At 71.0% G+C, this 111,870-nt stretch carries 111 protein-coding genes, 4 tRNA genes, 1 pseudogene and 1 riboswitch (2 of these 117 cut by a window edge); of the genes and pseudogenes, 92 read left to right on the top strand and 24 right to left on the bottom strand.

What is annotated here, in order from left to right:
* Nucleotides 1-784 carry the 5' portion of a glutamate-5-semialdehyde dehydrogenase gene (locus ACTFTM_RS28900; protein ID WP_449563487.1) on the bottom strand. Its footprint begins 458 nt before the window's first position, so 784 of the gene's 1,242 nt are visible here — the first part of the coding sequence; its start codon is at nucleotides 782-784; the stop codon falls past the left edge of the window.
* A 10-nt stretch (nucleotides 785-794) separates the two neighbouring features.
* The gene (gene proB, locus ACTFTM_RS28895; RefSeq protein ID WP_449563486.1) at nucleotides 795-1,904 is read right to left on the bottom strand and encodes a glutamate 5-kinase; all 1,110 of its coding nucleotides are present in this window, start codon (nucleotides 1,902-1,904) and stop codon (nucleotides 795-797) included.
* A gap of 61 nt (nucleotides 1,905-1,965) precedes the next feature.
* Between proB and ACTFTM_RS28890 the strand changes: the two genes are divergently transcribed.
* From ACTFTM_RS28890 to ACTFTM_RS28880, 3 genes are read left to right on the top strand one after another with little or no spacing between them, the layout of a single operon-like run.
* Nucleotides 1,966-2,280, top strand: coding sequence for an MGMT family protein (locus ACTFTM_RS28890; RefSeq protein ID WP_449563485.1), 315 nt, complete (start codon nucleotides 1,966-1,968; stop codon nucleotides 2,278-2,280).
* A 32-nt stretch (nucleotides 2,281-2,312) separates the two neighbouring features.
* A complete protein-coding gene (locus ACTFTM_RS28885; protein WP_449563484.1) occupies nucleotides 2,313-3,743 on the top strand; it encodes an MFS transporter in 1,431 nt (476 codons plus the stop codon).
* 27 nt (nucleotides 3,744-3,770) lie between these two features.
* On the top strand, nucleotides 3,771-5,279 hold the full coding sequence (locus tag ACTFTM_RS28880; RefSeq protein WP_449563483.1) for a pyridoxal phosphate-dependent decarboxylase family protein: 1,509 nt from the start codon (nucleotides 3,771-3,773) through the stop codon (nucleotides 5,277-5,279).
* Nucleotides 5,280-5,326: 47 nt separating this feature from the next.
* On the opposite strand, the gene ACTFTM_RS28875 is transcribed toward ACTFTM_RS28880, so the two are convergent.
* Complete coding sequence (locus tag ACTFTM_RS28875) at nucleotides 5,327-6,532, bottom strand: hypothetical protein (RefSeq protein ID WP_449563482.1); 1,206 nt, start codon at nucleotides 6,530-6,532, stop codon at nucleotides 5,327-5,329.
* Complete coding sequence (locus tag ACTFTM_RS28870) at nucleotides 6,525-7,061, bottom strand: SigE family RNA polymerase sigma factor (RefSeq protein WP_449563481.1); 537 nt, start codon at nucleotides 7,059-7,061, stop codon at nucleotides 6,525-6,527. Before ACTFTM_RS28870 ends, ACTFTM_RS28875 begins: the two co-directional genes overlap by 8 nt.
* A 177-nt stretch (nucleotides 7,062-7,238) precedes the next feature.
* On the opposite strand from ACTFTM_RS28870, the gene ACTFTM_RS28865 reads away from it, so the two are divergent.
* A complete protein-coding gene (locus ACTFTM_RS28865) occupies nucleotides 7,239-7,799 on the top strand; it encodes an NADH-quinone oxidoreductase subunit B (RefSeq protein WP_449563480.1) in 561 nt (186 codons plus the stop codon).
* A gap of 59 nt (nucleotides 7,800-7,858) precedes the next feature.
* On the opposite strand, the gene ACTFTM_RS28860 is transcribed toward ACTFTM_RS28865, so the two are convergent.
* On the bottom strand, nucleotides 7,859-8,782 hold the full coding sequence (locus tag ACTFTM_RS28860; protein WP_449563479.1) for a hypothetical protein: 924 nt from the start codon (nucleotides 8,780-8,782) through the stop codon (nucleotides 7,859-7,861).
* A 175-nt stretch (nucleotides 8,783-8,957) separates the two neighbouring features.
* On the opposite strand from ACTFTM_RS28860, the gene ACTFTM_RS28855 reads away from it, so the two are divergent.
* Nucleotides 8,958-10,274: a DUF2252 domain-containing protein gene (locus ACTFTM_RS28855; RefSeq protein WP_449563478.1), complete on the top strand. Its 1,317-nt coding sequence runs from the start codon at nucleotides 8,958-8,960 to the stop codon at nucleotides 10,272-10,274.
* A gap of 5 nt (nucleotides 10,275-10,279) precedes the next feature.
* Here the strand turns inward: ACTFTM_RS28855 and ACTFTM_RS28850 are convergent, their stop codons facing one another.
* Nucleotides 10,280-11,326, bottom strand: coding sequence for a glucose 1-dehydrogenase (locus ACTFTM_RS28850; RefSeq protein WP_449563477.1), 1,047 nt, complete (start codon nucleotides 11,324-11,326; stop codon nucleotides 10,280-10,282).
* A gap of 102 nt (nucleotides 11,327-11,428) precedes the next feature.
* On the opposite strand from ACTFTM_RS28850, the gene ACTFTM_RS28845 reads away from it, so the two are divergent.
* Both ACTFTM_RS28845 and ACTFTM_RS28840 read left to right on the top strand, forming a co-directional pair.
* The gene (locus ACTFTM_RS28845; RefSeq protein ID WP_449563476.1) at nucleotides 11,429-12,223 is read left to right on the top strand and encodes an NADH-quinone oxidoreductase subunit C; all 795 of its coding nucleotides are present in this window, start codon (nucleotides 11,429-11,431) and stop codon (nucleotides 12,221-12,223) included.
* Nucleotides 12,223-13,185, top strand: coding sequence for a complex I subunit 1/NuoH family protein (locus ACTFTM_RS28840; protein WP_449563475.1), 963 nt, complete (start codon nucleotides 12,223-12,225; stop codon nucleotides 13,183-13,185). Before ACTFTM_RS28845 ends, ACTFTM_RS28840 begins: the two co-directional genes overlap by 1 nt.
* 291 nt (nucleotides 13,186-13,476) lie before the next feature.
* Here ACTFTM_RS28840 and ACTFTM_RS28835 read toward each other — a convergent pair whose 3' ends face one another.
* Entirely contained in the window at nucleotides 13,477-14,493 is a 1,017-nt protein-coding gene (locus tag ACTFTM_RS28835) for a glutathione S-transferase family protein (protein ID WP_449563474.1), read from the bottom strand.
* A gap of 136 nt (nucleotides 14,494-14,629) precedes the next feature.
* Between ACTFTM_RS28835 and ACTFTM_RS28830 the strand changes: the two genes are divergently transcribed.
* Nucleotides 14,630-15,061: an ester cyclase gene (locus ACTFTM_RS28830; RefSeq protein ID WP_449563473.1), complete on the top strand. Its 432-nt coding sequence runs from the start codon at nucleotides 14,630-14,632 to the stop codon at nucleotides 15,059-15,061.
* On the opposite strand, the gene ACTFTM_RS28825 is transcribed toward ACTFTM_RS28830, so the two are convergent.
* A complete protein-coding gene (locus tag ACTFTM_RS28825; protein ID WP_449563472.1) occupies nucleotides 15,042-15,413 on the bottom strand; it encodes a Uma2 family endonuclease in 372 nt (123 codons plus the stop codon). The two genes, ACTFTM_RS28830 and ACTFTM_RS28825, sit on opposite strands and share 20 nt — an antisense overlap.
* Between ACTFTM_RS28825 and ACTFTM_RS28820 the strand changes: the two genes are divergently transcribed.
* The 7 genes from ACTFTM_RS28820 to htpX all read left to right on the top strand — a co-directional run bounded on the left by ACTFTM_RS28820 (nucleotide 15,403) and on the right by htpX (nucleotide 22,863).
* Complete coding sequence (locus tag ACTFTM_RS28820; RefSeq protein ID WP_449563471.1) at nucleotides 15,403-16,011, top strand: NuoI/complex I 23 kDa subunit family protein; 609 nt, start codon at nucleotides 15,403-15,405, stop codon at nucleotides 16,009-16,011. The genes ACTFTM_RS28825 and ACTFTM_RS28820 overlap by 11 nt on opposite strands.
* Before the next feature lie 25 nt (nucleotides 16,012-16,036).
* A complete protein-coding gene (locus tag ACTFTM_RS28815) occupies nucleotides 16,037-16,588 on the top strand; it encodes an NADH-quinone oxidoreductase subunit J family protein (RefSeq protein ID WP_449563470.1) in 552 nt (183 codons plus the stop codon).
* Nucleotides 16,585-16,932: an NADH-quinone oxidoreductase subunit NuoK gene (nuoK, locus tag ACTFTM_RS28810; protein WP_449563469.1), complete on the top strand. Its 348-nt coding sequence runs from the start codon at nucleotides 16,585-16,587 to the stop codon at nucleotides 16,930-16,932. Before ACTFTM_RS28815 ends, nuoK begins: the two co-directional genes overlap by 4 nt.
* Nucleotides 16,929-18,863: an NADH-quinone oxidoreductase subunit 5 family protein gene (locus tag ACTFTM_RS28805; protein ID WP_449563468.1), complete on the top strand. Its 1,935-nt coding sequence runs from the start codon at nucleotides 16,929-16,931 to the stop codon at nucleotides 18,861-18,863. Before nuoK ends, ACTFTM_RS28805 begins: the two co-directional genes overlap by 4 nt.
* Nucleotides 18,860-20,368, top strand: a complete 1,509-nt coding sequence (locus ACTFTM_RS28800; RefSeq protein ID WP_449563467.1) for a complex I subunit 4 family protein — start codon at nucleotides 18,860-18,862, stop codon at nucleotides 20,366-20,368. Before ACTFTM_RS28805 ends, ACTFTM_RS28800 begins: the two co-directional genes overlap by 4 nt.
* A gap of 34 nt (nucleotides 20,369-20,402) precedes the next feature.
* Nucleotides 20,403-21,884, top strand: a complete 1,482-nt coding sequence (locus tag ACTFTM_RS28795) for an NADH-quinone oxidoreductase subunit N (RefSeq protein ID WP_449563466.1) — start codon at nucleotides 20,403-20,405, stop codon at nucleotides 21,882-21,884.
* A 103-nt stretch (nucleotides 21,885-21,987) separates the two neighbouring features.
* Nucleotides 21,988-22,863, top strand: a complete 876-nt coding sequence (gene htpX, locus ACTFTM_RS28790) for a zinc metalloprotease HtpX (protein ID WP_449563465.1) — start codon at nucleotides 21,988-21,990, stop codon at nucleotides 22,861-22,863.
* Between the two features lie 60 nt (nucleotides 22,864-22,923).
* Here the strand turns inward: htpX and ACTFTM_RS28785 are convergent, their stop codons facing one another.
* Both ACTFTM_RS28785 and ACTFTM_RS28780 read right to left on the bottom strand, forming a co-directional pair.
* Nucleotides 22,924-24,117 carry a hypothetical protein gene (locus tag ACTFTM_RS28785; RefSeq protein WP_449563464.1) on the bottom strand — a complete coding sequence of 398 codons (1,194 nt, stop codon included), beginning with the start codon at nucleotides 24,115-24,117 and terminating at the stop codon, nucleotides 22,924-22,926.
* Complete coding sequence (locus ACTFTM_RS28780; RefSeq protein ID WP_449563463.1) at nucleotides 24,117-24,959, bottom strand: DUF6065 family protein; 843 nt, start codon at nucleotides 24,957-24,959, stop codon at nucleotides 24,117-24,119. The genes ACTFTM_RS28785 and ACTFTM_RS28780 overlap by 1 nt, the downstream gene beginning before the upstream one ends.
* Before the next feature lie 191 nt (nucleotides 24,960-25,150).
* On the opposite strand from ACTFTM_RS28780, the gene ACTFTM_RS28775 reads away from it, so the two are divergent.
* Together ACTFTM_RS28775 and ACTFTM_RS28770 are read left to right on the top strand one after the other, a co-directional pair.
* Nucleotides 25,151-26,410, top strand: a complete 1,260-nt coding sequence (locus tag ACTFTM_RS28775; protein WP_449563462.1) for an MFS transporter — start codon at nucleotides 25,151-25,153, stop codon at nucleotides 26,408-26,410.
* A 68-nt stretch (nucleotides 26,411-26,478) separates the two neighbouring features.
* A complete protein-coding gene (locus ACTFTM_RS28770; RefSeq protein WP_449563461.1) occupies nucleotides 26,479-27,006 on the top strand; it encodes a dihydrofolate reductase family protein in 528 nt (175 codons plus the stop codon).
* 19 nt (nucleotides 27,007-27,025) lie between these two features.
* Here ACTFTM_RS28770 and ACTFTM_RS28765 read toward each other — a convergent pair whose 3' ends face one another.
* Nucleotides 27,026-27,520: a YajQ family cyclic di-GMP-binding protein gene (locus ACTFTM_RS28765; protein ID WP_449563460.1), complete on the bottom strand. Its 495-nt coding sequence runs from the start codon at nucleotides 27,518-27,520 to the stop codon at nucleotides 27,026-27,028.
* Between the two features lie 148 nt (nucleotides 27,521-27,668).
* Here ACTFTM_RS28765 and ACTFTM_RS28760 point away from each other — a divergent pair.
* From ACTFTM_RS28760 to truA, 58 genes and pseudogenes are all read left to right on the top strand, one after another.
* Nucleotides 27,669-27,752 (top strand) — tRNA-Tyr (locus ACTFTM_RS28760).
* Nucleotides 27,753-28,608: 856 nt separating this feature from the next.
* Nucleotides 28,609-28,749, top strand: a complete 141-nt coding sequence (locus ACTFTM_RS28755; protein WP_449563459.1) for a hypothetical protein — start codon at nucleotides 28,609-28,611, stop codon at nucleotides 28,747-28,749.
* Between the two features lie 50 nt (nucleotides 28,750-28,799).
* A pseudogene (locus ACTFTM_RS28750) lies at nucleotides 28,800-31,327 on the top strand (EAL domain-containing protein).
* 92 nt (nucleotides 31,328-31,419) lie between these two features.
* Nucleotides 31,420-31,492 (top strand) — tRNA-Thr (locus ACTFTM_RS28745).
* Nucleotides 31,493-31,516: 24 nt separating this feature from the next.
* Nucleotides 31,517-31,589 (top strand) — tRNA-Met (locus ACTFTM_RS28740).
* Between the two features lie 132 nt (nucleotides 31,590-31,721).
* Nucleotides 31,722-31,889, top strand: coding sequence for a 50S ribosomal protein L33 (gene rpmG, locus ACTFTM_RS28735; protein ID WP_007073056.1), 168 nt, complete (start codon nucleotides 31,722-31,724; stop codon nucleotides 31,887-31,889).
* A gap of 126 nt (nucleotides 31,890-32,015) precedes the next feature.
* Nucleotides 32,016-32,462 carry an FAS1-like dehydratase domain-containing protein gene (locus ACTFTM_RS28730; RefSeq protein ID WP_449563458.1) on the top strand — a complete coding sequence of 149 codons (447 nt, stop codon included), beginning with the start codon at nucleotides 32,016-32,018 and terminating at the stop codon, nucleotides 32,460-32,462.
* Between the two features lies 1 nt (nucleotide 32,463).
* The gene (locus ACTFTM_RS28725) at nucleotides 32,464-32,856 is read left to right on the top strand and encodes a MaoC family dehydratase (protein ID WP_422736975.1); all 393 of its coding nucleotides are present in this window, start codon (nucleotides 32,464-32,466) and stop codon (nucleotides 32,854-32,856) included.
* A gap of 153 nt (nucleotides 32,857-33,009) precedes the next feature.
* A tRNA-Trp gene (locus ACTFTM_RS28720) sits at nucleotides 33,010-33,082 on the top strand.
* A 214-nt stretch (nucleotides 33,083-33,296) separates the two neighbouring features.
* Nucleotides 33,297-33,689 (top strand): preprotein translocase subunit SecE, encoded by a 393-nt coding sequence (secE, locus tag ACTFTM_RS28715; protein ID WP_357134040.1) that lies wholly within the window; start codon nucleotides 33,297-33,299, stop codon nucleotides 33,687-33,689.
* 39 nt (nucleotides 33,690-33,728) lie between these two features.
* Complete coding sequence (nusG, locus tag ACTFTM_RS28710) at nucleotides 33,729-34,451, top strand: transcription termination/antitermination protein NusG (protein ID WP_449563457.1); 723 nt, start codon at nucleotides 33,729-33,731, stop codon at nucleotides 34,449-34,451.
* A gap of 188 nt (nucleotides 34,452-34,639) precedes the next feature.
* On the top strand, nucleotides 34,640-35,071 hold the full coding sequence (gene rplK / locus ACTFTM_RS28705; protein ID WP_449563456.1) for a 50S ribosomal protein L11: 432 nt from the start codon (nucleotides 34,640-34,642) through the stop codon (nucleotides 35,069-35,071).
* A gap of 79 nt (nucleotides 35,072-35,150) precedes the next feature.
* Nucleotides 35,151-35,867 (top strand): 50S ribosomal protein L1, encoded by a 717-nt coding sequence (gene rplA, locus ACTFTM_RS28700; protein WP_355053306.1) that lies wholly within the window; start codon nucleotides 35,151-35,153, stop codon nucleotides 35,865-35,867.
* A gap of 80 nt (nucleotides 35,868-35,947) precedes the next feature.
* A complete protein-coding gene (locus ACTFTM_RS28695) occupies nucleotides 35,948-36,814 on the top strand; it encodes an ABC transporter ATP-binding protein (RefSeq protein ID WP_449563455.1) in 867 nt (288 codons plus the stop codon).
* Nucleotides 36,811-37,500: a hypothetical protein gene (locus ACTFTM_RS28690; protein WP_449563454.1), complete on the top strand. Its 690-nt coding sequence runs from the start codon at nucleotides 36,811-36,813 to the stop codon at nucleotides 37,498-37,500. The genes ACTFTM_RS28695 and ACTFTM_RS28690 overlap by 4 nt, the downstream gene beginning before the upstream one ends.
* A 324-nt stretch (nucleotides 37,501-37,824) precedes the next feature.
* Complete coding sequence (rplJ, locus tag ACTFTM_RS28685) at nucleotides 37,825-38,370, top strand: 50S ribosomal protein L10 (protein ID WP_449563453.1); 546 nt, start codon at nucleotides 37,825-37,827, stop codon at nucleotides 38,368-38,370.
* 54 nt (nucleotides 38,371-38,424) lie between these two features.
* Nucleotides 38,425-38,811 (top strand): 50S ribosomal protein L7/L12, encoded by a 387-nt coding sequence (gene rplL, locus ACTFTM_RS28680; protein WP_355242181.1) that lies wholly within the window; start codon nucleotides 38,425-38,427, stop codon nucleotides 38,809-38,811.
* Between the two features lie 571 nt (nucleotides 38,812-39,382).
* Entirely contained in the window at nucleotides 39,383-42,814 is a 3,432-nt protein-coding gene (gene rpoB / locus ACTFTM_RS28675) for a DNA-directed RNA polymerase subunit beta (protein WP_449563452.1), read from the top strand.
* Nucleotides 42,815-42,892: 78 nt separating this feature from the next.
* On the top strand, nucleotides 42,893-46,780 hold the full coding sequence (locus ACTFTM_RS28670) for a DNA-directed RNA polymerase subunit beta' (RefSeq protein ID WP_449563451.1): 3,888 nt from the start codon (nucleotides 42,893-42,895) through the stop codon (nucleotides 46,778-46,780).
* 93 nt (nucleotides 46,781-46,873) lie between these two features.
* Nucleotides 46,874-47,242: a hypothetical protein gene (locus ACTFTM_RS28665; protein WP_449563450.1), complete on the top strand. Its 369-nt coding sequence runs from the start codon at nucleotides 46,874-46,876 to the stop codon at nucleotides 47,240-47,242.
* Between the two features lie 805 nt (nucleotides 47,243-48,047).
* Nucleotides 48,048-48,419 carry a hypothetical protein gene (locus tag ACTFTM_RS28660; protein WP_449563449.1) on the top strand — a complete coding sequence of 124 codons (372 nt, stop codon included), beginning with the start codon at nucleotides 48,048-48,050 and terminating at the stop codon, nucleotides 48,417-48,419.
* Nucleotides 48,420-48,926: 507 nt separating this feature from the next.
* Nucleotides 48,927-49,301, top strand: coding sequence for a 30S ribosomal protein S12 (gene rpsL, locus ACTFTM_RS28655; RefSeq protein ID WP_007465318.1), 375 nt, complete (start codon nucleotides 48,927-48,929; stop codon nucleotides 49,299-49,301).
* Nucleotide 49,302: 1 nt separating this feature from the next.
* Nucleotides 49,303-49,773, top strand: coding sequence for a 30S ribosomal protein S7 (rpsG, locus tag ACTFTM_RS28650; RefSeq protein ID WP_007465317.1), 471 nt, complete (start codon nucleotides 49,303-49,305; stop codon nucleotides 49,771-49,773).
* 76 nt (nucleotides 49,774-49,849) lie between these two features.
* Nucleotides 49,850-51,946, top strand: a complete 2,097-nt coding sequence (gene fusA / locus ACTFTM_RS28645) for an elongation factor G (RefSeq protein ID WP_421473219.1) — start codon at nucleotides 49,850-49,852, stop codon at nucleotides 51,944-51,946.
* Between the two features lie 213 nt (nucleotides 51,947-52,159).
* Nucleotides 52,160-53,353, top strand: coding sequence for an elongation factor Tu (gene tuf, locus ACTFTM_RS28640; protein ID WP_433535764.1), 1,194 nt, complete (start codon nucleotides 52,160-52,162; stop codon nucleotides 53,351-53,353).
* A 350-nt stretch (nucleotides 53,354-53,703) separates the two neighbouring features.
* Nucleotides 53,704-54,012: a 30S ribosomal protein S10 gene (gene rpsJ, locus ACTFTM_RS28635; protein WP_007073037.1), complete on the top strand. Its 309-nt coding sequence runs from the start codon at nucleotides 53,704-53,706 to the stop codon at nucleotides 54,010-54,012.
* A gap of 11 nt (nucleotides 54,013-54,023) precedes the next feature.
* On the top strand, nucleotides 54,024-54,689 hold the full coding sequence (rplC, locus tag ACTFTM_RS28630) for a 50S ribosomal protein L3 (RefSeq protein WP_422736964.1): 666 nt from the start codon (nucleotides 54,024-54,026) through the stop codon (nucleotides 54,687-54,689).
* Complete coding sequence (gene rplD / locus ACTFTM_RS28625) at nucleotides 54,686-55,336, top strand: 50S ribosomal protein L4 (RefSeq protein WP_357126515.1); 651 nt, start codon at nucleotides 54,686-54,688, stop codon at nucleotides 55,334-55,336. The genes rplC and rplD overlap by 4 nt, the downstream gene beginning before the upstream one ends.
* Complete coding sequence (gene rplW, locus ACTFTM_RS28620) at nucleotides 55,333-55,635, top strand: 50S ribosomal protein L23 (protein WP_088998352.1); 303 nt, start codon at nucleotides 55,333-55,335, stop codon at nucleotides 55,633-55,635. Before rplD ends, rplW begins: the two co-directional genes overlap by 4 nt.
* 12 nt (nucleotides 55,636-55,647) lie before the next feature.
* Nucleotides 55,648-56,487 (top strand): 50S ribosomal protein L2, encoded by an 840-nt coding sequence (gene rplB, locus ACTFTM_RS28615; protein ID WP_355050760.1) that lies wholly within the window; start codon nucleotides 55,648-55,650, stop codon nucleotides 56,485-56,487.
* Between the two features lie 12 nt (nucleotides 56,488-56,499).
* The gene (rpsS, locus tag ACTFTM_RS28610) at nucleotides 56,500-56,781 is read left to right on the top strand and encodes a 30S ribosomal protein S19 (RefSeq protein ID WP_007465299.1); all 282 of its coding nucleotides are present in this window, start codon (nucleotides 56,500-56,502) and stop codon (nucleotides 56,779-56,781) included.
* Between the two features lie 42 nt (nucleotides 56,782-56,823).
* On the top strand, nucleotides 56,824-57,282 hold the full coding sequence (gene rplV / locus ACTFTM_RS28605) for a 50S ribosomal protein L22 (protein WP_007465297.1): 459 nt from the start codon (nucleotides 56,824-56,826) through the stop codon (nucleotides 57,280-57,282).
* Complete coding sequence (rpsC, locus tag ACTFTM_RS28600; protein WP_449563448.1) at nucleotides 57,282-58,151, top strand: 30S ribosomal protein S3; 870 nt, start codon at nucleotides 57,282-57,284, stop codon at nucleotides 58,149-58,151. Before rplV ends, rpsC begins: the two co-directional genes overlap by 1 nt.
* A gap of 3 nt (nucleotides 58,152-58,154) precedes the next feature.
* Nucleotides 58,155-58,580, top strand: coding sequence for a 50S ribosomal protein L16 (rplP, locus tag ACTFTM_RS28595; protein WP_073834927.1), 426 nt, complete (start codon nucleotides 58,155-58,157; stop codon nucleotides 58,578-58,580).
* Nucleotides 58,580-58,816 (top strand): 50S ribosomal protein L29, encoded by a 237-nt coding sequence (rpmC, locus tag ACTFTM_RS28590; protein ID WP_007465283.1) that lies wholly within the window; start codon nucleotides 58,580-58,582, stop codon nucleotides 58,814-58,816. The genes rplP and rpmC overlap by 1 nt, the downstream gene beginning before the upstream one ends.
* Nucleotides 58,813-59,091 carry a 30S ribosomal protein S17 gene (gene rpsQ / locus ACTFTM_RS28585; protein ID WP_355050759.1) on the top strand — a complete coding sequence of 93 codons (279 nt, stop codon included), beginning with the start codon at nucleotides 58,813-58,815 and terminating at the stop codon, nucleotides 59,089-59,091. The genes rpmC and rpsQ overlap by 4 nt, the downstream gene beginning before the upstream one ends.
* Before the next feature lie 97 nt (nucleotides 59,092-59,188).
* Nucleotides 59,189-59,557: a 50S ribosomal protein L14 gene (gene rplN, locus ACTFTM_RS28580; RefSeq protein WP_007073026.1), complete on the top strand. Its 369-nt coding sequence runs from the start codon at nucleotides 59,189-59,191 to the stop codon at nucleotides 59,555-59,557.
* Nucleotides 59,554-59,874, top strand: a complete 321-nt coding sequence (gene rplX / locus ACTFTM_RS28575) for a 50S ribosomal protein L24 (protein ID WP_007465276.1) — start codon at nucleotides 59,554-59,556, stop codon at nucleotides 59,872-59,874. The genes rplN and rplX overlap by 4 nt, the downstream gene beginning before the upstream one ends.
* Nucleotides 59,874-60,440: a 50S ribosomal protein L5 gene (gene rplE / locus ACTFTM_RS28570; protein ID WP_074314595.1), complete on the top strand. Its 567-nt coding sequence runs from the start codon at nucleotides 59,874-59,876 to the stop codon at nucleotides 60,438-60,440. Before rplX ends, rplE begins: the two co-directional genes overlap by 1 nt.
* Nucleotide 60,441: 1 nt before the next feature.
* A complete protein-coding gene (locus ACTFTM_RS28565; protein ID WP_007073023.1) occupies nucleotides 60,442-60,627 on the top strand; it encodes a type Z 30S ribosomal protein S14 in 186 nt (61 codons plus the stop codon).
* A 115-nt stretch (nucleotides 60,628-60,742) separates the two neighbouring features.
* Nucleotides 60,743-61,150 (top strand): 30S ribosomal protein S8, encoded by a 408-nt coding sequence (rpsH, locus tag ACTFTM_RS28560; RefSeq protein ID WP_422736963.1) that lies wholly within the window; start codon nucleotides 60,743-60,745, stop codon nucleotides 61,148-61,150.
* A gap of 16 nt (nucleotides 61,151-61,166) precedes the next feature.
* On the top strand, nucleotides 61,167-61,709 hold the full coding sequence (rplF, locus tag ACTFTM_RS28555) for a 50S ribosomal protein L6 (RefSeq protein WP_449563447.1): 543 nt from the start codon (nucleotides 61,167-61,169) through the stop codon (nucleotides 61,707-61,709).
* Nucleotides 61,706-62,095 carry a 50S ribosomal protein L18 gene (gene rplR / locus ACTFTM_RS28550; protein WP_088998360.1) on the top strand — a complete coding sequence of 130 codons (390 nt, stop codon included), beginning with the start codon at nucleotides 61,706-61,708 and terminating at the stop codon, nucleotides 62,093-62,095. The genes rplF and rplR overlap by 4 nt, the downstream gene beginning before the upstream one ends.
* A 33-nt stretch (nucleotides 62,096-62,128) precedes the next feature.
* Nucleotides 62,129-62,743 carry a 30S ribosomal protein S5 gene (gene rpsE / locus ACTFTM_RS28545; RefSeq protein ID WP_013288621.1) on the top strand — a complete coding sequence of 205 codons (615 nt, stop codon included), beginning with the start codon at nucleotides 62,129-62,131 and terminating at the stop codon, nucleotides 62,741-62,743.
* Nucleotides 62,743-62,925, top strand: coding sequence for a 50S ribosomal protein L30 (rpmD, locus tag ACTFTM_RS28540; protein ID WP_030329904.1), 183 nt, complete (start codon nucleotides 62,743-62,745; stop codon nucleotides 62,923-62,925). Before rpsE ends, rpmD begins: the two co-directional genes overlap by 1 nt.
* On the top strand, nucleotides 62,925-63,368 hold the full coding sequence (rplO, locus tag ACTFTM_RS28535; protein ID WP_425889224.1) for a 50S ribosomal protein L15: 444 nt from the start codon (nucleotides 62,925-62,927) through the stop codon (nucleotides 63,366-63,368). Before rpmD ends, rplO begins: the two co-directional genes overlap by 1 nt.
* Nucleotides 63,369-63,600: 232 nt before the next feature.
* A complete protein-coding gene (gene secY / locus ACTFTM_RS28530; protein ID WP_449563446.1) occupies nucleotides 63,601-64,929 on the top strand; it encodes a preprotein translocase subunit SecY in 1,329 nt (442 codons plus the stop codon).
* Nucleotides 64,930-65,583 carry an adenylate kinase gene (locus ACTFTM_RS28525; RefSeq protein WP_406072859.1) on the top strand — a complete coding sequence of 218 codons (654 nt, stop codon included), beginning with the start codon at nucleotides 64,930-64,932 and terminating at the stop codon, nucleotides 65,581-65,583.
* An 88-nt stretch (nucleotides 65,584-65,671) separates the two neighbouring features.
* Complete coding sequence (gene map / locus ACTFTM_RS28520; protein WP_449563445.1) at nucleotides 65,672-66,523, top strand: type I methionyl aminopeptidase; 852 nt, start codon at nucleotides 65,672-65,674, stop codon at nucleotides 66,521-66,523.
* A 98-nt stretch (nucleotides 66,524-66,621) separates the two neighbouring features.
* Nucleotides 66,622-67,200 carry a DUF1707 SHOCT-like domain-containing protein gene (locus tag ACTFTM_RS28515; RefSeq protein WP_449563444.1) on the top strand — a complete coding sequence of 193 codons (579 nt, stop codon included), beginning with the start codon at nucleotides 66,622-66,624 and terminating at the stop codon, nucleotides 67,198-67,200.
* Between the two features lie 279 nt (nucleotides 67,201-67,479).
* Nucleotides 67,480-67,701: a translation initiation factor IF-1 gene (gene infA / locus ACTFTM_RS28510; protein ID WP_007073013.1), complete on the top strand. Its 222-nt coding sequence runs from the start codon at nucleotides 67,480-67,482 to the stop codon at nucleotides 67,699-67,701.
* 91 nt (nucleotides 67,702-67,792) lie between these two features.
* Complete coding sequence (gene rpmJ, locus ACTFTM_RS28505; RefSeq protein ID WP_012184307.1) at nucleotides 67,793-67,906, top strand: 50S ribosomal protein L36; 114 nt, start codon at nucleotides 67,793-67,795, stop codon at nucleotides 67,904-67,906.
* A gap of 266 nt (nucleotides 67,907-68,172) precedes the next feature.
* Nucleotides 68,173-68,553, top strand: coding sequence for a 30S ribosomal protein S13 (gene rpsM / locus ACTFTM_RS28500; protein ID WP_007465236.1), 381 nt, complete (start codon nucleotides 68,173-68,175; stop codon nucleotides 68,551-68,553).
* 17 nt (nucleotides 68,554-68,570) lie between these two features.
* The gene (gene rpsK / locus ACTFTM_RS28495) at nucleotides 68,571-68,978 is read left to right on the top strand and encodes a 30S ribosomal protein S11 (RefSeq protein WP_007073011.1); all 408 of its coding nucleotides are present in this window, start codon (nucleotides 68,571-68,573) and stop codon (nucleotides 68,976-68,978) included.
* Between the two features lie 13 nt (nucleotides 68,979-68,991).
* Entirely contained in the window at nucleotides 68,992-69,618 is a 627-nt protein-coding gene (rpsD, locus tag ACTFTM_RS28490) for a 30S ribosomal protein S4 (RefSeq protein WP_088987589.1), read from the top strand.
* Nucleotides 69,619-69,717: 99 nt separating this feature from the next.
* Entirely contained in the window at nucleotides 69,718-70,740 is a 1,023-nt protein-coding gene (locus tag ACTFTM_RS28485; RefSeq protein WP_007465227.1) for a DNA-directed RNA polymerase subunit alpha, read from the top strand.
* A gap of 34 nt (nucleotides 70,741-70,774) precedes the next feature.
* Nucleotides 70,775-71,335: a 50S ribosomal protein L17 gene (rplQ, locus tag ACTFTM_RS28480; RefSeq protein ID WP_421473210.1), complete on the top strand. Its 561-nt coding sequence runs from the start codon at nucleotides 70,775-70,777 to the stop codon at nucleotides 71,333-71,335.
* A 71-nt stretch (nucleotides 71,336-71,406) separates the two neighbouring features.
* Complete coding sequence (gene truA / locus ACTFTM_RS28475) at nucleotides 71,407-72,237, top strand: tRNA pseudouridine(38-40) synthase TruA (RefSeq protein ID WP_449563443.1); 831 nt, start codon at nucleotides 71,407-71,409, stop codon at nucleotides 72,235-72,237.
* 73 nt (nucleotides 72,238-72,310) lie between these two features.
* Here the strand turns inward: truA and ACTFTM_RS28470 are convergent, their stop codons facing one another.
* Nucleotides 72,311-73,351: a hypothetical protein gene (locus ACTFTM_RS28470; protein ID WP_449563442.1), complete on the bottom strand. Its 1,041-nt coding sequence runs from the start codon at nucleotides 73,349-73,351 to the stop codon at nucleotides 72,311-72,313.
* Nucleotides 73,352-73,454: 103 nt separating this feature from the next.
* On the opposite strand from ACTFTM_RS28470, the gene ACTFTM_RS28465 reads away from it, so the two are divergent.
* Genes ACTFTM_RS28465 through ACTFTM_RS28455 form a run of 3 tightly spaced genes read left to right on the top strand, consistent with a single transcriptional unit; the run spans nucleotide 73,455 to nucleotide 76,781 of the window.
* Nucleotides 73,455-74,060, top strand: a complete 606-nt coding sequence (locus tag ACTFTM_RS28465; protein ID WP_449563441.1) for a class I SAM-dependent methyltransferase — start codon at nucleotides 73,455-73,457, stop codon at nucleotides 74,058-74,060.
* Between the two features lie 41 nt (nucleotides 74,061-74,101).
* Nucleotides 74,102-75,781: an ABC-F family ATP-binding cassette domain-containing protein gene (locus ACTFTM_RS28460; RefSeq protein WP_449563440.1), complete on the top strand. Its 1,680-nt coding sequence runs from the start codon at nucleotides 74,102-74,104 to the stop codon at nucleotides 75,779-75,781.
* A gap of 37 nt (nucleotides 75,782-75,818) precedes the next feature.
* The gene (locus tag ACTFTM_RS28455; protein ID WP_449563439.1) at nucleotides 75,819-76,781 is read left to right on the top strand and encodes an aldo/keto reductase; all 963 of its coding nucleotides are present in this window, start codon (nucleotides 75,819-75,821) and stop codon (nucleotides 76,779-76,781) included.
* A 60-nt stretch (nucleotides 76,782-76,841) separates the two neighbouring features.
* Here ACTFTM_RS28455 and ACTFTM_RS28450 read toward each other — a convergent pair whose 3' ends face one another.
* On the bottom strand, nucleotides 76,842-77,363 hold the full coding sequence (locus tag ACTFTM_RS28450; RefSeq protein ID WP_449563438.1) for a hypothetical protein: 522 nt from the start codon (nucleotides 77,361-77,363) through the stop codon (nucleotides 76,842-76,844).
* A gap of 69 nt (nucleotides 77,364-77,432) precedes the next feature.
* Nucleotides 77,433-83,276 carry a ThuA domain-containing protein gene (locus tag ACTFTM_RS28445; protein WP_449563437.1) on the bottom strand — a complete coding sequence of 1,948 codons (5,844 nt, stop codon included), beginning with the start codon at nucleotides 83,274-83,276 and terminating at the stop codon, nucleotides 77,433-77,435.
* Between the two features lie 291 nt (nucleotides 83,277-83,567).
* A riboswitch (TPP riboswitch) is annotated at nucleotides 83,568-83,677 on the top strand.
* Here ACTFTM_RS28445 and thiE point away from each other — a divergent pair.
* From thiE to thiC, 7 genes are all read left to right on the top strand, one after another.
* A complete protein-coding gene (gene thiE / locus ACTFTM_RS28440; protein WP_449563436.1) occupies nucleotides 83,672-84,295 on the top strand; it encodes a thiamine phosphate synthase in 624 nt (207 codons plus the stop codon). It overlaps the preceding riboswitch by 6 nt.
* Complete coding sequence (gene thiO / locus ACTFTM_RS28435; RefSeq protein WP_449563435.1) at nucleotides 84,292-85,386, top strand: glycine oxidase ThiO; 1,095 nt, start codon at nucleotides 84,292-84,294, stop codon at nucleotides 85,384-85,386. The genes thiE and thiO overlap by 4 nt, the downstream gene beginning before the upstream one ends.
* A complete protein-coding gene (gene thiS / locus ACTFTM_RS28430) occupies nucleotides 85,386-85,586 on the top strand; it encodes a sulfur carrier protein ThiS (RefSeq protein ID WP_449563434.1) in 201 nt (66 codons plus the stop codon). The genes thiO and thiS overlap by 1 nt, the downstream gene beginning before the upstream one ends.
* Nucleotides 85,583-86,362 (top strand): thiazole synthase, encoded by a 780-nt coding sequence (locus tag ACTFTM_RS28425; protein WP_449563433.1) that lies wholly within the window; start codon nucleotides 85,583-85,585, stop codon nucleotides 86,360-86,362. The genes thiS and ACTFTM_RS28425 overlap by 4 nt, the downstream gene beginning before the upstream one ends.
* Nucleotides 86,359-87,105: a thiamine phosphate synthase gene (locus ACTFTM_RS28420; protein WP_449563432.1), complete on the top strand. Its 747-nt coding sequence runs from the start codon at nucleotides 86,359-86,361 to the stop codon at nucleotides 87,103-87,105. The genes ACTFTM_RS28425 and ACTFTM_RS28420 overlap by 4 nt, the downstream gene beginning before the upstream one ends.
* On the top strand, nucleotides 87,102-87,887 hold the full coding sequence (thiD, locus tag ACTFTM_RS28415; protein WP_449563431.1) for a bifunctional hydroxymethylpyrimidine kinase/phosphomethylpyrimidine kinase: 786 nt from the start codon (nucleotides 87,102-87,104) through the stop codon (nucleotides 87,885-87,887). Before ACTFTM_RS28420 ends, thiD begins: the two co-directional genes overlap by 4 nt.
* 17 nt (nucleotides 87,888-87,904) lie before the next feature.
* Entirely contained in the window at nucleotides 87,905-89,497 is a 1,593-nt protein-coding gene (gene thiC, locus ACTFTM_RS28410) for a phosphomethylpyrimidine synthase ThiC (RefSeq protein WP_449563430.1), read from the top strand.
* 105 nt (nucleotides 89,498-89,602) lie between these two features.
* Here the strand turns inward: thiC and ACTFTM_RS28405 are convergent, their stop codons facing one another.
* The 4 genes from ACTFTM_RS28405 to ACTFTM_RS28390 all read right to left on the bottom strand — a co-directional run bounded on the left by ACTFTM_RS28405 (nucleotide 89,603) and on the right by ACTFTM_RS28390 (nucleotide 94,541).
* Entirely contained in the window at nucleotides 89,603-92,419 is a 2,817-nt protein-coding gene (locus ACTFTM_RS28405) for a hypothetical protein (protein WP_449563429.1), read from the bottom strand.
* A gap of 78 nt (nucleotides 92,420-92,497) precedes the next feature.
* Nucleotides 92,498-92,806, bottom strand: a complete 309-nt coding sequence (locus ACTFTM_RS28400) for a cupin domain-containing protein (RefSeq protein WP_266246239.1) — start codon at nucleotides 92,804-92,806, stop codon at nucleotides 92,498-92,500.
* Entirely contained in the window at nucleotides 92,803-93,753 is a 951-nt protein-coding gene (locus ACTFTM_RS28395; RefSeq protein WP_449566759.1) for an LLM class F420-dependent oxidoreductase, read from the bottom strand. Before ACTFTM_RS28395 ends, ACTFTM_RS28400 begins: the two co-directional genes overlap by 4 nt.
* A gap of 2 nt (nucleotides 93,754-93,755) precedes the next feature.
* Nucleotides 93,756-94,541 (bottom strand): ABC transporter ATP-binding protein, encoded by a 786-nt coding sequence (locus ACTFTM_RS28390; RefSeq protein WP_449563428.1) that lies wholly within the window; start codon nucleotides 94,539-94,541, stop codon nucleotides 93,756-93,758.
* 268 nt (nucleotides 94,542-94,809) lie between these two features.
* Between ACTFTM_RS28390 and ACTFTM_RS28385 the strand changes: the two genes are divergently transcribed.
* Together ACTFTM_RS28385 and ACTFTM_RS28380 are read left to right on the top strand one after the other, a co-directional pair.
* The gene (locus ACTFTM_RS28385) at nucleotides 94,810-95,841 is read left to right on the top strand and encodes an ABC transporter substrate-binding protein (RefSeq protein WP_355050735.1); all 1,032 of its coding nucleotides are present in this window, start codon (nucleotides 94,810-94,812) and stop codon (nucleotides 95,839-95,841) included.
* Nucleotides 95,842-95,940: 99 nt separating this feature from the next.
* A complete protein-coding gene (locus ACTFTM_RS28380; RefSeq protein ID WP_449563427.1) occupies nucleotides 95,941-96,801 on the top strand; it encodes an ABC transporter permease in 861 nt (286 codons plus the stop codon).
* A gap of 273 nt (nucleotides 96,802-97,074) precedes the next feature.
* Here the strand turns inward: ACTFTM_RS28380 and ACTFTM_RS28375 are convergent, their stop codons facing one another.
* On the bottom strand, nucleotides 97,075-98,256 hold the full coding sequence (locus tag ACTFTM_RS28375) for an ABC transporter substrate-binding protein (RefSeq protein WP_449563426.1): 1,182 nt from the start codon (nucleotides 98,254-98,256) through the stop codon (nucleotides 97,075-97,077).
* A 446-nt stretch (nucleotides 98,257-98,702) separates the two neighbouring features.
* Between ACTFTM_RS28375 and ACTFTM_RS28370 the strand changes: the two genes are divergently transcribed.
* The 4 genes from ACTFTM_RS28370 (at nucleotide 98,703) to ACTFTM_RS28355 (ending at nucleotide 103,336) form a co-directional block, all read left to right on the top strand.
* Entirely contained in the window at nucleotides 98,703-101,870 is a 3,168-nt protein-coding gene (locus tag ACTFTM_RS28370; RefSeq protein ID WP_449563425.1) for a sensor histidine kinase, read from the top strand.
* Nucleotides 101,867-102,274 (top strand): roadblock/LC7 domain-containing protein, encoded by a 408-nt coding sequence (locus tag ACTFTM_RS28365; RefSeq protein WP_007465177.1) that lies wholly within the window; start codon nucleotides 101,867-101,869, stop codon nucleotides 102,272-102,274. Before ACTFTM_RS28370 ends, ACTFTM_RS28365 begins: the two co-directional genes overlap by 4 nt.
* An 89-nt stretch (nucleotides 102,275-102,363) precedes the next feature.
* Entirely contained in the window at nucleotides 102,364-102,729 is a 366-nt protein-coding gene (locus ACTFTM_RS28360) for a DUF742 domain-containing protein (RefSeq protein WP_282305307.1), read from the top strand.
* Nucleotides 102,710-103,336 carry a GTP-binding protein gene (locus tag ACTFTM_RS28355; RefSeq protein ID WP_355050731.1) on the top strand — a complete coding sequence of 209 codons (627 nt, stop codon included), beginning with the start codon at nucleotides 102,710-102,712 and terminating at the stop codon, nucleotides 103,334-103,336. The genes ACTFTM_RS28360 and ACTFTM_RS28355 overlap by 20 nt, the downstream gene beginning before the upstream one ends.
* 71 nt (nucleotides 103,337-103,407) lie before the next feature.
* On the opposite strand, the gene ACTFTM_RS28350 is transcribed toward ACTFTM_RS28355, so the two are convergent.
* The 5 genes from ACTFTM_RS28350 to ACTFTM_RS28330 are packed head-to-tail and all read right to left on the bottom strand — an operon-like array spanning nucleotide 103,408 to nucleotide 110,918.
* On the bottom strand, nucleotides 103,408-104,496 hold the full coding sequence (locus tag ACTFTM_RS28350) for a uroporphyrinogen-III synthase (RefSeq protein WP_449563424.1): 1,089 nt from the start codon (nucleotides 104,494-104,496) through the stop codon (nucleotides 103,408-103,410).
* Nucleotides 104,496-104,846 carry a nitrite reductase small subunit NirD gene (gene nirD, locus ACTFTM_RS28345; RefSeq protein ID WP_449563423.1) on the bottom strand — a complete coding sequence of 117 codons (351 nt, stop codon included), beginning with the start codon at nucleotides 104,844-104,846 and terminating at the stop codon, nucleotides 104,496-104,498. Before nirD ends, ACTFTM_RS28350 begins: the two co-directional genes overlap by 1 nt.
* Nucleotides 104,843-107,365 (bottom strand): nitrite reductase large subunit NirB, encoded by a 2,523-nt coding sequence (nirB, locus tag ACTFTM_RS28340; RefSeq protein ID WP_449563422.1) that lies wholly within the window; start codon nucleotides 107,363-107,365, stop codon nucleotides 104,843-104,845. Before nirB ends, nirD begins: the two co-directional genes overlap by 4 nt.
* Nucleotides 107,362-108,801: an FAD-dependent oxidoreductase gene (locus ACTFTM_RS28335; RefSeq protein WP_449563421.1), complete on the bottom strand. Its 1,440-nt coding sequence runs from the start codon at nucleotides 108,799-108,801 to the stop codon at nucleotides 107,362-107,364. Before ACTFTM_RS28335 ends, nirB begins: the two co-directional genes overlap by 4 nt.
* Complete coding sequence (locus ACTFTM_RS28330; protein ID WP_449563420.1) at nucleotides 108,798-110,918, bottom strand: molybdopterin oxidoreductase family protein; 2,121 nt, start codon at nucleotides 110,916-110,918, stop codon at nucleotides 108,798-108,800. Before ACTFTM_RS28330 ends, ACTFTM_RS28335 begins: the two co-directional genes overlap by 4 nt.
* Before the next feature lie 279 nt (nucleotides 110,919-111,197).
* Here ACTFTM_RS28330 and ACTFTM_RS28325 point away from each other — a divergent pair, with 279 nt between their 5' ends.
* Nucleotides 111,198-111,870: the 5' portion of a class I SAM-dependent methyltransferase gene (locus ACTFTM_RS28325; RefSeq protein ID WP_449563419.1), read on the top strand. 20 nt of this gene lie beyond the right edge of the window; only the first 673 of its 693 coding nucleotides appear in the window; its start codon is at nucleotides 111,198-111,200; its stop codon lies off the right edge, out of view.

Below are 111,870 nucleotides of genomic sequence, written 5' to 3'. Positions count from 1 at the left end.
CCAGCAGCGACTCGGCGGTGTTGCAGGTGGAGAGGCGCTGCGTCTTGGCGTTCAGCGTCACCGCGACGGCCTTGGCCAGGTCGGCGGCGGCATCGACGTACACGTGGCAGTTGCCCACCCCGGTCTCGATCACCGGCACCGTCGACTCCTCGACCACGGTCCGGATCAGCGACGCGCCACCGCGCGGGATCAGCACGTCGACGAGCCCGCGGGCGCGCATCAGCTCCTTCACCGAGTCGCGGGAACCGGCGTCGAGCAACTGCACCGCGTCGGCCGGGAGGCCGCTCTCGGCGACCGCGTCCCGCAGCACCGCGACCAGCGCGGCGTTCGAGTGTGCGGCCGACGACGACCCCCGCAGCAGCGCCGCGTTGCCGGACTTGAGGCAGATGCCGGCCGCGTCGACCGTCACGTTGGGCCGCGCCTCGTAGATGATGCCGACCACCCCGAACGGCACCCGGATCTGGCGCAGTTCCAGCCCGTTGGGCAGGGTGGACCCGCGGACCACCTCGCCGACCGGGTCGGGCAGCGCGGCCATCTCGCGCAGCGCGTCGGCGATGCCGGCCACCCGGCCCTCGTCCAGGGCGAGCCGGTCCAGCACGGCCGCGCTCAGCCCGGCCTCGCGTCCGGCCGCCAGGTCCGCCTCGTTCGCGGCGAGGATCTCCGGGGTACGCGCCACCAGCGCGTCGGCCATCGCGACCAGCGCGGCGTCCTTGACGGTACGGGTGGCCACGGCCAACTCGGCGGCGGCGTCCCGCGCCCGTCGCGCCTGCTCAACGACGCTCATCATCGACTCCTCAGAGCAGTACGAGATCGTCACGGTGGACGACCTCCCGTTCGTACGCCGGGCCGAGCGCCGCGGCGAGTTCGGAGGTGGAGCGGCCGAGCAGCCCGGGCAGCTCCACCGCGTCGTAGTTGACCAGGCCGCGGGCGACCGGCGCGCCGGCGGTGTCGACCAGGTCCACCGGGTCGCCGGCGGTGAAGGTGCCGTCCACGGCGGTGATGCCGGCCGGCAGCAGCGACTTGCGCCGCCCCACGACGGCGGCCACCGCGCCCGGGTCCAGGTGCAGGCGACCGCGGGGCGAGGTGGCGTGGGCCAGCCAGAACAGCCGGGCCGTCGGCCGATGCCGCTGCGGGTGGAACAGGGTGCCGACCGGCTCGCCGGTCAGCGCCGGCGCTGCCAGGTCCGCGGAGGTGAGCACCACGGGGATGCCGAAGCCGGTGGCGATGCGGGCCGCCTCGACCTTGGTCACCATGCCGCCGGTGCCGACGCCGGAGCGGCCGGCGCCGCCGATGGTGATTCCGGCGAGGTCCTCCTCGCCGCGCACCTCGGCGATCCGCACCGACTGTGGACGGGCCGGGTCGCCGGTCCAGAGCGCGTCCACGTCGGAGAGGAGCACCAGCAGGTCGGCGTGCACCAGTGCGGCCACCAGTGCGGCCAGCCGGTCGTTGTCGCCGAACCGGATCTCCTCGGTGGCGACCGTGTCGTTCTCGTTGACGATCGGCACCGCCCGTAGGTCGAGCAGTTTGCGCAGGGTGCGGTACGCGTTGCGGTAGTGCGCCCGCCGGGTCACGTCGTCGACGGTGAGCAGGACCTGGCCGACGGTGCGACCGTGCCGGGCGAAGCTGGCCGCGTACCTGCCGATCAGCAGGCCCTGGCCGACGCTGGCGGCGGCCTGCTGGGTGGCCAGGTCGCGCGGACGTCGGGGCAGACCGAGCGGGGCGAGGCCGGCGGCGATCGCGCCGGAGGAGACCAGCACGACCTCGCGTCCCTCGGCGCCGAGCCGGCCCAGGGTGTCGACGAGCGCGTCGACCCGCTCGTCGGCCAGACCGCCGGTCGCGGTGGTCAACGAGGAGGACCCGATCTTGACGACGATCCGTCGAGCGGCCGTGACTGCGTCGCGCACCCGCTCATTCTGCGTGTTCACGCCCGCGTGCTCCGGTGGCGTTCCCATATGGTGGCGGATTGTGACTCCTGACGAGTACGTCGAGGCGGTGCTGGACCTCGTGGAGCGGATTCCGGAGGGTCGGGTGATGTCGTACGGCGCGGTCGCCGACGCGCTGGCCGAACGCTCGGGTCGCTCCTCCGCGCGACTGGTGGGCAGCATCATGGCCCGGCACGGTGGCTCGGTGCCCTGGCACCGGGTGGTGACCGCGGGGGGCCGGTTGCCGCCGGGGCACGAGCGCGAGGCGTGGGCCCGGCTGCGGGCCGAGGGGACGCCGTTGCGCGGTGCGGGGGTGGACATCGCGGCGGCGGGTTGGTCGCCCGAGGAGGGGATGTGACCCCCGACAGAACGTGAGTAACATTCGGCCCCATGAACCAGCCGCCGGGTGCTGCCGGCCTGCCCGCAACCGGTCGGCTGCCCCGCCCGGTGCACGCCGGATACGCGCTCGGCTCGCTGGCCACCGGCGCGTTCGGCACCGTGCCCGGCCTGCTGCTGCTGCCCTACCTGACCGACACGCTCGGCGTCGCCGCCGGGGTGGCCGCCCTGCTGGTGCTGCTGCCGAAGGCATGGGACGTGCTGGTGAACCCGGTCGCCGGCCGGATCTCCGATCGCACCCGGTCACGCTGGGGCGCACGCCGCCCGTACCTGCTCGCCGCCGGTCTCGCGCTCGCCGTGCTCTTCGCGGCCATCTTCGCGGCGCCGTTCGGCAACGGGCCGGCCGCCGCGACCTACGTGGCGCTCGCCTTCCTGGCCACCGCCACCGCGTTCGCCTTCTTCCAGGTGCCGTACATGGCGATGCCCGCCGAGATGACCGACGACCACACCGAACGCACCCGGCTGATGACCTGGCGGATCGCCGTGCTGGCCCTGGCCATCCTGATCTCCGGCGCGGTCGCCCCGTTGGTGGTGACGGCCGGCGGCGACGGCGTGCCAGGGCACCGCTGGATGGGCCTGTTCGTGGCGGCTCTCATCGCCGTCGGCGCGCTCGGCGCGTTCCTCGGCACCCGGTCCGCGCCGGCTGGTGCGGTCGGCGTCAGCGAACCGACGCTGCGTGCCCAGCTCGCGGTGGCCGGGGCCAACCGGCCGTTCCGGGCGCTGCTGATCTGCTTCGTGGTGCAGTCGGTGGGGGTGGCGACCATCCTCGCCGGGGTCAACTACTTCGCCGGGCAGATCCTGCGCGACGACCGGAACGGGCCGACGTTGCTCTTCGCCTGTTTCGTCGGGCCGGCGCTGCTGGTGATGCCGCTCTGGGCCCGGGTCGGCGCCCGGCTGGGCAAACGGAACGCCCTGGTCGTCGCCGGGCTGATCCTCGCCGCCGGGGCGTTCGCCCTGGTCGCAGCCCCGGTGCTGCCCCCGGTCGTCGTCTACCTGGTGGTCGCGGTGCTCGGCGTCGGGTACGCCGGGCAGCAGGTGTTCGCGCTGGCCATGCTCCCCGACTGCATCGCGTACGACACGGCGCGTACCGGCCGTCGGCAGGCGGGCGTCTTCACCGGCCTGTGGACCGCCGGGGAGACCTTCGGCCTGGCCCTCGGCCCCGGCATCTACGGCCTCGTCCTGCAGGTCTCCGGCTACGTCTCCTCCGACACCGGCACGTCGGCCGCCCAGTCCGACACGGCGAGGCTGGGCGTCCTGCTCGGCTTCACCCTGATCCCGGCCCTCCTGATAGCTCCGCCCATCCTCCTGCTCCGCCGCTACACCCTCCCCACCCCCGCGCCCACCCCCGCGCCTGCTCCCGCGCCTGCTTCCGCGCCTGCTTCCCGGGTCGATCATGGAGTTGTGGTGGGGGACGAAAGCCGTTGACCGTCACGAGAAGGGCACCACAGTTCCATGATCGACGAGAGCAGGGTTGAGGCCGGCGCGTTGTCCGGTGACGGGGTCAGCGCCGAGCAGGCGCTGGATGAGGTTCGGCGGATGCGGGCGGCCGACCGGCCCACCCACGGCGGGCGGCTGTTCGCCTACGTCTACGACCCGGCGGTGCCCGGGCTCGATGATCTCGCCGCCGCCGCACACCGTGAGAGCGCCCACGTCAACGGGCTCGACCCGACCGCGTTCCCGTCCCTGCTGGCCATGGAGAACGCGCTCGTCGGCGCGGCCGGCCGGGTGCTCGGCGGCGGCCCCGGCACGACCGCGCCGGACGTCGTCGGCAGCGTCACCAGCGGTGGCACCGAGTCGCTGATCCTCGCCGTCAAGGCGGCCCGGGACGCCCACCCGGAGATCGCCGCCCCCCGGATCGTGGTGCCCTCGACGGCGCACGCCGCGTTCGCCAAGGCGGCGCACTACCTGCGGGTGGCGCTGGACGTGGTGCCGGTCTCACCGGACACGCTGCGTCCCGAGCCCACCGCGATGGCCGCCGCGATCGGGCCGGACACGGTGCTGGTCGTCTGCTCCGCGCCCTCGTACGCGCACGGGGTGGTGGACCCGGTCGCCGAGATCGCCGCCGCCGCCGCCGAGGCCGGAGTGCGCTGCCACGTCGACGCCTGCTTCGGCGGCTGGACCCTGCCGTACCTGCGTCGCCTCGGCGAGCCGGTGCCGGCGTTCGACTTCACGGTTCCCGGTGTCACGTCCATCTCGGTCGACCTGCACAAGTACGCGTACGCGCCGAAGGGCGTGTCGGTGCTGCTGCACCGGGACGCCGCCGGCCGCGCGCCGCAGTACTTCGCGTACGCCGACTGGCCCGGCTACACGATGATCAACCCGGTGATCGCCTCGACCCGCTCGGGCGGGCCGATCGCCGCCGCGTACGCCACCCTGCGGCACCTGGGTGACGCCGGTTACCTGCGGTTGGCCGCCACCACCCGGGACGCGGTCGCGGCCCTGGCCGACGCGGTCCGCGCCGTCGACGGGCTGCGGCTGATGGCCGAGCCGGAGTCCACGGTGGTCTGCTTCACCGCCACCGAGGGCGGCCCCGACCTGTTCGTGCTGGTCGACGAGCTGACCGCCCGGGGCTGGCACACCCAGCCCCAGCTGTCGTACGGCGATCTGCCGGCCAGTGTGCATCTCACGGTGACCGCGTCGGTCGCGCCCCGGGTGGCCGAGTTCGGTCCGGATCTGGCCGCCGCGGTGGCGGCGGCCCACGCGACCGGGCCGGTGCGGCTGCCCGCCGAGCTGGCGTCCCTGGTCGGCGTCCTCACGCCCGAGGCCCTGACGCCGGAGGTGGTGGTCGGACTGGCCGCCGGGTTGGGCCTGGGTAGCGGTCCGGACGCCGGCAGTCCCCTGCCGGAGCGGATGGCGGTCGTGAACACGCTGCTCGACGCCGCCGCGCCGGCGCTCCGGGAACGGCTGCTGGTCGAGTTCGTCGGGCTCCTGCAACGCCCCACCTGGGGTTCGGGCGGATGAACGCCGGTGCCCCAACCCGGTTCGGGGTGGGGCACCGGACGTGCGGCTCACCGGTAGGTGATGACCACCGTGTTGTCGGGGTCGTAGACCTCCTCCACGAAGTCGAAGCTCGCGTTCATCGGGCGGGCGTCCACGTCGGCCTTCCCCGTGCCGACCGTGACGCCCGCGGCGACCCGGAAGCCGAGCGTGAGCCGGACCTCCTTGCCGGCCGCGAGCTGGTTCAGGTCGCAGGTCACCGGTGATCCGGTCTTCGCCGGATCGTCGCGGCAGGCCTTCCAGCCGTCACCGTCCGGGCGGACTGCCTCCGGCAGGCCGAGCCGCAGGGCCACGTAGGCGGCGGGTCCGTTGCCCCCGTTGCGGACACGCACGGTGATCGTGCCGGTCCGGGAACCGTCCGGCGCGTCGGCCAGCACCAGGTTCGTGGCGCTGACCACGAGGTTGACGTCGTGCGGGTTCGGCCCGAAGCTCGACGGCCCGGAGACCTGCGCGAAGGACCCGCCCTTGAGGCGGTAGCCCCGCCACTGTCGCTGCGACCACTCACCGGGCCAGCCGCCACCGGGCGCGATGTCCCCGACCTGCACCCGTACGGTGCCGTCGTCCACCACGTCGAGGGCGAACAACCACTGCGGCTTGTCGATGCTCGTCGCGACGACCCGGCCGAGCGTCACGATCCTGCCCTGCTGGTCGCGGTCGAAGGCGACCACCTGCATGGGTCCGCCGCTGCCGAGCACGCACTGCACCAGGGCCACCGCCTCGGCCGTGCCGTCACCGTCGACGTCCCCCTGGTCGAACGCCAGCAGCCAGTTGACGCCCTCGCGGTCGTCGGCACTGAGCCGGACGCCCGACGTCGGGCATCCCGGTCCCGACCGCCACGCGGGCAGGGTCACCGACGCGCCGAGCAGTTGCGCCCGAGTGATCTTCTTACCCGGCGCGGTGGCGGTCGGGCTGCCGCTCGTCACGGACGGGCTGGGGGCCGGGCTCGCCGAACCGCTCGCCGTGGGCGACGCGGAAATGGTCGGCGTGGGGTCGACCGGGCCCGGCTCGCGGTCCGGGCCGCTCATCGCCGCGTACCCGAGGGCGGCCCCGCCGAACAGCGCGAGCACCGTCGCGCTGGTGGTCGCCAGCCGTCGACGGCCGCGTCCCCGCACCGTCCGCCGCACGGCGGCGGGCCCGGGCACCTCCACCTCCTCCAGCACGGTACGGCGGTAGTGGGCGAACTCTTCGGCGAGGTCGAGGATCTCCTGCTCAGACATCTCGCACCTCCTCGGTGGTGTCGCGCAGGTGCGTCGCGAGGGCCGCCCGTCCCCGGTGCAGCCAGGACTTGACGGTTCCCTCGGCGACCCGTTCCTGGGCGGCGATCTCGGCGACGGAGAGGTCGGCGAGGTAGTGCAGCACGACCGCCCGACGCTGCTTCGGCGGCAACTTGGCCAGCGCGGTGTCGAGGGCGACCCGGTCCGGGTTCGGTTCGGCGACGTGCGTCTCCCGTTGCCGCAGCAGCCAGGCCTGCGCGGTCCGCAGCCGCCGCCAGCGGTTGTGGCCGAGGTTCCAGGCGACCCGGCGTACCCAGGCCAGCGGATCGTCGTACCGGGCGAGCCGACCCCAGTGGGCGTACGCCCGGCAGAACGCCTCCTGAACCAGGTCCTGCGCCTGCCCACGGTCACCCGTGTACGCGGTGAGCTGCACCACCAGCGAGCGGAAGTGAGCGTTGTAGAAGTCGTCGAAGACCAGTTCGGCGGTCGCGGGGAGAGGGCTTCCCGGCGGGTCGGGGGGCGGTCCGCCCACCCGTACTTCTCCTGTCACAAGCACTCGTCCTCCCCGTGGTGGCCGCAGGCGGCGTGTTCGCCAGCACCGGTCACACACTCGGCTGCGCCTGCCGGTTGCGGTCGGACCGGTGGGGTTGCCTGTCCGGTCCGTGACAGCCGGCTGTGATTCACTGTGGGGTGAGGAGAGGGGACGTCCGTGCAGCTACCGGCAGTGCTCGGTGAGCCGATCCGGTTCGTGCTGAACTGGGGGCGCCGCTACTCGCTCTGGGTGTTCAACTTCGGCCTGGCCTGCTGTGCGATCGAGTTCATCGCCACCAGCATGGGCCGGCACGACTTCATCCGGCTCGGCGTGATCCCGTTCGCCCACGGCCCCCGACAGGCCGACCTCATGGTCGTCTCCGGCACGGTGACCGACAAGATGGCCCCGGCCATCAAGCGGCTCTACGACCAGATGCCGGAGCCGAAGTACGTCATCTCGTTCGGCGCGTGCTCCAACTGCGGTGGCCCCTACTGGGACTCGTACTCGGTCACCAAGGGTGTCGACCAGCTCATCCCGGTCGACGTCTACGTGCCCGGCTGCCCGCCCCGCCCGGAGGCGCTGCTGCACGGCATCCTGCGCCTTCAGGAGAAGATCGCCGCCGAGCAGTCCGGTATCGGCGGCGTGCCGCAGCGGGACCTGCTCGCCGCACCCGCCGAGGCCAGTGCCCCGCGTTCGGTCGACTCCCTCACCGCCCCACCCGTACGCCCACCCGTGTGACATCGACGGATCGGCCGCCACCCGGAGTTGTTCCCGGTGGCGGCCGACCGCGGGTCAGGTCAGCTGGTCGGCAGGGCCAGGCTGAAGGTGACCGTGTTGTCGCTCGGGTCGACGTCCGCGGGCGTCTGCACCCAGTCGGTCGACAGCTCCAGGTTGATCAGACCCGACTCGTCCCCCGGGTCGGTCGGCCGACTGATGAACAGCGCGATCGCGCGCTCCTCCCCGGCCATCATCTGTCCGCCCGGTACGAAGGCGCTGTCGCTGTACGCCGGGCCGTCGAAGGGCTCGGTGTACAGGATCATCGAGCCGGCGGGCAGGGGGGCGGCTCGAACCCGGAGACCGAGGTTCGGGGCGTCGCCGGCGTAGCGGACCCGCACCGGCACCCGCCGGGTGTTCTCCGGGCCGTCCGTCACCGGCCCGGCCAACTCGATGGAGGCATCCGGCTGGGTGTCCTGCACGTACGTCCGCGGGTGGCTCAGTGCACCCGTCAGTGCGCGGAACCGCGCGCTGAACTGAGCGGTTCCCAGCGACCCGAACGCCGACGAGTTGACGGTCACGAGTCCGCCCCCCGCGATCATCGGATAGTCGCGGGGGGTGGTCAGCACCTGGAACTCGACGGGGGCGGTACGACTCTCACCCGGAGCCAGTTCGCCACCGCCGGGCAGGCCGCAGGAGCGGACCAACCGTCCCTCCGACTCGCCGTCCGGGTCGCAGTGCGACTCGACGCCGCCGGAGAAGGAGGCCGCCACCGGCTCGCGGATCTGGAAGAAGAAGTAGTCGGCGCTGGCACTGTTGTTGGTGATGGTCACCCGGAGTGTGCCGCGGTAGCCGCGTTCGGTCGGCTCGAGCACCAGGCGGCTCACCGAGAAACTGGCGGCGTCGGCCGCGTCCGTCGGCGCGGCGGCGGCCGGTCCGGCCCAACCGACCGTGGCGGTCAGGCCGAGCAGTGCGGCGGTGAGCAGGGTCCCCGTTTTTCGGAACATGTGTGTCAGGTCCTCCGTGGTCGACGCCCGGCGAGGGACCTGCTGCCGCCCACGGCAGCAGCGATCGGTCGATGTGACCGTGGTGTCCGGGCCCCCGCGCGTGGCGCAGACAGCATCGTCGATGGATTCCCGTTCTGCCACCCCGTTGTGGACCCGGCCGGCTAGCCTGCCGACTATGAGCAGCTCAGGAGACCAGCGCTCGGATCAGATCATCGACGTGCTCAACGCGGAGTTCGGCGCCTCGATGGCGGTCGACCCGGCGGCCTTCCGCCGTAAGTTCCGCAAGATGGCCGCGTCGCCGTTCGCCTTCTACCGGGGCAGCGCCGCGTTGTTCTACGCCGACCAGCGTGGTGACTTCGCCGACGACCGTTTCCTCGACGAGCGGACCGGCCGGGTGTGGATCCACGGCGACCTGCACGCGGAGAACTTCGGCACGTACATGAACGCCTCCGGGCAACTGGTGTTCAACGTCAACGACTTCGACGAGGCGTACGTCGGGCCGTTCACCTGGGACCTGCGGCGGTTCGTGGCCAGCGTGGCGCTGCTCGCCTACAGCAAGGCCCTCTCCGACACGGTGATCGACGAGCTGGTCACCGGCTTCGCCCGCGCCTATCTGACCGAGTTGCGCGCGATCGCCGCCGGCGGGGACGACGCCATCGGCTCGATCACCCTGGACAACGCCGACGGGGTGCTGCGTCGGGTGCTTCAGCAGGCCCGCCTCAACACGAGGGTCGACCTGCTCGCCGCGCAGACCACCGTCGACAACTACGAGCGGCGGTTCTCCGTCACCGACGGCATCTTCGAGGTCGACTCCACGACCCGGGACAGGGTGCTCGCCGCCTTCGAGGAGTACCTGGGGACCCTGCCCGCCGCCACGGCCCGGCTGCGTCCGGGGGCCGCCCGGATCAAGGACGTGGTGCTGCGCAAGGGCGTGGGCATCGGCTCGGCGGGGCTGCCGTCGTACAACCTGCTGTTGGAGGGGCACACGCAGGCGCTGGAGAACGACGTGGTGATCTACATGAAGCAGGCGCAGGTCCCGGCGGTGGCTCGCTACAGCACCGACGAGTCGGTGGCCGGCTACTTCCAGCACCAGGGGCACCGGACCGCCGAGTCACAGCGCGCGTTGCAGGCGCACGCCGACCCGTGGCTGGGCTACACCGAGTTGGACGGGGCGGGCCAACTGGTCGCCGAGGTCTCCCCGTACGCCGCCGATCTGGACTGGGCCGACGTCAACGAGCCGGACGAGTTGACCGGGGTGCTGGCCGACCTGGGTCGGGCGGTCGCCCGGATGCACTCGGTCGCCGACGACGAGTCCAGCCACGACCTCGTGGACTACTCCACCGAGGAGGCGATCGTCGCGGCGGTGGACGCCGACGAGTCGGGGTTCGTCACCCATCTCGTGGACTTCGCGCACACGTACGGGGTGCGTGCCCGACAGGATCACCAGCTCTTCGTGGACCTGTTCCGCAACGGGCGGCTGCCGGGGATCTAGGGCCCTCAGGAGGCGAACTCCAGGATCACCTTGATGTCGTCCGGCCCGGGCGTGTACGCGTCGGCGTACCTGTTCACCGGCACCCGCCGGGTGATCAGGGAGGAGAGCCAGACCTGGTCGGCGCGGGACAGAGCCTGGGCGGCCATGTTCCAGTGCCGCCGGTTGGCGTTCACCGAGCCGAACACCACGTTGTTCTCCAGCACCAGCGCCCGGTTGAGCGCCCCGGCGTCGAAGTCGATGCTCCGGCCGCCGCTGGACACCCCGGCCAGGCAGACGATCCCGTTCGGCGCGGCCTTGCACATGACGTCCAGGACCACCGTGGGCGCGCCGGTGCACTCGATCACCACGTCCGGCTCGAAGGGCAGGTCGTTGACCGGCACCGCGTGGTAGGTGGCGCCCAGTCCGGCGACCAGTTCCGGCTTCGGCCCGTCGGTGGCCCGGTCGAGCACGTGGACGGTGAGTCCGCGCTGGGTGCCGAGCAGTGCCGCCAGCAGCCCGATCGGCCCGGCCCCGGTCACCAGGACGGTCCGCGGCTGCCACTCGGCCCGGTGTCCGATCCGTTCGATGTGGTCCCACGCCTTGGCCACCACGCTGGTCGGCTCCAACAGCACGCCGACCTGGGCCAACACCGGATCGAGAGCGACCGCGAACTGCGGCTCGATCCGCCAGCGGTCGCGGGCGAAGCCCGGAAGCGCCTTGATGCCGTGCTCGGTGTACTGGCCGTTGCGGCACATGTCCCACTCGCCGACCGCGCAGTTGGGGCAGGGCACCGGGTCGGGATGCCGGACGATTCCGGCCACCAGGTCGCCGGGTTGCAGGGTGCCGGTCGGGTCCTCCAGGACGCGGCCCAGCGACTCGTGCCCGATCACCAGGCGGTCCGCGCCCGGCGGCGCCTCGCCGTAGTCGCCGGCGATGATCTCGTGATCGGTGCCGCAGATGCCCACGGCCAGCGCCTGGACCAGGACAGCGCCCTCCTCGGACGCCGGCTCCGGCTGATCATCGACGAGGCTCAGCGAGTTGGCGACCCCGGGTTTCACCGTCACAGCGCGCACGCCCTCATCTTTCCCCTCCGACGGGACCACCGCCGGTAAAGCCGCCAGATCACGGAGGCCGGTCGCGGACCGCGGGCCGGGTCGGCACCTAGGATCAGCGGCATGACGTCTGAAGAGGTCGGCGCTCGACTGGTCGCGCTGCTCGCGCCGGTCGAGGTGACCGCGTCGGTCTCCGGCGGGCAGCGGTTCGCCCGGGCCACCGTCGACGTGCCTCCGGCGAGCTGGTCGACCGCCGTCCGCGCCGCCCGCGACGACGCCGAGCTGGCCTGCGACTTCTTCGACTGGCTGTCGGCGGTCGACGAGTTGGCCGAGGGCTTCGACGTGGTCGCGCACCTCTGGTCGACGCGACTGCGGCACGGCGTTCTGCTGCGCACCCGGGTGCCCCGCGACGCGCCCACGGTGGCCTCGGTGGTGAACATCTACCCGGGTGCCGCCTGGCACGAGCGGGAGACCCACGAGATGTTCGGCATCGGCTTCGACGGGCACGGTGAGTTGCGGCCGCTGCTGCTGCCGCCGGAGTTCGAGGGCAATCCGCTGCGCAAGGAGTTCGTGCTCGCCTCCCGGGTGGCGAAACCCTGGCCGGGCGCGAAGGAACCGGGTGAGTCCGAGGCCGGCGGCGGTCGTCGACCGATCCGCCCGCCGGGCGTGCCCGCTCCGGGCGAGTGGGGGACGACGCCCACCCCGGCCGGCGCGGGTGGCGTGGGGGAGGGGCCGCGCGGCGGTACCCCGGCCCGACCGGCCGGTGACCGTCCGGCGCGGCCCGCGCCGGGGGCCCGTCCGGCGCGTACTCCCCGGGCTGCCGGCGCCGCCGACGGCCCGGCGGGGTCCGCGCGGCCCGGGCCGGTCGCGGACCCGGCGGCGCGCGACGACAGCGACGACGACGGGGGTACGGCCTGATGCCGCTCTGGGTGGAGCTGGTGCTCCGGGTCGGCGGCGTGGTGGTCGCGTTCCTGACCCTGCCGCTGCTCGTCGGTCAGGCCGAGCACAAGGTGATGGCGCACATGCAGGGTCGACTCGGCCCGATGTACGCGGGCGGCTTCCACGGCTGGGCGCAGCTCGTGGCGGACGGTGTGAAGTTCGTGCAGAAGGAGGACATTACCCCGCGCGAGGCGGACCGGGCGGTGTTCCGGCTGGCCCCCGCCGTGGCGCTGGTGCCCTACCTGCTGGTGCTGCTGGTCATTCCGCTCGGCCCGAACGACCTGGTCGGGCAACCGTTGGACATCGGCCTGTTCTTCGTGCTGGCCGTCGTCGGCATCGGCGTGGTGGCGGTGCTCATGTCGGCGTGGGCGTCGGCGAACAAGTACAGCCTGCTCGGCGGGCTGCGTGGGGCCGCCCAGCTGCTCGGCTACGAGCTGCCGCTGGTGTTGGCCGCCGCGTCGGTGGCAATGGCGGCGGGCACGCTCAGCCTGTCCGGCATCGTCGCGGCGTGGCAGCCCTGGTGGCTGGTGTGGCAGGCACCCGCGATGATCATCTTCTTCGTCGCGGGGCTGGCCGAAATCCGCCGGCCGCCGTTCGACATGCCGGTGGCCGACTCGGAGCTGGTGTTCGGCTACATGACCGAGTACACGGGCCTGCGGTTCGCGTTCTTCCTACTCGCCGAGTACGTCGGCATCGTGGTGATCGCCGCGCTGACCACCGTGCTGTTCCTGGGCGGCTGGCAGGGGCCGTTCGCCGACGACCAGCTCGGCTGGCTCTGGACACTGCTCAAGATCTTCGCCGTGGCCTTCGTGATCATCTGGCTCCGGGTCTCCTACCCCCGCCTGCGCGAGGACCAACTCCAACGCCTCTGCTGGCTGGTCCTGGTCCCCGCCTCCCTGGCCCAACTGGTCCTGACCGCCACAGTCCGAGTAGCCCTGTAAACACCCCACCCCCCCCGCGCCCGCGCCCCCCGCCCCGCGCCCGCCCCCGCCCCGCCCCCGCCCCCGCCCCGTCGATCATGGAGTTGTGGTGGGGACAAAGCACCCGTGAGTGCTCAAACCTGGCACCACAACTCCATGATCGACGGGGTCGGGCGGTGGTCGTCCGCGATCTTGCACTTACTGCGGCGACATAAGGAGCACGTTGCGCAAATCGACGACAGAAAGTGCAAGATCGGCGGGGCGAGGGGGGCGGCGGGGCGGCGGGGCGAGGGGGGCGAGGGGGCGCGGGGGTTAGCGGAGGGGGGTGTGGGTCGGGTCTACCGGTTCCCTGGGGGGTGGGGGTGGGGTGCCTTCGCCGAAGGGGCGGCCGCCGAGCTTCTCCCGGTCGTGTGGGGTGAGCCAGTTCGACAGGTCGGGGCCGAGCGGCACGATCCCGGTCGGGTTGATGTCGCGGTGCACCTCGTAGTAGTGCCGCTTGATGTGGTCGAAGTCGATCGTGTCGCCGAAACCGGGGGTCTGGAACAGGTCCCGGGCGTACGCCCACAGCACCGGCATCTCGCTCAACTTCTGCCGGTTGCACTTGAAGTGCCCGTGGTAGACGGGGTCGAAGCGGACCAGCGTGGTGAACAGCCGTACGTCGGCCTCGGTGATGGTGTCGCCGACCAGGTACCGCTGGTCGGTCAGCCGCTCGGTCAACCAGTCCAGCCGGTCGAACAGCCGGTGGTACGCCTTGTCGTACGCCTCCTGGCTGCCGGCGAACCCACACCGGTACACGCCGTTGTTGACGTCGCGGAACACGACGTCGTTGACCTCGTCGATCTGCTCGCGCAGGTGCTCGGGGTAGAGCTGCGGGGCGCCCTCGCGGTGGTACGGACCCCACTCGGTGGACAGGTCCAGGCTCATCTGCGCGTAGTCGTTGGTCACCACCTGCCCGGTGGGTACGTCCACCATCGCCGGCACGGTGATGCCCCGCTCGTAGTCGGGAAAGCGCGCGAAGAACGCCTCCTGGAGGCGCTCGATGCCGAGCACCGGGTCGCGCCCACCCGGGTCGAGGTCGAAGGTCCAGCTCCGGGCATCGTGGGTCGGGCCGGCGATCGCCATTGAGATCGCGTCCTCCAGTCCGAGCAGCCGCCGCACGATGACGAGGCGGTTGGCCCACGGGCAGGCTCGGCTGACGGCCAGCCGGTACCGGCCCGGCTCCACCGGATACCCGTCCCGCCCGTCGGCGGTGATCCGCGTGGCGATGTACCGCTGATCCCGGGTGAACTCGCCACCCGGCTCGACGTACTTCCCGCCTGTCTGCGCCACGTCGTCCGCCCTTCCCGCTCCGGTTGCCCTCCACCGCCCATCCTCGCCGAAATCCGGGGCTCCGGCTCGGCGCGGGCGAACCTCGGCTGTCTCCGGTGCTGGCCGGAGGCGGCTCCTTCTTGGCTACCCTGCCGTCATGACGGATGTGGAGACGGCGGCCCGGCGCTTCATCGCCGACGTGTGGAACGCGCGTCGGGAGGAGTCGGCGTACGAGTTGGTCGCCGAGGGGTGTCCGGGGTTGAGTGGGACGGGTCCGGAGGCGACGCTGGCCTGGCACCGCGAGCGCCGTGCCGCCTTCCCGGACCTCCGCTACAAGATCGTCGACGTGGTGGCCGCGGGTGAGCGGGTGGCCGTGCACTGGCGGGCCGCCGGCACCCACGCCGGGCAGTTCGGGCCGGTGCCGCCGACCGGGCAGGTGGTCAGCTACTCCGGGGCGACGTTCCTGCGCTTCGACACCGCCGGCCGGATCATCGAGGTGTGGAGCTGCAACGAGCTGCTCCAGCTCCTCCAGCAGCTCGGCGTCGAGATGGTGCCGCCGGCCGGCGGGCTCAGCGGCTCCTCGGCCTGATCCGGTCGACTGGCAGGTTGATCGGGAACGGCTCGCCGGTGTCGACGAACTTCGTCCACCGCCCGGTCTCGGTGTAGACCTCGTTCACCGCGTCGATCCGGTACGTCACGACCTCCAGGTCGCCACCCAGGGTCTCGATCCGCCAGTAGTAGGGGATGCCGGCCTGGGCGTACAGCGCCGGCTTCAACACGCGGTCGATCGAGCGGGTGCTCGGCGAGACGATCTCGATGGCGACGACCACTTCGTGCGGCTCGTACCTCAGGTGCGTCGTTCTCCCCGCGACCACGGTACCGCCGCCGACCTGTGGGTGGTGGTCGCGCGCGCCGGGGCCACAGGGCAGGATGGTCCACATGACCGACCCCAGCGAGCACGGCGTTCCGGCCGGCGGCGCCAGCGAGCGCGGCCTGCCCGGCGCCGGCCTGGTGAAGGGGCTGGCGGTCACCCTCAAGACGATGACCAGCCGCTCGACCACCCAGCAGTACCCGGACGTCGCCCCCGAGCTGCCGCCGCGCTCGCGTGGAGTGATCGCGCTGTCCGAGGAGAACTGCACGGTCTGCATGCTCTGCGCCCGCGAGTGCCCGGACTGGTGCATCTACATCGACTCGCACAAGGAGGAGGTGGCGGTGCCCGGCGCCGCCCGCCCCCGCCAGCGCAATGTGCTCGACCGGTTCGACATCGACTTCTCGCTCTGCATGTACTGCGGCATCTGCATCGAGGTCTGCCCGTTCGACGCGCTCTACTGGTCGCCGGAGTTCGAGTACGCCGAGTACGACATCAAGGACCTGCTGCACGACAAGGACCACCTCGGCCAGTGGATGGCGACGGTTCCGCCGCCACCCGCGCACGATCCCAACGGCGAGCCGGCCAAGGAGGAGACCGCCGCCGCGCGCAAGGCCGCGCGGTCGATCCCACCGGCGGTACGCCCCGGCGACGAGGGCCCGGCGTCGTGACCGCCCGAGCCGCGGGGGCGGCCCGGTGACCGGCGCGGATCTGCTGCTGCTCGCGCTGGGCGCGGTTGCGGTCGGCGCCGGTGTGCTGGTGGTGACCACCAAGCACCTGGTCCGGGCGGGGCTCTACCTGGTGGTCTGTCTGGGCGCGCTGGCCGGCGACTATCTGGTGCTCGGCGCGGAGCTGGTCGCCTGGGTCCAGGTGCTGATCTACGTGGGCGCGGTGGTGGTGCTGCTGCTGTTCGCGGTGATGCTGACCCGGGCTCCGATCGGGGCGTCCGACGACCTGGACCGGCCCGGCTGGCCCGCCGCGCTGATCGGTGGCGGCGCCGGGCTGGGGCTGAGCGTGCTGCTGGTCGACGCGTACCGGTGGAGCACCGTCGCGCTGCCCGACGCGGGTACGGCGGAGCGGCTGGGTGAGCAGATCTTCGCCTCCTGGGTGCTGCCGTTCGAGGTGCTCTCCGTCCTGCTGCTGTCCGCCCTGGTCGGCGCGGTGGTGCTGTCCCGACCCGACATCGGCCGCCGTACCGAGGACGCGCCCACGCCGGTGGAGGAACTGGCCTCCGGGGGGCGTCGGTGAGGCCGGTCATTCCGTACGTCACCGCCGCGCTGCTGTTCGGCCTCGGCGTGTACGGCGTGCTGCGTCGACGCAACGCCGTGCTGGTGCTCATGTCGGTTGAGCTGATGCTGAACGCGGTGAACCTGATCCTGGTCACCGCGGACACCACGGCCCGCGCGGTGCTGCCGCACTCCGGGCAGGTGTTCGCGCTGTTCGTCATCGTGCTCGCCGCCGCCGAGATCGGGGTGGGGTTGGCGATCGTGCTCCAGCTCTACCGTCTGCGGTCCACGGTGGCGGTGGACGACGTCGCGTTGACCGAACCGGCGGCGTCGACCGTCGCCGGGGACGCGGAGGCGGGCCGGTGACCGGGCTGCTCGGGGCGGCGCTGCCCGCCGTACCGCTGCTCGCCGGCCTGCTCGGCCTGCTGCTGCCGCCGGCCCCGCGGCAGCCCGGCGGCGCGGTCGGCGGTGACCGGGCGCGGACGGTGGCCGTGACGATCGGCGTGGCCGGCGCCGCCGGCGCGCTGGCTCTGGCCGTGGCCCTGCTGGTGACGGTCGACGGTCCGACGGAGACGTCGACGACCTGGGTCGACATCGGTGGGCTGGCGGTGACCCTCGGGGTACGCCTGGACGGCGCCGCCGCGCTGGTCGCGGTGGCGGTCGCCGCGGTGGCCCTGGCCGTGCAGGTGTACTCGATCGGCTACCTGCGGCGCGGCCCCCACGACGACGTCGACGTCGACCACCGCTACCCGCCGTACGCCGCCCAGATCAGTCTCTTCACGGGGGCGATGCTGCTGGTGGTGGTCGCCGGTGACCTGATCATGCTGCTGGTGGGGTGGGAGGTGATGGGCCTCTGCTCGTACCTGCTCATCGCCCACGACCGCCGGTTGGCGGGCGCGCCGGCCGCCGCCATGAAGGCGTTCCTGGTGACGCGGGTCGGTGACGTCGGGTTCCTGCTCGGCATCGTTCTGCTCGGCGTGTCGACGGGCAGTTTCCGGATCGCCGACGTGCTCGCGCACGACCACTCCGGCGCGACCCTGACCGCCGCCGGTCTGCTGCTGCTCGCCGGTGTGGCCGGCAAGAGCGCGCAGTTCCCGCTGCACACCTGGCTGCCGGACGCCATGGCCGGCCCGACGCCGATCTCCGCGCTGATCCACGCCGCGACCATGGTCGCCGCCGGGGTGTACGCGGTGACCCGGCTCTACCCGCTGTTCACGGCCGCTCCGGTGACGTTGACCGTGCTCGGGGTGCTCGCCGCGATCACCCTGCTGCTCGGGGCGCTCGCCGCCACCGCCCAGGACGACATCAAGCGGGTGCTGGCCTGGTCGACCGTCTCCCAACTGGGTTACATGACCGGCGCGCTGGCCGTCGGCTCGCCGTCGGCGGCGCTGTTCCACCTGCTCACCCACGCCGCGTTCAAGGCTCTGCTGTTCCTCGCCGCCGGCGCGGTGATCCACGCGGTGGGCACCACGCTGATGTCGGAGATGGGCGGGCTGCGCCGGAGCATGCCGGTGACGTTCTGGTGCACGGTGATCGGTCTCGGCGCGCTCGCCGGGGTGCCGCCGCTGGCCGGCTTCTGGAGCAAGGACGGCGTGCTGACGGTCGCCGAGTCGGCGGCGCTGGAGGGCACCGGTCCCGCGCCGTCGTGGGTGGGCTGGCTGGTCTGGCTGGCCGGACTGCTCGGTGTGGCGATCACCGCCTGGTACGCGGGTCGACTGCTGCTGCGGGCCTTCTTCGGCGAGCCCCGGCTGCCGCTGCTCCACCCGCACGACCCGCCCGCGGTGCTGCGCTGGCCGGTGCTGCTGCTGGCCGTGCCGGCCGCGCTGCTGGGTCTGGCCGGGTTCGTCGGCGCGTTCGCCGACCGGCTGCGGTTCGCCACCGTGCCGGTGGCGGGCGCGGAGGACGGCCTGGTTCACGTCGGGCCGGGGCTGTTGCTGCCGCTGGCGCTGCTGCTGGTGGGAGCGGGGCTGGTGTGGGCGCGTTGGCGTCGGGACCGGGCCGCCGATCCGGCGACCGCGCTGGGTCCGCTGCGGCCGGTCTTCGCCCGCGCGTTCCGGCTCGACGACGTCCAGCACACCCTTGTCGTACGCCCCGTCCGGGCCCTCGCCCGTCTCGCGCGTACCGCCGACGAGGTGGTGGTGGACGGGGTCGTGGAGGGCAGCGGGAAGGCCGCCACGGGCCTCGGGGCCGGGCTGGCCGCGCTGCACCGGGCGGCGCTGCCCCGGGCCGCCGCCGGTGTGCTGGCCGGCGCGCTGCTGATCGGTCTGGCCGCCGCCGTGCTGGGGGTGGTGTCATGACGTTCGGGCAGGTGCTGCTCGTCGCCGTGCTGGTGCTGCCGGCGTTGGGCGCGGTCGCGGTGGCGGCGACACCCCGGGACCGGGCGGCGCGGATCGTCGGCACGGTCGCGGCGGCGCTGACCCTGTTGGCCGCCGTGGCGTTGGTGTCCGGTGGACGGAGCTGGTTCGCGTGGTCGGCCGGTACGCCGGCGGTGCGCCCCTGGCACCAGGTGGACCTGCCCTGGGCGTCCGGCCTGGATCTGCGCTTCCACCTCGGCGTCGACGGCATCTCCTGGCCGCTGGTGGTGCTGACCGCGCTGCTCACGCTGCTCTGCTGCGCGTACTCGCTGTGGCGGGTGCCCGACGGCGGCAGCGGCCGGGCGCTGGTGGCGTTGCTGCTGGTCGTCGAGGTGGGCATCCTCGGCACGTTCCTCGCCCTGGACCTGGTGCTGTTCTTCCTCTTCTTCGAGGTCGTCCTGCTGCCGATGTACGCGATCATCGCGGGCTGGGGCGGCGCCGACCGGCGTCGGGCGGGCCGCAAGTTCGTGCTGTACACGCTCGTCGGTTCGGTGTTGCTGCTGGTCGGCGTGTACGTCGTTGTCGCCGCCGCGGGAACCGCCGACATCGTGGCCCTGACCGGCGGCGCCGGGCTGTCCCGGGGCACCCAGTTGGGCGCGTTCACGCTGCTCGCGCTCGCGTTCGCGGTGAAGAGTCCACTCTGGCCGCTGCATTCGTGGCTGCCCGACGCGCACACGCAGGCCCCGACGGTGGGCAGCGTGGTGCTGGCGGGGGTGCTGCTCAAGATGGGCACGTACGGGCTGATCCGGGTGGCGGTGGGGGTGGCCCCGGAGGGCGCCCGCTGGGCCGCACCGGCGCTCGGCGTGCTGGCGGTCGCCGCGATCCTTGTCGGTTCGCTGGTCTGCCTCGCCCAGGTCGAGGTGAAGCGGCTCATCGCGTACTCCAGCGTTGGTCACATGGGCTTCGTCCTGCTGGGCGTCGCCACGCTGACCGCCACCGGCGTTCAGGCGGCCCTGATCGGCAATGTCGCGCACGGCGTGATCACCGGCCTGCTGTTCTTTTTGGCCGGGGCCGTGAAGGACCGCACCGGCACGGGTGCTCTCGCCGAGCTGTCCGGGTTGCGGGAGACCGCGCCCCGGCTGGCCGGTCTGCTGGCGTTCGCGGCCGTCGCTTCGCTGGGCCTGCCCGGGCTGGCCGGCTTCTGGGGGGAGGCGTTCGCGGTGGTCGCGGCGATCCAGGTGGGCGGTCCGCTGTGGCTGACCCTCGGGGTGCTCGCGGCGGTCGGCGGCGCGCTCACGGCCGCGTACTTCCTGCGGTTGCTGCGTCAGGTCACCCACGGCCGGCCGAGCCCGTCGGTGGGCGGCGTCGGCGCGGGGCTGGCCGGCGCGGAGCTGACCGCGTGGGTGCCGCTGGTGCTTCTCGCGCTGGCGATCGGTCTGGTTCCGGCGCTGGTCCTCGGCGTCGCCGAGGCGCCCGTCGACGCTCTCGTCGAGGTGATCCACAGGTGAGGACGAGAAGCGTGCCGCGACCGGGGGCGGACCGATGAGCGTCGTGCAGAGCGTGGACAGCGTGGCGTTGCTGCCGGCGTACCTGGCCGCCGGCACCGCCGTACTCGTGCTGGTGGTCGACCTGGCGCTGGCGCGGCCGCGCGCCACGGTCGCGGTGGCCGCGCTCGGCGCGCTCGGCACGGCCGTCTCCTCGGCGCTGGTCGGCGCGGGTGGCGAGCGGCGGACGTTCTGCGCCGGCGCGGACTGCTCGTGGATCTTCGGCGGCCGGGCGGCCCTGGTCGGCGCGGTGGTGGCGCTGCTCACCCTGGGCGTGCTCGGGTTGTCGGTGCCGGCGCTGCGGGCCGGTCGGTCGCCGGTGGGGGAGTACGCCTTCCTGCTCGCCTGTTCGATGACCGGCGGCGTGGTGCTCGGCGCGGCCGGCGACCTGATCACTTTGATCGTGGCGTTGGAGACGCTGACCCTGCCGCTGTACGTGTTGGTCGGCCTGCGCCGGGGCAGCCTCGCCAGCGCCGAGGCGGCGGTGACGTTCTTCGTGGTCAGCGTGGTGGCCACCACGCTGACGTTGCTGGGCGCGGCGCTGCTGTACGCGGTGACCGGCGGGCTGCACCTCGATCGGGTCGGCGCGCTGCTGGCCGAGCGGCCGGAGCTGCGTGACCTGCCGCTGACCACCGCCGCCGTGGCGCTGCTGCTGCTCGGGCTGGCCTTCAAGGTGGCGGCGGTGCCGTTCCACGCCTGGGCGCCGGCCACCTACGACGGCGCTCCGCTGCCGGTGGCCGCGTACCTGTCGACGGCGTCGAAGCTGGGCGGCCTGGTGGCGGTGTTGGCCGTCGTGCAGCGGGCGCTGCCGGCGGACCAGACCGGTCCGGTGCTCGCCCTGCTGGCGGTGCTCACGATGACCGTCGGCAACCTGGTGGCGCTGCGCCAGCGGCGTACCGTCCGGCTGCTCGCCTGGTCCTCGGTCGCGCAGGCCGGTTACATCCTCGCCCCGCTGGGCGCGCTGGCGCTGGCCGCGGGCCGCACGGGCGAGGCGCGGTCGGCCGCGTACGCCGCCGCGGTGGCGTACGCCGTGTTCTTCGTGGTGCTGGAGCTGGCGGCGTTCGCCGGGGTGACCGCGCTGCGCCCGGTGGGGGCGGACGGCGGCACGCTTGACGACCTGCGCGGGGCTGCGCGCCGGCACCCGTGGCGGGGTGCCGCGCTCGGTCTCGCGCTGGTGGGTCTGGCGGGGCTGCCACCGGGCCTGGCCGGGTTGTTCGCGAAGGTGACGGTGGTCCGGTCGCTGCTGGACGGCGGGGCGGCCTGGTTGGCGCTGGTGGTGGCGCTGAACGCGGTGCTCGGGCTCGCCTACTACCTGCGGGTCACCGCCGGCCTGTGGACGCCGACACCCGCGTCGCGCGGGGACGGCGCGGTGGCCGTACCCGTGGTGGGTGTGGTGGCGGTGGTGCTGGCGGTGACCACGGTGGCCGCAGTGGCGCTCGGCGTCGCCCCGCAGCTCGTGCTGGATCTCGCTGCCCGCTGAGCGGGTCTCAGTCAACTCTCAGCGTTCCGATGGATGGTTGACGGGTATCGGGTTGTTGTACCGGTCAGCGGATCGAGGCGATCCGCGCACCGAAGGAGAGATCGTGCACCACAACCGTCTGAAGACCGCCGCGCTGCTCGGCCTGCTCACCGCGCTGATCCTCGCGGTGGGCTACGGGTTCGGTGGCAGTGGCGGCCTGGTCATCGCCGTCCTTATCTCACTGGTCATGAACGGCATTTCCTACTTCTTCTCGGACAAGATCGCGCTGCGCTCGATGCGGGCGCAACCGGTCAGCGAGGCACAGTTCCCCGAGCTGTACCGCATGGTGCGCGAGTTGGCGACCGAGGCCCGGCAGCCGATGCCCCGCCTGTACGTGAGCCCGACCGCCCAGCCGAACGCGTTCGCGACGGGGCGTAACCCGCAGCACGCGGCGGTCTGCGTGACCCAGGGCATCACCGAGGTCCTGGACTACCGGGAGCTGCGCGGTGTGATCGGGCACGAGCTGTCCCACGTCTACAACCGGGACATCCTGATCTCCAGCGTCGCGGCCGGCCTGGCCGGCATCATCACGTTCCTGGCGAACATCGCCTGGTTCATCCCGCTGGGCGGCGGGGACGACGAGGACTCGCCGAACCCGGCCGTGCTGCTGCTGACCCTGATCCTCGGGCCGATCGCCGCCACCGTGATCCAGTTGGCGATCAGCCGCAGCCGCGAGTTCCAGGCGGACCAGTCGGGCGCCGAGCTGAGCCGGGACCCGCTGGCCCTGGCCAGCGCCCTGCGCAAGATCGACGCCGTGGCCCGGCGACGCCCGCTGCCGGCTCAGGGCACGCTCACCAGCACCGCGCACCTGATGATCGCCAACCCGTTCGCCGGTGGCGCGATCGCCGCGCTCTTCTCCACCCACCCCAAGATGGAGGACCGGGTCGCCCGCCTGGAGCGGATGGCCGCCAACTCCGGGCCGGTGCAGTTCCAGCGCTGACCCGCTGAGCCCGTACTCCACCCGCGTCCGGCTACGGACGCGGGTGGAGTCGTTTCGCGGTCAGTCCGGTGCGGGCAGCCGGTCCGGACGGGTCAGCAGCACGACGGTGAGCAGGACGACGCCCGCCGTCAGGTACGACGCGGCGGGCGAGAGCACGGCGGCCACGCCACCCAGCAGGAAGATGCCGATCCCCGAGGTGACGATGTTCGCCGCGACGATCGTCGCCTCGACCTGCCCCATCCGTTCCAGAGGAGCCAACCGGGCGAATGTGGCCTGCGCGCCGATCAACCAGCCGCCGCCCGCGCCGATCAAAGCGTTGCCCACCGTCAGAGCCCACAGCGGCGCGTCGACGGCGGCCAGGACACCGGACAGCAACAGCGCGCCGCCCAGCGCGGCGGCGACGGTCACCTGCCCGGCCAGCCGGCCCAGCCAGCGGGACCGGCCCACCACCAGCACGAAGGCCGCACCGCCCAGCGCTGACGCCGCCAGCACGGCGGGACGCCAGGCCCCATCGGCCAGATCCGGGGCGAGGGTCTCCGGCAACGCGCCGGACAGCATCGTGGCCAGGGTGAGCAGGGCGACACCCCTCAGTACGGGATGGCCGGCGATGATGCGGACGCCCGCGGTCGCCGGTGGGCGCGGACCGCGTGAACGGTGGGGGCGCTTCGGCAGTCCAGCCAGGACCATCGCGGCGACCAGGAACGACCCGAGGTCGATCAGGAGCGCCACCCGCGAGCCGAGAGCCACCGTCAGACTGGCTCCCGCGAGCAGGCCGACCACCTGGCCCGCCTGATTGGCGAAGGCGCTGAGACCGAACAGCGGCAGCCGCAGCGGAGCCTCCACGGCCTCGGCGACGACGGCGATGTTGACGCTCGCGTAGGCGGCCCTCACCGCGCCCAGCAGGCCGGCCGCCACGATCGCCGGCAGCGGCTCGGGGACCGCCGCGGGCACGGCGATCAGCGCGGCGCCGGCCACCGACAGCCAGACCAGCAGGGTACGGCGGGCCGGCACGTCCAGCCAGCCGCTGAAGACGGTGGCGACCAGCAGGGCGGGCAGGGTACGCGCGGCGTAGACCGCAGCCGGGCCGAGGACGGAGTTCGTCTGGTCGTACGCGAGCAGCAGCAGAGCGGCAAGGCCCACGAAGTCACCCAGCTCCGAGATGCCCCGGGCGATCACCAGCCGGGAGGCGACCGGATGTCGGAAGAGCGCCCGGTACCCGGGGGACGGCGTGAGCTGCTCGTCGGTGTCGGGCATCAGGGCGTCTGATCCGCTTCCACTACCCCGATCGGCTGATAGGCGGCGTTCTCCCGGGCTCGGCGGGACTGTTCCCGCCGGTAGCTGCTGCGGATCTCCGGGTCCTGGCGGCGTCGGCGCAGCGCCACGAAGTCCGACCAGACGTCCTCCGGCCACGCCGGCAGCCCCTCACCGGTCACCAGTTCGGCGTTGCGGAAGGCGTGCAGCGTCGAGCGGTGCACCGGTTGCAGGCACATCAGGGGGATGTTCCGGTAGAAGCGCACCACCTGCCCGACCTCGGTGAGGCGCAGGATGGTGGGCAGCAGCGAGGTGTACCAGTCGGTCTCCACCACGCCCTCGTAGAGCTGGAGACCGCGCTGGTCGGGCCAGTTCGGCACACTCCTCGCCATGAGGCACCAACCCGGGGACGTGCGGGCCAGCACGCCGGTGACCATCTCGACGGTGTTGGTGGCGCGCGGGTCGGCGTCGAGGAACGGAATGCTCGCGCCGTACCGGTCGAAGATGTCCAGGTCGTCGTGGAACTGCTCCGGCGCCGCCTGCAACTGGTCCGCCGCGTGCGGCAGCTTGGCGTCGTAGCCGCCGGCGAGTGAGCGCCACTGGGTCGGCTCGTTCTCCGTCAGCAGGGTCCACTCGGTGTCCTGCCCGTCCCAGCGCAGCGCGAAGTCGACCGGTGGATAGACGTACCAGCCGAATCCCGAGGCGGCGGCGACCGGCGGGCACTGTTGGACGGCCCGGGCGGGCAGGGAGCCGCGCAGGCTGGGTGAGGCGGCCTCACTGGGTTTGGCGTCGCCGTACAGCGAATAGATCTCGACTCGCAGAGGTGCGGTGGTAGTCCCGGACATCGGACCTCCTGCCTCATCGTGCGGTGCCGGCGTATGGACCCAATTCGATCAGCAACCTACCCCCTTTGTGACCGCTCGGTCAGTCCCAGCCTCCGCGCTGCTGTGAGCGGATCGACCATCCACGGTCTGACCTCCCGAGTTAGGGTCGACAGGGCTTCTACCCGTTACCTGTCCCAGCGGAGGTGTCTGCCGTGGCCGCACTGCGCCAGTACCTGGGTGTCTGGCGGATCCCCGGCGCGCCGATCCTGCTGGTCACCGGCATCGTCGGGCGGCTGGGCATCGGCATGACGCCGCTGGCGCTGCTGCTGGTGGTGGAGCAGGTGACCGGGCGCTACGCACTGGCCGCCGTCGCGGGCGGCATCTACGCCGTAGCCGGCGCCGCGCTCAGCCCGATCGCCGGGCGGATAGCCGACCGGGTCGGTCCGAGCCCGGTGCTGCTGGTCACCGCCGTGGCCCACCCGTTGGCGCTCATCGGGCTGCTGCTGGCCAGCCGTGCGGGCGACGACGCCCTCGCCGCCATCTACCTGACGGCCGGCGTCGCCGGCGCGACGTACCCGCCGCTCACCGCCGCCATCCGCGGCGCCTGGAACGACCTGACCAGCCCCGCGTCCGGCCGGTACGCCCTGCGTAACACCGCCCTCGCGGCGGAGACCTCGCTGTTCGAGATCGTGTTCGTGCTCGGACCACTGCTCGTGGCGGGGTTCGTGCTGGTCGCCGACGCGGCGGCCGCGCTGATCGGGGCGGCGGTCGTCACCCTGGTCGGCACCACCGCCGTAGCCCTCGGCCGGGTGATGCGCGACTGGCGTCCCCACCCCCGCGAACACCACGCCCGGGGGCTCGGTCCGCTACGGGTCGCCGGCTTCGGAGCCCTACTTGTCTGCGTCGCCGGGCTGGGCATCGCGTTCGGCGCCGCCGGTGTGATCGTCCCGGCGTACGCCGGCAACGCCACCACCGACGACCCGGAGAGCCTCGCCGGGCTGCTGCTCGCCGTCTGGGGGGTCGGCAGTGCCATCGGCGGCTTCTGGTTCGGCGTACGCCGGCCCTCGCCGAACATGACCCGCCAGTTCGCCCTGCTGCTCGCCGCGCTGGCCGGCACGTTCCTGGTGTTCGCCGTGATGCCCACGCCGCTGGCGCTGGGCGTCGCCCTGGTCGTCGGCGGGGCCACCATCGCCCCGGCACTGACCCTGGAGAACACCCTGGTCGGCCGGATCGCCCCGGCGGGCATGCTGAACGAGGCGTACACCTGGGTGGTCACCGTGGCCGTGGCGGCGAGCGCCGCCGGCGGCGCGGTGGCCGGCCTGATCGTGGACCACGCCGGCGGCGTGCCCTGGGCCTTCGTCTTCGCGGGCGCGGCGGTGGCCGTCGGGGCTGCGGTCGCCGCGCTGCCCGCCGGGCCCATCGCCCGCGCGGAAAACCAGGCGGTACGCGCCGACGAGCCCATCCCGGCCTGAGCCCCTCCGTCGTCGCCGGCGATTGTCGGTGCCGTGCACCAGACTGAGCGTCGGCGAGAGGGGAAACCATGGCCAAGCTGCTTTACTCGGCGACCGCGTCACTCGACGGCTACATCGCCGGCCCCGGCGGAGACATGTCCTGGCTGACCGAACACCTCACCGGCGACAACCCGACCGCCGACCGTCTGCTGGCCGACATCGGCGCGATCCTCGCCGGCAACCGCACCTACGGCGGCGACGACCCGAATCGCGGCACCGACAGCGAGGGCGCCTTCGGCGGCCGGTACCACGGGCCGGTGGTCGTCCTGACCCACCGTCCACCCGACGACCCGCCCGAGGGCGTCACCTTCGCCGACGACCTGCACGTTGCCGTCGCGCAGGCCAAGGAGGCCGCCGGCGACAGGTACGTCAACGTGCTCGGCGCGGACGTCGCCAAGCAGTGCCTACGCGCAGGCCTGCTCGACGAGGTCCTCATCTTCTTCGCGCCCGTGCTGCTCGGCGACGGCGTACGCATCCTCGACGACCCGGGTGGCGCCCGCGTCCGGCTGACGCCGATCCCCGGCGAGACGGCCCACTGGTACCGCGTCGACCGCTGACGGATCGGCGGCCCCGCGCCTACCGGTAGTTCGTGAACTGGAGGGCGACGCCGAAGTCCTCACCCTTGAGCAGCGCGATGACCGCCTGGAGGTCGTCCCGCTTCTTGCCGGTGACGCGCAGCTGGTCGCCCTGGATCTGCGCCTGGACGCCCTTCGGGCCCTCGTCGCGGATCTTCTTGCTGATCGCCTTGGCCTTGTCCGCCTCGATGCCCTGGATCACCTTGCAGTCGATCTTGAACACCTTGCCGGACGGGCGCGCCTCACCCGCGTCCAGCGACTTCAACGAGATGTTCCGCTTGACCAACTTCTCCTTGAAGACGTCCAGCGCGGCGCGGACCCGCTCCTCGGTCTCCGCCTGAAGGCCGATCGCCTCCTCACCCGACCAGGAGATCTCCGCGCCCGTGCCGCGGAAGTCGAACCGCGTCGAGAGCTCCTTCTCCGCCTGCCGGAGGGCGTTGTCGACCTCCTGGCGGTCGACCTTGCTCACGATGTCGAAAGACGGGTTCGCTGGCATGCTTCTGCTCCTGCTGTCCGGCGGTCTGGGACGTGCAGTCGGCCGCCGACCAGCGGCACGACCCCCTGACGGTACCCGGTTGCGCCGGTCCCGGGGCGAGCCGCTATCCTTGCTTCCGCCGCCGCGTTGCGACGCGGTGGGGTGCCCTGGCGGGTTGCCCGAGCGGCCAATGGGAGCGGACTGTAAATCCGTCGCGAAAGCTACAGAGGTTCGAATCCTCTACCCGCCACCAGGTGCAGACACGGCCCCTGACCAGCAGAGATGCTGATCGGGGGCCGTTGTCGTTGATCTAGCCGAGTCCGGCTGAATCCAGCCGTTGACGACTGGGTGTGGGCAGGTCGATCTTGCTGCTAAGGGCTTGCTGAGACGCAGCGCTGGCGTCAGTCCCCAGGCCCGTGCGCGTGGCGCCGGTTGAATGATCGCTACTGTCGTCGCCACCTTCGGGGGACGGGCCGGGGGTCGCTGCTGAGCGTCGGTACATGGTCCGTCACCACGCCGGGATGTCCCCACAGATCCGCAGCCGCCGTTCTGCCGGATCGAGGTCGCGTTGTCCGGGCAGCGCGGCCGCTGTCCGCCCAGGGGGACGTGGGGAGGCTTGGCCGGAGACGTGCTCGACGACCGCTGAGGGTTGGACCCGGCTTGACGGTGGCCGGCGGTTCTCTGCGACCCGCGGCGCCACCGGTAGCTACGGGCCGGTAACCAGTTGTGCCATTCGGACGGCACGACTTGTCCGGTGTAGACGACTTGTGTCCGTGCGCTGAGCGGGTATGGTGGTCGATGTGTTGCCGCCGCCGAGTGGCTGCCAGATCGAGGAGTGGTAGCGGGGAGTAACCGCGGGTAGCGGGCCGGTGGGGCGTAGCGCATCCGGGTGAAATGCGTTGATGGTCGTATCAAGCACAGGGTGAAGGCGCTCGAGTATGCGAAGTGGGCTCTGATCTGGCCCAGTGCGGCACAGGGAGTTGTCCGAAGGGCGGCAAGTGGTCAACGCTCGGCCCGGTCCTGCTCCGACCGCTTTTCTGCGTACGGACCGTGTGGCACGATCGTGGAACCTCCACCATCCCCGTGACACTTCCCCGACAGGAGCAAAAATGTCTGGTCGAACGCTGGGCCGGCTGCTTGGCTCGTTCCTGGTGCTTACTGCTATCGCCGCCGGCGTCTTCGTCAGTGACGGCGTGGACGGCCACATGTACACGGCGGACTTCATCTGGAACATGCCCCCAGCTCAGTGAGTACCACGATCTTCGTGATGTAGGCAGCGGGGCGGGCGAGGGGGCGTTGCATGGCGGGTAGTGGCCGCACGGGCCCCCGCTCCAACGAACGTGCCTGGTTCATCACCGGGCCCATGGCGATCCTGGCTGTCATCTGCTCCACCGTCGTCGGCCTGGTTGCCCCGGAGCCCGTGGGAGACTGGCCCCTCGCGGGTGCCCTGCTGGTCGGCATGGTTGCCGCCGGGCTTCCGGTACGGAACTTCTCGGTCCGGCGTCAAGCCACCGGCGTGACCCTCACCGAGATCCCGCTGGTCCTGGCTTTCTACCTGGTCCAGCCACTCACCGTGGTCTTCATCTACACCCTCGCGGCCGTCATCACGCACCTCAGGCACCGCTTCGGCGCGACGAAATTCTGGTTCAACGTCGCCAGAGCGGCGGTGGGATCGTCACTGGCGGTCCTGGTGTTGCAGGCACTGCCACCCGTGCACGGGGTCGGTCCGGGCACCTGGCTGACGCTCTTCGTGGCGGCCAGCATGGTCAACCTGGTGAGCATCCTCTCCGTTGCCGGGGTCCATACCCTCCTGCAGGGATGGCAGGTGGGCTGGGAGACCATCCGGAGATGCCCGCCGGCGTTGCTCACCGCCGCCATCAACATCGCCAGTGGCCTGGTCGTCCTCATTCTTATCGCGGTGACCTGGTGGTCACTTCTGCTGCTGGCCGCTCTCGTCGGGGCGTTGGCCATCGTGTACCGGGCTTACGCGCAGTTCTTCCGGCAGCACCGCACCCTCGCCGACCTGTACGAGCTGAGTCGAGCGGTGGCCGAGAGCGGCCAGGACGGGACCTTGGCCGACGCGCTACTGGGGGGGTGCGCGCGTTGATGCAGGCGGAGTACGCGACGCTCTGGTTGCCGGCTCAGGGCCGGCATCCGGAGGTGCTGTTGACGGCACGGAACGACGACCCCGGTCTGCTCGACCTCGCCAACACCCCTGCAGTCCTCAGAAGACGGGCCCGGGACGAGGGCCGCGTCGTAGCGGTCGGACGTGGCGTCACCACGGATGCCGAGATGCGGGGAGAGTTGTCCGCGCAGCGCGTCAAGGACGTCATCGTGCTTCCCCTGCGGTCCGGTCACGCGATCATCGGCACCCTCGAGGTGGCGAACCGGCTCGGGGACAGCAACTACTTCGTTCGTAACGACATTCCGCTGTTCGAGACGGTTGCCGCCCACGCGGCGGTGGCTCTGGAGAATTCCCGGCTGGTCGACCGGCTGCGGCACGACGCCTACCACGACGCGTTGACCCGGCTACCCAACCGACGGCGGGTCACCGAGGCTCTGGAGGAGTCGGTCAGGATCCGCGCACCCGGTGAAGTGGTGGCCCTGCTGCTCTTCGACGTCGACGGGTTGCGCCAGGTCAACGAGTCGCTTGGCCACGCTGCTGGCGACAAGGTGCTCGTCGAGGTCGCCAACCGGCTCCGCGCCAGCGCGCCGTCCTCGGCCCTGGTGGGCCGGCCCAGCGGGGACGAATTTCTCGTGACTCTCCGATTGGAAAGCGCCGAGGCGGCACTCGAACTTGCCGAACAGTTGCGCGACCAGATCCGCGACGAGATGGTCTTCGACGCGCTCACGCTCGACGTGAACACCGCCGTCGGGGTGGCCGTACACCCGGATCATGGCAGCGATGCCGCGACCCTGCTGCTGCGGGTCGACCTGGCGGCGAACGCCGCCAAGTCGGTGCCGGGCAGCGTGCAGTTGTTCAACCCGGGCCTGGAGTCCCGGTCGTTGCGCCGGTTGGGTCTCGCCGGTGACCTGCGCCAGGCGTTGGACCAGGGCGAGCTGGAGGTCTACTTCCAGCCCAAGGTGACCTTGCGGGACCGGCGTCTGGTCGGTGTCGAGTGTCTGGCCCGCTGGGAGCATCCGACGCACGGCACGGTCGCCCCCGAGGACTTCGTGGCGGTGGCCGCGCACACCGGCCAGTTGAGCCGGCTCACCGAGGTGGTGCTCCGCGAGGGGCTGCGGCGCAGCCGGGACTGGGCCGAGGCCGACCAGCCGCTGCCCATCGCCGTGAACCTCGCCGCCCGCACGCTCACCGACCAGCACTTCCCGGACCGGGTGCAGGAGCTGCTGACCGAGTACGGGGTGCCGGCGCAGCGCCTCACCCTGGAGATCACCGAGTCGGGTGTCCTGGACGGCACGGACCGGCCCATCCCGACGCTGCGGCGGCTCCGCGACCTCGGCGTCCGGCTGTCGGTGGACGACTTCGGCACCGGTGACTCGTCCCTGGCTCACCTGCGCCGGTTGCCGGTGCACGAGGTGAAGGTGGACCGCTCCTTCGTGCAGGGCATGGCCACGGACCCGGGGGACCTGGCGATCGTCAACGCGGTGGTGACGCTCTCCCAGCAGTTCGGCCTGGCCGTGGTCGCCGAGGGGGTCGAGAGCGAACTGACCCTGGAGCTTCTCCAGGACATCGGGTGCGAGATCGGTCAGGGCTTCCTGTTCAGCCGGCCGCTGCCGTACGAGCGACTGGCCGCCTGGTTCGGCGCTCAGGTGGACCCGGAGACGATCTCCAGCGGAGAGCTTCCCCGCCTGCGTGTGGTGCCCTGACCTGGGCATATGCGGGCACCGGGGATCCGATTTCACCTGCTGACCCCTGCCGTGTATTCTACTTCTGCGCGCCCCACGGGGAGATCGCGCAGGCCCCCTTAGCTCAGTCGGCAGAGCGTCTCCATGGTAAGGAGAAGGTCTACGGTTCGATTCCGTAAGGGGGCTCGAGGGTTCAGCTGGACCCACCGCGGCGGTGTAGCTCAGATGGCAGAGCAAGCGGCTCATAATCGCTGTGTCGCCGGTTCAAGTCCGGCCACCGCTACTCTCGTCTTCCGGGCTGGTTCCCGGTGGTCGTTGAGATGGGCGCCACTGGCGCCCACTTTGCATGTCCGCGCAGTCAGCGTCTAGGCTGACGCGTCGTAGTTGTTTCCGTTAGCGAGGAAGGCACTCCGCCGTGGCGAAGGCTACCGATGTCCGGCCGAAGATCACTTTGGCGTGTGTGGAGTGCAAGGAGCGCAACTACATCACGCGCAAGAACCGCCGGAACGACCCCGACCGCATCGAGCTGAAGAAGTTCTGCCCGCGCGACGGCCGGCACACGGTTCACCGCGAGACCCGCTGACCGCCGGCCGGCATCACGCCGGCCGTCGTCGAAGCCTTCCCAACCGCCGATCTGACCGGTCGGGCGCGGCATTGCCGCAGCCTGCCGGCCAGATCGGCGGTTGTGCTTTCCGTGTAGGTTCGCGGCATGTCCCTGGACCCTTCCTTCGTCGGCCGGACGTATCCGCCGACCGCCCCCTACCAGGTGGGCCGAGAAAAGATCCGTGAGTTCGCCACGGCCATCGGCGCCACCGACGCGGCTCACCACGACCCGGCCGCGGCGCAGGCCCTGGGCCACCCGGACGTGGTCGCCCCGCCGACGTTCCCGGTGATCGTCACCATGGCCGCTACCGCTCAGATCATCGAGGACCCGGACCTGGGCGTCGACTACAGCCGGCTGGTCCACGGCGACCAGCGGTTCGCGTACACGCGGCCGGTGGTCGCGGGCGACGAGCTGGTCTGCACCAACACCATCGAAGAGGTCACCAACCGGGGCGGGCACGGCCTTCTGACCACCCGTACGGACGTGAGCACCGTCGCCGGGGAGCCGGTGGTCGCCGTCTGGGCCCGGTACGTCATCCGTGGAGAGGCCTGAGATGGAACTGCCAACCAAGACGTTCCGGGTGACCCGGGCGGACCTGATCCGCTACGCCGGCGCCTCGGGTGACTTCAACCCGATCCACTGGAGCGACCGGGTCGCCACGAAGGTGGGGCTGCCCGGGGTCATCGCGCACGGCATGTTCACGATGGCGCTGGTCGGCCGTGCGGTCACCGAGTGGGCCGGCGCGCCCGACGCGGTGGTCGAGTACGGCGTCCGGTTCACCCGGCCGGTGGTGGTTCCCGACGACGACCAGGGGACCGAGATCGAGGTGACCGCACGGGTCCGCGAGGTGACCGAGGACGGCCTCACCCGGCTCGACGTGACCGCGACCTGCCTGGGCGACAAGGTGCTGTCGCAGGCGCGCGCGGTCATCCGCACGACACGCTGAACCGAGGCCGCGCCGGCGTGCTGAGGCGGCTTCGCCACGCGTGGCGGGGAGACCGGTTGGGAAAGTCGGGCGCCTACCCGTACACTGGTCCGCCGTGGGGCAAGTGACCCCTGCTCGGTCGTCTGTGACCGCGTGGGGCGAGTGTTGCCGCACAGGGGTGTAGCTCAATTGGCAGAGCAGCGGTCTCCAAAACCGCAGGCTGCAGGTTCAAGTCCTGTCACCCCTGCGCCTCAGGCCTGACCGTTCCCGTGGGTCGCGCCGCCGACAAGGCGGCGTCCGGCCCGTGGTGGTGGCACCGGCGGGGTGGTTCCGAGGCAATCGGGGCTCCCGCGACGGACCACCGGCCGCGGCCCGTCGCGGGACGGTTGGGTCCGGCCGGCGTGACCAGCGCCGCGTACGCCGCCCGGCGTGCGACCCGAGATCCCGCGACGGAGGGCGAAGTGGCCGACAACAAGCGGCGCGGCGAGGACGCCGGCGACGATCGTCTCGACGACGAGATCGTTGACGACGTAGCCGACGACGACGCCACCGGCGCGGACGAGCCGGTCTCCCGGGGCGGCACCGCGACGCGGGCCCGCGCTCGGGCGGAATCGGCGGACAGCCGGCCGACCACGAGGTCGGAAACCGGTCGGGTGGGCGTGTTCGGCCGCATCGCCCGGTTTTTCCGCGAGGTCGTTGCCGAACTGCGTAAGGTCATCTGGCCGACCCGCAAGGAGTTGCTGACGTACACCGCCGTGGTGGTCACGTTCGTCGCGGTGATGCTGACGATCGTGGGCGTGCTGGACTACGGCTTCGCCAAGGCCGTGTTGTTCGTCTTCGGCAACTCGGACTGACCGGCTGTCTCCAGCCGATAGTGACGGAAGTGAGCGAGCGTGCCTGAGTACGACGAGACCGCCGGAGAAGTGGACGAGCAGTCCACGGTCGCGACGGCGGCTGGTGACGAGTCGGTTGAGGCCGCCAGCGAGCCGGAGTTCCCCACCACCGAGCCTGAGCCGGACGAGGACTACGACCCGGTCGCCGAGCTGCGGCAGAAGCTGCGTTACGCGCCGGGCGACTGGTACGTGGTGCACTCGTACGCCGGTTACGAGAACAAGGTGAAGACCAACCTCGAGACCCGGATCACGAGCCTCGACATGGAGGACTTCATCTACCAGGTCGAGGTGCCGACCCGGGAAGAGGTCGAGGTCAAGAACGGTAAGCGTTCGCAGGTCCAGGCCAAGGTCTTCCCCGGTTACATCCTGGTCCGGATGGAGCTGACGGCCGAGTCCTACTCGTGTGTCCGCAACACCCCGGGTGTGACCGGCTTCGTCGGCGCGACCGACCGGGCCGACCGGCCCGCGCCGCTGTCGCTCGACGAGGTGCTGAAGTGGCTGGCGCCGGCTGTCGAGACCGAGCAGAAGAAGGCGAAGCCGGAGATCAAGGTCCTCGACTTCGAGGTCGGTGACTCGGTCACCGTCACCGACGGCGCGTTCGCCTCGCTGCCGGCCACGATCAGTGAGATCAACGCCGACCAGCAGAAGCTCAAGGTGCTGGTGTCGATCTTCGGCCGGGAGACCCCGGTGGAGCTCAACTTCAACCAGGTCGCCAAGATCTGACGGTCGTCGGCGGCGGGCCCTGCCCGCCGCCGACGTCGGCGTACGCCCTCCCGCTCGACCTCGGCGGACGAGCGGGCTGCGGCCTGCGCTACTCTTGAACGTCGCCGCTGTCGCACCGCGCTGACCGTGCGCGCCCCGCCGCGGCGGCGACGGCCGCATTTTCCCAGCTCCAAGCCCCAGGAAGTGACATGCCTCCGAAGAAGAAGCTCGTCAAGACGTTCACGCTTCAGCTGCCGGCGGGCCAGGCCACGCCGGCGCCGCCGGTCGGCCCCGCGCTCGGTCAGCACGGCGTGAACATCATGGAATTCTGCAAGTCCTACAACTCGCAGACCGAGTCCCAGCGGGGCGACATCGTCCCCGCCGAGATCAGCGTGTACGAGGACCGGTCCTTCACCTTCGTGCTGAAGACTCCGCCCGCCGCCCGGCTGCTGCTCAAGGCCGCCGGTGTCCCGAAGGGCTCGGGCGTTCCGCAGGCCACCAAGGTGGGCTCGGTCAGCCGCAGCCAGGTGCGGGAGATCGCCGAGAAGAAGATGGCCGACCTCAACGCCAACGACCTGGACCAGGCCGAGCGGATCATCGCCGGCACTGCCCGGTCGATGGGCATCACCGTCAACGACTGACGTTCGGCTTCCGCCGACGACCCGATCGTGGGAGGGCTCGCGCCGAGCGGCCCGCCAGAGACCACAGGAGTAATCAGCAATGCAGCGCAGCAAGAGCTACCGCAAGGCCGCCGACGTCATCGACCGGTCGAAGCTCTACACCCCCGCCGAGGCCGTGAAGCTGGCCAAGGAGACCACCAACGTCAAGTTCGACGCCACGGTCGAGGTCGCCATGCGCCTCGGCGTCGACCCCCGCAAGGCGGACCAGATGGTCCGCGGTGTGGTCAACCTGCCGCACGGCACCGGTAAGACCGCCCGCGTGATCGTCTTCGCCAGCGGCGCGAAGGCCGAGGAGGCCGCCGCGGCGGGTGCGGACGAGGTGGGCACCGACGAGCTGGTCGCCCGCATCCAGGGTGGTTGGCTCGACTTCGACGCGGCGATCGCCACGCCGGACCAGATGGCCAAGATCGGCCGGATCGCGCGGATCCTGGGCCCGCGCGGTCTCATGCCGAACCCGAAGACCGGCACGGTGACCATGGACGTCACCAAGGCGGTGCAGGACATCAAGGGCGGCAAGATCACCTTCCGGGTGGACAAGCACTCCAACCTGCACCTGATCATCGGCAAGGCCTCCTTCTCGGAGAGCCAGCTGGTGGACAACTACGCCGCGGTGCTCGACGAGGTGCTGCGGGCCAAGCCGTCCGCGGCCAAGGGCAAGTACCTCCGCAAGGTCATCCTCACCACCACGATGGGTCCGGGCGTTCCGGTCGACCCGAACCTGGTGAAGAACCTGACCGAGGACTCGGCCGACGCCTGAGCCGACGCATCGCTCCACCGGGGCGCCGCCACGACCGTGGCGGCGCCCCGGCGCGTTCCGGGTGTGGCAAGCTCGACCGCATGCGGCTGGAGAACGTCTGGTTGCGGTACCACCGGCGAGGTCCGTGGGTGCTGCGGGACGTGGACGCCCGGATCGGTCCGGGGGAGGTGGCGGTCGTCCTGGGCCGCAACGGGGTGGGCAAGTCCACCCTGCTCCAGGTGGCCGCCGGGGTGTTGCGGCCGGCCCGGGGTCGGGTCGTCGACCGGCCGGCCCGGGTGGGTTGGGTGCCGGAACGCTTCCCGGCCGACCAGCCCTTCACCGTGTCCCGCTATCTGACCGGCATGGCCCGCGCGGCCGGGCTGGGGCGCTCGGCCGCCGACGAGGCGGTGACGACCTGGATGCAGCGGCTCGGACTTGACGCGTTCCGCTCGGTGCGGCTCCCGGAGCTGTCCAAGGGCACCGCGCAGAAGGTCGGTCTCGCCCAGGCCATGCTGCGGACGCCGGGTCTGCTGGTGCTCGACGAGCCGTGGGAGGGCCTGGACGCCGCGACCCGCGAACTGGTTCCCGTGCTGATCGACGAGGTGCTGGCCGACGGGGGCACGGTCCTGGTCAGTGACCACCGGGGGGAGACGATCCGGTTGCCGGCCGCGCGCCGCTGGTCGGTGGCCGCCGGCGCGCTGACCGAGGAGACCGCGCCCGCCGACGAGGAGGCGATCGCGGTGGTCGAGGTCGCGGTGCCGGCCGCGCGGGTCGCCGGCGCCGTCGCCCGCCTGCGGGCCGAGGGTCACCAGATTCTTCGGGTACGCACCGACGCCTCCACCGCCCCACCCCAGGCGCACCCGCCCACCCCGTCGGCCTCGACGGCCCCGCCGACCCCGTCGGCCTCGAAGGCGCGGCCGGGAACGGCCGACGCGCTGGTGGAGCCCGGCACGGGGGAGGGCCGGTGAGCGCGCTGGTGCGGATGCGGCTGGCCGGTTTCCTGCGTACCGGACGGGCGTTGGCGCCCCTGCTCGCGGGCCTCGTCGTGCTCGGCACGCTCTACGGCGGCGGCCGGTCCCAGCCGGCGGAGGCGTACGGGGTCTCGGCGGTGGTGCTCTTCCCGGTGCTCGCCTGGCAGACCAGGATCCTGCTGGACATCGAGCCGGACGTGCAGCGTCGGCTGGCCCAGGTGACCGTCGGGGTGGCCCGGGAGCGTCTGGCCGGTCTCCTGGCGGCCGGCGTGGCGGCCCTGGTCGCGGTGGCTGTCGCGCTGCTCTTTCCGTGGCTGGTGGGTGGGGTCACCGGTCCGGTCGAGCCGGGGGACCGGTCGGTGCCGGTCGGCATCGCGCTGGGGCTGTGGGCGCACCTGCTGGCCGTACCCGCGGCGGTTGCTCTTGGCGCGCTGGCCAGCCGGGCGTCGGTGGGCGGCGCCGCGTACGGCGTCGCGGTGCTGGCCCTCGGCGGTGTCGGCGCGGTGGCGCTCGGCCTGCGTGGGTCGGTCGCGCCCTGGCTGGTACCGCCGATCATGGCCACCGCCCGGACGACCGCGGGTGACGCCGCCGCGCTGACCCTGCTCGGGCTCACGGCCTGGGCCCTGGTGTGGAGCGCGGCGGTCACCGTCGGCTACCTCTGGCGGCGGCGGGCCCAGGGCTGAGTGACCCCGCTCACCGGGGACGATTTGGCGCTGGTCGTGCGGGCGCGTACGCTTCAGACGTCATCCGTGTTCTCATGGATGAGGAACCACCCAGAGACCGCTGGTCACCGTGCTCCGGCACGGTCGAAGGTCCCGCGACAACGGGCGACCCGCGTAGGGCGGCAAGCGTAACTCGGCAGTGAGCATGGTCCGCCGACCGTGACTTCCCGCCGGCCCTCGCCCCGTGCGCCCTGCGCCGGGGCTTTTCGTTGTCGTGCTGCCTCCGCCCCCGCTCCGGCTTCGGCCGTGTCGGGGACCAGCCTCGAGTAACGAGAGAGGAGGGACATGGCGGACAAGCCGATCCGAGCCGACAAGGCCACGGCCGTCGCTGAGCTGACCGAGAGCTTCCGTAGCGCGGGCGCCACCGTGCTGACCGAGTACCGCGGTCTGACGGTTTCCCAGCTCACCCAGCTGCGGCGCTCGCTCGGTGCCGAGACCAGCTACACGGTCGCGAAGAACACGCTGGCGAAGCGTGCCGCGACGGACGCGGGCATCACCGGCCTCGACGAGCTGTTCACCGGTCCTACCGCGCTGACTTTCGTTTCGGGCGACGTCGTCGAGGCGGCGAAGGGGCTTCGCGACTTCGCGAAGGCCAACCCGAAGCTCGTCATCAAGGGCGGTGTCTTCGAGGGCAAGGCCATTTCCGCGGCCGAGGTCACGAAGCTCGCCGACCTGGAGTCCCGCGAGGTGCTGCTGGCCAAGCTGGCCGGCGCGATGAAGGGCAACCTGAGCAAGGCCGCGGCCCTGTTCCAGGCCCCGCTGTCGAAGACCGCCCGTCTGGCGGCTGCCCTGCAGGAGAAGCGCGAGAAGGAGGGCGCCGAGGCGGCCTGAGGCCCCCACGGCGCACCAGTTCTTACTTAACAGAAACAGGAAAGGACGCCAGACATGGCGAAGCTCAGCACCGACGAGCTGCTCGACGCGTTCAAGGAGATGACGCTGATCGAGCTCTCCGAGTTCGTGAAGCAGTTCGAGGACACCTTCGAGGTCACCGCTGCGGCTCCGGTCGCGATCGCCCAGGGTGGCGGCGGCGGTGCCACCGCGGCTCCGGTCGAGGAGGAGAAGGACGAGTTCGACGTCATCCTCGAGGCTGATGGCGGCAAGAAGATCCAGGTCATCAAGGTCGTGCGTGAGCTGACCGGCCTGGGCCTCAAGGAGGCCAAGGACGCGGTTGAGTCCGCGCCGAAGGCCATCCTGGAGAAGGTCAACAAGGAGACCGCCGAGAAGGCGAAGGCCAAGCTCGAGGGTGAGGGCGCCAAGGTCACCCTCAAGTGACCTGAGCTCCACCTGCGCGTACCCGGCTCGGTGAGCTGGGACACGGTCGCGTCGCGGCGGGCGGTGATCCGACACGGATCACCGCCCGCCGTGTTTCGCGGAACGGGTGACAACCGTCCTGAGCTGGGCAGTGATGGCTTGGTGACGGACCACCCACACGGGCGACCGGATTGCCCTCAGGTGGGAAAGAACCGACGACCCGGATACCGGCCCTTGACGCGGCCCCGGCCTGCCAGGCACCCTGACTGCAGCAAGACACCGCGCTTGCGACGGCCACGATGTGGGTAATGACGGCGACGGCACCATCGGTCGCGGTCACCCGAGCGGCCCAGTGGGGAGTTGCGTTCTGAGCGGCCCGGCAGACCCCGGTGAACGGGGGCCGAGGCGCGTTCCGCAGACGACCTGCGGGGTGGGCTGGACAGCGGTTAGCCTCTCGGCTACACTGCTAGTTTGCGCTGCCTTCCGACTTGACCCCTGCTCGGAAATGTCCGTTTACGGATAATTCTGGTGGGGTCATTGGAGTGCACGCGTACCAGCCGTTCTGCAGCACCGGTCCTCGGAAGGACGCATCTTGGCAGCTTCCCGCCCTGCGAAGACCAGTCGTACGTCGAGCGCATTCGCTCCCCGCCGAGTTTCATTCGGCAGGATCACCGAACACCTCGAGGTCCCCAACCTCCTTGCCATTCAGAACGAGTCCTTCGACTGGCTCGTCGGCAACGAGGCTTGGCAGGGCCGGTCGGCGGACGACCCGCACGCACGCTCGGGTCTCGCGGAGATCCTTGAAGAGATCAGTCCCATTGAGGACTTCTCCGGCACCATGTCGCTCTCCTTCTCGGCGCCGCGCTTCGACGAGGTCAAGGCCTCGATCGAGGAGTGCAAGGAGAAGGACCTGACCTACTGCGCTCCGCTCTTCGTGACCGCGGAGTTCACCAACAACACCACTGGCGAGATCAAGAGCCAGACGGTGTTCATGGGTGACTTCCCGATGATGACGCCCAAGGGCACCTTCGTCATCAACGGCACCGAGCGCGTCGTGGTCAGCCAGCTCGTCCGGTCCCCGGGCGTCTACTTCGACAAGCAGCCGGACAAGACCTCCGACCGCGACCTCTCCAGCGTCAAGGTCATCCCGAGTCGGGGTGCCTGGCTGGAGTTCGACATCGACAAGCGCGACACGGTCGGCGTACGCATCGACCGCAAGCGCCGGCAGGCCGTCACGGTCCTGCTCAAGGCCATCGGATGGTCGGCCGAGCGGATCCGTGAGAAGTTCGGCTGGTCCGAGCTGATGATGACCACGCTCGAGAAGGACCACATCGCCGGCCAGGATGAGGCCCTGCTAGACATCTACCGCAAGCTGCGCCCTGGCGAGCCGCCGACGCGCGAGAACGCCCAGACCCTGCTCGACAACCTCTTCTTCAACCCGAAGAGGTACGACGTCGCCAAGGTCGGGCGCTACAAGTTCAACAAGAAGCTCGAAGTCGACGTGCCGATCACCACCGGCACGCTGACCGAGGACGACATCGTCGCCACCGTGGAGTACCTGTGCCGGCTGCACGCCGGTGAGGACGGCTACGAGGCCGACGACATCGACCACTTCGGCAACCGGCGCCTGCGCACCGTGGGTGAGCTGATCCAGAACCAGGTTCGGGTCGGCCTCTCCCGCATGGAGCGGGTCGTCCGCGAGCGGATGACCACGCAGGACGTCGAGGCGATCACGCCGCAGACCCTGATCAACATCCGCCCGGTCGTGGCGGCGATCAAGGAGTTCTTCGGTACGTCGCAGCTGTCCCAGTTCATGGACCAGACCAACCCGCTGGCGGGCCTGACCCACCGGCGCCGGCTGAGCGCGCTCGGCCCGGGTGGTCTGTCCCGGGAGCGGGCCGGCTTCGAGGTCCGCGACGTGCACCCGTCGCACTACGGCCGGATGTGCCCGATCGAGACGCCGGAAGGCCCGAACATCGGCCTGATCGGCGCGCTGTCCACCTTTGCCCGGGTCAACCCGTTCGGCTTCATCGAGACGCCGTACCGGAAGGTCGTCGACGGTCGGGTCACCGACCAGATTGACTACCTGACCGCGGACGAGGAGGACCGGTTCGTCAAGGCCCAGGCCAACGCGCGCCTGAAGGCTGACGGGACGTTCGCCGAGGACCGGGTGCTCTGCCGTCGTAAGGGCGGCGAGACCGAGGACGTGGTCCCCGCCGCCGTCGACTACATGGACGTCTCGCCGCGGCAGATGACCTCGGTCGCGACCGCCATGATCCCGTTCCTCGAGCACGACGACGCCAACCGGGCACTGATGGGCGCGAACATGCAGCGCCAGGCGGTGCCGCTGGTCAAGGCCGAGGCGCCGCTCGTGGGTACGGGCATGGAGTACCGGGCCGCTGTCGACGCTGGCGACGTGGTGGTCGCCGAGGTTGGCGGTGTGATCGAGGATCTCTGCGCCGACTACGTCACCATCCACCAGGACGACGGTCACCGCCGGACGTACCTGCTGCACAAGTTCCGCCGCTCCAACGCCGGCTCCTGCGTCAACCAGAAGCCGGTGGTCTTCGAGGGCGACCGCGTCGAGGCCGGTCAGGTCATCGCCGACGGTCCCTGCACCGACGAGGGCGAGATGGCGCTCGGACGCAACCTGCTGGTGGCGTTCATGTGCTGGGAGGGCCACAACTACGAGGACGCGATCATCCTGTCGCAGCGCCTCGTGCAGCAGGACGTGCTCACCTCGATCCACATCGAGGAGCACGAGGTCGACGCCCGGGACACCAAGCTCGGTCCGGAGGAGATCACCCGCGACATCCCGAACGTCAGCGAGGAAATGCTCGCCGACCTCGACGAGCGCGGCATCATCCGGATCGGCGCCGAGGTCGTCCCCGGCGACATCCTGGTCGGCAAGGTCACGCCCAAGGGTGAGACCGAGCTGACCCCGGAGGAGCGGCTGCTCCGCGCGATCTTCGGTGAGAAGGCGCGTGAGGTTCGGGACACCTCGCTGAAGGTGCCGCACGGCGAGACCGGCACGGTCATCGGTGTGCGTACGTTCTCCCGCGAGGACGGCGACGAGTTGCCGCCGGGTGTCAACGAGCTGGTCCGGGTCTACGTCGCCCAGAAGCGCAAGATCCAGGACGGCGACAAGCTCGCCGGCCGGCACGGCAACAAGGGCGTCATCTCCAAGATCCTGCCGGTCGAGGACATGCCGTTCCTCGAGGACGGCACCCCGGTCGACATCGTGCTCAACCCGCTCGGTGTGCCGAGCCGGATGAACATCGGCCAGGTGCTGGAGACCCACCTCGGTTGGGTCGCCAAGACCGGTTGGAAGGTCGAGGGCGACGACGCCGAGTGGAAGCGCCAGCTCCGCTCGATCGACGCGCACGAGTCCGAGGGTGACACCAACGTGGCCACCCCGGTCTTCGACGGTGCCCGCGAGGAGGAGATCTCCGGTCTGCTCGAGTCGACCCTGCCCAACCGGGACGGCAAGCAGCTGATCGGGCGTACCGGCAAGGCGCAGCTGTTCGACGGTCGTTCCGGTGAGCCGCTGCCGGACCCGATCGCGGTCGGCTACGTCTACATCCTGAAGCTCAACCACCTGGTCGACGACAAGATCCACGCTCGGTCGACCGGTCCGTACTCGATGATCACGCAGCAGCCGCTGGGTGGTAAGGCGCAGTTCGGTGGTCAGCGCTTCGGTGAGATGGAGTGCTGGGCGATGCAGGCGTACGGCGCCGCGTACGCCCTGCAGGAGCTGCTCACGATCAAGTCCGACGACGTGCTCGGCCGGGTGAAGGTCTACGAGGCCATCGTCAAGGGCGAGAACATCCCGGAGCCGGGCATCCCGGAGTCGTTCAAGGTGCTGCTCAAGGAGCTGCAGTCGCTGTGCCTCAATGTTGAGGTGCTGTCCAGCGACGGTGTGGCCCTGGAGATGCGCGAGACCGACGACGAGGTGTTCCGGGCCGCGGAGGAGCTGGGCATCGACCTGTCCCGGCGCGAGCCGAGCTCGGTCGAAGAGGTGTAAGTGGTGCGGGTCGGGGGCCTCCGGGCCCCCGACCCCCGCCCGTGATCTAGCTGTAAAGACGACGACATAGGGGACATAGTGCTCGACGTCAACTTCTTCGACGAGCTGCGCATTGGTCTCGCCACCGCCGACGACATCCGTCAGTGGTCGCACGGCGAGGTCAAGAAGCCTGAGACCATCAACTACCGCACCCTGAAGCCGGAGAAGGACGGGCTCTTCTGCGAGAAGATCTTCGGTCCGCAGCGGGACTGGGAGTGCTACTGCGGTAAGTACAAGCGCGTCCGGTTCAAGGGCATCATCTGCGAGCGCTGCGGCGTCGAGGTGACCCGCTCCAAGGTCCGTCGTGAGCGGATGGGGCACATCGAGCTCGCCGCTCCGGTGACCCACATCTGGTACTTCAAGGGCGTTCCGAGCCGGCTGGGCTACCTGCTGGACCTCGCCCCCAAGGACCTCGAGAAGATCATCTACTTCGCCTCGTACGTCGTGACGAGCGTGGACGCCGAGTCGCGTCACCGTGACCTCTCGACGATCGAGAACGAGATCCTGGCCGAGAAGCGGCAGTCCGAGAACAGCCGCGACTCGGAGATCGAGAAGCGGGCCGCCAAGCTCGAGGCCGACCTGGCCGAGCTGGAGGCCGAGGGTGCCAAGGCGGACGTCCGGCGCAAGGTCAAGGAGGGCGGAGAGCGCGAGATGCGCCAGATCCGCGACCGGGCCCAGCGCGAGATCGACCGCCTGGACGAGGTGCTGGACACCTTCCGCAAGCTGGAGCCGAAGCAGCTGGTCACCGACGAGCTGCTCTACCGCGAGCTGCGCGACCGGTTCGGTGAGTACTTCACCGGCTCGATGGGCGCGGAGGCCATCAAGGCGCTGGTCCAGAACATGGACCTCGACGCCGAGGCCGAGAGCCTGCGCGAGACCATCCGGTCCGGCAAGGGTCAGCGGAAGATCCGGGCGCTCAAGCGGCTCAAGGTCGTCGCGGCGTTCCTGAACACCCGCAACTCGCCGCTCGGCATGGTGCTGGACTGCGTCCCGGTCATCCCGCCGGACCTGCGCCCGATGGTGCAGCTCGACGGTGGCCGGTTCGCGACCTCGGACCTGAACGACCTGTACCGCCGCGTGATCAACCGGAACAACCGCCTCAAGCGACTGATCGACCTCGGCGCGCCCGAGATCATCGTCAACAACGAGAAGCGGATGCTCCAGGAGGCCGTCGACGCGCTGTTCGACAACGGCCGTCGTGGCCGGCCGGTCACCGGTCCGGGTAACCGCCCGCTCAAGTCGCTGTCCGACATGCTCAAGGGCAAGCAGGGCCGGTTCCGCCAGAACCTGCTGGGCAAGCGCGTCGACTACTCCGGCCGTTCGGTCATCGTGGTCGGCCCGAAGCTCAAGCTGCACCAGTGCGGTCTGCCCAAGCAGATGGCCCTGGAGCTGTTCAAGCCGTTCGTCATGAAGCGGCTGGTCGACCTCAACCACGCGCAGAACATCAAGTCCGCCAAGCGGATGGTCGAGCGTCAGCGCCCGGTCGTGTGGGACGTGCTGGAAGAGGTCATCGGCGAGCACCCGGTGCTGCTCAACCGGGCGCCGACCCTGCACCGTCTGGGCATCCAGGCGTTCGAGCCGCAGCTGGTCGAGGGCAAGGCCATCCAGATCCACCCGCTGGTCTGCACCGCGTTCAACGCGGACTTCGACGGCGACCAGATGGCGGTGCACGTGCCGCTGTCCGCCGAGGCCCAGGCCGAGGCGCGGATCCTGATGCTGTCGTCGAACAACATCCTCAAGCCGGCCGACGGCAAGCCGGTCACCATGCCTACCCAGGACATGGTCATCGGCCTCTACCACCTCACCCACCTCACCGCCGGTGAGAAGGGCGAGGGCCGGGCGTTCAGCTCGGACGCCGAGGCGCGGATGGCGTTCGACAACGGCGAGCTGCACCTCCAGGCGCCGGTGAAGATCCGTCTGCGCGGCGTGATCGGTGTCGACAACGGCGCCGGCGCCGAGCCGTGGACCGCCCCGGAGGGCTGGGTCGAGGGTGAGCCGCTGACCGTGGAGACCACCCTCGGTCGGGTGCTGTTCAACGAGACGCTGCCGCAGGGCTACCGCTTCGTGAACTACGAGATCCGCAAGGGTCAGCTCTCCGCGATCGTCAACGACCTCGCCGAGCGCTTCCCCAAGGTGGCTCTCGCGGCCACCCTGGACGGGCTCAAGGAGGCCGGCTTCCACTGGGCCACCTGGTCCGGCGTGACGATCGGCATGGAGGACGTCATCGCTCCGCCGCGCAAGGCGGAGATCCTGGCGAAGTACGAGAAGGAAGCCGACCGGATCGACAAGCAGTACCAGCGTGGTCTGATGACCGCCGAGGAGCGTCGCGGCGAACTCATCGAGATCTGGACCAAGGCGACCAACGAGGTCGCCAAGGAGATGGACACCGCGCTGCCGCAGGAAAACCCACTGTGGAAGATGATCAACTCGGGTGCTCGCGGTAACCTGCTCCAGCTCCGGCAGATCGCGGCGATCCGTGGTCTGGTGGCCAACCCGAAGGGTGAGATCATCCCGCGGCCGATCAAGGCCAGCTACCGGGAGGGTCTGTCCGTGCTGGAGTACTTCATCTCCACGCACGGTGCCCGTAAGGGTCTCGCCGACACCGCGCTGCGGACCGCCGACTCGGGTTACCTGACCCGTCGTCTGGTGGACGTCTCCCAGGACGTCATCATCCGCGAGGAGGACTGCGGCACCGACCGGGCGATCCCGATGCAGATCGGCGAGCGTCTGGACGGCAAGCTCGTCGTCCACACCCACGCGGAGACCAGCGTGCACGCCCGTACGCTGGCCGACGACATCAAGGGGCCGGACGGCACCGTGGTGGCCGAGCGCGGCCAGGACATCAACTCGATCGGGGTCGACAAGATTGTCGCCGCCGGCGTGGAGACGGTCCGGGTGCGCAGCGTGCTCACCTGCGAGTCGAAGCTGGGCGTCTGCGCGGCCTGCTACGGCCGTTCGCTGCCGACCGGCAAGTCGGTCGACATCGGTGAGGCCGTCGGCATCATCGCCGCCCAGTCCATCGGTGAGCCGGGTACGCAGCTGACGATGCGTACCTTCCACACCGGTGGTGTCGCGGGTGAGGACATCACCCAGGGTCTGCCGCGTGTGCAGGAAATCTTCGAGGCCCGGGTCCCGAAGGGTAAGGCGCCCATCGCCGACACCCCCGGTCGGATCCGCATCGAGGACGGCGAGCGCTCGCGGAAGATCATCGTGGTGCCGGACGACGGCAGCGACGAGATCGTCTACGACAAGATCTCGAAGCGGGTCAAGCTCCGGACCCACGACGGCGGTCACGTCGCGGTCGGCGAGAAGCTGACCGAGGGCACCATCGACCCGCACGAGCTTCTGCGGATCATGGGTCCGCGGGCGGTCCAGGTCCACCTGACCAGTGAGGTCCAGGAGGTCTACCGCTCGCAGGGTGTGCTCATCCACGACAAGCACATCGAGATCATCATCCGCCAGATGCTCAAGCGGGTGACGGTCATCGACTCCGGCTCGACCGAGTTCCTGCCGGGTGTGCTCGTCGACCGGGCGCTGTTCGAGTCGGAGAACCGCCGGCTCGTGTCGGAGGGTGGCGAGCCCGCCGCCGGCCGCCCGGTGCTGATGGGTATCACCAAGGCCTCGCTGGCCACCGACTCCTGGCTCTCCGCGGCCTCCTTCCAGGAGACCACGCGGGTGCTGACCGACGCTGCGATCAACTCGCGCAGCGACTCGCTGGTCGGCCTCAAGGAGAACGTGATCATCGGTAAGCTCATCCCGGCCGGTACGGGCATCAGCAAGTACCGCAACGTCCGGGTCGAGCCGACCGAGGAGGCCAAGGCCAAGGTCTACTCGATGACCGGTTACCCGGAGACCGACTACGGTTTCGGGCCGGCCAGCGGGCAGGCTGTGCCGCTGGACGACTTCGACTTCGGGTCGTACCGCTAAGCACCAGACAACGACGAGGCCCCCGGCACCTGCCGGGGGCCTCGTCGTCTCCGGACCGCCCTGTCAGCGGACCGGGTTGGGCATGATGGAGACATGACGACCGCATCCGGGCAGGTGTCCGTCGCCTCTTCGGGCCTGCGCCACCCGCTCGACCCGGATCCGGCCCGTGCCACCAAGGCGCGGGCGGTCTTCGCGCTGGGGCTGCTCGGCATGCTGACCGGGCTTTTCATCGGCGGGGTCGTGCCCGCGACGGTGGCGCTCCAGCTGGCCCGGCAGGCCCGCCGGGAGGCGTACGCCTCGGGGGGTTTCCTGACCGGGAGCGTCTGGCTGCGGCGAGGGGAGCGGATGGCCTGGACCGGCCTGGTGCTGGTCGCGGTCAGCGTGGTCGTCGTCGTGGTGATCGGCGTGGTCCGGCTGGCCGGCACGCCGTTCGGCCACGACTACCCCGCGAACATGGACTGACCCGCCCGGCCGCCGCGCCCGGCGCGGACGGCGCCGCCTCCGGCGGTAGCCTGGCCGGTGTCCGCCGCGCGCGCTGGCGGCCCTGCGACAGGAGGACCTCGTGACGGAACCGGCGCGGCCCCCGGCGGACGAACCAGCCGGGCATCCTGACGCGCCGGCTCCGGGCGCGACTCCTCCCGCGCCGGCGTCGGACGCGGCTCCCGGCGTGACTTCCTCCGTGCCGGTCGCGGACGCGGGGTCGTCTGCGTCGGCCCCGAACACCGATCCCACCGCGTCGGCGTCGAGCGCGCCGGTTTCGGGCGCGGCCCTGCCCGAGCCGGTGCCCACAGCGGGAAGCGAGTGGGCGCAACCCGAAGCGGGCGGGCAGCCGTCCCCGACCACCGGCGGCCCCGATGCGGGTACGCCGTCGCCGTCGGGCTGGGGGCCGCCGCCCTCGCCCGCGTGGGGTCCTCCGACGGCCGAGTGGGGCGGGGTCTTCCCGCCCGGCTACCAACAGCCCCACCCGGCCTCTGGCACGCCGGTGCCGTACGGCTGGGCCCAACCGCCGTCGGGGCCCGCCACGCCGTACGGCTGGGCCCAACCGCCGTCCGGGCCCGCCACGCCGCACGGGTGGGCCCAACCGCCGCCCGGGCCCGCCACGCCGCACGGGTGGAGCCATCCGTCGTCGGGGCCGCCCGGCTGGGGTCAGCCGCCGTCCGGGCCCGGGGCCTGGGGGCAGCCGGGACCGGGGCAGTGGGGTACGGCTGCCCGGCCGGTACCGCCACCCACCGATGATCAGCGGAGGCCGCCGAAGCGGGTTGAACCGGTGCCCGGCACGCCGTTCGGCGTGGTGCACCTGGACGTGCCGCCGGTGACCGCCGGGCTGGCGACCGGGTCGCTGGTGGCCGGCATCGCGTCGATCCTGGTCGCGCTGCTGGTGATCTGCGTCGGTGTGGCCTTCGGGACCGGTGGGGGAGTGTGGGTCGCGGGCGCCTTCACGGTGCTGGGGGTGCTGGCGGGGGTGGCGGCGGTCGTCACCGGCCTGCTGGGTCAGCGACAGATCCGCCGGCCGGCCTCGCCGTCGGCCGTGCGGTTCACCGGGCGGGGGCTTGCGGTGGCCGGAGTCAGTTGCGGCGCGGCGGGCGCTCTGCTGAGCCTGTTAGGTCTGGGGCTGGGGTTGCTGATCAGTCTGACGTGACAGGGGCCGCCCGCTCGGGCGCCTGGCGCTGGCGGTGCCCAGGGTTCCCCGGGCCTGCCCGGGGGCGACGGGTGCTTCGGCGGGGAAGCCGGTACACTTGTGTTCGTAGGTGCCCATCGCGGGCGACGAGGCGGGACGAGATCCGGCCGGCGGGCGTGAGACGTTCGCTGACCCATTCCGTTTTGACCTGGGCGGCTGTGGTAGGTACTCTTTCCCCTTGTGCCCGGGCATGCCCGGGCAACTCGTGCGTGCGCTGGTTCCGGAGTCCGGATGGCGGCACGACAAGCCAAAGATCCGGAGCGGGGCGATCCGCGTGCCGGGGACAGAAACCCGGTACGCCCGCGACAGCGTCCGTACCGGAACCGTGAGTTGGGCGACACGCCCGACCGCGGGTGCCGGGGCCTCCGCAAGGTGACCCTGGTCGGAATGTAGGAGAGCCGTCCATCAGGCCGGCTAGAGCAGACGGCGCGGTCGCCTCGCAGCGGCCGAAGGGAGCGGAGAAACCCGGTGCCCACCATTCAGCAGTTGGTCCGAAAGGGCCGTCAGGCCAAGACGACCAAGACCAAGACCCCTGCGCTCAAGGGGTCTCCCCAGCGGCGCGGCGTGTGCACCCGCGTGTACACCACCACCCCGAAGAAGCCGAACTCGGCGCTGCGCAAGGTCGCTCGTGTCAAGCTCAGCAGCCAGATCGAGGTAACCGCCTACATCCCGGGTGTCGGCCACAACCTGCAGGAGCACTCGATCGTGCTCGTGCGTGGCGGTCGTGTGAAGGACCTCCCCGGCGTGCGTTACAAGATCGTTCGCGGCTCGCTGGACACCCAGGGTGTCCGCAACCGCAAGCAGGCGCGCAGCCGTTACGGCGCGAAGAAGGAGAAGAGCTGACATGCCGCGTAAGGGACCCGCTCCGCGGCGGCCGCTGGTCGCTGACCCGGTGTACAACTCGCCGCTGGTCACCCAGCTGGTGAACAAGATCCTGCTGCGCGGCAAGCGCCAGCTCGCCGAGTCGATCGTGTACGCGGCCCTCGAGGGCTGCCGCGAGAAGTCCGGCACCGACCCGGTCGTCACCCTCAAGCGGGCGATGGACAACGTCAAGCCGACCCTCGAGGTGCGTAGCCGTCGTGTCGGTGGCGCCACCTACCAGGTGCCGGTCGAGGTTCGCCCCACCCGGGCGACCACGCTGGGCCTGCGCTGGCTGGTCACCTACTCCCGCGCCCGCCGCGAGAAGACCATGGTCGAGCGGCTGATGAACGAGCTGCTGGACGCGAGCAACGGCCTCGGCGCCGCCGTCAAGCGGCGCGAGGACACGCACAAGATGGCCGAGTCGAACAAGGCCTTCGCGCACTACCGCTGGTAACACCTGAGGTTCCGGCGCCCCACGGGCGCCGGAACCGCCACCAGTTGAGTCGAGACGACGATAAGTAGGGATTGAAGTGGCCGCCGCAGACGCGCTCGCCAACGTACGCAACATCGGCATCATGGCGCACATCGATGCCGGTAAGACCACGACCACCGAGCGAATCCTGTTCTACACCGGCATCACGTACAAGATCGGTGAGGTCCACGAGGGCGCCGCCGTCATGGACTGGATGGAGCAGGAGCAGGAGCGTGGTATCACCATCACCTCCGCTGCCACCAAGTGTGAGTGGAAGGGCCACACGATCCAGATCATCGACACGCCTGGCCACGTCGACTTCACGGTCGAGGTCGAGCGGTCGCTGCGTGTCCTGGATGGTGCGGTCGCGGTCTACGACGGTGTCGCCGGCGTGGAGCCGCAGACGGAGAACGTCTGGCGGCAGGCCGACAAGTACAACGTCCCGCGTATGTGCTTCGTCAACAAGCTCGACCGGACCGGCGCCGACTTCTTCCGCTGCGTGCAGATGATGATCGACCGGCTGAACGCCACCCCGCTGGTGCTCCAGATCCCGATCGGGCTCGAGGGCGACCACATCGGTGTCGTCGACCTGATCGGCATGCGCGCTCTCACCTGGCGCGGGGAGACCCAGAAGGGTGAGGACTACGCGATCGAGGAGATCCCGGCCGAGCTGGCCGACTCCGCGGCCGAGTGGCGCGAGAAGCTGATGGAGACCCTCGCCGACGTCGACGACTCGGTGATGGAGAAGTACCTGGAGGGCGAGGAGGTCTCCGTCGAGGAGATCAAGGCCGCCATCCGGCGTGCCACCATCGCCGGCAAGGCCAACCCGGTGCTGTGCGGCTCGGCGTTCAAGAACAAGGGCGTCCAGCCCATGCTCGACGCCGTGGTCGACTTCCTGCCGTCGCCGCTGGACGTTCCGGCGATCGAGGGCACGGCCACCGACGGCGAGACGCCGATGCTGCGCAAGCCGTCGAAGTCCGAGCCCTTCTCCGGCCTGGCGTTCAAGATCCAGACCGACAAGCACCTTGGCAAGCTGACCTACGTCCGGGTCTACTCCGGCGTGGTCGAGACCGGCACCCAGGTGGTCAACTCCACCAAGGACCGCAAGGAGCGCATCGGCAAGATCTACCAGATGCACGCCAACAAGCGGGAAGAGCGCAGCTCGGCCCAGGCTGGCGACATCATCGCGGTGCAGGGTCTCAAGCAGACCACCACCGGTGACACGCTGTGCGACCCGGCGAACCCGGTCATCCTGGAGTCGATGACCTTCCCGGAGCCGGTCATCGAGGTCGCCATCGAGCCGAAGACCAAGGCCGACCAGGAGAAGCTCAGCACCGCCATCCAGCGGCTGGCCGAGGAGGACCCGACCTTCCGCGTCAAGCTGGACGAGGAGACCGGTCAGACGGTCATCGCCGGCATGGGCGAGCTGCACCTGGACATCCTGGTCGACCGGATGCGCCGCGAGTTCAACGTCGAGGCGAACATCGGTAAGCCGCAGGTGGCGTACCGCGAGACGATCCGCCGCAAGGTGGAGAAGATCGAGTACACCCACAAGAAGCAGACCGGTGGTTCCGGCCAGTACGCGCGCGTCATCGTGAGCGTCGAGCCGCTGCCGCTGGACAACGACTCGCCGACCTACGAGTTCGCCAACGCCGTCACCGGTGGTCGCATCCCGCGGGAGTTCATCCCGTCGGTCGACGCCGGTGCCCAGGACGCCATGCAGTACGGCATCCTGGCGGGCTTCCCGCTCGTCGGTGTGAAGCTGACGCTGCTGGACGGCCAGTACCACGAGGTCGACTCCTCGGAAATGGCATTCAAGATCGCCGGCTCGATGGTGATGAAGGAGGCGGCCCGCAAGGCCGACCCCGCGCTGCTCGAGCCGATGATGGCCGTTGAGGTCACCACTCCTGAGGAGAACATGGGTGACGTCATCGGCGACCTCAACTCCCGCCGCGGCATCATCCAGGCGATGGAGGAGCGCAGCGGCGCCCGCATCGTGAGGGCTCTGGTGCCGTTGTCGGAGATGTTCGGCTACGTCGGCGACCTGCGGTCGAAGACCCAGGGCCGGGCTAGCTACAGCATGCAGTTCGACTCCTACGCCGAGGTTCCGCAGAGCGTCGCGAAGGAGATCATCGCGAAGGCAACGGGCGAGTAACTGCCCCGAGCGGGTGATTCGTGGTCGGCCGCGGGTGGTTTCACCCGCCCGCGGCCACCACGATCGGATCGCGTGAGACCGGGCCTGTAGGCTTCATCGCCGCAGAACCCACAAAAGCTCTCCGGCCGTCTGGCCGGAAAGGCTGTCGACAGAGTCCTAAGCGCCGACCGGCGCGCCGGGCGTACGAACCAAGAAGTCCACAGGAGGACACCAGTGGCGAAGGCGAAGTTCGAGCGGACTAAGCCGCACGTCAACATCGGCACCATTGGTCACATCGACCACGGTAAGACGACGCTGACGGCGGCCATCACCAAGGTCCTGCACGACCAGTACCCGGACCTGAACCCGTACACGCCGTTCGACGAGATCGACAAGGCACCGGAGGAGAAGGCCCGCGGCATCACGATCTCGATCGCGCACGTCGAGTACCAGACCGAGGCGCGGCACTACGCGCACGTGGACTGCCCTGGCCACGCGGACTACATCAAGAACATGATCACCGGTGCCGCGCAGATGGACGGCGCGATCCTGGTGGTCGCGGCGACCGACGGCCCGATGCCGCAGACCCGTGAGCACGTGCTGCTCGCGCGTCAGGTTGGCGTGCCGTACATCGTCGTGGCGCTCAACAAGAGCGACATGGTCGACGACGAGGAGCTCCTGGAGCTCGTCGAGCTCGAGGTCCGTGAGCTGCTCTCCTCGCAGGAGTACCCGGGTGACGACCTGCCGGTCGTCCGGGTTTCGGCGCTGAAGGCCCTCGAGGGTGACCCCGAGTGGACCGGCAAGCTCCTGGACCTGATGACCGCGGTCGACACCGCGATCCCGCAGCCGGAGCGCGAGACCGAGAAGCCGTTCCTCATGCCCATCGAGGACGTCTTCACGATCACCGGTCGTGGCACCGTTGTCACCGGTCGCGCCGAGCGCGGCATCCTCAAGCCGAACGAGGAGGTGGAGATCGTCGGTATCCGCGAGAAGTCGCAGAAGACGGTCTGCACCGGTATCGAGATGTTCCGCAAGCTGCTCGACGAGGCCCGCGCGGGCGAGAACGTCGGTCTGCTGCTGCGTGGCATCAAGCGCGAGGACGTCGAGCGCGGCATGGTGGTCGTCAAGCCGGGCACCACGACCCCGCACACGGAGTTCGAGGCGACGGTCTACATCCTCTCCAAGGAGGAGGGCGGCCGGCACACCCCGTTCTTCCAGAACTACCGCCCGCAGTTCTACTTCCGGACCACGGACGTCACCGGTGTCGTCACCCTCCCCGAGGGCACCGAGATGGTCATGCCGGGTGACAACACCACCATGTCGGTGAAGCTGATCCAGCCCATCGCCATGGAGGAGAACCTCAAGTTCGCGATCCGCGAGGGTGGCCGCACCGTCGGCGCCGGGTTCGTCACCAAGATCCAGAAGTGACCTGGGTAACCCCGATTAGACCCGCCGCCGGTCGTGCGGCATACTAGTCAGGTTGCGTAACGACAGTTCGTCGCCTGTGTTCGGCTTTCGCTGAACCTCCGGGTGGCGAGACAGTCGAGCGTAGGGTGGTTGGCGGCCCAGTCGCCAACCACCCTCGCACGGCGTTCAGGTCGCGGTAGTGCGATCGACGCCTTGACCCACCGCGCGGTCAGCACCACTCCGGAACCACGGGGCGGAGCCTGGCCCGAGGGCGCGACACGCCCGACCGCGGGGGTCGGCGAAGTGGGCCTGTGCCAGCCGGTACAGGCGCCCGCAACACAGCGGCATCGAGAGAAGGAACAGAAGCCACCATGGCGGGACAGAAGATCCGCATCCGGCTCAAGGCCTATGACCACGAGGTCGTCGACTCCTCGGCTCGGAAGATCGTCGAGACGGTGACGCGTACCGGGGCGCAGGTCGCGGGCCCGGTGCCGCTGCCCACGGAGATCAACCGTTTCTGCGTTATCCGCTCGCCGCACAAGTACAAGGACTCGCGCGAGCACTTCGAGATGCGCACGCACAAGCGGCTGATCGACATCATCGACCCGACCCCGAAGACGGTCGACTCGCTCATGCGCCTCGACCTGCCGGCTGGCGTCGACATCGAGATCAAGCTGTAGGGACCGGACAAATGGACAGGCAAGTCAAGGGGATCCTGGGCGCCAAGCTCGGCATGACCCAGGTCTGGGACAACAACAAGGTTGTTCCCGTGACCGTGGTCGAGGCCGGCCCGTGCGTCATCAGCCAGGTTCGTAGCGCCGAGAAGGACGGTTACTCCGCGGTCCAGCTCGCCTACGGCACGATCGACCCGCGCAAGGTCAAGAAGCCGGTCAGCGGGCACTACGCGAAGGCGGACGTGGCGCCGCGCCGGCACATCGTCGAGCTGCGCACCACGGACGCGTCGGAGTACTCGCTCGGCCAGGAGGTCACGGTCGAGGAGTTCCCGGTGGGCGTCACGATCGACGTCACCGGCAAGACCAAGGGCAAGGGCTACGCCGGCCCGATGAAGCGGCACGGCTTCCACGGTCTGCGCGCCAGCCACGGTGTCGAGCGCAAGCACCGCTCGCCCGGTTCCATCGGCGCCTGCGCCACCCCGGGTCGTGTCTTCAAGGGCACCCGGATGGCCGGCCGCATGGGTGGCGTGCGCTACACCGTGCAGAACCTCACCGTCCAGGCGGTCGACACCGAGAACAACCTGCTGCTCGTCCGGGGTGCCATTCCTGGTCCCAAGGGCGCGCTCGTTCTGGTCCGTACCGCGGCCAAGAGCAAGGTGAAGAAGGGCGGTGCGGCCAAGTGACCACCGTTGACGTGCGCACCGTCGAGGGCACCACCAGCGGCTCGGTTGAGCTGCCGGCGGACATCTTCGACGTGCAGGCCAACGTCGCGCTGATGCACCAGGTCGTGGTGGCCCAGCTCGCGGCGGCCCGACAGGGCACGCACAAGGCCAAGACCCGCGGCGAGGTCGCCGGTGGCGGCAAGAAGCCGTACAAGCAGAAGGGCACCGGTCGCGCCCGGCAGGGCTCGATCCGCGCGCCGCAGTTCGCCGGCGGTGGCGTCGTGCACGGTCCCGTGCCGCGCGACTACAGCCAGCGGACCCCGAAGAAGATGAAGGCCGCCGCTCTGCGGGGTGCCCTCTCCGACCGGGCCCGCGCCGGGCAGGTGCACGTCGTCGAGGCGTTCGTCTCGGGCGAGAAGCCGTCGACCAAGGCCGCTCTGGCCACGCTGGCGAAGCTCACCGAGGCCCGTCGGGTCCTGGTCGTGCTGAGCAGCACCGACGAGCTGAACTGGGTGTCGCTGCGCAACGAGCCGCGCGTGCACCTGATCGAGTCCGGCCAGCTGAACACGTATGACGTGCTGGTGGCCGACGACGTGGTCTTCACCAAGGACGCCCTGGACGAGTTCCTGGGCGTGCCCGCCGAGACCACCGAGGAGGGTGGCAAGTGAGCACGATCGCCGACCCGCGCGACATCATCGTGGCGCCGGTCGTCTCGGAGAAGAGCTACAGCGAGCTGAACCGGAACTGGTACACCTTCCTGGTGCACCCGGACGCGAACAAGACCGAGATCAAGATCGCTATCCAGCAGATCTTCGACGTCCGCGTCCTGACGGTCAACACGCTCAACCGCCAGGGCAAGCGCAAGCGCACCAAGACCGGCTTCGGTCAGCGCAAGGCGACCAAGCGGGCGATCGTGAAGCTGGCTGACGGTGACCGTATCGAGGCCTTCGGCGGCCCGGTCAGCTGAGGGGTGTAGACAATGGCTATCCGTAAGTACAAGCCGACGACGCCGGGCCGTCGTGGCTCCAGCGTCGCCGACTTCGCCGAGATCACCCGGTCCACGCCGGAGAAGTCGCTGCTGGCTCCGCTGCCGAAGAAGGGCGGGCGTAACGCCCACGGCCGGATCACCACGCGGCACCACGGTGGCGGTCACAAGCGCCAGTACCGTCTGATCGACTTCAAGCGGGTCGACAAGGACGGCGTGCCGGCGAAGGTCGCTCACATCGAGTACGACCCGAACCGCACCGCGCGCATCGCGCTGCTGCACTACGCCGACGGCGAGAAGCGGTACATCATCGCGCCGAAGGACATGAAGCAGGGCGACCGCGTCGAGTCCGGTCCGGGCGCCGACATCAAGCCGGGTAACAACCTGCCGCTGCGCAACATCCCGGTGGGTACCACGATCCACAACGTGGAGCTGCGTCCGGGCGGCGGGGCCAAGCTGGCCCGCTCCGCCGGCGTCGGTATCCAGCTGCTCGGTCGCGAGGGCGTGTACGCGACCCTGCGTATGCCGTCCGGCGAGATCCGGCGCGTGGACGTGCGCTGCCGCGCCAGCATCGGCGAGATCGGCAACGCCGACCAGTCGAACATCAACTGGGGTAAGGCCGGCCGTATGCGGTGGAAGGGCAAGCGCCCGACCGTCCGTGGTGTCGCCATGAACCCGGTCGACCACCCGCATGGTGGTGGTGAGGGTAAGACCTCCGGTGGTCGCCACCCGGTCAACCCGCAGGGTAAGCCCGAGGGCCGCACCCGCCGTAAGGGCCAGGCGAGCGACAAGCTGATTGTCCGCCGCCGCTACGCCACGCGTAAGCGCGGCTGAGGGAGATAAGACATGCCTCGCAGCCTGAAGAAGGGCCCGTTCGTCGACGACCACCTGCTCAAGAAGGTGGAAGTGCAGAACGACAAGGGCTCCAAGAACGTGATCAAGACCTGGTCGCGGCGCTCGACGATCATCCCCGAGATGCTCGGGCACACGATCGCCGTGCACGACGGACGCAAGCACGTCCCGGTGTTCGTGACCGAGGCGATGGTCGGGCACAAGCTCGGCGAGTTCGCGCTGACCCGCACCTTCAAGGGTCACGAGAAGGACGACCGGAAGAGCCGTCGGCGCTGACGCCGCCAGGCATACGGATAGAGGGAACAAGGGGTTACAGCGATGCCAGGAAAGGGCGACGCTCCGGTGCTTCCGGGCGCGCGGGCGGTTGCGCGGCACGTGCGCATCTCGCCGATGAAGGCGCGCCGGGTGGTCAACCTCGTCCGCGGCCTGCCCGCGAAGGAGGCTCTCACGGTGCTGCAGTTCGCGCCGCAGGCTGCGAGCGAGCAGGTGTACAAGGTGCTCGCTAGCGCGATCGCCAACGCGGAGAACAACGAGCGGCTGGACCCTGACGCGCTGCTCGTCAGCGAGGCGTTCGTGGACGAGGGCCCGACGATGAAGCGGTTCCAGCCGCGGGCGCAGGGTCGGGCGTACCGGATCCGCAAGCGCACCTGTCACATCACCGTGGCGGTCGAGGCGGTCGCGCCGGCAGCGCCGAGGAAGGCCGCGGCGAAGAAGGCCGCCCCGGCCACGGAGGCCGCACCGGCCGAAGCGCAGAGCAAGACGGAGGACGCCGAGTAATGGGTCAGAAGGTTCACCCCACTGGGTTCCGGCTCGGCATCTCGACCGACTGGAAGTCCCGCTGGTTCGCGGACAAGCTCTACAAGGACTACATCGGCGAGGATGTCAAGATCCGCCGCATGATGTCCAAGGGCCTCGAGCGCGCCGGGATCTCCAAGGTCGACATCGAGCGCACCCGCGACCGCGTCCGCGTCGACATCCACACCGCCCGGCCGGGCATCGTCATCGGCCGTAAGGGTGCGGAGGCCGACCGGATCCGCGGTGAGCTGGAGAAGCTCACCGGCAAGCAGGTCCAGCTGAACATCATCGAGGTGAAGAACCCCGAGTCGGACGCTCAGCTCGTCGCGCAGGGCGTGGCCGAGCAGCTGTCCAGCCGGGTCAGCTTCCGTCGGGCGATGCGCAAGGCCATGCAGTCGGCGATGAAGAACCCGGCCTGCAAGGGCATCCGGGTTCAGGTTTCGGGTCGCCTCGGCGGCGCCGAGATGAGCCGGACCGAGTTCTACCGTGAGGGCCGGGTTCCGCTGCACACGCTGCGGGCCAACATCGAGTACGGCTTCTTCGAGGCCCGTACCACGTTCGGTCGGATCGGCGTGAAGGTCTGGATCTACAAGGGCGACGCCGTCCCGGGCCGGGAGGCTCCGGCCGAGGCCGGTCCGTCCCGCCCGCGTCGTGGTGAGCGCGGCGACCGTCCCGAGCGTCCGCGCCGTGGCCGGTCGGGTTCGTCCGGCACCACGGCTGGTGGCACCGAGGCCGGTCGGGCTGCTGCGACCACCATCGCGCAGCAGGCCGAGACGCCGAGCGGCGAGCCGGTCGACAGCGCTGCTGTCGCCGCCACTGCTGCTCCGGCTGAAACGCAGCAGGAGGGCTGACAGATGCTGATGCCGCGCAAGCCCCCGAAGGGCTTCCGCAAGCCGCACCACCCGGACCGCCACGGCGCGTCCAAGGGTGGTAACCGGGTGGTGTTCGGCGAGTTCGGGATCCAGGCTCTCGAGCCGGCGTACGTGACCAACCGCCAGATCGAGTCGGCGCGTATCGCGATGACCCGTCACATCAAGCGTGGCGGCAAGGTCTGGATCACGATCTTCCCGGACCAGGCCCTCACCAAGAAGCCTGCCGAGACCCGGATGGGTTCCGGTAAGGGTTCGCCCGAGTGGTGGGTCGCCAACGTCAAGCCGGGACGGGTTCTCTTTGAGATGTCGTTCCCCAACGAGCAGATCGCGCGTGAGGCCATGCGTCGCGCGATCCACAAGCTCCCGATGAAGTGCCGCATTGTTACGCGCGAAGTGGGTGAATCCTGATGGCAGCGGGCGTTAAGGCGACCGAGCTGCGTGAGCTCTCCGAGGAGGAGCTGGTCACGAAGCTGCGGGAGGCCAAGGCGGAGCTGTTCAACCTCCGCGTGCAGGCCGCAACCGGGCAGCTGGACAACAACCGGCGGCTGCAGGTCATCCGTCGGGAGATCGCCCGGATCTACACGATCATGCGCGAGCGCGAGCTGGGGCTCTCGGCCGCGCCGACTGAGGTGACTGCATCATGACCGAGAACACCACCGCTGACGCCACCCGCGCGCGCCGCAAGGTCCGCGAGGGCCTGGTGGTCAGCGACAAGATGGACAAGACCGTCGTGGTCGAGGTCGAGGACCGGGTTCGGCACGCGCTGTACGGCAAGATCATGCGTCGTACCAGCAAGCTGAAGGTGCACGACGAGCAGAACGCCGCTGGCACCGGCGACCGGGTCCTGATCATGGAGACCCGGCCGCTGAGCGCCACCAAGCGTTGGCGGATCGTGGAGATCCTGGAAAAGGCCAAGTAGCGAAGGCTCGAGCTCGCCCGGCGTTGCGTCGGGCGTAGGTTCCGCCAGGCTCCGGCCGCCACGGCGGCCGGAGAACCGGCAGACATAGGAGATAGACGTGATTCAGCAGGAGTCGCGACTGCGCGTCGCCGACAACACGGGTGCTCGGGAGATCCTGTGCATCCGGGTTCTCGGTGGCTCCGGTCGGCGCTACGCGAGCATCGGCGACGTCATCGTGGCCACGGTCAAGGACGCGATCCCGGGTGCCGGTGTGAAGAAGGGCGACGTCGTCAAGGCGGTCGTCGTTCGCACGGCCAAGGAGAAGCGGCGGCCGGACGGCTCGTACATCCGCTTCGACGAGAACGCCGCCGTCATCATCAAGGACGGTGGGGACCCGCGCGGTACCCGTATCTTCGGCCCGGTGGGCCGGGAGCTGCGGGACAAGCGGTTCATGAAGATCATTTCCCTCGCGCCGGAGGTGTTGTGACCGTGAAGGTCAAGAAGGGCGACACGGTCGTCGTCATCGCCGGCAAGGACAAGGGTGCCAAGGGCAAGGTCATCGCGGCCTACCCGCGGCAGGACAAGGTCCTTGTCGAGGGCGTGAACCGGGTCAAGAAGCACACCCGCATCAGCACCACCCAGCGTGGCGCCAAGACCGGCGGCATCGTCACCCAGGAGGCCCCGATCCACGTCTCGAACGTGCAGGTCCTGGACTCCGACGGCAAGCCGACCCGCGTCGGTTACCGGATCGACGACAACGGCCAGAAGGTCCGCATCGCGCGTAGCACCGGTAAGGACCTGTGATGACCACGGCTACCGAAAAGACCATGCCGCGCCTCAAGGAGCGGTACCGCAACGAGATCGTGGCCCAGCTGCGTGAGCAGCACAGCTACGGCAACCCCATGCAGGTGCCGCGGCTGGTCAAGATCGTCGTCAACATGGGTGTCGGCGAGGCCGCTCGCGACGCCAAGCTGATCGATGGCGCGGTCCGCGACCTCGCCACGATCACCGGCCAGAAGCCGCAGGTGCGGCGGGCGACCAAGTCCATCGCGCAGTTCAAGCTTCGCGAGGGCATGCCGATCGGCGCGAAGGTGACTCTCCGCGGCGACCGCATGTGGGAGTTCCTGGACCGGCTGCTGTCCATCGCGCTGCCGCGTATCCGCGACTTCCGCGGTCTGGACGGACGCAAGCTGGACGGGCACGGCAACTACACGTTCGGTCTGACCGAGCAGTCGGTGTTCCACGAGATCGACCAGGACAGGATCGATCGCCAGCGGGGCATGGACATCACGGTGGTCACCACCGCCACGACCGACGACGAGGGCCGGGCGCTGCTCAAGCTCCTGGGCTTCCCGTTCAAGGAGAACTGAGATGGCCAAGAAGGCGCTGATCCTCAAGGCGGCCGCGAAGCCGAAGTTCTCGGTTCGCGCGTACACCCGCTGCCAGCGGTGCGGGCGTCCGAAGGCGGTCTACCGCAAGTTCGGGCTCTGCCGGGTCTGCATCCGGGAGATGGCCCACCGCGGTGAGCTGCCGGGTGTGTCCAAGGCTTCCTGGTAAGGGCGACCGCGTCCCGGCTCCGGCCGGGAACTCCTGCACCGATTAGGTATTGCTCTTCGCCGTAGGCCCGGGGCTGATGCCCCGGGAACCCCGGCGAGAAAGGCTGACGAAATCCATGACGATGACCGACCCGATCGCAGACATGCTCACGCGTCTGCGTAACGCCAACCAGGCGTACCACGATCAGGTGAAGATGCCCTACTCCAAGATCAAGGCGAACATCGCCGAGGTCCTGAAGGCCGAGGGTTACATCTCCACCTGGTCGGTCGAGGAGCCCGAGGAGGGCGCCGTCGGCAAGCGACTGGTCGTCGAGCTCAAGTACGGCCAGAACCGGGAGCGGAGCCTGGCCGGCATCAAGCGCGTGTCCAAGCCCGGTCTCCGGGTGTACGCCAAGTCGGACGGGCTCCCGCGGGTGCTCGGTGGGCTGGGCGTGGCGATCATTTCGACGTCCCAGGGGCTGCTGACCGACCGGCAGGCCCGCAAGCGGAGTGTTGGCGGGGAAGTCCTCGCCTTCGTCTGGTAACGGGAGACTGGTAGAAATGTCGCGAATTGGACGTAAGTCGATCCCGGTGCCATCCGGCGTCGACATCACGATCGACGGGCAGACCGTCAAGGTCAAGGGCCCGAAGGGCGAGCTCCAGCACACCATCGCCGAGCCGATCACGATCGAGCGCGGTGAGGACGGGCAGCTGAGCGTCAACCGCCCGAACGACGAGCGCAAGGCCAAGGAACTGCACGGCCTGAGCCGTACCCTGGTCGCCAACATGATCGTCGGCGTGACCGAGGGCTACCGTAAGAGCCTGGAGATCGCCGGTACCGGTTACCGGGTCACCGCCAAGGGTTCGGACCTCGAGTTCGCGCTCGGGTTCTCGCACCCGGTGGTCGTCCCCGCCCCGGCGGGCATCACCTTCACGGTGGAGCGGCCGACCCTGTTCCACGTGGCCGGCATCGACAAGCAGCAGGTCGGTGAGGTCGCCGCCAACATCCGGAAGATCCGTCCGCCGGAGCCCTACAAGGGCAAGGGCGTCAAGTACCAGGGCGAGGTCATCCGCCGCAAGGCTGGAAAGGCAGGTAAGAAGTGAGCGCCACGCTGCTCAAGCGCCGCCGCGGCGTCGCCGCCAAGCGCGCCGTTGGGCGTGCGCGTCGGCACTTCCGCGTCCGCAAGAACGTCAGCGGTACGGCCGAGCGTCCGCGCCTGGTCGTCACCCGTTCGCTGCGGCACATCGTCGCCCAGATCGTCGACGACACCAAGGGCCACACCCTGGCGTCGGCGTCGACCCTGGACGCCTCGCTGCGCGGTACGGAGGGCGACAAGAGCGCCCTCGCCGGCAAGGTGGGCGCCCTGCTCGCCGAGCGGGCCAAGGCCGCCGGCGTCTCCAAGGTCGTCTTCGACCGCGGTGGCAACCGGTACGCGGGGCGGGTCGCCGCGCTTGCCGACGCCGCCCGCGAAGCCGGGCTCGAGTTCTAACAACCCCGTCACGAGAGATAAGGAAGGCTGCTGATGCCAGGTCAACAGCGCCGTGGCGGCGGGTCCGGTGGCAACGAGGGTGGTCGCCGCGACAACCGCCGTGAGGGCGGCCGCGGAAACGCGCCCGTCGAGAAGACCCCGCACCTTGAGCGGGTCGTCGCGATCAACCGCGTCGCCAAGGTCGTGAAGGGTGGTCGTCGCTTCAGCTTCACCGCCCTGGTGATCGTGGGCGACGGCGACGGCACGGTCGGCGTGGGCTACGGAAAGGCCAAGGAGGTGCCCGCGGCGATCGCCAAGGGTGTCGAGGAGGCCAAGAAGCACTTCTTCAAGGTTCCGCGGATCGGTCAGTCGATCCCGCACCCGGTCACGGGTGAGGACGCCGCCGGTGTCGTGCTGCTCAAGCCGGCCTCGGCCGGTACGGGTGTCATCGCCGGTGGTCCGGTGCGTGCCGTGCTGGAGTGCGCGGGTATCCACGACGTGCTCTCCAAGAGCCTCGGCTCGTCCAACCCGATCAACATCGTGCACGCCACCGTGGCGGCCCTGAAGGGGCTCGAGTCCCCCGAGCAGGTCGCGGCACGTCGTGGTCTGCCGGTGGAGGACGTCGCGCCGGCCGCCATGCTGGCGTCGCGGGCGGGGGTGGCGTCCTGATGGCACGCCTGAAGGTCACCCAGCTCCGGTCCGGTATCGGGACCAAGCAGAACCAGCGTGACTCGCTGCGTTCGCTCGGTCTCAAGCGGATCAACGACGTGGTGGTCAAGGAGGACCGGCCCGAGATCCGCGGCATGATCTTCACGGTCAACCACCTCGTGAAGGTCGAGGAGGTCGAGTAATGACGATCAAGGTGCACCACCTGCGTCCGGCGCCCGGTTCCAAGACCGCGAAGACCCGTGTGGGTCGCGGTGAGGGTTCCAAGGGCAAGACTGCCGGTCGCGGTACCAAGGGCTCCAAGGCCCGCAAGAACATCTCGGCGGCGTTCGAGGGTGGGCAGATGCCCATCCACATGCGCCTGCCGAAGATGAAGGGCTTCAAGAACAGGTTCAAGGTGGTCTTCCAGGTGGTCAACCTGGACCGGCTCGCCGAGCTGTTCCCGAACGGCGGCCAGGTCGGCCCGCTCGAGCTGGTCGAGGCCGGCGCGGTCCGCAAGGGCCAGCCGGTCAAGGTCCTCGGCACCGGGGACCTCGGCGGGGTGGCGCTCCAGGTGTCGGCGCACGCGTTCAGCGCGTCGGCCAAGGAGAAGATCGCCGCCGCCGGTGGCTCTGTCACCGAGCTGTAAGGCGTACGACCTCGGCGCCCGTCCAGTTGCGAGCAACTGGCGGGCGCCTAGGTCTGCCTGGGGCCTGAGCGCCCGGTAATATCGGAATCGGTTTATGTAGCCGGGCACACCTGCCCGGAGCGGGACGGGGCTGTTAGAGTCCCATCCCAGCCATGGATTCCGGGCACTCGCCCGGGATGCACCCCGACCCGCCAGGGATCACCGGCGGCCCGCCTCGCGCAGGAGGAAGAAGTTGCTGTCCGCCTTTCTCAGTGCGTTCCGTACGCCTGACCTGCGCAAGAAGCTGCTGTTCACAGTAGGCATCATCGCGGTCTACCGGCTGGGTGCCACGCTGCCCAGCCCGGGCGTCTCGTACGGCAACGTCCAGAAGTGCCTCGACTCCATCTCGGGTGACACGACGGGCCCGCTGAATCTGCTCAACCTCTTCTCCGGCGGAGCGTTGCTGCAGCTCTCGGTCTTCGCGCTGGGCATCATGCCCTACATCACCGCGTCGATCATCCTGCAGCTGCTGACCGTCGTGATCCCGCGCCTCGAGCAGCTCCGCAAGGAGGGCCAGGCCGGCCAGGCGAAGATCACGCAGTACACCCGCTACCTGACCCTGGGCCTGGGTGTTCTGCAGGCGTCGGCGTTCGTGGCCCTGGCCCGCTCCGGCCAGCTGTTCCAGAACCGCTGCGACCAGTTCCCGATCATCCCCGAGGGCACCGGCATCCCGGACTGGCTGACGCTGTCCATCCTGGTGATCACCATGACCGCCGGCACCGGCATGGTCATGTGGCTCGGCGAGCTGATCACCGACCGCGGCGTCGGCAACGGCATGTCCGTCCTGATCTTCACGTCGATCGCGGCCCGCCTGCCCAGCGAGGGCTGGCAGATCAAGACCAGCAAGGGCTGGGACATGTTCGCCCTGGTCATCGCGCTGGTCCTGGTGGTCATCACCGCGGTCACCTTCATCGAGCAGGCGCAGCGCCGGATCCCGGTGCAGTACGCCAAGCGGATGATCGGCCGGCGGATGTACGGCGGCACCTCGACCTACATCCCGCTGAAGGTCAACCAGGCGGGTGTGATCCCGGTCATCTTCGGCTCGTCGCTGCTCTACCTGCCGCAGCTGGCTCTCCAGTTCTTCGACCAGAACGACCCGGGCAAGGTCCAGGCCTGGATCCAGAACAACCTGGTCGCCCCGGACAGCCCGATCTACATCACGGTCTACTTCCTGTTGATCATTTTCTTCACGTACTTCTACGTGTCGATCACGTTCAACCCGACCGAGGTCGCGGACAACATGAAGAAGTACGGCGGGTTCGTGCCGGGCATCCGTCCGGGTAAGCCGACCGCCGACTACCTGGACTTCATCCTCAGCCGGATCACCCTGCCGGGCGCGCTCTACCTCGGCATCATCTCGATCCTGCCGAACTTCTTCTTCATCTGGCTGGACAACCAGCAGTACCAGAACTTCCCGTTCGGTGGCACCGCTGTTCTCATCATGGTCGGCGTCGGTCTGGAGACCGTGAAGCAGATCGAGAGCCAACTCATGCAGCGGAACTACGAAGGGTTCCTGCGGTAGATGAGACTCGTTCTGGTTGGCCCGCCGGGCGCGGGCAAAGGCACGCAGGCCGAGTTCATCGCCGCACACCTCTCGGTGCCCAAGATTTCGACCGGGGACATCTTCCGGTCGAACGTCACCCAGGGCACGCCACTCGGTGTCGAGGCGAAGCGCTACATGGACGCGGGCGAGCTGGTTCCGGACGAGGTCACCATCAACATGGTCCGGGATCGGCTCGCCGAGCCCGACGCCAGCGAGGGCTTCCTCCTCGACGGCTTCCCGCGGACCACTCCGCAGGCGGCCGCTCTGGACAAGCTCCTCGCCGACCTGGGCACCGCTCTGGACCTGGTCCTGGAGCTCGTGGTCGACGACGACGAGGTGATCCGGCGGCTCTCCGGCCGGCGTACCTGCCGGGGCTGCGGCAAGATCTGGCACGTCGAGTTCGACGCCACCACCCGTTCGGGCATCTGTGACCGGTGCGGCGCCGAGCTGTTCCAGCGCGACGACGACAAGCCGGAGACCATCGCCACCCGCCTGCGGGAGTACAGCGAGAAGACCGCCCCCCTGGTCGACTACTACGGCGCCCAGGGCAAGCTCGTCGGAATCGACGCCACCGGCCCGGTGGAGGACGTCACGACCCGGGCCATCGACGCGCTGCGGTCGTACGGCGGCTGAGGCCCGGCCGCGCCGCGGCGGATAGAGTGCGAACAGCGGGGTACGCGAGACGTGCCCCGCTGTTTCGGCAACGAAAGGTAACCGCTCCATGCGTCGTCCCCAGCTGGACATCCAGCTGAAGACCCCTGACCAGATCGAGAAGATGCGCGCCGCCGGGCTGGTGGTCGCCGAGGCCCTGCGCCGGATGCGCGAGGCGGTGGCACCCGGCGTGAGCACCGCCGATCTGGACGCCATCGCCGAGTCGACGATCCGCGAGGCGGGGGCGGTCCCGTCGTTCAAGGGGTACCACGGCTTCCCGGCGTCGATCTGCTCCTCGGTGAACGAGCAGATCGTGCACGCCATCCCCTCGCCGAACCAGGTGCTCGCCGAGGGCGACCTCATCTCGATCGACTGCGGCGCCGTGCTGAACGGGTGGCACGGCGACTCGGCGATCACCGTCGGGGTCGGCGAGGTCGATCCGGCGTTGCTGAAGATGGCCGAGGTCGCCGAGGACGCGATGTGGGCCGGTATCGCCGCCGCCGCCCGTGGTGCGGCCAGCGGCAAGGGCCGGCTGACCGACATCTCGTACGCGGTGGAGACCGCGGTCCGCAAGGGCGGCCGGTACGGCATCGTCGACGGGTACGGTGGGCACGGTATCGGCACGGAGATGCACCAGGATCCGCACGTGCTCAACCATGGCCGGCCGGGCAAGGGGCCCCGCCTGGTTCCGGGCATGGCCCTTGCGATCGAGCCGATGATCACGATGGCCTCGCCGCGTACGGTCGAACTGGCCGACGGCTGGACGGTCGTCACCCGGGACGGCTCGATCGCGGCGCACGTCGAGCACTCGATGGCGCTTCTGCCCGACGGCGTCTGGGTGCTCACCGCCTTCGACGGGGGGCGGTCCCGACTGGGCGACCTTGTGACGGCCCGCCAGCCCGCCGAGTCGACGGCCTCCTGACCTCCGCCCCGCCGGGTCGCGTAGGCGAGGCCGAGCCGGGCGAGACAGGCGGCCGCCGGGTCGGACGGGACTGGCGTGGCGGTGGCATGCTTGCCGGCATGGGCGGGCGCGACGAGATGCGGGCGGCGGACGCGGACCGGGAGACGGTGGCCGAGCGGCTGCGGGTGGCGCTCAACGAGGGTCGTCTGGACCTGCACGAGTACGACGAGCGGCTGCAACGGGCGTTTGCCGCGCGCACGTACGGCGAGTTGGACCGCCTGCTGACCGATTTGCCGCCGGTGACGCCGCAGCAGCGGTCCGCCCTGGAGGCGGTGCCGGCCGCCGGTGGGCCGGTGGGCCGTCCCGACGAGCTGGGCGCCGGTGTGGTGCGGGCGGTGACCGGTCGGTGGTTGGCTGAGGTCTGGCTGCCGTACCTGCGGGTGATCGCCATCGTGGTGGCCGTCTGGGGGGCCATCTCCCTCTTGAGCGGAGAGCTGCTCTACTTCTGGCCGGTCTGGGTGGCCGGGCCGTGGGGAGCGGTGCTGGTGGTGCGTACGGTGGCGGGCCTGGTCGGGGGAGAGCCACGACGCCAGGCCGTCGAGCGGGAGCGCCGCCGTCAACGCAAACGAGCCAAGCGCGAGCGCCGCCGCGAACTACGAGCCGCCGAATCGGACGACCCCCCACAACCTCCTGAGTAACCCGCCACCTCGCCCGTCGATCATGAAGTTGTGGCCGTGACACGCCGTGATCGAGGGCGATAACTTCATGATCACCAGCTCGTGGGCGGGGTGGTTTGGCGGCGGCCGGCAGGCCGGCGTACACTTTCTGATCGGCGCACAGCGTCCACTCCGGCATGCCCACCCTGCGCTTCGGTGGGTGCCGGAGCCGCGGCTGGCGCGGTCTTCTGATTCTGGTCAGATTTCCGTGTAAGACGTTGTGGGTCGCCCGGTGCAATCGACGTCAGGACAGCGGAGGACATGCCGAAAAAAGACGGAGCCATTGAGATCGAGGGTCGGGTCATCGAGCCCCTGCCGAACGCCATGTTCCGGGTGGAGCTCGCGAACGGCCACAAGGTGTTGGCTCACATCAGCGGCAAGATGCGGCAGCACTACATCCGCATCCTGCCGGAGGACCGGGTCGTCGTCGAACTCTCGCCGTACGACCTGACCCGCGGGCGCATCGTCTACCGCTACAAGTAGTCCTGACGACGGCCGGGAAGTCCCGTGTCCGTCTTCGACGTCCGGTCTCGCGCATGGCGCGTTGCCGGGCCAGATGGGAAGTAAGGCAACCGTGAAGGTCAAGCCGAGCGTCAAGAGGATCTGCAACAAGTGCCGGGTTATCCGCCGGCACGGCCGGGTCATGGTCATCTGCACCGACCCGCGCCACAAGCAGCGCCAGGGCTGAGTCAGTCCGTCCGGCCGGAACACGGCCGGGTGGCGTCGGTCCACGCGGTTCCTCAGCGACACACACATCACACATGCTCGTCCCAGCCGCGAGCGGTACGCGAGACGTACTCCTTCGTGGCTGACCCCCGGTCGGAGGCCGGGGCCCGCTTGGGCAGCGACCGATCCCGGTCGCCGGCGCTGACAGCGTCGGAAAGACGGGACGGCCGGTAGCGGGGTGGGACGGGTCCACACCTCCGCCACACATCATGAGGAGTACGCCCGCACATGGCACGTCTAGTCGGCGTGGATCTCCCCCGCGAGAAGCGGATGGAGATCGCGCTCACCTACATCTTCGGGGTCGGTCGTACCCGCGCCCTGGAGACGCTCGCCGCCACCGGCATCTCGCCGGACAAGCGCGCTCGGGACCTCACGGACGAGGAGCTCGTGCAGCTCCGCGACCACATCGAGGGCAACTACAAGGTTGAAGGCGACCTGCGCCGCGAGGTCGCCGCTGACATCCGCCGCAAGGTTGAGATCGGCTGCTACGCCGGCATCCGGCACCGCCGGGGCCTGCCCGTGCGTGGCCAGCGGACCAAGACCAACGCGCGGACCCGCAAGGGCCCGAAGCGGACCGTCGCCGGCAAGAAGAAGCCCGGCAAGAAGTAATAGGAGCGCACAGACTTATGCCACCGAAGGCTCGTGCCGGAGCCGCTGTCAAGAAGGTCCGGCGCAAGGAACGGAAGAACGTCGCCCACGGGCAGGCGCACATCAAGAGCACGTTCAACAACACCATCGTGTCCATCACGGACCCGACCGGTGCGGTCATCTCCTGGGCCTCCGCCGGCCAGGTGGGCTTCAAGGGCTCCCGCAAGTCGACTCCGTTCGCCGCGCAGCTGGCCGCCGAGGCCGCCGCGCGTCGCGCCATGGAGCACGGCATGCGCAAGGTCGACGTGTTCGTCAAGGGCCCCGGCTCCGGCCGGGAGACCGCCATCCGTTCGCTGCAGGCCGTGGGCCTCGAGGTCGGGCAGATCTCCGACGTCACCCCGCAGCCGCACAACGGATGCCGTCCGCCGAAGCGTCGCCGGGTCTGAGAGGTAGAGAGAGATGGCTCGTTACACCGGTGCTGACTGCCGCCGTTGCCGGCGGGAGAAGATGAAGCTGTTCCTCAAGGGCAGCAAGTGCGATGGCCCGAAGTGCCCGTTCGAGTCCCGGCCGTTCCCGCCCGGGCAGCACGGCCGCGGCCGCACGAAGGAGACGGAGTACCTGCTCCAGCTCCGCGAGAAGCAGAAGGCCCGCCGCGTCTACGGCGTGCTGGAGAAGCAGTTCCGTGGCTACTACGAGGAAGCCGTCGGCAAGCAGGCCAAGACCGGTGAGGTCCTCCTGCAGATCCTCGAGTCGCGGCTGGACAACGTCGTTTACCGGGCCGGCTTCGCCCACTCGCGGGACATGGCCCGCCAGCTGGTCAAGCACGGTCACTTCACGGTGAACGGCAAGAAGGTCGACATCCCGTCGTACCGCGTCAAGGAGCACGACATCATCGAGGTCCGGGGCAAGAGCAAGGAGCTCACCCCGTTCGTGGTGGCGCAGGCTCAGGCCGGTTCGAAGACGGTGCCGGCCTGGCTGGAGGCGATCCCCAGCCAGATGAAGGTGCTCGTGCACTCCCTCCCGGCCCGGCAGGTCATCGACACGCAGGTCCAGGAGCAGTTGATCGTCGAGCTCTACTCCAAGTAGTCGGGCTCGTTGCGGTGGCCCGCCCCTGGAGGGCGGGCCACCGGAACAGTTTGTGTCGCGGACGTCAAATAGCGGGCGTCCCGGAAGAGAAGAGACAACATGCTCATCAGCCAGCGACCCTCCCTCTCCGAGGAGTCGATCAACGAGACCCGGTCGCGGTTCGCCATCGAGCCGCTCGAGCCGGGCTTCGGCTACACCCTGGGTAACTCGCTGCGGCGCACGCTGCTGTCGTCGATCCCGGGTGCGGCGGTCACCTCGATCAAGATCGACGGCGTGTTGCACGAGTTCACCACGATCCCCGGTGTCAAGGAGGACGTGGTCGAGCTGGTCATGAACATCAAGGAGCTGTGCGTCAGCTCCGAGCACGACGAGCCGGTCAGCATGTACCTGCGCAAGCAGGGTCCGGGCGACGTGACGGCGGGCGACATCCAGCCCCCGGCCGGCGTCTCGGTGCACAACCCGGACCTCAAGCTCGCGACCCTGAACGGCAAGGGCCGGCTCGACATGGAGCTGACCGTCGAGCGGGGCCGGGGTTACGTGACGGCCGCCCAGAACAAGCAGTCCGGCGCCGAGATCGGCCGGATCCCGGTCGACTCGATCTACTCGCCGGTGCTGAAGGTGACGTACCGCGTCGAGGCGACCCGCGTCGAGCAGCGTACCGACTTCGACCGGCTCATCATCGACGTCGAGACCAAGCCGTCGATGGGCCCGCGTACCGCGCTGGCCTCCGCCGGTTCGACGCTGGTGGAGCTGTTCGGTCTGGCCCGTGAGCTGGACGAGACGGCTGAGGGCATCGACATCGGGCCGTCCCCGCAGGACGCCCAGCTGGCGGCGGACCTCGCTCTGCCGATCGAGGAGCTGGACCTCACCGTCCGCTCCTACAACTGCCTCAAGCGCGAGGGCATCAACTCCGTTGGTGAGCTCATCGGGCGTACCGAGGCCGACCTCCTCGACATCCGCAACTTCGGTCAGAAGTCGATCGACGAGGTCAAGATGAAGCTCGCCGGGATGGGTCTCGGGCTGAAGGACTCGGCTCCGAACTTCGACCCGGCGCACGTCGTGGACACCTTCGGCGAGGCCGACTACGACACCGACGACTACCGCGAGACCGAGCAGCTCTAGTCCGCGCTGCCGCCACAACTGAGGAGCACCAAAAATGCCCACGCCCACCAAGGGCCCCCGCCTCGGCGGCAGCCCCTCGCACGAGCGGCTGATGCTGGCGAACCTGGCCACCGCGCTGTTCCAGCACGGCAAGATCCAGACCACCGAGACGAAGGCCCGGCGGCTGCGTCCGCTGGCCGAGCAGCTCATCACCAAGGCCAAGCGCGGCGACCTCGCCTCGCGGCGTCGGGTGCTGGGCGTCGTCAAGGACAAGGACGTGGTCTACGCCCTGTTCGACCAGATCGCGCCCCGGTACGCGAACCGCCCCGGCGGTTACACCCGGATCGTGAAGACCGGTCCGCGTAAGGGTGACGCCGCTCCGATGGCGATCATCGAGCTGGTGGAGGAGCTTCAGGTCGCCGAGCCGAAGGCGAACAAGAAGACCGCCGCCCGCAAGGCCGCGCAGCAGGACAAGGTCGAGGCGCTCGCCCCGGCCGAGGACGCTCCGAAGTCGACCGACGCCGACCAGGACTCCGAGGCGCCGGTGTCGGCCTCCGGCGACACCGCCGAGGCCCGCGAGGACAGCGACCTCGCCACCGAGGAGAACAAGGCCTGACCTTCGGGCATCAGTGCGGGCCCGGCACCCCTTTCGGGGTGTCGGGCCCGACCCGTAACAGGAGGTACGAGGTGGACGAGCGGATCCGGCTGCGGCTGGACGTCTCGTACGACGGCGCGGCTTTCTCCGGTTGGGCGCCTCAGCCGACGCGGCGGACCGTCGCCGGGGTGCTCGTCGAGACCCTGGACCTGGTCCTGGGCGCGGGTACGGCGACCGGCCTGACCGTCGCGGGCCGGACCGACGCGGGGGTGCACGCCTCCGGGCAGGTCTGTCACCTGGACCTGCCGGTCGAGGTGTGGCGGGAACACGAGGGGCGGCTGCTGCGCCGGCTGGCGCGGCTGCTCCCCACCGACGTGCGGGTACGGGCGATGACCGAGGTACCCGCCGATTTCGACGCACGCTTCTCGGCCACCTACCGGCGCTACGAGTACCGGGTGACCGACGCCCCGTACGGCGCGGAGCCGCTGCGCCGGCACGAGGTGCTGGCCTGGCCGCGGGCGCTGGACCTGGCGGCGCTGAACGCCGCGGCCGAGGGCCTGGTGGGGGAGCACGACTTCGCGGCGTTCTGCCGGCGCAAGGAGAACGCGACGACGCTGCGCGAGGTGACCCGGCTGGACTGGCGGCGGGACCCGGACGGCATCCTGGTCGCCACCGTGCAGGCGGACGCGTTCTGCCAGGCGATGGTGCGCAGCCTCGTGGGGGCGATGCTCGCGGCCGGTGACGGCCGCCGGCCGGTGCGGTGGCCGGGCAGCCTGCTGACCCGGCAGGAGCGGTCCAGCGAGGTGACGGTGGCGCCGGCGCACGGTCTGACTCTCGTCGCGGTCGGCTACCCGGACGATCCGGCGGACTACGCCCGCCGTGCCGATCTGACGCGCCGGCTGCGCGTGCCGGTGGAGGGCTGACGGGCGGGCTTCGGCGCGGACGACGACGGGTGTGCCACCGGTCGGCGGCACACCCGTCGGGCGCGGTCGCGGATCAGTCGCCGTCCTCGCTGCCGCTCTGGCTGCCGCTGTCCTCGGTGGGCGCCGTTATCGGCTGACCGGCTGTGCCGAGGTCGGCCCGCCGTTGGAGGACGCCCCGGCTGAGGTGTGCCTCGATCATGTCGAACAGGATTTCTCGGATCTTGGTGTCGCCGGATTTGACGGCGCTTCCGTCGGCGCGGACCACCAGCGCGTACGCCAGGTAGTGACCTCGGACCTGCCAGCCCACCCGCGCCGGGGCGCTGGTCAGCGCATCGGTTCCGTCGCCGGCGGTCAGCCCTCGGAACCGGCCCTGCCGCTCGTCGAGGATCTGCCGGATCCGGTCCCGGGCCCGCTCGGCGTTGGCCCTGTCGGTCAGGTTGAACAGGCCGGTGGTGACCAGGTGCTCGCCGCCGGGTGTCCGCAGGGTCGCCCGGACGACCTGGTTGCAGCCGAGCCGGACCAGCAGATCCGCCACCTCGTCCGTGGCGGCGACGGCGCAACTGCCGCTGGACTGGGTCTTGAGCACCTGGTAGCCGGGCTGGCCGTCGGCGAGCTTCAGCTCCTTGCCGGGAAAGAGTTCCTTCGCGGTGAGCGGCGCCTGGTCGGTGTCCCGCGAGTCGAGGTCCTGCTGCTGTTGGGCGGTGGCGGACGGCGCCGCGTTCGGCTGGTAGGTGGGGGTGGACTCCGGCGTCGCATTCCGATCCACCAGCAGCGCGGCGGCACCCAGGCCGCAGAGCGCGAGCAGGACGAGGACGGCCGCGCCGCCGACCAGCACCTGCCAGAGCCGCCCACCGCCGCGCCGGGTGGGCGGCTCTGCCGGCTGGGCCGAGGTGTAGACCTGGCTGCGGGGGGCCGCGACCGGCGCGCTGACGCGGGCGATCGGCGGTGGCTGGGTCGACGGCAGCACCAACTGGTTGGGTCGGGGCAGCGACGGCGCGGGGAAACGCGACGGTGAGGGGCCGGCCGGTGGAGGGGGACCGGCGCCGAGCGCGTCCAGGTCGGACCCGTCGGGGTCCTCGAATGCGTCCTCTTCGGACTCGTACCGATACACCATGTCGCCCAGAGTAGGAGGCGTTGTCCCTTTAGGGGGTAAAACTGGGGAAATGTAGGTGTGGGTGGTGTCGTTGCCCGCCTGAGCCGGTGCGAGAATTGCCGACGTGACCGGCGACCACTACTTCACCGCGCAGCCCGCCAGCGACGCGCCGGCGCGCGAGGTCGAATTCTCCGTCGCCGACCGCGACTACCGACTCGCCTCGGCCGGCGGTGTCTTCTCCGCCAGCCGTCTCGACCCCGGCACCGCCGTACTCCTGCGCAAGGCCGAGCTGCCCACCGCCGACACCGGGGGTGACCTGCTCGACCTCGGCTGCGGCTTCGGACCGATCGCGTGCGTCCTGGCCGACCTGGCGCCGGCGAGCATCGTCTGGGCCGTCGACGTCAACGCCCGCGCCCGCGACCTCACCGCCGCGAACGCGGCGAGAATCGGCGCCGGTGACCGGGTCCGGGTGAGCGCGCCGGACGACGTACCGGCGGAGGTGACGTTCGCCCAGCTCTGGTCCAACCCGCCCATCCGAATCGGCAAGGACGAGCTGCACGAGCTGCTGCGGCGCTGGCTGCCCCGGCTCGCCCCGGACGGCGTCGGCTGGCTGGTCGTCGCCCGGCACCTGGGCGGCGACTCGCTGCAGCGCTGGCTCGTCGAACAGGGCTGGCAGGTCGAGCGGCACGCCAGCCAGAAGGGCTTCCGGGTGCTGCGGGTCACCCGGTAATTGGATGTCCCTACCCGCCCCGGCTGGGGCAGGATCCCGGCGTGGGATACGTGGATGTGGCAGCGGTCGGGCACACCCTGCCCGACGGTCGGGAACTCTTCGCCGACGTGTCGTTCCGGGTCGGTGAGGGCGCGAAGGTCGCCCTGGTCGGGCCGAACGGCGCCGGCAAGACGACGCTGCTGAGGATGGTCGCCGGTGACCTGCCGGTACGCGCGGGCAGCATCGCGCGGGCCGGCGGGCTGGGCGTCATGCGGCAGTTCATCGGCATGATCGGCGACGAGACCACGCTCGCCGACCTGGCCCTGTCGCTGGCCCCGCCCGCCCTGCGCGACGCCGGCCACCGGCTCGGCGAGACCGAGGCGGCCATGCGGGCGGCCGAGGCCCACGGCAAGTTCAGCAACGCCGCGAGCAAGGCGCAGCTTGCGTACGCGGACGCGCTCGGCGCCTGGGGCGAGTCCGGCGGGTACGACGCCGAGGTGCTCTTCGACACCGTCGCCACCATCGTGCTCGACAAACCGTGGGACGCCGTACGGGACCGACCGGTGCGTACGCTCTCCGGCGGGCAGCAGAAGCGGTTCGCCCTGGAGTTGCTGCTGCGCGGCCCGGACGAGGTGCTGCTGCTCGACGAGCCGGACAACTTCCTCGACGTGCCCGGCAAACGCTGGCTGGAGGCGCGACTGCGCGAGTCGACGAAGTCGGTGCTCTACGTCTCGCACGACCGTGAGCTGCTGGCGCAGAGCGCCGACCGGGTGGTCGCCGTCGAGGGTGGCAGCGCCTGGGTGCACCCGGGCGGGTTCGCGAGCTGGCACGAGGCCCGGGTGGCCCGGCACGCCCGCCTCGACGAGCTGCGTCGACGCTGGGACGAGGAGCACCAGAAGCTGCGCGAGCTGATGCTGATGTACAAGCAGAAGGCCGCGTACAACGACGGGTTGGCCTCGCGGTACCAGGCCGCGCAGACCCGGCTGCGCAAGTTCGAGGAGGCCGGTCCTCCGCCCGTACCCCCGAAGGACCAGGACATCCGGATGCGGCTGACCGGCGGGCGGACCGGCAAGCGCGCGGTCGTCTGCGACCAGCTCGAGCTGGACGGCCTGACCTTCCCCTTCGACCTGGAGATCTGGTACGGCGACCGGGTGGCGGTGTTGGGCGCCAACGGCACCGGCAAGTCGCACTTCCTGCGGCTGCTGGCGCGCGGCGGCACCGATCCCGACCCGGCGAACGGGCCGGTCGACGGCGCGGGCGCGCTCGCGCCGGTGGCGCACGACGGTACGGCCCGGCTCGGCGCGCGGGTCCGCCCCGGGCACTTCTCCCAGACGCACGACCGACCGGAGTTGATGGAGAAGACGCTCGTCGAGATCCTGTGGCGGGGCGACGAGCACCGCCAGGGAATGGACCGGCACGCGGCGATGGGGGTGCTCAGCCGGTACGAGCTGGCCGGGCAGGGCGACCAGCGCTTCGGGACGCTCTCCGGCGGGCAGCAGGCCCGGTTCCTGGTGCTCCTGCTGGAGCTGTCCGGGGCGACCCTGCTGCTGCTCGACGAGCCCACCGACAACCTCGACCTGGCCAGCGCGGAAGCCCTGGAAGCGGGTCTGAACGCGTTCGAGGGGACGGTGGTGGCCGTCACGCACGACAGGTGGTTCACCCGCTCCTTCGACCGGTTCGTACTGTTCCGGGGCGACAACGAGGTCGTGGAGACCCCGGAGCCGGTCTGGGACGTCGGCTGATCGGTCGCCGGGCGGGGGTGCGTCCGGCCGGCATAGGGTGGATCTCGTGACAGAGATGACCTATCGCCGGCTGGGCGACTCCGGGCTCGTGGTGTCCGTCGTCGGAATCGGCTGCAACAACTTCGGCCGCAAGCTGGACCTCGACGGCACGCGCGCGGTGGTGGACGCCGCCCTGGACGCCGGGATCAACCTGTTCGACACCGCCGACATCTACGGCGAGCCGCAGGGTGGCTCGGAGGAGCTGCTCGGGCAGGCGCTCAAGGGACGCCGCGACGACGTGGTGGTGGCCACCAAGTTCGGTATGGACATGCACGGCCTCAACGGGCCGGACTTCGGGGCCCGTGGTGCGCGCCGCTACATCGCCCGCGCGGTCGAGGCGTCGCTGCGCCGGCTCGGCACCGACCACATCGACCTGTACCAGATGCACGAACCCGACCCGGGTACGCCGATCGACGAGACCCTCGCCGCCCTGGACGACCTGGTCCGCGACGGCAAGGTGCGCTACCTGGGCAACTCCAACTTCGCCGGCTGGCAGATCGCCGACGCGGACTGGGTCGCGTCGTCCAACGGCCGGGCCCGCTTCATCAGCGCCCAGAACCACTACAGCCTGCTGGAGCGTTCCGTCGAGTCCGAGGTGATCCCGGCGTGTGAGCGTTTCGGCCTCGGCATGCTGCCGTTCTTCCCGCTCGCCAACGGCCTGCTCACCGGCAAGTACAAGCGCAGCGAGCAGCCCCCGGCCGGCAGCCGGCTCTCCGGCGGCGGCCGGTACGCCGACCGGCTCGCGGCGGCCGACTGGGACACCATCGAGGCCATCGAGGTGTACGCGAACGAGCGGGGTCTGACCATGCTCCAGGTGGCGATCGGTGGCCTGGCCGCCCAGCCGGCGGTGACCTCGGTGATCGCCGGTGCCACCAGCGCCGAGCAGGTGCACGCCAACGCCGCCGCCGGCACCTGGGAGCCCACCGACGAGGACCTGACGGCCCTGCGCGACATCCTCTGAGCCGAAACACGAGGGGCCGGGTCGCCGCGCGGCGACCCGGCCCCTCGTCGTCGGTGCCGGTCAGTCGTGGCGGCGGCGGCCGAAGAGCATGGCCACCCCCATCGCGGCGGCCACGAGCACCAGACCGGCCGCCGCCAGCGGCCACCACCTGGCAGCGCCCTGTCCACCGGTCGGCCTGTTCAGCGCGACCGGCGTGGGCGGTGGCGGGGTCTGGGCCACCTGGGCCTGCACGGTCGCGGTGGTCTTGACCCCGTACGGCGCCGGGGCGTTCACCGTCACCTTCCAGGTGCCGGGGGAGAGCACCGGACCGCTGCTGTAGAAGCCCTGCCCCTCGGGCTGCGGCTCCAGTTGCAGCGGACCCACCTGCTGCTTGTCCGGCCCGATGGCGGTGAGGATCAACCGCACCACCTGGTCGAGTCGGCGGCCGTCGGCGTAGGTGGCCTGGACGGTGACCCCGACGGCCCCATCGCCGGCCACCACCAGCTTGATCTTGTCGGCCCGTGCGGCGGCCGGAGCCGCGGCGACAAGCGTCAGGGCCAGTCCGACGAGGACGGCGGCGACCGCCGTGCGGATACGCGTCACGGACGTCTCCTCCCTAATGAGGGAGGCCCCTCCCCGACGCCGGAGCGTCGGGAAGGGGCCTCGGTCGGATCAGAGCTGGCGACCGGGTGCCAGCCGGGTGGCGTCGCCACCGAGCCGTCCCGTGCCCTTGACCGGCTCGCCGTCATTGGCCTTGACGCCGGCCTTGCTGGCCGTACCGCCGAGCCGCACGATCATGGCGTCGGCGTCCCGGGTGAGGGTGTCCCGGATCTCGGCCTCGGCCACCAGGGTGGCGTCGGTGGCGAGGTCCCGGAACTGGGTCAGCTGCTTGATCGCCTTGCTGTCGTTGCCGGCCGCCTCGGCCTGGCGGGCCGCGTCGAGCTTGGCGGTCAACTGCTTGTGCGCCTTGGCCGACAACCGCCCCGTCGCCTTGAACCGGTCCAGCAGGAACTGCATGTCCCGGAACGAGGTGGTGACGAAGAACCGGACGTTCGAGGTCGTCTTGTTGCCGGCCTTGTCGGTCGCGGTGACGGTCAGCTCGTGCAGGCCGAGCGACAGCTCGTACATGGCCTGCAGGGTGCCGCTGGCGTACGCCTTGCCGTCGAGCTGGCCGACCACGGACGCGATGCCCGAGGTCGGATCCACGGCCTGCCAGGACACCCGGACGTCCTGGCTGTCTCCGTAGAGCTGGCCGTCCGCGATGCCGGAGACCAGCAGCGTCGGCTTGGTGCCGTCGATCTTCAGGATCGCCGACTTGAGCGTCTCGACGTTGCCCGCCTTGTCGGTGGAGCGGTACAGCAGCTCGTGCTGCCCGTCACCGGTCACCTCGACCGGCTCCGTGTACGGCGTCCACGCGCCACCGTCCAGCGACCACTCGACCGTCTTGACACCGGAACCGGCGTCGGTCGAGGCGAGCACCACCGGGATCGTCCCGTTGTGCCAGCCCTCGTCGTTCGCCGGGGCGAACGTCGCGGTGGTGACCGGCGCGGTGGCGTCGATCTTGACCGTGACGGTCTTCGTCGACTCCACATTGCCGGCCTTGTCGGTCGAGCGGAACCGCAGCTCGTGCTCGCCGTCACCGCTGATCGCCACGGGGGCGGTGTACGCCGTCCACGCGGTGGCCCCGTCCAGCTGGTACTCGGTGCTGGCGAGCCCGCTGCCGCCGGCCTCGTCGGCGGCGGTCAGGGTGACCGTCACCGGGCCGGTGTACCACCCGTCGGTGGGGGTGCCGGACACCGCCGCGGTGGTGACCGGCGCCTTGTCGTCGGCCACCTTCGTGCTCAACCGGAAGTAGTCGAACGCGGCCGTCTTCGACGCCGTCTGGTTGGCGCCGAGGGTGAACAGACCCACCTTCGGGGTGGCGCCCACCGCGCTGTTGGTCAGTGCCTCCAGCGTGGTCCAGGTCGTCCCGTCGGCCGAGTACGACGCGGTGAAGGTGTCACCGGTGCGGGCCAGGCGCAGGTACCACACCGCCGAGGTGAGGCTCGTCGCCTCCGGCTGCGGGTTCTGCACCGTCCCGCCGATCTCGCTGCGGAACTCGATCCGCCGCGTGACCGCCTGGCCGGCCTGGTTGTCCGCGATGAAGTCGAACTTCAGGTAGTTGTCGTCGTCGGCCTGCACGAGCAGACCGGCCTGCTGGTACTGCTCGTTCAGCAGACTGCCGTCGACCTTGGTCTCCAGGGTCCAGTCGCCCGAGGGCGCGGTCTGGAGGATGAAGTTCTTCGGCCCGGTGTTGTCGGTGCCGTAGATGTCACCGTTCGGCACGTCGATCCGCAGCGCGCCGTCGGTCACCCGGTAGCCGTTCGGGTCCTCCCGAACGATGGCGTCCCACCGGCACTTGTCCAGCGTGCTGCCGGTGAACTCGTCCGACGGCTCGACCGGGCCGGCCGGAGCGTCCGGCGTGACCACGAACGAGTCGAACGCGGCGTCCACCACGGGCGCCTCGGTGCCTCCGTTGAGCGCGAAGACCCCGATCCGCGGGTTGGTGATGCCGGCGAGCGCGGCCGAACGGCCGACCGGGGTGAACGTCTGCCCGTCGCCCGAGAACGCGGCGGTCAGGTTCGTCCCGTCGCTGGCGATCCGCAGGTACACGGTGTCACCCGCCGGAGCGTTGGCGGCATCCGCGGCGTCGTTGCGCGGCGTCCCGGCCGTCTCCCGGATGAACTCCACCCGACGGCTGCCGTTGTAGAGCAGGTCCACCTTGGCGTAGTTGTCGTCGTCGCCGTACACCAGCAGACCGGCCTGCTGGTAGTTGGCCGTCACCGGGAGCGTGACCTTGGTGGTCATCTCCCACGCGCCGGTCGGCGCCGGCTGGAGCACCAGGTTGGTGGCGTCGTTGCGGGCGCCGTAGAGGTCACCCACCGCGGTGGGCAGCTTCAGCGCGCCGCCGCTGAGGGAGTAGAGCTGGTTCTCCCGGACCACGGTGGTCCACCGGCTCTTGTCCAGCGTGTTGCCGTTGAAGTCGTCCGAACGCGCCCCGAGGCAGGACGTGTCCGGAGCGTTCACCCGCACCGGCACCGTGGCGTACGACTTGGCGCCCTTGCTGTCGGTCACCGTGAGGGTGGCCGTGAAGGACCCGACGCTGGTGTACGTGTGGCTGGCGTCCAGGGTGGACGCCGTACCGCCGTCACCGAAGTCCCAGGCGTACGTCAGCGGGGTGTCGCCCTCGGCGTCGGTGGCCGTGCCGTCGAACGCGACGGTGAGCGGCGCGGTGCCGGTGCCCGGGGTCGCGGTGGCGGTGACCACCGGCGGCCCGTTCTCGGTGACGCCGCGTCCGACGAAGTCCATCCAGTTGACGTTGAACAGCGAACCCGTTCCGCCGTTCGGGTCGCGGGCCACGAAGTACAGCCCGCCGCTCGCGGCACCGGTCACCGGCGCGCTCACGTCCGTGTACGTCTGCCACCCGCCGGTCGCCGGAACGGTGGCCGTGGCCACGACCGGTCCGTCGACCGCACCGGCGTGGACCTCGATCCGACCGCCAGTGGCGGCCGAGGCGGCCCGGAACCGGATCTCGGTGATGTTGGTGAGGTTCGCCGGAACGACCGACCACCAGTCGCCGTCCTCGATGAACGCGATGCTCTGACCGCCACCGGCGGTGTCGGTCGCGGCCTCGCGCTGCACGCCGGCGTCGCCGCCGCCCGTGCTCACCGGGGTACGCCCGGTGGCGGTGAAGTACTCGGCCTGCTTCTGCTTGGGCTGCAGGATCTCGATCTGCCGGCCGGTGAGCGCGCCGGAACCGCCCGCGCCACCCTTGTCGGTGTAGGTGGCCTCGAAGACCGCGAACACGTTGGCCTCGGCGCCGTGCCCGGAGGCGAGCGACGTCTGGACCGTGCCGGTGCAGCCGGTGTGCTGCTCCAGCGGGTGGGCGTGCTCGTCGTGACCGAGCAGCACCTGGAGGTTGACCTTGGAGCAGTCGATCTGCCCGTCCTCGGGGTCGGTCACCTTGACCGTGTAGCGGACCTGGTCACCCCAGTTGAAGAAACCACCGTCCGGCGGGAACTCGATGGTCACCGTCGGCGCCGTGTTGCCCACGGTGACCGGTACGTTGGCCACCGCCGTGCGGCCCTTCGGGTTGGTCACGGTGAGCTGGGCCGTGTAGTTGCCCGCCGTGGCGTACGTGTGCGTCGGGTTGGCCTCGGTGGAGGTCTGCCCGTCACCGAACGCCCAGGCGTAGGTGAGCGTGCCACCGTCCGGGTCCCGGGAGCCGGCGCTGGAGAACTCCACCGTCAACGGGGCCGGACCCGAGGTCGGGTTGGCGGCCGCCGCCGCGATCGGCGCACGGTCACCGGCGGTGTAGTCGATCCGGTAGACCCCGGAGTTGTCGTTGTTGCCGCCGAAGCCACTGCCCCACTCGATCAGGTACAGCGCGCCGTCCGGACCGAACTCGAAGTCCATCGGCCGGATCATCGACATGCCGGGGAGCAACTGGTTGATGTCCACCAGCGACTTGCCGTCGGCGGTCATCTGCATCGTGTACATCTTGTTCTGGTTCCACTCGCCCAGCAGCGCCTTGCCGTCGTAGTAGGCCGGCCACTTGCGGGTCGAGTTGAGGTCGGCGTCGTACCGGTAGGCCGGGCCGCCCATCGGAGCGCCACCGCCACCGATCTCCGGGTACCGCGCGTCACCGGCGTAGCCGTAGTCGACGGTGGCCGGGACGACCGGCGGGAGGTTGGTCAGGCCCGTGTTGTTGGGCGAGTTGTTGACCGGCGCGGCGCAGTCGAACTTCGGACCGCTCGGGCCGGACGGGAACGTGTAGTCGTTGTACGCCTCGTTCGTGCCCGTGCAGTACGGCCAGCCGTAGTTGCCGGGGGTCACGACGTTCCACTCGACCAGACCCCGCGGGCCCCGGTCCGGGTTGTTCGCGTTGGCGTCCGGCCCGTAGTCGCCGACGTACAGCGTGTCGGTCTTCGGGTCGGTGCCGATCCGGAACGGGTTGCGGAAGCCCATCGCGTAGATCTCGGGACGGGTCTTCTCGGTGCCCGGCGCGAAGAGGTTGCCGGACGGCACCGTGTACGTCCCGTTGTCCTCCGGGTGGATCCGGAGCACCTTGCCGCGCAGGTCGTTCGTGTTGGCCGACGTGCGCTGCGAGTCGTAGTCCTGGCGACCCGGACGCTCGTCGAGCGGCGCGTACGCGTTGGACTCGAACGGGTTGGTGTTGTCACCGGTGGCCAGGTAGAGGTTGCCGGCGCTGTCGAACGTCATGCTGCCGCCCGCGTGGCAGCAGGTGTTGCGCTGGGTGTCGACCCGCAGCACCTGCTTCTCGCTCGCCGGGTCGATGGTGTCCCCGGTCACCGTGAACCGGGACAGCAGGTTCCGCGTGACGTTGTCGTTCGGGGCGTAGTACAGGTACACCCACTTGTTGGTGGCGAAGTCCGGGTCGAGCCGGATGCCGATCAGGCCGTCCTCGTTGCCGGTGAAGACGTCCAGGTCGACGGCGGTGACGGTGTTGCCGGTGTCCGGCTTGATGATCTGCACCCGACCGTCGCGCTCGATGTAGAAGACCCGCCCGTCGGGGGCGATGTCCAGCTCCATCGGGTTGCTGGTGTTGCTGTCCAGCGTGACCTTCTCGAAGTTGGAGGTCTTCGACGCGCCGCAGTCGGCGTCGACCACGCCGGCCGCCGTCTGGATGCCGCCGAGCAGGTGCTTGAGGAACTCGGGCTCGGCGTACGACTCACGGGTGTGCCCGCCGCCGGTGTACCAGGAGCGGCCACCGTCGAAGTCCTGACACCACGCCGTCGGGTGGTCGGCGCCCATCGCGCCGGCGCCCGGGGTGTAGCTCTTCTCGTCCAGGCTGGCCAGGACGTGCACGTCCGACCGGGGGTTGGTCTGGAAGTTGTACCACTCGTCGAACCGGGACCAGCGTTCCGGCAGCCCGGCGGTGGACGGGTGGGCAGGGTCCTCCACCTTGACGGTGGCCTGCTGGTTCTGCGGGTGGTTGGCGAAGTACGCGCCGACCAGGTCGCCGTACCAGGCCCAGCTGTACTCGGTGTCCGAGGCGGCGTGGACGCCGACGTAACCGCCGCCGGCCTTCACGTACCGCTCGAAGGCAGCCTGCTGGTCGGCGTTGAGAACGTCGCCGGTGGTGGAGAGCCAGATCACGGCCTTGTACTTGGCGAGGTTGGCGTCGCTGAACGCGGCACCGTCCTCGGTGGCGTCGACCGTGAAGCCGTTGGTGGCGCCGAGCTGCTGGATGGCGGCGATGCCGGTGGGGATGGCGTCGTGCCGGAAGCCGGCGGTCTTCGAGAAGATCAGGACGGAGTAGGGGTCGGCCGCTGCGGCCTTCGGCGCCTTCGGCGCCGCCTGGGAGAGCGGAGCCGCGACAGGCACGTCTCGCGCGGGGATCTGCGCTCCGGTCGGAGCCGCCTGCGCCGGGGACCCGATGAGGGCCGTCGACGTCAGCGCGAGGGACAACAGGGTAGCGGTGAGTGGTACACGGGCACGACGAGAACGGGACACGCCGCCTCCAATGTCGCGGTGGACAGGGATCGCGGGGCCGGCTCGCCGAAGACCGTCCCAGATGGAGCCGGTGGGGACGCCGTGCCAGGGCGTCCACGCCGGCATTTTGTCGAATCGCTGAACAAATTAGTTCTGCTGCATCGATGTCCGGCAAGATGCCGGCGGGTAACGGTTCTGCAACGGCGGGCGACATTCCGAACAGGACAGGAGAAAGCACCCCGATCGATGCGTCGGCGCGGGGCCGATGACCCACCCTTGGCAGAGGAGGCCGAACTGTCGTACGGTGACACGCAAGTAACCCACGGGAGCCCGGTGTACCGGGCTGAGAGGGGGGCTGACAGCCCCCGACCGTCGAACCTGATCCGGGTAATGCCGGCGCAGGGAGGAGCGTTGCCGTGCCGTCCCTCGGACGACTGCATCTGATCACCGACACCCGACCCGGGCGCGATCCGCTCACCGTGGTCCGGGCCGCCCTCGTGGCGGCCCGCGCCGACCTCGTCGTGCAGGTCCGGGTCGAGGACTCCGCGACCGACCGCGAGGCGTACGACCTGGCCGCCCGGGTGCTGGCGCTGTGCGCGCCGTACGGGGCGACGTGCCTGGTCAACGACCGGTTGCACGTGGCGCTGGCGGTCGGCGCGGCGGGTGGACACGTCGGCGCCGACGACCTGCCGGTCGCCGCGGCCCGGCACGTGCTCGGCCCGACCGGCGTGTTGGGCGTCACCGCCCGCGAGCCGCGCGGCGCGGTCGAGGCCGTCGTCGCCGGGGCCACCTACCTGGGCGTCGGACCGTGTCACGCCACCAGCACCAAGGCCGGTCTACCCGAACCCATCGGGTCCGTCGGGGTACGCGACGTCGTCGACGCCGTCGACGTGCCGATCATCGCGATCGGGGGAGTGACCGCCGACCGGGTGCCGGCGCTGCGCGCCGCCGGAGCGTACGGGGTGGCCGTGGTCGGGGCGATCTCCTCGGCCACCGACCCCGGGCGGGCGACCACCGAACTGCTGCGGGCCTTGGCGTGACCCGCGCCGACGTGGCGGTGGTGGGCGCGGGCCCGATCGGACTGGCGATCGCCTGGCGCTGTGCCACCCGTGGCCTGCGCGTCGAGGTGCACGACCCGACGCCCGGTTCGGGGGCGTCGGCCGTCGCCGCCGGGATGCTCTCCCCGGTCGCCGAGGCGTACTTCGGGGAACGCCGACTGACCGAGCTGCTGGTGGCCTCCGCCGCGCGCTGGCCCGCGTTCGCCGCCGAGCTGACCGAGGCCAGCGACGCCGCGATCGGCTACCGGACCGAGGGCACCCTGATGGTCGGGCTGACCGGCGACGACCTGGCCGAGGCGCGTCGGCTGTGGGCGTACCAACAGGGTCTGGATCTGCCGGTGACGCCGCTGCGCCCCAGTGAGCTGCGCGACCGCGAGCCGGCGCTCGCGCCCCGGGTGCGCGGCGGCGCGCTCGCGCCCACCGACCACCAGGTCGATCCCCGGCGGCTGGTGCCGGCGCTGCGCACGGCCGCGCAGCGGGCCGGCGCGGCGTTCGTGCCGCGGCCGGTCCGGCGGCTGTCCGATGTGGATGCGAAGGTCACCGTGGTCGCGGCCGGGTGCGGCGCGGCCGCCCTCACCGGCCTGCCCGTGCGGCCGGTGAAGGGCCAGATCCTCCGGCTGCGTGCGCCCGGCGGCGTCGCGCCGGGCTTCCGGCACGTGATCCGGGGGTACGCCGACGGCGAGCACGTCTACCTGGTGCCCCGCGCCGACGGCGAGGTGGTGCTCGGCGCGACGGTCGAGGAGCGGTCGGACACCACGGTCACCGCCGGCGCGGTGCAGCGGCTGCTGCGCGCCGGTGTCGACCTGCTGCCCGAGCTGGCCGAGTACGACCTGGTGGAGGCCGTCGCCGGGCTGCGCCCCGGCACCCCCGACAACGCGCCGATCCTCGGGCCGCTGCCCGGCCGGCCGGGCGTGCTGGCCGCCACCGGCCACCACCGGCACGGCATCGTCCTCGCCCCGGTCACCGCCGAGGTGATCACCGACCTGGTGCTCACCGGAACGCCCGACCCGCTGCTCACCGGCTTCGGCGCCGACCGGTTCGCCGACCCGGAAAGCAGTTTCGAGGAGGAGTGATGGAGCTGACGGTGAACGGAGCCGGGCGCAGCGTCGCCGGTGGCGCGTCGGTGGCCGACCTGGTCCGCGACGTCGCGCCGCACCAGCGTGGTGTCGCGGTCGCGGTCAACGGCGAGGTGGTGCCCCGGGCCGGCTGGCCGGCCACGGTGCTGCGCGACGGCGACCGCGTCGAGGTGCTCACCGCCGCGCAGGGCGGGTGAGTGGCGTGCCGTTCGAACTGGGTGGGGAGACGTTCGGCTCGCGGTTGATCCTCGGCACCGGCGGGGCCGCGAACCTGCACGTGCTGGAACAGGCGATCCGGGCGTCCGGCACGGAACTCGTCACGCTGGCGCTGCGCCGGGTGGACACCGCCCCGGGCACCGGAGGCGGGCTGCTGGACCTGCTGGACCGGTGCGGCGTACGGCTGCTGCCGAACACCGCCGGCTGCCACACCGCGACCGAGGCGGTGAAGGTGGCCCGGCTGGCGCGCGACGCGTTCGACACCGACTGGGTGAAGTTGGAGGTCATCGGCGATGAGCGGACGCTGCTGCCGGACGGGGTGGAGCTGCTCCGCGCCGCCGAGGAGCTCGTCGCCGACGGCTTCACGGTGCTGCCGTACACCAGTGACGACCCGGTGCTCGCCCGCCGCCTCGCCGACGTGGGCTGCGCCGCGGTGATGCCCGCCGGGGCGCCGATCGGCTCGGGACTCGGCATCGGCAACCCGCACCACATCCGGCTGATCCGGCAGAGCGTGGACGCGCCGGTGATCCTCGACGCCGGCATCGGCACGGCCTCCGACGCGGCGCTCGCCATGGAGCTGGGCTGCGACGCCGTCCTGCTGGCCAGCGCGGTGACCCGGGCCGCCGACCCGGTGGCGATGGCGAAGGCGATGCGGTACGCCGTCGAGGCCGGACGCCTCGCCGCGGGCGCGGGCCGGATCGCCCGACGCTTCCACGCCCTCGCGTCCACCCCCGACGAGGGACGACCAGACCTGTGACGAGCCCAGTCCCGTCGGGAGTTGTCCTCCTCACCGATCGTCTGGTCGCCCGCGGCCAGCTCAAGGGGGTGGTGGCGGGGGCGGTCGCCGGGGGAGTGCGGTGGGTGGTGCTCAGGGAGAAGGACCTGCCGCGCGCCGAGCGGGCCGCCCTCGCCGCCGACCTGCGCGCGATCCTCGCCGCCGCCGGCGGGACCCTCATCGTTGCCGGCCCCGATCCGCTGGGCGGCGACGCCGTCCACCTGCCGTCCGCCGGCCCGTACCCGCCGCCACCCCACCGCCTGGTCGGCCGCTCCTGCCACAACGAGACCGAACTGAACCGCCTGACCACCGAGCACTACGCCACAATCTCCCCAATCTGGCCAACCCGGACAAAACCCGGCTACGGCCCACCCCTTGACACGAATGGGTTGCGCAAGCTGATCAAGGTCAGCCCAGTGCCGGTCCTCGCCCTCGGCGGCATCGAGACACCCGAGCAGGTAACGGCCTGCGTGCAAGCAGGAGCCGCAGGAGTGGCAGTGCTCGGCGCACTGATGCGAGCAGACGATCCGTCTGCGACAGCACACCTGCTGACCAGCGCCTTCGCCGAGGCGGTCACCCAGAAGGTTCAAAAAAGCCGGCACGGGCGCACGGAGGTCCCCCGGTCAGGGCTGCGGCCGACCGTGCCCACGCAGGGATCAAGCCTGACCGCCCGGAGTGGGCACGGTCGGCCGCAGCCCCAAACCGCAACCAAAGAGGCGACATGACCCCCAAAACCACGCTGACCATCGCCGGCTCAGACTCCGGCGGCGGCGCGGGAATCCAGGCGGACCTCAAGGTCTTCGCGGCGCTCGGCGCGTACGGCACGAGTGTCCTCACGGCGGTCACCGCGCAGAACACCCGAGGCGTCGACGCCGTGCTGCCGTTGCCACCACGCACGGTCGAGGAGCAGTTGGACAGCGTGCTCGCCGACTTCACCGTGGGCGCGGTCAAGACGGGGATGCTCGGCACGCCGGCCGTCGCCGACGTGGTGGCCAAGGCCGCCCGGGACGGCCGGCTGCCCCAGCTCGTCGTCGATCCGGTGCTGGTTGCCACGAGTGGTCACCGGCTGGGCGTGGTGGGCGCGGTGGAGCGGCTGCTTCCGTACGCCCGGGTGGCGACGCCGAACTGCGCGGAGGCGGCGGCCATCACCGGACGCGGAGTGGACGACGTGCCGGGGATGGTCGTGGCCGCCGAGGCCCTCGCGGCCGGCGGCCCGCAGTACGTGGTGGTCACCGGCGGCGACGTCGGGGGAGACGAGGCGGTCGACGTGCTGCACGGCGACGGCGTCACGACCCTGTTGCGGGGTCCCCGGGTGGACACCCGGCACACCCACGGCACCGGCTGCTCGTTCTCGGCAGCCATCGCCGTGCGGCTCGCGATGGGCGATCCGGTGCCGGCGGCGGCGCAGACCGCCAAGGAGTACGTGTTCCGCGCGCTGACCGGCGGGCGGGGCTGGGAGCTGGGCGCGGGGCGCGGGCCGCTGGATCACTTCGGCTGGTCCGCCTGATCACCAGGGAGGTTGTCATGCAGGCACGAGGCAAGGTGTACGTCGAGGGTTCGCGGCCGGATGTGCGGGTGCCGTTCGCGGAGGTGACGCTGACCGGTGACCATCCGCCGGTACGGCTCTACGACACGTCCGGCCCGGGGTCGGACCCTTCGGTGGGGTTGCCGGCACTGCGCGGCCCGTGGATCGCCGAGCGCGGTGACGTGGCCCCGGTGCGGGGCGCGGGGACGCCGCTGGCCGGTCTGGACGGTCGCCGACCCACGCAGCTCGCGTACGCGCGGGCCGGTGTGGTGACGCCGGAGATGGAGTTCGTGGCGATCCGGGAGAACGTCGACCCGGAGCTGGTGCGCGCCGAGATCGCCGCGGGCCGGGCGGTGCTGCCGTTGAACGTCAACCACCCGGAGTGCGAGCCGGCCATCATCGGCAAGGCGTTCCTGGTCAAGGTGAACGCCAACATCGGCACATCGGCGGTCAGCTCGTCGGTGGCCGAAGAGGTGGAGAAGCTGACCTGGGCGACCCGCTGGGGCGCGGACACGGTGATGGACCTGTCCACCGGCAAGCGGATCCACGAGACCCGCGAGGCGATCGTGCGTAACTCCCCGGTGCCGATCGGGACGGTGCCGATCTACCAGGCACTGGAGAAGGTCGGCGGGGACCCGGTGAAGTTGAGCTGGGAGGTGTTCCGGGACACCGTGATCGAGCAGGCCGAGCAGGGCGTGGACTACATGACGGTGCACGCCGGGGTGCTGCTGCCGTACGTGCCGCTGGCCGTGGACCGGGTCACCGGGATCGTGTCGCGCGGCGGCTCGATCATGGCGGCCTGGTGCCTGGCGCACCACGAGGAGAACTTCCTCTACACGAACTTCGCGGAGCTGTGCGCGATCCTCGCGCGTTACGACGTGACGTTCTCGCTCGGTGACGGGCTGCGGCCCGGCTCGATCGCGGACGCCAACGACGAGGCGCAGTTCGCCGAGCTGCGTACCCTCGGTGAGCTGACGAGCGTCGCCTGGGAGCACGACGTCCAGGTGATGATCGAGGGCCCGGGTCACGTGCCCATGCACAAGATCAAGGAGAACGTGGACCTCCAGCAGGAGTGGTGCCACGAAGCCCCGTTCTACACGCTCGGGCCGCTGACCACCGACATCGCCCCCGCGTACGACCACATCACCTCGGCTATCGGCGCGGCGATGATCGGCATGTTCGGGACCGCCATGCTCTGCTACGTCACCCCGAAGGAGCACCTCGGCCTGCCGGACCGCGACGACGTGAAGGCCGGCGTGATCGCGTACAAGATCGCCGCCCACGCCGCCGACCTGGCCAAGGGGCACCCGGGCGCGCAGGCGTGGGACGACGCGCTGTCGAAGGCGCGGTTCGAGTTCCGCTGGGAGGACCAGTTCAACCTCTCACTGGACCCGGAGACCGCGCGCTCGTACCACGACGCGACCCTGCCGGCCGAGCCCGCGAAGACCGCCCACTTCTGCTCGATGTGCGGCCCGAAGTTCTGCTCCATGAAGATCACCCAGGAGCTGAAGGAGTACGCGGCCCGCGGCATGAAGGACAAGTCGGAGGAGTTCGTCTCCGGCGGCGGCAAGGTCTACCTGCCGCTGGCCTGACCGGGCTGGCCAGAGCCGGCCAGGCATGATCGACTCGGGTTCGGTGACATCGGGGCATCGCGGGCGGCGGTACGCCCCGGATGCACGGAACCCGGGTCGATCAGTTCAGTCGCGGTGGTGCCGGCCGGTGGAGCGCAGCGAGCGACGGCGGCTCTCCTGCTCGGGCTCGTTGTCGGTGACCGGCTTGCCGAGGCCGGCGACCCAGTCCACGAACTCCTCGTCCTGCGCGGGCAGCGGCTCCGTTGTGTCGGGCGCGGTCCGGCTCTCCTCGTCGGTTCGCGCCCGGTTACGCCGGAACAGGCCGCCGAGCCGCCCCCGCCGCGAGGACTGCCGGGCGTCGTCCGTGGACGTCCCCGCGGCGTCGCCCTCCGGCGTGCCGGCGGTGCTGGGCGCGCCGACCTGCTCCGGCACGACCGGAGGGATCGACGGCGGCACGATGGACCTCGCCAGAGCGGCCAGCGCGCTGGCCGCCTCGGCCTGGCCGATCGTGCCACTGGCCGGCCCGGTCGTACTGGTGGGATCGGTCCTACCGGCGGCCGGGGCGGGCGGCCCGCCCTGCTCCGACGTCCCGGTGCTCGGGTCCGGTGTCCTGGTACGACGAGTGGTGTCGAAGGCGTCCCAGCTGGGCACCCGGCTCAGGTCGGGCAACGGTGGCCGGTGGCGCAAGCGGGGCGTCCAGTCGGTCGACTCCGGTGCGTCGACGGAGGCGTTCGCGGCGGAGGGCTCGGGATCGGTCGCCGCCGTGGGGTCCGAGGCGGTGGCCGCCCAGGTCGGTGCCGCCGGCGTCCACCGGTCGGCCCCCGCGGCCGCACCGAACAGCGAACTGCCCGGGCCGTCCTCGGTCACGGCCGGGTCGGTGCGGCCGGCACCGGAGGTCGGGGCCAGCGCGGCATCGTTTGCCTGGACGGGGGTGTCCGGGGTCGTGGCGGGTGGGCTTCCGGCACCGGCTGCGGCGGCCTCGGCCTGCGGGTCCGCCCCGCCGGTTCCGGCCGCTGCGGCGGGCTCGGGGTTCGGAGCCGTCTGGTCCGGCTCCGAAGCGTCCCGGTCGAGCGGCCGGGCGGCGTCGGCGCTGGTGGCGCCCTTGCCGGCGCGGGTAGCCCGCCGGGCGCGTACGCCGGTCGGGCCGGTCGTCCCGTCGGCGGCCGTCGGGCCGTCGGTGGTTGTCGTGTCGTCGGTGGTCGCGTCCGCCGAGGCGGCGGTCGGCACGGACTTCGGTTTGCGTGGACGGCGCGGCTTGGGCGCGGACACCTCGACCGTGCCGTTGCCGGCGGCGCTGTCCGTGCCCGTGCTCTCCGCGTCCGGCGTGACGGCCACGCCCGTGCCCGGGGTGACGGTCGGGTTGGTGGTCGGCGAGCCCGCGCCGCCGGAGACCGGGGTGCCGGTGTCGTCGGGGACCGCGGTGTCGGCGCTGCCCGTGGTGGGCCGGCCGGTGGAGGTGCTGGCCGCCGTACGGTCGCTGTCCGGCTCGTCCCGGCGGGTCGCGTCGCCGCCGGTCGGATGGTCGTCGCCCGCGTCGGGCGTCGGGCTGGCCCCGGCCGTCGCGTCCGGAGCGGACGCCGGGGCAGCGGACACCGGGACGGTGGGCATCGGCTCGACGGCACCGGCGGTCGCGTCCGCGCCGCGGCTGGACGGCTCCCGCCCGGCGGTGAACTCGCCGGTCGGGTCGGTCAGCCAGGAGTCGCGGGCCGGTGTGCGGTCGTGCCGCCCGCCGTCGGCCAACGGCTCCGGGGTCGCGGCGTCGCCTAGCGACAGGCCGGCATCCGTGCGCGGGCTGGGGTCGGCGGACCGGGCGGCCGCACCCCCGCGCGCCGCGTCGGCGGGGACCGGGCCGTGCTGGCCGCTCGCCGTGACCGACGGCCAGTCCCAGTGGGCGGGGACGGTGCGTACACCTGAGGTGTCGCCACCGGCACGCGGACCCGGAGCCGTCGCGGCCACCTGCCCGCCCGCGTGCTCGGGGTGGTCCTCGGCCGGGTCCGTCGACGTCGCCGGCTCGCCACCGGGCAGCGTCGGACCGGCGGGCAGCGGGCGCAGGATGTCGGTGGGCGCGACCGCCGCGGAATCGGCGGCGCGGACGCCGATGGGCCAGCGCAGCAGGGCGGCGGCCGCGGCCCCGAGCGCGCCGGCGAGGACGGCGATCAGCGCGCCGTAGTACGGGGTCGTCTGGTAGCGGTCGACGGCGTCGCCGGGGCCGGCGGTCAGGTACGCGAACGCCACCAGCACCGGACCGGCCACGCCGGTCGCCGCGCTGATCAGCGGGATCTGGCCGCGCCATCGGGCCAGTCCGGCGGTCGCCGCGCCCGCGAGCAGCGCCACCAGAGGCAGCACGAGCAGCGCCAGGCGCTGCGCGGCCGCGTCGTCGAGCCAGTTCGGTTCGAGTACGCCGAGTCGGACCGTGGGCAGCGGACCGGTCGTGCCGAGCGACGGCAGGACGGAGACCAGCGCCAGCAACCAGACCGTCCCGGCCACGGCCGCCATGTTCCAGCCCAGCTCCGGCCGGAGCAGCACGGCGATGGCCGCGCCCGCTCCGATGACCGCGCCGAGGATGGCGCAGATGCCGACCGCCCAGACCGGGTCCACCGAGATCAACTCGGCGGCTCGGGCGGGCTGCATGCAGAGCGGGGCGACGGCGGTCGCGCCGAGCGCGGCGGCACCCCCGATGGCCAGGTGCCGGCCGGTGCTGGCGGGCGGGGTGTCCCGGCGGGCCAGCCGGCCGGTCAGGACTGCGCCGGCCACGGCGGCGTTCGCGGCGAACCAGCCCACCCAGACGAGCTGGGCCGGCCACTGGTTGACCGTCGAGCCGGTGAAGGCGCCGGTGAGCCGGACGATGCCGAAGCCGTACGCGACGCCGAGTTGGCCGGCTCCGGCCAGCACGCTCACCCCGAGCGCCGTGAGCAGCAGTCTGCCCCAGGTCCGATAGGCCATGTCGGGCACGTTACGCACCTCGTACACCCGACCGCCACCGGCGCGCCGCGCGGCGCGCCGGGGCGTCCCCCGGCGGGTCTACTTGAGTTCGACCAGCCGGGCCAGGTATGTCGTGTCCCCGACATTGGTGAGCATGTGTACGGCGCCGGGATCCCGGTAGACGACCCCGCCGGTGGGCTCGTCGGCGTCGATCCGGGTCCCGTCGATCGTCTGCACGACGTTCTTCGCACCCTGAATCGCCACCACCAGGTAGGGGTGGTCGTGCCGGTGCAGGGGCTGGCGCTCACCCGGTTCGAGCCGGATGTGCCAGACCCGCACCCGGTCGTTCTCGTACACGATCTCCTGGCCCACGGGCCCGAGTTCGGTGCCGTCGATCACGTCGGTCATCGTCCACCGTCCAGTTGGGGAAGCACCTCGGCGGCGATCAGCTCGAGGTGGTCGAGGTCGTCGAGGTCGGTGAGGCGCAGGTGCACCCGGGTCGCGCCGATCTCGGCGAACTCGCCGATCCGCTGCACCAGCTCCGCCGGCGAGCCGACCACCGGGTCCTCCGGCGGCAGCGCGCTCTTCTCGTGCAGGGGCGCGGCCCGTCGGGCGGCCTCCGCGGCGGTGCGCCCGATGGCCACCACGATGCCGGCGGAGAGCACCAGCGGCGCCCGCCCGGTCTCGGCCCGGCCGGTACGGTCGCACGCCTCCCGTACGCGGTCGTACGCCCCGGCGGTCTCGGCCACGGACTTGAACGGCATGTTGAACTCGTCGGCGTACCGGGCTGCCAGCTCGGGGGTCCGCTTGGGGCCACGGCCGCCCACGATGATCGGCGGACCGGGCACCTGCGCCGGCTTGGGCAGCGCGGGCGCGTCCACCAGCCGGTAGTGGTCACCGGTGAAGCTGTACGTCTCGCCCATCGGCGTGGACCACAGCCCGGTGATCACCTCCAGCTGCTCGGCCAGCCGGTCGAAGCGCTCCCCGACGGCCGGGAACGGGATGCCGTACGACGTGTGCTCGCGCTGGTACCAGCCGGCGCCGATACCGAGGTCGACCCGTCCGCCGCTCATCTGGTCGACCTGTGCGACCAGCACGGCCAGCGGGCCGGGCAGGCGGAAGGTCGCCGACGTCACCAGGGTGCCCAGCCGGATCCGTTCGGTCTCCCGGGCCAGCGCGGCCAGGGTCAGCCAGGCGTCCGTCGGGCCGGGCAGGCCCGGGTCGTTACCCATCGACTGGTAGTGGTCGGCCCGCAGGAATCCCTCGAAGCCGCCGGCTTCGGCCAGTCGGGCGAACCGGAGCTGGGTGTCGTAGTCGGCACCCCGGTGCGGCTCGGTGAACACCGACACCCGCATGGTCATCGTCCCTCCGCGCCGGCCGTGGCCGGCTGGTCGCGTTCCATCAACAGTTCGTGCAGGTCGGCGCTGACCCGGGCGACGTCGGCGAGGTGGGCGTTGCGGCCCAGGGTGCGCGGACGGGGGATGGACACCTCGACCACCTTGCGGATCCGGCCGGGGCGAGGGCTCAGCACGATCACCCGGTCGGCGAGGAGCACCGCCTCGTCGATCGAGTGGGTGACGAAGACGATGGTGGGCTTGTTCTCCATGTGCACGCGCTGGAGTTCGCCGGAGAGTTCCTCGCGGGTGAGCGCGTCGAGCGCGGAGAACGGCTCGTCCATCAGCATCACCCGCGGTTCGCCGATCAGCGACCGGCACAGCGACACCCGCTGCTGCATGCCGCCGGAGAGCTCGTGCGGCAGTCGCTTCTCGAATCCGGCCAGGCCGGCCACGTCGAGCAGTTCGCGGGCCCGCTCGCGGTGCTTGGCGCGACTCCAGCCGAAGATCTCCACCGGCAGCAGGACGTTGTCCAGCACGCTGCGCCACGGCAGCAGCGCCGGCTTCTGGAACAGCATGGCGATGTCGCGGCGGGGCCGGGTGATCGGCGTACCGGCCACGGTGATCTCGCCGGAGGTCAACGGGAGCAGCCCGGCGATCAACCGCAGCAGGGTGGACTTGCCGCAGCCCGAGCGTCCGAGGATGGCGACGAACTCGCCCTCGGCGACGTCGAGGTCGATGCCGCGAAGGGCCTCGACCTGGCCGGACCGGCCTTCGAAGGTACGCGACACCCCGGACAGTCGGATCATCTGCGGCGGACCTCCGCTGAGTGGACGGTCAGGAATCCGACAAAGGCTAGCCGCCCTGTTGACATGACGCACCGTCCGGGGTCGTCGTCAGGTTGTTTCCGATCCGCAACCCGATACGCCTGGCGTCGCAACTGTGGGTTTCTCGTACGCTGTGCCCGCGAAGAGTCCCCTCACGATGGCGGTGCCCGGCTTGCCCCTCCAGCCGGCAGCGTCGCGACAACCCCTCCGGTGACCTGCGGTCCCGGTCGGAAAGGACATGGTGCTACTGATGAGAAGGCTGACCCGTACGGTCGCTACGGCCGCGCTGGCCACTGCCCTCGCCCTCGTCTCCGCCTGCAGCAGCGGGTCGGACTCGTCCGACGACGCCAAGGGCGGCAAAGACGGAGCGCTGGAGAAGGTGACCTACCTCACCTCCTTCGGCAACTTCGGCCGTGACTCCTACGCCTGGGTGGCGAAGGACAAGGGCTTCTTCAAGGAGGCCGGCTTCGACGTCGAGATCAAGGCCGGCCAGGGAACTGGCGGCGTGATCCAGACGGTCGTCGGCGGCCAGGCGGACTTCGGGCCGATCGACCTCACCGGTGGTCTGCTTCAGCTCGGCAACGGCCAGGCGAAGGACTTCACCGCCGTGGCCGCGATCCAGCAGCGCACGATGGCGGGCATCGCCACCGTCGAGGGCAAGAACATCAACTCGCCCAAGGACCTGGAGGGCAAGAAGCTCGCCGACACCCCCGGCTCCGTGGTGCGCAACCTGTTCCCGACGTACGCCCGGCTCGCCGGTGTGGACGCCAGCAAGGTGACCTGGGTCAACGGTGAGGCGCAGGCGCTGATCGGCACGCTGGCCTCCGGCTCGGTGGACGGCATCGGCCAGTTCGTCGTCGGCCAGCCGACGATCGAGGCGGTGTCCAAGAAGAAGGCCGTCATGCTGCCGTACAGCAACGTGATGCAGGACCTGTACGGCAACGTGCTGATCACCTCCAGCAAGATCGCCAAGGAGAAGCCCGAGATGGTGAAGCGGTTCACCGCGGCGCTGCTCAAGGGCCTCGAGTACAGCCTGGCCAACTCCAAGGAGGCCGGCGAGATCCTGAAGAAGAACGTCGACGCCGCCAACCCGGTGGCAGCCGCCGCCGAGCTGGACCTCATGGCCGCGTACGTGCGTTCCGGCAACTCCGGCACCGCGATCGGCACGCTGGACAGCGGCCGGGTGGCGAAGAGCATCGCGATCCTGCAGGGCGCGGGCGCGCTCAAGCAGAACATCACCCCCGAGCAGATCATCGACTTCAGCCTCGCGCCGAAGGCCTGATCGTCCGGTCGTCACCAGGGGGTACGTCCCGCCGGTCTCCGGTGGGGCGTACCCCCGTCGCTTGTCGGCCCCCGGGCCGGCGAATAGGAGGAGGACAAGATGACCGACGTCCGCTCAGCCGAGCCGGCGGTGACCGCGCCCCCACCCCCGGGCGCCGGCCGCCAGGCGCGTCGGGCGGGTCGGGGCGCCGGCCTGCGCGCGGGCACCGGGGCGACGCTGCTGCCCGCGGCCGGTCTCGTGGTCGCCCTGGCCGTGTGGTGGCTGGTGGCCCGGCTGGAGTTGATCCCGCCGGCCGCCCTGCCCCCGCCGGGAGGTGTGTTCAGCGCGTTCGTCGACAAGCCCGCCCAGATGTTGGAGCACACCTGGGCGACCCTGCTGGAGATCCTCATCGGCTTCGCCCTGTCGGCCGCCGCCGGTGTCCTGATCGGACTCTCCCTGGCCAGCTCCCGAGCGGTGGAGCGGATGTTCACCCCGCTGCTGGTCGCGGTGAACGCCGTGCCGAAGATCACCCTGGGCCCGCTGCTGGTGGTGGCGCTGGGCTGGGGTCAGAAGCCGATCCTGACCATGGTGTTCCTGCTCTGCTTCTTCCCCATCGTGCTGTCCACCGCGACGGGGTTGACCACCACGCCGGCCGACCTCGCCGAGCTGGTCCGGTCGTGGAACGCCTCCCGTTGGCAGGCGTTCCGCAAGGTGCGGTTCCCGGCGGCGCTGCCGCAGATCTTCGTGGGACTCAAGGTGGCCATGCCGCTGGCGGCGATCGGCGCCGTGATCGGCGAGTTCCAGGCCGGTGAAAAGGGCCTGGGTTACGTCATCCTCCAGTACGCCGGCGTCGGCGACTACGCGACCGCCTGGGCGGCGATCCTGCTGGTGGCGCTGGTCAGCATCCTGCTCTACTCCGCGCTCGTGCTCGTCGAGCGGATCGCGCTGCCCTGGGTACGGGAGACCACCAGCAGCCGCTGACGGAGATTGTCCAAGATTGGCGGGGACGGCGCGTGCAGGACGAGCCTGCCGGTGGCCCCGGCGCAGGCCGGCCGCAGCCAGTCACAACTTCGGTGATACTGCTGCCTCCCAAGCGCCGGAGGCAGCAGTATCACCGAAGTTGCGCGGATCTTGGCGGCCCAACGCTCGCCCGGGCCCCCTGGCGCCCAAGGGTTTGGCCCTACCGTGCCCGGCGCAGGGATCAAGCCTGACCGCCCGGAGCCGGGCGCGGTAGGCCACCACCCCCGACCCGAGCTATCCCGCCAACCGCCAGCGCCCGTTGCGCGCGACGAGCGTGGTGAGCGCCTGCGGCATGAGGCCGGAGTGGTTGTCGGGCGTCATGCGGATCGGGCCGGAGAGGCCGTCGATCTGGGACGTCTCCAACACGTCACGGATGCCGTCCCGGTCGATCTTCCCCGCCGCGCCGCCGGCCCGCAGTTCGGCGTCGGCGATCAGCTGGATCGCGTCGGCGGCGAAGGAGGAGGAGCCGTTGTAGCCGCCGTAGCGGGCCGTGTAGTCCTGGAACCACTGCCGCCGGGCCGCCTTCGCCGGCGTGGTGGCGATCACGTCGTCGATGACCATGGTCTGGGTGAAGACCATTGTGGCCTTCTCGGTGGCCCGGGCCGCCGCGCCGAGGAACAGGTCGCCGGCCGCTCCCGCGTCGAAGAAGAGCGACCCGCGGAAAGCGGCCTGCTGGGCGCTGGTCGCGGCGAGCGTGGCCTGCTCCGGCGGGGTCCAGACGACCAGCGCGTCGGGCTTGAGCTTGACGAGCTTGCCGATCTGCTGACCGACCTCGGTGTCGGTGGTCTTCACCGACTCCTCGCCGGCCACCTTGATGGTGGTCTTGCCCAGTTCGCGACGCAGCGCGAGCACGCCCTCGCGGCCGTAGTCGTCGTTGCTGGCGAGCAGAGCGACCTTGCGGACGTTCTTGCGGCGCAGTTCGGTGGTGAGCGCGGAGGCGCTGTCGGCCGCGTTCGGGCCCAGCTTGAACACGTAGCGCCGGTCGGCGACCGGGCTTGAGATCGCCCCGGAAGCGGCGAGCGCAATGGTGGGAATCCGCTTCTCGTTGATGACGCCGACCGCGCCGACCGCGCATTCGCTACAACCGCCCATGACGATCGCGCTGACCCGGGAATCGCTGCTGAAGTCGGCGATGTTGCGTAGTGACTCGGCGGCGTCGGAACGGTTGTCCTTCACCCTCAGGTCGATCTTCCGGCCGTTCAGTGCTCCGGAGGAGTTCAACTGGTCCCGCTTGAGTTCCAGCGCGCGCTGGTATGCCCGGCCCATTGGCGCGGCGGCTCCGGAGAGTTCGAGGTCGGCGGCGATCACGATCGGACTCGTGTCCTGCTCCGCCTCGCCGAACTGGCAGCCGGCGAGCGTGGTGGCCACGAGGGCCGATGCGAGCGCCGCGATGGTCGCGGAGCGGATGGGGCTCAACTCAGTCCTCCAGGTGCGGGCGCGGGCGCTGCCCGGTCACCGCCGCTAATCCGTCCTCAGTGGAGGACGGGATCTCCTCTGCCGTACGGTGTGTGCGCGAAGCCTGCAAAACCTTGCCAATGGCCGGCGCTGTGGTCAAGCGCGGACCCCGGTTGCATTTTCGGGACGGCCATCCCACATGCTGGGGTAACGCAATGTTTGCAAAACCTCACTTTGCATACACGCGTGACCACTCTGGAGTTACATGCCCTGTTCAGGGGCTTGCGGAAATGAAGGTATCAGTTGACCGGATCAAGGGCTCCGCGCCGTCCGACCGTTTCCTGCCTCACTGCGGCTTCCCAAACACGATCTTCTCTGATGAAATCGCGGCCGTGCCGCGCGTGGTCCCCTCCGCTCCCGGCACGGCTCGGCGAGCCAGGCGGGGAAGAAACGACGGAGGCGATGTCGTGAGCACCGGACCGACGACCCTGCCCGCGATCGGCGGCGATACCGGGCGTACGCGCCGGCGCCTGCCGAGGCTGCGGGACGCCCGGATCCGGTCCAAACTGGCGCTGATCCTGGTCGTTCCGGTCGCCGCGGTGATCGCGCTGGCCACCGTCCGACTCATCTCGGTGGGCGAGGGCGCCTTCGACGCCACCCGGGCCCGGGCGCTCACCGCGCTCTCCATCGACGTCAGTGCGCTGACCCAGGATCTCCAGGCCGAGCGGATGGCGGCGGCCGCCTACCTGGCCACTCCGCAGCAGCCGGCCGACGCGTACAACCTGCGGGTCCGTCAGACGCAGCAGCGGGTGGACGAGTACCGCGCCGAGCGCGGCCGGATCGGCGAGGTGCCGGCGGCGGTGCGGGACCGGCTGGCGGCGATCGACGACCACCTGGCCACCCTGGACGGCACCCGCCAGGAGGTGCTCGACCGTCGGCAGATGGCGGTCGCCGAGGCGGTCCTGCGCTACGGCGTCATCCTCACCGACCTGATCAGCTACGGCGACGGGCTGGCCCAGCTCCCCGGCGACGAGAGCCTGGCGGACAGCCGGCGCGCCGTCGCCGCGTTCGCCCGCGCCAAGGCGTCCGTCGCCGAGGAGGAGGCGGTCGCCTTCACCGCGCTGACCGCCGGCCAGCTCGACCCGGAGCAGTTCTCCTCCTTCGTGGCCACGCTGACCAGTCAGCAGGAGGCGCTAGTCTCCTTCTCGCTCGCCGCCGACCCCGTGCAGCGGGCCCTCGTCGACAGCACCGTCTCCGGTGACGCCGTCGGTCTCGCCGACCGGGTCGCCACCGACATCAGCCGCTCGGTCGGGCAGCGTGCGCTGGTCAGCGCGCAGGACGCCACCGCGGCCATCGGCGCCGTCAACGACCTGATGCGCTGGGCCGAGATCCAACTGCAGGACCGCCTGCTCGACCAGGCCGACGAGGCGCGCTCGGACGTCATCCGGCAGGCCGTGGTCGAGTCGATCCTGGTGCTGCTCACCCTGATCATCGCCGTGTCGCTGGCCGTGGTGCTGGCCCGGTCGCTCAACGACTCGCTGCGCCGTCTGCGCGAGGGCGCGCTCGCAGTGGCCAACCACGACCTGCCCGACGCCGTGCAGCGACTGCAGAACATGGGCAGCGTGGGTGACGGCGGCGTGGACGAGATCGTCCGCCAGGTCCGGGACCCGATCCAGCTCACCAACCGCGACGAGGTCGGCCAGGTGGCGTCGGCCTTCAACGTCGTCCACCGGGAGGCGGTGCGGGTCGCGGCCGAACAGGCCGCCCTGCGCACCAGCGTCTCGGCGATGTTCCTCAACCTGGCCCGCCGCAGTCAGACCCTGGTCGACCGGATGATCGGCGAGCTGGACGCGATCGAGCGCGGTGAGGAGGACCCGAAGCGGCTGGCCCAGCTCTTCGAGCTGGACCACCTGGCCACCCGGATGCGCCGCAACGACGAGAACCTGCTGGTCCTCGCGGGCGCCGACTCGGCCGTGCCGCGCCGCGACGACGCGCTCGTCGTGGACGTGCTGCGCGCCGCCCAGTCCGAGGTCGAGCTGTACAACCGCATCGAGTTCGGCACCGTCGACACCGACATCTCGGTGGCCGCGCACGCGGTCAACGACGTCGTACGCCTCGTCGCCGAACTGCTCGACAACGCCACCCGTTTCTCGCCGCCGAACACCACCGTCGTCGCCGACGGTCGCCGCATCCGCGACTACGTGCTGATCCAGATCGAGGACCGCGGACTCGGTCTCACCGACGAGCAGCTCGACTCGCTGAACCGCCGGCTGGCCGCCCCGCCGAGCGTGGACGTCGCCGCGTTCCGGCTCATGGGTCTGGCCGTGGTGAGCCGGCTCGCCTCCCGCTACGGCATCCGGGTGGAGCTGCGCCGCAACGTCGAGGGCGGCACGGTCGCCCAGGTGACGCTGCCCGCGGCCACCGTGATCCTGCCCAGCAGCCGCGGCCGTGACCAGGCGCTGCCCCGTCCGCGTCAGCCGATGGCCGTCGAGCAGACGCCGCTCACCCCGGTCGGCCACGCCGAGTCGTACGCCGGCGCGGCCACCTCGGCGGCGACGCTGCCGGACCAGTGGCGGAGCAACGCCCCGGCGCCCGCGCAGTGGCAGTCCCCGCTCGACACGCGGGACACCACCCCGGCCGTGCAGGCCGGCGGCTACACCGGGGCACGCCCGACGGCGCCGCCCGCCGCCGCACCGGCCGTTCCGGCGCCACCCGCGCGACCCACGTACGGCAACGGCAACGGCACGTCGGCGGGCAGCCCCACCGTGGCGTACCCGACCATCGACGCGCTGCCCCGGCGGGGCGCGACGGCCGACACCACGGCCGGACCGAGCGCGCCGGTGCTGCCGGTCGGACCGGTCGCCGGGCCGGGCGCGGTGGCCCCGCCGGCACCGCCCGCGACGCCGCTGCCGCCCGTGCAGCCCGCCGTGCCGGTCGCGCCGCCGACGCCGGCCGCGCCGGTCAGCACCCGGCCGGAGTTCCCCGCCGAGGCGCCGATCTTCCGGGAGATGGAGGCGGTCTGGTTCCGGTCGCACGGCGACGACGCCACCGCGATCTTCACCCGGCCGCAGTTCGACACGCCGCCCCCACCCGCCGACGCCGGCGCGCGCGCGGCCAACGGTGGCCCGTCGACCGCGCCGGCCCGACCGCCGCTGCCCACCCGCACCCCGGGCACTTCCGAGGGCGTCGGGGCGCAGAGCGTGGGAAGCATGGACGGATTCGGCAGCGCGAAGACCGGCGGTCGTGGCGCCTCCACGCCGGCGCCGCCACCGTCGTACGCCCCGCCCCAGGCAGCTCCGGCCGCTCCGGCGGCTCCCGTCGCGGCGCCCGCGCCGGCCGCCACGCCACCGGGCCCGGACCCGGACGCCTGGCGGACGGCGGCCGACGAGGGGTGGACGCTGGCCAGCCGGGCCGCCGAGCCGGCCGCCGCCGGCACCACCCGCTCGGGTCTGCCGAAGCGGGTGCCGCAGGCGCAGCTCGTGCCGGGCGGTATCGAACCCAAGGGTGGTCGGGACCGCAGCCGGCGGACCCCCGACGAAGTACGCGGCCTGTTGTCGGCCTACCACCGTGGCGTGCAGCGCGGTCGGTCGGCCGGTACGGACCTGAACAGCACCTCGACCAAGGAGAGCCGATGAACAGGCCAGCTGCCATGCAGGACATGGGTTGGCTGCTCACCAACTTCGCCGACAGCGTGGCCGGTATCGCCCACGTGGTGGCGGTGTCCGCCGACGGGCTGCTGCTCGCCTCCTCCCGGGACCTGCCGGGGGACCGGGCCGACCAGCTCGCCGCGATCACGTCCGGCGTGGTGAGCCTGACCGAGGGCGCGGCCCGGATGTTCAGCGCGGGCGGGGTGTTGCAGACCGTCATCGAGATGGACAGCGGTTACCTCTTCCTCATGTCGATCAGCGACGGCTCGTCGATGGCCGTGCTGGCCGCGCGGAGCTGCGACGTGGGCCAGGTGGGCTACGAGATGGCGCTGCTGGTGGAACGGGTGGGCGCCGCGCTGGTGCCGCTGCCCCGCGACGCGGTGCGTTCGTAGCGCCGCAGTCCGGCGCGCGGACCGCGCGCCGGAGCAGGGAGGGGAGGCGGCGTGCGCCGGCTCCGCGGGAGACGAGGAGGTGATCGGGGATGGACCAGCGACGCGTTGACCCGCGTGGCGCGTTGGTGCGTCCGTACGCGGTCACCCGTGGTCGTACCGAGCCCCGGCAGGACATCGCTCTCGAGGCGGTCCTCACCTCCTCTCCCACCCAGGTTGCCGAGTCCCGTTTCGCGGGGCACGACAAGCACCGCATCGCCACGGTCTGCGAGGGCCGTGCGCAGTCGCTGGCGGAGATCGCCGCGTACACCCGGATGCCGCTGGGCGTCGCCCGGGTGCTGGTCGCCGACATGGTGGCCGAGAGCCTGCTGACGTTACACACTGCTGCTCCCGCCGAGGGGTTCGAGGAGCGGATGGAACTGCTTGGAAGGGTGCTAAGTGGACTTCGCAGGCTATGACCCCGCTGGGGGGCGGCAGCCGAGCCGGGGAATCGTCTCCGCGAAGATCGTCGTCGCGGGCGGTTTCGGCGTCGGCAAGACGACCCTGGTCGGCTCGATCTCCGAGATCACGCCGCTGACGACCGAGGCGGTGATGACCGCGGCCGGCGTCGGCATCGACGATCCGTCCAAGGTGCCCGGCAAGGAGACCACCACGGTCGCCATGGACTTCGGCCGTATCACCATGGCCCAGGACCTGATCCTGTACCTGTTCGGTACGCCGGGTCAGACCCGCTTCTGGTTCATGTGGGACGAGATCATCCGAGGTGCGGTGGGCGCCGCCGTCCTGGTGGACACCCGCCGGATCACCGACGCGTTCGCTCCGCTGGACTACTTCGAGAACCGAAACCTGCCGTACGTGGTGGCGCTGAACAACTTCGACGGCGCTCCCCAGTACGAGCTGGAGGAGATCCGCGAGGCGCTGGCGATCTCGCCGCAGGTGCCGCTGGTCATGACCGACGCCCGGCAGCGGGATTCGGTCAAGCAGGTGCTGGTGACGGTGGTCGAGCACGCCATGCTCCGCCTCCAGGCCGAGCACGGTCGGGGCTTCCCCACGCCCGTCGGCTGACCCAGGCGGTCACGGCCGGCTGACTGACCGGCGGATCACGGCCGGCTGGTGACAGCCGGCCGTGGCGCGTGTCAGTCGACGCGGAGTCGGTAGCCGCGCTTCACCACCGTCTGTACCACCCGGGGCGCGTGCAGCCCGGCACGCAGCCGGGCCACCGCCATCTCCACGGCGTGCTCGTCCGCGCCCCGGGGAAGGGTCCGCAGCAGGGCGGTACGCGACAGCACCCGGCCCGGGGACTGTGCCAACGCCCGCAGCACCGCCATCGGCGCGGGAGCGAGGGGCCGCAACTCGCCGTCGATCACCGCGGCGTGTCCGCGCAACGTGAGCAGGTGGCCGGCGGCCTTGAACGTCACGGTCCGGCGGGGCAGCTCGTCGACGATGGTGCGGACCAGGGCGCCCAGCCGGGCGCGGCCGGGCGCGCTCACCGGCACCCCGTGCCGGAGCAACGGCTCGGCGGTCACCGCGCCGACGCAACTGGCCAGCACGTCGGTGCGGAACGCGGACACCACCGCGTCGGTACGGTCGCCGGCGGCCCGCAGCAGCGCCTCGACCGCCGGCGCGGAGGTGAACGTCACCGCGTCCACCAGCCGGCCGGCGATCAGGTCGATCAGTCGGTGCAGCGGCGCCGGGTCCGTCGGTGGCGCCCACCGGTAGACCGGCACCTCGATAACGGTGGCGCCGGCCGCCTCCAGTGCCAGCGTGCACTCGGGCTGCCGCTCACCGTGCAGCTGCATGGCGATCACCTGCCCGGCCACGCCCCGCCGACGCAGGTGGTCGACCACCTCGTCGCAGCTCTCCGACGCCGGTGACCACTGGTCGTGCAGGCCGGCCGCACGGATCGCGCCGCGCGCCTTGGGACCCCGGGCGACGACGTACGAGCCGGCGAGCACCGAACGCAGCGGCTCGGCCAGCCCCCAGCCCTCGGCTGCCTCCAGCCACCCGCGCATCCCGATGCCCGTGTTGGCCATCAGGATGTCGGGTGGCTGGTCGAGGCAGGCGCGGGTCGCTTCGCGCAGTTCGCTGTCGTCGGACAGCGGCACGATCCGCAGCGCCGGGGCGAGCACCACGCGTGCGCCCCGGCGTTCGAGCAGCGCGGCCAACTCGTCGCGCCGCCGGTCGGCGGTCACCCCGATGGTGAAGCCGGCCAGTTCTTCCCGCATCAGTCCTCCCGTCGCAACCGCACTTCGACGATCCCGTCGTGGCAGCGCGTCTCGTGCCGGACCACGGTCACTCCGGGCAGGTCGAGGCATTCGCCGGTGCGCAGGTCGTACACCTGCTTGTGCAGCGGCGACGCGACCGTCGGCACGCCGCCACGGCTGCCCACGATGCCCCGGGACAGCACGTACGCGCCGGTGACCGGGTCACGGTTGTCGATCGCGAACAGCCCGTCCACGGTGTGGAAGAGGGCCACCTGCACACCGTCGACCAGGGCGGCGACGCCCCGATCCGGCTCCAGCCGGTCCAGGGGGCAGACCGCCGTCCAGTTGAGTGTGGTCATCGTGATGCTCATCGCCGTACCTCCGGAAGGCCGAGCGGGACGGGACGACGGCCGTGGCCGTCGGGTGGGGTGCCGCCGCGGGCCGGCACCGGCTGGCCGCGCTCCACGGCGAAGGTGATCGACGGGTCGGGCACGTCGGGGGCGTTGACGAAGGAGGTGTACCGGCGCAGCCGCTCCGGGTCGTCCAGCACGTCACGCCACTCGTCGGAGTACGACGCCACGTGCCGTTCCATGGCCGCGTCGAGGTCGGCGCAGATGCCCAGCGAGTCGTCCACGATCACGGCCCGCAGGTGGTCCAGGCCGCCGTCCATGGCCTCGATCCAGCCGGCCGTGCGTTGCAGCCGGTCGGCGGTGCGGATGTAATACATCAAAAATCTGTCGATCAGTCGGATCAGGGTTTCTGTCGACAGATCAGTGGCGAACAGGTCGGCGTGCCGGGGCCGGAAGCCACCGTTGCCGCCGACGTAGAGGTTCCAGCCCGTCTCGGTGGCGATGATGCCGAAGTCCTTGCTGCGGGCCTCGGCGCACTCGCGGGCGCAGCCGGAGACCGCCGACTTGATTTTGTGCGGGGCGCGCAGCCCGCGGTAGCGCAGCTCCAGCGCCACGGCCAACCCCACCGAGTCCTGTACGCCGTACCGGCACCAGGTCTCGCCGACGCAGGACTTCACCGTGCGCAGCGCCTTGCCGTACGCGTGCCCGGACTCGAAGCCGGCGTCCACCAGGCGCCGCCAGATCTGCGGTAGCTGCTCCACCCGGGCCCCGAACAGGTCGATCCGCTGCCCGCCGGTGATCTTCGTGTAGAGCTGGAAGTCCCGGGCCACCTCGCCGATCACGATCAGCTTCTCCGGGGTGATCTCGCCGCCGGGGATGCGGGGCACCACCGAGTAGCTGCCGTCGCGTTGCAGGTTGGCCAGGAAGTGGTCGTTGGTGTCCTGCAACGACGCCTGCTCCCCGTCGAGCACGTGCCCGCTGCCCAGCGAGGCGAGGATCGAGGCCACCACGGGCTTGCAGATGTCGCAGCCGCGTCCCCGACCGTGCTCGGCGACCAGTCGGGAGAAGGTGCGGATGCCCCGTACGCGCACGATCTCGAACAACTCGCGGCGGCTCACGTCGAAGTGCTCGCACAACGCGGTGGACTGTGCCACCCCGGCCGCGTCCAGGAGCTGCTTGAGCATCGGCACGCAGGACCCGCAGCTCGTGCCCGCCCTGGTGCACGCCTTCAGCGACGGTACGTCCGAACAGCCGCCGGCGATGGCGGCGTCCACGTCACCCCGGGTCACCGCGTTGCAGGAGCAGACCTGGGCGGTGGCGGGCAGCGTCCCGGCGTCCGCGCCGCCGCCCTCGGGGGCGAGCAGGGCCAGCGGCGCGGCCGGTAGCGGCCCACCCACGCTGGCGCGCAGCGTCGGGTACGCGCTGGCGTCGCCCACCAGCACACCGCCGAGCAGGGTGTGCGCGTCGTCGGAGAGGACCAGCTTGGCGTACACGCGGGTGGCCGGGTCGGTGAACGTGACGTCCAGACAGCCCTCGGTGGTGCCGTGCGCGTCGCCGAACGACGCCACGTCCACCCCGAGCAGCTTCAGCTTCGTGGCGGTGTCCGCGCCCGGGAACGTCGCCGCGCCGCCGACCAGCCGGTCGGCGACCACCTCGGCCGTCGCGTACCCCGGGGCGACCAGGCCGTGGCAGGTGCCGTCGACCGCCGCGCACTCGCCGACGGCCCAGATCCGCTCGTCGGCGGTGCGGCAGGTCTCGTCGACAAGCACCCCACCGCGCGGACCCAGCGGCAGGCCGGCGGCCCGCGCCAGCTCGTCGCGGGGCCGGATGCCGGCGGCCACCACGACCAGCTCGGCGTCGACCACCCGGCCGTCGGACAGTTCCAACGCGGCCACCGCGCCGTCGGCCCCCGCGCGGATCGCCGTGGTGGCGACCCCGAGATGGGTACGCACACCCAGGTCCTGGACGTAGCGGCGTAGCATCGCGCCGCCGGCCTGGTCCACCTGCACCGGCATCAGCCGGGGCGCGAACTCGATCACGTCGGTGCTCAGGCCGAGCAGACGCAGGGCGTTCGCGGCCTCCAACCCGAGCAGCCCGCCGCCGATCACCGCGCCGACCCGTCGATCGGCGGCGTACGCACGGATCGCCGCCAGGTCGTCGAGCGTCCGGTAGACGAAGACGCCGGGCAGGTCGGCTCCGGGCACCGGCGGAACGAACGGGTACGACCCGGTGGCCAACACCAGCGCGTCGTAGGGGTATTCACCCTCGGCGGTGGTCACCACCCGCCGTTCCCGGTCGATGGCGGTGGCCGGCTCACCGAGGCGCATCCGCACCCCGTCGTGCGGGGTGTGCACGTTCAGCTCGTCCTCGCTGGCCCCGTCGAAGTACGCCGAGAGTCGCACCCGGTCGTACGCCGGACGCCTCTCCTCGGCCAGTACCGTCACCCGCCAGTGGCCCTGCGGGTCACGGGCGCGCAGCGCGTCGACGAAGCGCTGCCCCACCATCCCGTTGCCGACGACGACCAGGTCCGCGCCGCTCATCGCGCCACCTCCACCGATTCCGCTTCGGACAGCCAGTCGACGATGCCGCCGACCGCGTCGCGGCATCCGCCGCATCCCGTGCCGGCCCGGGTGCCCGCCACCACCGCGTCGACCGTCCGCGCGCCGGAGCGCCAGCAGCGCACCAGCGCGCCCTTGGTCACGGTGTTGCACTGGCAGACGACGGCCGCGTCCGGCATCAACGCCGGTGACGCGCTCGGCGTCGAGACGGCCCCGCCGAGCGCCCGGCCGAGCAGCAGGGCCCGCCGGTCGGCCGGTACCGGGTGACCCCGGTCGAAGAGTTGGATCACCGTGCCGACGGCCGGGTTGTCGCCGAGCAGGATCGCGCCGATCAACCGCTCGTCATGGATGCGCAGCCGGGCGTACGTGCCCCGGGTCGGGTCGGTGAACGTCAGTTCCTCGCCCGGTGCGCCACCGACCGCGTCGCCCATCGCGGCGAGGTCGATCCCGGCCGCCTTGAGCCGGGTCACGACCGGGCGGGGCCGGTACCGGGCGAGTGGGTCCGTGCCGGTCAACACGTCGGCGAGCACCCGGGCCTGAGCCCAGGCGGGCGCGACCAGCCCGGTGAGCGTCCCGTCGTGCTCGGCGCAGTCGCCGAGCGCCGAGATGGACCGGTCGCTGGTGCGCAGCCGGTCGTCCACCACCACGCCCCGCCGCACGGTCAGCCCGGCGGCCTGCGCGAGGGCGGTGTCCGGGCGTACCCCGCAGGAGAGCACCAGCAGGTCGGCGTGCAGCGACCGGCCGTCGGCCAGGTCGAGTCGGACGCCGGTGTCGTCCGCCACCACCGCGGTGGCGGGCACCCCGAGCTGGATCGTGACGCCGAGCCCGGCGAGCGTGCCGGCCAGCACCGCGCCGGCCGCCGGGTCGAGCTGCCGTTCCATCAGGTGGTTGGTCGGGTGCACCACGGTGGTGGCCAACCCGCGCGTGGCCAGGCCCCGGGCGGCCTCCAACCCGAGCAACCCGCCGCCGAGCACGATCGCGGCGCGTGCGTCGCGCGCCACGGCCAGGATGCGGCGGCAGTCGTCCAGGGTGCGGAAGGGGACGACCCGTCGGGGCAGGTCGGCCGGGTCGAGGCCGGGCAGGGGCGGCACCACCGCCCGCGCGCCGGTGGCCAGCACCAGGTGGTCGTACGCGATCCGTTCGCCGTCGGCCGTGCGGACCTCGCGGGCCGTCCGGTCCACCGCGGCGACCGGCACGCCGGAGCGCAGGTCGACGCCGTGCCCCGCGGCCTCGGTCAGCTCCACGTCCGGTTCGTCGATGCGGCCCGCCAGCAGGGTGGACAGCATGATCCGGTTGTACGCGCGGTGCGGTTCCGCCCCGAGGACGGTGACCTTGCGGTCGTCCCCGCGGGCGTGCAGCTCGGCCGCGAGCCGGGCACCGGCCATGCCGTTGCCGACGATCACCACCCGGGCGGTCATGCCTTCTCCACCCGGACCGCGCAGATCTTGAACTCGGGCATCCCGGAGATCGGGTCCACCGCGTCGTTGGTCACCGAGTTGGCCCGCCCGGCGCCGGGCCAGTGGAACGGCGCGAAGACCGTGTCCGGCCGGATACCCACGCTGAGCCGGGCCGGGGCGCGCAGCTCTCCCCGGCGGGACGTGACCCGCACCGGATCGCCGTCGTCGATGCCCAACCGGGCGGCCAGGTCGGGGTGCAGCTCGACGAACGCCTCGGCCGCGGCGCGACGCAGCGCCGGTATGCGACGGGTCTGCGTGCCGGACTGGTACTGGGCCAGCACGCGGCCGGTGGTGAAGTGCAGCGGGTACGTGGCGCACACCTCCTCGGCGGCCGGCCGGTGGTCGACGGGGTGGAACCGGGCCCGCCCGTCCGGGGTGGCGAACGTGTCGGCGAAGAGCCGTGGCGTGTCCGGTCCGTCCTCGCTGGGGCACGGCCAGTGGACGCCGTCGGCGGCGTCGATGCGGTCCCAGGTGATGCCGGCGTAGTCGGCGACGCCGCCCGCGGAGGCGCGGCGCAGCTCGCCGAATACGGTGGCCGGGTCGGTCGGGAACCGGGCCGCCGCCGTCTCGGCGTCGCCCAACCGCCCCGCCAGATCGGCGAGGATCGCCAGGTCGGTGCGGACGTCCGGCGGCGGTGGGCGCAGCGCGCGCCGACGGAGCACCCGACCCTCCAGGTTGGTCATCGTGCCGTCCTCCTCGGCCCACTGCGCGGTGGGCAGCACCACGTCGGCCAGCGCTGCCGTCTCGGAGAGCAGCAGGTCGGCGACGACCAGCAGGTCGAGGTCGCGCAGCCGACCCTCGATCCGGGCGGCCCGGGGCGCGGAGACCACCGGGTTCGAGCCGAACACCAGCAATGCCCGGGGACCGTCGGCGGTGCCGAGCGAGTCGAGTAGCCGGTACGCCGGCACGCCGGGACCGGGCAGCTCGTCGGCCGGTACGCCCCAGACGCCGGCGACGTGTTCCCGGGCCGCCGGATCGTCGATCCTGCGGTAGCCGGGGAGCTGGTCGGCCTTCTGTCCGTGCTCCCGTCCGCCCTGACCGTTGCCCTGGCCGGTGAGGCAGCCGTACCCCGAGCCGGGGCGGCCGGGCAGGCCCAGGGCGAGGGCCAGGTTCACGTACGCGGTGACGGTGTCGACGCCCTTGGCGTGCTGCTCGGCTCCGCGCGCGGTCAGGATGATCACCCGACCGCCGGTGCCCAACGCGCGGGCGGTCGCCTCCAGGTCGGCCACCGGCACGCCGGAGAGCTGTTCCGCCCGGGCCGGCCACCAGGCGGCGACGCTGCGGCGGACCGCGTCGAAGCCGGTGGTGCGCTCGGCCACGTATGCCTGATCGACCCAGCCCTCGGTGAGCGCGATGTGCAGCAGCGCGTTGGCCACGGCGAGGTCGGTGCCGGGCAGCGGTTGCAGGTGCAGGTCGGCCTGGCGGGCGGTGGCGGTGACGCGGGGGTCGACGACGATGAGCTTCCCGCCGCCCCGGCGCTGCTCGGTGAGCCAGCGCACCAGCGGCGGCATGGTCTCCGCCGGGTTGGCGCCGACCAGTAGCAGCGTGTCGGCGCGGCCCAGGTCGGCCAGGGGGAACGGCAGTCCCCGGTCGACGCCGAAGGCGCGCATCCCGGCGGCGGCCGCCGAGGACATGCAGAACCGTCCGTTGTAGTCGATGTTGCGGGTACGCAGTGCGATGCGGGCGAACTTCCCCAGCGCGTACGCCTTCTCGTTGGTCAGCCCGCCGCCGCCGAAGACGGCGACCGCGTCCCGGCCGGAGCTGTCCTGGATGGCGCGTACGCCGGTGGCCACCCGGTCCAGCGCGGCGTCCCAGGTCGCCGGGCGTAGTGCGCCGCTGGCCGGGTCACGCACGAGGGGGGTGGTCAGCCGATCCGGATGGTCGAGCAGTTCGGCGGAGGTCCAGCCCTTCTGGCACAGCCCACCCCGGTTCGTGGGGAACTGGCGGGGGAGCACGCTCACCCCTGCGTCGTCCTCGCGCAGCGTCATGCCGCACTGGAGTGCGCAGTACGGGCAGTGCGTCGCCACCTCCCGGGGCGTCCGCCCCGATCGAGTTGCCGGCCGTGCACCGTCTGTCATGTCGGCAAAGCGTGCCGCCGAGCAGTTTCCAGTCCGGGTCCCTTCTGTTTCGGTCCTGTCAAGTGGGCCTCACACCGCACCGGAGTAACGGGCGTGACGGGTAACCCGCCACCACACACCCCGGCGATCTTGCACTTTCGGTGGCGACACAAGGGGCATCCCGGTCATCTCGACAACCGAAACTGCAAGATCGACGGGATGGTCGGGTTCCTGTGCTGCCCGAGGCACGATGGGCTGCTTATAATGTGGGAAAAGTGTCTCAATAGGTGGGAGTGGGCGATGAGCGTGGTGGACGTTTTCGACGCGGTGGCCGGCACCTACGACGAGGCACGACGGCGGCTGGTGCCCTGCTTCGACGCCTTCTACGGCGCGGCCGTCGAGGTGGCCACGCCACCGCTGCGTGCCGCGCTGGCGGCGGGGCGTACCCCCGAGGTGTTGGACCTGGGCGCGGGCACCGGGCTGCTCTCGCTCCTGTTGGCCGCGGCGGTGCCCGGCGTGCGGCTGACCCTGGTGGACGCCGCGCCGGCGATGCTGGCCCGCGCCACCGACGAGCTGTCGGCGCGTTCGGTGCCGCACCGGACCGTCCGGGCGGACCTGTCCGAAGAGCTGCCCCCCGGCCGGTACGACGCGGTGGTCAGCGCGCTCGCGATCCACCACCTGGACGACGACGGCAAGCGGGCGCTCTACCGGCGGGCCGCCGCCGCCCTGACGCCCGGTGGGGTGTTCGTCAACGCCGAGCAGGTCGCGGGGCCGACTCCCGCGCTCGACCAGCGCTACGACGAGGTGTGGATGGCGCGGATCGCCGAACTGGGGTCGTCGCCGGAGGAGATCGCCGCCTCCCGGGGCCGCATGCGCTACGACCTTCCGGCGACCGTCGCCGACCAGTGCCGGTGGCTCGCCGAGGCCGGCCTGGTCGACGTCGACTGCTACTTCAAGGAGTGGCGCTTCGCGG

Source organism: Micromonospora sp. RB23, from assembly GCF_053585025.1.
The sequence above is the reverse complement of the archived record's forward strand: the minus strand, read 5'-3'. Positions and strand labels throughout refer to the sequence as shown.

Excerpts from the sequence above, each read along its gene's own strand:
- ACTFTM_RS28785 (WP_449563464.1), bottom strand. The coding sequence starts at position 24,117 with ATGCCCGACACCGACGAGCAGCTCACGCCGTCCCCCGGGTACCGGGCG.
- ACTFTM_RS28335 (WP_449563421.1), bottom strand. The coding sequence starts at position 108,801 with ATGACCGCCCGGGTGGTGATCGTCGGCAACGGCATGGCCGGTGCCCGG.
- ACTFTM_RS28840 (WP_449563475.1), top strand. The coding sequence starts at position 12,223 with ATGCCGCTCTGGGTGGAGCTGGTGCTCCGGGTCGGCGGCGTGGTGGTC.
- ACTFTM_RS28365 (WP_007465177.1), top strand. The coding sequence starts at position 101,867 with ATGAACAGGCCAGCTGCCATGCAGGACATGGGTTGGCTGCTCACCAAC.
- rpsC (WP_449563448.1), top strand. The coding sequence starts at position 57,282 with ATGGGTCAGAAGGTTCACCCCACTGGGTTCCGGCTCGGCATCTCGACC.
- thiS (WP_449563434.1), top strand. The coding sequence starts at position 85,386 with ATGGAGCTGACGGTGAACGGAGCCGGGCGCAGCGTCGCCGGTGGCGCG.
- ACTFTM_RS28770 (WP_449563461.1), top strand. The coding sequence starts at position 26,479 with ATGGCCAAGCTGCTTTACTCGGCGACCGCGTCACTCGACGGCTACATC.
- ACTFTM_RS28780 (WP_449563463.1), bottom strand. The coding sequence starts at position 24,959 with ATGTCCGGGACTACCACCGCACCTCTGCGAGTCGAGATCTATTCGCTG.
- ACTFTM_RS28350 (WP_449563424.1), bottom strand. The coding sequence starts at position 104,496 with ATGCGGGAAGAACTGGCCGGCTTCACCATCGGGGTGACCGCCGACCGG.
- rplE (WP_074314595.1), top strand. The coding sequence starts at position 59,874 with ATGACCACGGCTACCGAAAAGACCATGCCGCGCCTCAAGGAGCGGTAC.
- rpmC (WP_007465283.1), top strand. The coding sequence starts at position 58,580 with ATGGCAGCGGGCGTTAAGGCGACCGAGCTGCGTGAGCTCTCCGAGGAG.
- rplA (WP_355053306.1), top strand. The coding sequence starts at position 35,151 with ATGCAGCGCAGCAAGAGCTACCGCAAGGCCGCCGACGTCATCGACCGG.
- rplP (WP_073834927.1), top strand. The coding sequence starts at position 58,155 with ATGCTGATGCCGCGCAAGCCCCCGAAGGGCTTCCGCAAGCCGCACCAC.
- rpsS (WP_007465299.1), top strand. The coding sequence starts at position 56,500 with ATGCCTCGCAGCCTGAAGAAGGGCCCGTTCGTCGACGACCACCTGCTC.
- rplC (WP_422736964.1), top strand. The coding sequence starts at position 54,024 with ATGGACAGGCAAGTCAAGGGGATCCTGGGCGCCAAGCTCGGCATGACC.
- rplV (WP_007465297.1), top strand. The coding sequence starts at position 56,824 with ATGCCAGGAAAGGGCGACGCTCCGGTGCTTCCGGGCGCGCGGGCGGTT.
- rplK (WP_449563456.1), top strand. The coding sequence starts at position 34,640 with ATGCCTCCGAAGAAGAAGCTCGTCAAGACGTTCACGCTTCAGCTGCCG.
- ACTFTM_RS28515 (WP_449563444.1), top strand. The coding sequence starts at position 66,622 with ATGGGCGGGCGCGACGAGATGCGGGCGGCGGACGCGGACCGGGAGACG.
- ACTFTM_RS28725 (WP_422736975.1), top strand. The coding sequence starts at position 32,464 with ATGGAACTGCCAACCAAGACGTTCCGGGTGACCCGGGCGGACCTGATC.
- ACTFTM_RS28665 (WP_449563450.1), top strand. The coding sequence starts at position 46,874 with ATGACGACCGCATCCGGGCAGGTGTCCGTCGCCTCTTCGGGCCTGCGC.
- rpsE (WP_013288621.1), top strand. The coding sequence starts at position 62,129 with ATGCCAGGTCAACAGCGCCGTGGCGGCGGGTCCGGTGGCAACGAGGGT.
- rpsH (WP_422736963.1), top strand. The coding sequence starts at position 60,743 with ATGACGATGACCGACCCGATCGCAGACATGCTCACGCGTCTGCGTAAC.
- ACTFTM_RS28860 (WP_449563479.1), bottom strand. The coding sequence starts at position 8,782 with ATGTTCCGAAAAACGGGGACCCTGCTCACCGCCGCACTGCTCGGCCTG.
- ACTFTM_RS28845 (WP_449563476.1), top strand. The coding sequence starts at position 11,429 with ATGACGTCTGAAGAGGTCGGCGCTCGACTGGTCGCGCTGCTCGCGCCG.
- rplQ (WP_421473210.1), top strand. The coding sequence starts at position 70,775 with ATGCCCACGCCCACCAAGGGCCCCCGCCTCGGCGGCAGCCCCTCGCAC.
- rplF (WP_449563447.1), top strand. The coding sequence starts at position 61,167 with ATGTCGCGAATTGGACGTAAGTCGATCCCGGTGCCATCCGGCGTCGAC.
- thiC (WP_449563430.1), top strand. The coding sequence starts at position 87,905 with ATGCAGGCACGAGGCAAGGTGTACGTCGAGGGTTCGCGGCCGGATGTG.
- ACTFTM_RS28405 (WP_449563429.1), bottom strand. The coding sequence starts at position 92,419 with ATGGCCTATCGGACCTGGGGCAGACTGCTGCTCACGGCGCTCGGGGTG.
- ACTFTM_RS28800 (WP_449563467.1), top strand. The coding sequence starts at position 18,860 with ATGACGTTCGGGCAGGTGCTGCTCGTCGCCGTGCTGGTGCTGCCGGCG.
- rplJ (WP_449563453.1), top strand. The coding sequence starts at position 37,825 with ATGGCGGACAAGCCGATCCGAGCCGACAAGGCCACGGCCGTCGCTGAG.
- rpsQ (WP_355050759.1), top strand. The coding sequence starts at position 58,813 with ATGACCGAGAACACCACCGCTGACGCCACCCGCGCGCGCCGCAAGGTC.
- infA (WP_007073013.1), top strand. The coding sequence starts at position 67,480 with ATGCCGAAAAAAGACGGAGCCATTGAGATCGAGGGTCGGGTCATCGAG.
- rplB (WP_355050760.1), top strand. The coding sequence starts at position 55,648 with ATGGCTATCCGTAAGTACAAGCCGACGACGCCGGGCCGTCGTGGCTCC.
- rpsD (WP_088987589.1), top strand. The coding sequence starts at position 68,992 with ATGGCTCGTTACACCGGTGCTGACTGCCGCCGTTGCCGGCGGGAGAAG.
- ACTFTM_RS28855 (WP_449563478.1), top strand. The coding sequence starts at position 8,958 with ATGAGCAGCTCAGGAGACCAGCGCTCGGATCAGATCATCGACGTGCTC.
- ACTFTM_RS28565 (WP_007073023.1), top strand. The coding sequence starts at position 60,442 with ATGGCCAAGAAGGCGCTGATCCTCAAGGCGGCCGCGAAGCCGAAGTTC.
- ACTFTM_RS28380 (WP_449563427.1), top strand. The coding sequence starts at position 95,941 with ATGACCGACGTCCGCTCAGCCGAGCCGGCGGTGACCGCGCCCCCACCC.
- ACTFTM_RS28525 (WP_406072859.1), top strand. The coding sequence starts at position 64,930 with ATGAGACTCGTTCTGGTTGGCCCGCCGGGCGCGGGCAAAGGCACGCAG.
- ACTFTM_RS28885 (WP_449563484.1), top strand. The coding sequence starts at position 2,313 with ATGAACCAGCCGCCGGGTGCTGCCGGCCTGCCCGCAACCGGTCGGCTG.
- ACTFTM_RS28795 (WP_449563466.1), top strand. The coding sequence starts at position 20,403 with ATGAGCGTCGTGCAGAGCGTGGACAGCGTGGCGTTGCTGCCGGCGTAC.
- rplL (WP_355242181.1), top strand. The coding sequence starts at position 38,425 with ATGGCGAAGCTCAGCACCGACGAGCTGCTCGACGCGTTCAAGGAGATG.
- ACTFTM_RS28830 (WP_449563473.1), top strand. The coding sequence starts at position 14,630 with ATGACGGATGTGGAGACGGCGGCCCGGCGCTTCATCGCCGACGTGTGG.
- rplO (WP_425889224.1), top strand. The coding sequence starts at position 62,925 with ATGACGATCAAGGTGCACCACCTGCGTCCGGCGCCCGGTTCCAAGACC.
- ACTFTM_RS28385 (WP_355050735.1), top strand. The coding sequence starts at position 94,810 with ATGAGAAGGCTGACCCGTACGGTCGCTACGGCCGCGCTGGCCACTGCC.
- ACTFTM_RS28820 (WP_449563471.1), top strand. The coding sequence starts at position 15,403 with ATGGTCCACATGACCGACCCCAGCGAGCACGGCGTTCCGGCCGGCGGC.
- nirD (WP_449563423.1), bottom strand. The coding sequence starts at position 104,846 with ATGAGCATCACGATGACCACACTCAACTGGACGGCGGTCTGCCCCCTG.
- ACTFTM_RS28470 (WP_449563442.1), bottom strand. The coding sequence starts at position 73,351 with ATGGTGTATCGGTACGAGTCCGAAGAGGACGCATTCGAGGACCCCGAC.
- ACTFTM_RS28880 (WP_449563483.1), top strand. The coding sequence starts at position 3,771 with ATGATCGACGAGAGCAGGGTTGAGGCCGGCGCGTTGTCCGGTGACGGG.
- thiD (WP_449563431.1), top strand. The coding sequence starts at position 87,102 with ATGACCCCCAAAACCACGCTGACCATCGCCGGCTCAGACTCCGGCGGC.
- ACTFTM_RS28825 (WP_449563472.1), bottom strand. The coding sequence starts at position 15,413 with ATGTGGACCATCCTGCCCTGTGGCCCCGGCGCGCGCGACCACCACCCA.
- ACTFTM_RS28730 (WP_449563458.1), top strand. The coding sequence starts at position 32,016 with ATGTCCCTGGACCCTTCCTTCGTCGGCCGGACGTATCCGCCGACCGCC.
- rpsK (WP_007073011.1), top strand. The coding sequence starts at position 68,571 with ATGCCACCGAAGGCTCGTGCCGGAGCCGCTGTCAAGAAGGTCCGGCGC.
- ACTFTM_RS28360 (WP_282305307.1), top strand. The coding sequence starts at position 102,364 with ATGGACCAGCGACGCGTTGACCCGCGTGGCGCGTTGGTGCGTCCGTAC.
- ACTFTM_RS28695 (WP_449563455.1), top strand. The coding sequence starts at position 35,948 with ATGCGGCTGGAGAACGTCTGGTTGCGGTACCACCGGCGAGGTCCGTGG.
- rpsJ (WP_007073037.1), top strand. The coding sequence starts at position 53,704 with ATGGCGGGACAGAAGATCCGCATCCGGCTCAAGGCCTATGACCACGAG.
- ACTFTM_RS28765 (WP_449563460.1), bottom strand. The coding sequence starts at position 27,520 with ATGCCAGCGAACCCGTCTTTCGACATCGTGAGCAAGGTCGACCGCCAG.
- ACTFTM_RS28395 (WP_449566759.1), bottom strand. The coding sequence starts at position 93,753 with ATGCGGGTGTCGGTGTTCACCGAGCCGCACCGGGGTGCCGACTACGAC.
- map (WP_449563445.1), top strand. The coding sequence starts at position 65,672 with ATGCGTCGTCCCCAGCTGGACATCCAGCTGAAGACCCCTGACCAGATC.
- nirB (WP_449563422.1), bottom strand. The coding sequence starts at position 107,365 with ATGAGCGGCGCGGACCTGGTCGTCGTCGGCAACGGGATGGTGGGGCAG.
- ACTFTM_RS28485 (WP_007465227.1), top strand. The coding sequence starts at position 69,718 with ATGCTCATCAGCCAGCGACCCTCCCTCTCCGAGGAGTCGATCAACGAG.
- ACTFTM_RS28875 (WP_449563482.1), bottom strand. The coding sequence starts at position 6,532 with ATGTCTGAGCAGGAGATCCTCGACCTCGCCGAAGAGTTCGCCCACTAC.
- ACTFTM_RS28330 (WP_449563420.1), bottom strand. The coding sequence starts at position 110,918 with ATGACAGACGGTGCACGGCCGGCAACTCGATCGGGGCGGACGCCCCGG.
- ACTFTM_RS28400 (WP_266246239.1), bottom strand. The coding sequence starts at position 92,806 with ATGACCGACGTGATCGACGGCACCGAACTCGGGCCCGTGGGCCAGGAG.
- ACTFTM_RS28390 (WP_449563428.1), bottom strand. The coding sequence starts at position 94,541 with ATGATCCGACTGTCCGGGGTGTCGCGTACCTTCGAAGGCCGGTCCGGC.
- rpmD (WP_030329904.1), top strand. The coding sequence starts at position 62,743 with ATGGCACGCCTGAAGGTCACCCAGCTCCGGTCCGGTATCGGGACCAAG.
- ACTFTM_RS28755 (WP_449563459.1), top strand. The coding sequence starts at position 28,609 with ATGTCTGGTCGAACGCTGGGCCGGCTGCTTGGCTCGTTCCTGGTGCTT.
- rpsM (WP_007465236.1), top strand. The coding sequence starts at position 68,173 with ATGGCACGTCTAGTCGGCGTGGATCTCCCCCGCGAGAAGCGGATGGAG.
- rpsG (WP_007465317.1), top strand. The coding sequence starts at position 49,303 with ATGCCGCGTAAGGGACCCGCTCCGCGGCGGCCGCTGGTCGCTGACCCG.